Below are 113,581 nucleotides of genomic sequence, written 5' to 3' on the forward strand. Positions count from 1 at the left end.
CGTGTCGTCGCTGTGCCGGCCCGCTGCTGCTGCCGGGCAGTGGTGGCTCCGGGACACCGCACTGTCGCTGGTGCGGGGTGGCGGACGCGGCGTACCGCTGTCCGGCGTGTGGTTCGGGACGGTTGCGTGCCGTGGTGGTGGGGGCGATGCGCACGGCCGAGGAGTTGGGCCGGGCCTTCCCGGGAGTCGCGGTGCGGACGTCGGGCGGCGGTGACGTGTTGGCCACCGTGCCCGCCCGGCCCGCCTTGGTGGTGGCCACGCCGGGGGCGGAACCCGTCGCCGAGGGCGGTTACGGCGCCGCCCTGCTGCTGGACGGCTGGGCGCTGTTGGGACGCCAGGACCTGCGGGCCGCCGAGGAGACGCTCCGGCGCTGGATGGCGGCCGCGACCCTGGTCCGTCCGGGGCGGGACGGGGGGCGAGTGATCGTCGGCGCCGAGGCGGGAATTCCCGCCGTTCAGGCGCTCGTGCGTTGGGACCCCGGCTGGCACGCCGCGTCGGAGCTGGCCGAGCGCAAGGAACTCGGCTTCCCGCCGCACGTGCGCATGGCGAGCGTGGAGGGCACGCCGGAAGCCGTGGCCGGGTTGCTCGACGAGATCTCCCTGCCCGAGGCCGCCGAGGTGCTCGGGCCGGTGCCGCTGGGGGAGATCGACGAGGAGGGACGCTCCGAGCGGGAACGCGCGCTGCTGCGCGTGCCCAGGGAACACGGCAAGGCCCTGGCGGACGCGGTGCACGCCGTCCGGGCGATCCGCGACGCCCGCAAGGCGACCGACTCGGTGCGAATCCAACTCGACCCACTCTCCCCGGTGTAACCGTGTCCGCAGGTTGTGTGCGCGTGTCCGCAGGTTGTGTACGCGTGTTCGTAGGTTGTGTACGCGTGTTCGCCGTTCGGCGACACTGAGGGCGTCCCCGAACGGAAAAGGCGGGGCACCGGGAGACCCCCGACGTCTCGCCATGCGTACGCAGGCTGCGGACACGCGTGCGTAGAGTGCGGACACGCGTACGCAGACTGCGGACACGGCGGATCGGGCGGCTCTCTAGACTGGATGCGATGTTGGTTCCTCGACTTTTCCCGGATCGCCGATGAGGCTCGTGTTCGCGGGCACGCCCGCACCCGCCGTGCCGTCGTTGCGCGCCCTGATCGACTCACCGCGCCACGACGTCGTCGCCGTCGTCACCCGTCCCGACGCGCCCGCAGGCCGCGGACGCAAGTTGATGCGTTCTCCCGTCGGCGCGCTCGCCGACGAACACGGCATCGAGGTGCTCACCCCTCGGCGTCCCGGCGACGAGGACTTCCTGGCCCGGCTGGCCGAACTGGCGCCGGACGCGTGCCCCGTCGTCGCCTACGGCGCGTTGCTGCCGGAGTCCGTCCTGGCGGTGCCGCGTCACGGCTGGATCAACCTGCACTTCTCCCTGCTGCCCGCGTGGCGTGGCGCGGCGCCGGTCCAGGCGGCCGTCAGGGCCGGTGACGAGATCACCGGAGCTACGACGTTCCGGATCGTGCGGGAGCTCGACGCGGGCCCGGTATTCGGTACCGTCACCGAACGCATCAAACCCACCGACACCGCGGGGGAGCTGCTGGACCGGCTCTCGGTGTCCGGAGCCGACCTTTTGGTGTCCACACTGGATGGAATCGAGGACGGCACCGTGGGGGCCGTGCCGCAGCCGTCCGACGGGATCACCTACGCGCCGAAGGTGACCGTCGAGGACGCGCGGATTTCCTTCGACCAACCGGGACGGGCTATCGACCGTCACATCCGGTCGGTGACGCCCGAGCCGGGGGCCTGGGCGGAGTTCCGGGGCCAGCGGCTCAAGCTCGGCCCCGTCGGTCTCACCGACGACGAACACTCCGACCTCGCGCCCGGTGAGCTGCTGGTCGAGCGCCGTCGAGTACTCGTGGGCACCGCCACCTCGGCGCTCGTGCTCGGCGAGGTACAGGCGCAGGGCAAGAAGCGCATGGCCGCCACCGACTGGGCCCGCGGCAGCAGGATCGAGCGGGGAGAACGCCTGACATGACCGGTGAGCGGCGAGGACCCCGCCACGGACAGCGTGGCCAGCGCGGACGCCGTCCCGCGCCTCGGAAGCAGGGGCCGCGCAAGCCCCCGGTGCACGATCCGGCGCGGCGAGCCGCGTTCGACGTCCTGCGCGCGGTGAGCGAACGCGACGCCTACGCCAACCTGGCGCTTCCGGAGTTGTTGCGGCAGCGGCGCATCACCGGTCGGGACGCGGCGTTGGCCACCGAACTCACCTACGGCACGGCGAGGGCCACCGGCCTGCTCGACGCGGTACTGGCCCGCTGTGTGGACCGACCACTGGACACAGTGGACTCTCTGGCCCGTGACGCGCTGCGACTCGGGGTGTACCAACTGCTGCGGACCCGCATTCCCCGCCACGCCGCCGTGGCATCCACTGTGGACCTCGTGCGGGAGGACGCCGGCTCCAGGATCGCGGGTTTCGTCAACGCGGTGCTGCGCCGGGTGTCCGAGAAGGACGAACGGCAGTGGCTGGAGGAGCTGGAGTCCGACATCTCCGACCCGCTGGCCCGCCTGGCGCTGCGCACGTCGCATCCCCGGTGGATCGCGCGCGCATTCGCGGAGGCGCTCGGCGATACGGGCGACGAGTTGCGCGCGGCCCTGGAGGCCGACGACGCGCGTCCCGCCGTGCACCTGCTGGCCAAGCCCGGACAGATCAGCGCCGACGAGCTGGCCGCCATCACCGGCGGTGAGGTGGCGCCCTACTCGCCCTACGGCGTGCACCTGCCCTCCGGCGGCGGCGACCTCGCCGACTCCGAGGTCCTCACCGAGGGACTCGCCACGGTGCAGGACGAGGGCAGTCAGTTGGTGTCCGTGGCCGCCGCCACCGCACCCGTGACGGACGGGAAGGACGAGCGCTGGCTCGACCTGTGCGCCGGTCCGGGAGGCAAGACCGTGGTGTTGGGCTGCCTCGCGCAGGTGTCGGGCGCGACGGTGGACGCCGTGGAGGTGGCCGAGCACCGGGCCCGGCTCGTGCGCGAGGCCACGGAGGAGTTGCCCGTCACCGTGCACGTCGCCGACGGCCGGGACCCCGGACTCGACGCGGGGTACGACCGGATTCTCGTGGACGCGCCGTGTAGCGGACTGGGTGCGCTGCGTCGCAGGCCCGAGGCTCGATGGCGCAAGCAGCCCGGCGACATCGCCCAGCTCACGCAGCTCCAGAGCGAGTTGCTCGCCTCGGCGTACCGGCTGGTGCGTCCCGGCGGGGTGGTGACGTACGTGGTGTGTTCCCCGCACCTGGCCGAGACCGAGGGCATCGTCGCGGAGGCCGCGCGGCGTGGTGACGCCGAGATCCTCGACGCGCGCGAGCTGTTCCCCGGCGTACCGGGACTCGGGGACGGGCCGTACGTGCAGTTGTGGCCCCACCGACACGGCACGGACGCGATGTTCTGCGCGGTGACCCGCAAACGCTGAATCCTTTCCGACGTTCGCGGCGCGGTCCCGGCCGATCGGCCATTCTGGACGGTCTTGTCGCCGTGACCGCGGTGTCCGGCCCCGTCGGGAGGGGTCCGTGCGCGCCTGTGCGACGAGCGGCCCTCTACACTCGGGAGAGTGGCGCACGAACCGATGATCGCTCCCAGCATCCTGTCCGCCGACTTCGCGAGCCTCGGCACGGAGATCGACGCTGTCGCCGGGGCCGGCGACGGTCGCGCCGACTGGGTGCACGTGGACGTGATGGACGGCCACTTCGTCCCCAACCTCACCATCGGGCTTCCCGTGGTGGAGTCGCTGCTGAAGCGTACGGACCTTCCGCTCGACTGCCACCTCATGATCGAGGACCCCGACCGTTGGGCACCCGGATACGCGGAGGCGGGCGCCCACAACGTCACGGTCCACGTCGAGGCCGCTCGTGACCCGGTGATGATCGCCAAGGACATCCGTGCGGCGGGCGCGAAGGCCGGGCTGTCGATCAAGCCGAACACGCCGCTCGAGGACCACCTGGACACACTGCGGCACTACGACACGTTGCTCGTGATGTCCGTGGAGCCCGGTTTCGGGGGACAGTCGTTCATTCCCGAGGTGCTCGACAAGGTGCGCACCGCGCGCCGCCTGGTCGACACGGGCCACCTGACGTTGGTGGTGGAGATCGACGGCGGCATCAACACCGACACCATCGAGCAGGCCGCGGAGGCCGGGGTCGACTGCTTCGTCGCCGGGTCCGCGGTGTACGGCGCGGACGATCCGGCGCGGGCCGTCGCGGCCCTGCGGGAGCGCGCGAGGGCGGCCCGCACGCGGTGAACACGTCGGCGGCGTCGGCATCGTGGGCCCACGAGCCGGAGATCCGAAAGGCCGTGGAAGCCGCGATGGAGACCGCGCTCGAACTCAGTGACGGCGTCCGCGGGACCACCAGCCCGAACCCGCCCGTGGGCGCGGTGATCCTCGACTCACGGGGACGGCGGGTCGGCGCGGGCGCGACCCAACCACCACCGGGACCGCACGCCGAGGTGATGGCGCTGCGCGAGGCGGGCGAGCGGGCTCGGGGCGGTATCGCCGTCGTCACCCTGGAACCGTGCTCCCACTACGGACGTACGCCGCCGTGCACACGAGCCCTGCTCGCCGCCGGGATCGCCGCCGTGCGGTTCGCCGTGTCCGACCCCCACCCCGCCGCGTCGGGTGGCGCGGAGGTCCTGCGGGCCGCGGGGGTGGACGTCGAGGGCGGGCTGCTGGCCTCGCGGGTGGCCGAGGGGCCGTTGCGGGCGTGGCTGCACCGCGAGCGCACCGGACGGCCGCACGTCACGTGGAAGTACGCGGCGAGCCTCGACGGTCGGATCGCCGCGGCCGACGGCACCAGTCGCTGGATCTCGGGCCCGACCTCCCGCGCCGAGGTCCACGCCCTCCGGGCGCGGGTCGACGCCGTCGTCGTGGGCACCGGCACCGTCCTGGCCGACGACCCGTGGCTGACGGTGCGGGACGCCGACGGCGAACTTGCGCCTCGACAGCCGCTGCGTGTGGTGATGGGCACACGCGGCATACCGGCCGGGGCACGAGTGTTGGACAGCACGGCGGAGACGGTGGTGTTCGCCACTCACGACCCCGGTGAGGTGCTGGCCGGACTCGCGGAGCGAGGTGTCGTCGACGTGCTGCTGGAGGGCGGTCCGACCGTGGCGGGAGCGTTCGTCGCGGCGGGCCTTGTCGACCGGATCGTCGCGTACGTGGCGCCGACGCTGTTGGGTGCCGGGCCCGCGGCGCTCGGGGACGCCGGAGTGTCGACCATCACCGAAGCACACCGTTGGCGGCTCGAAGGGGTCACCATGAGCGGTGAGGACGTGCGGATCTCCGCGGTTCCGGTCACGGGTGAGGGAGGCGACTAGGTGTTCACCGGGATTGTCGAGGAGCTGGGTGTCGTCACACGGGTGGAACCGGGTGAGGGAGCCACGCGGCTGACCGTGCGCGGGCCGGTGGTGACCCGGGACGCCGGGCACGGCGACTCGATCGCGGTCAACGGCGTGTGTCTGACCGTGGTGGAGGTCTCCGGTGAGGAGTTCACCGTCGACGTCGTCCCCGAGACGTTGAAACGCACCAGCCTGGACGGTGTCGAACCCGGTCGTTTCGTGAACCTGGAACGGGCGATGGCCGCGAACGGGCGCTTCGGGGGACACGTCGTGCAGGGGCATGTGGACGGTACCGGCACCTTCCTGTCGCGGGACCTCGACGGTCTCACCCGGTTCGCGTACCCGCCCGAGTTGTCGCGTTACATCGTCGAGAAGGGCTCCATCGCGGTGGACGGGGTCTCGCTCACGGTGGCCGAGGTGACTCGGGAGGAATTCGCCGTGGCATTGATCCCCACCACGCTGAGCGCCACGACGCTGGGCCGCAACCAGCCGGGTGACGCGGTGAATCTGGAGGTCGACGTGCTCGCGAAGTACGTCGAGAAACTGGCCGCCGTCCACCTGCCCCCGGCAGCGGTGGAGAATGGCGGGGGCGAGGAGGACAGGTGACGATGATCGAGCCCGCTCCGTCGGTGGACATCGAGTCCATCGAACGGGCCATCGAGGACATCGCGAACGGCCGCCCCGTGATCGTGGTCGACGACGAGGATCGCGAGAACGAGGGAGATCTGATCTTCGCGGCGGAGAAGGCGACGCCGGAGCTGCTCGCCTTCATGGTGCGCTACACGTCCGGATACGTGTGCGTGTCGCTGACCGGCGAGGACTGTGACCGGCTGAACCTGCCGCCGATGTACCACTCGAACGAGGACCGGCGCGGTACCGCCTACACGGTGACGGTGGACGCCGCCGAGGGCATCGGGACCGGAATCTCGGCCACCGACCGCAGCCACACGATCCGCCTGCTGGCCGACCCGAAGTCGCAGCCGTCCGACTTCCGCAGGCCCGGACACGTCGTGCCGCTGCGGGCGAAGGACGGTGGCGTGCTGCGCAGGCCGGGACACACCGAGGCCGCCGTGGACCTGGCGCGGATGGCCGGACTCGCGCCCGCGGGCGTGTTGTGCGAGATCGTGTCGCAGAAGAACGACGGCGACATGGCCCGCCGCGACGAGCTGGAGGTCTTCGCGGCCGACCACGACCTCCGCCTGATCACCATCGCCGACCTCATCGCCTACCGCAGGCGCACGGAAAAGCAGGTCGAGCGCGTGGCGGAGGCGCGCATCCCGCTGGAGGCGGGAACCTTCCGCGCCATCGGCTATGACAGCCTGCTCGACGGCATCGAGCATGTCGCGTTCGTCTACGGCGACATCGGCGACGGCGAGGACATCTTGGTGCGGGTGCACTCGGAGTGCCTCACGGGAGACGTGTTCGGATCGCTGCGCTGCGACTGCGGCCCGCAGTTGCAGGCGGCGCTGAAGGCGGTGGCGGACGAGGGCCGGGGCATCGTGCTCTACGTGCGCGGCCACGAGGGTCGGGGCATCGGCCTGCTGCACAAGCTGCAGGCGTACCAGCTCCAGGACGCCGGCGCGGACACGGTGGACGCCAACCTCGCGCTCGGAGTGCCCGCCGACGCCCGCGACTACGGCACCGGCGCGCAGATCCTGGCCGACCTGGGGGTGCGGTCGATGCGCCTGCTCACCAACAACCCGGCCAAGCGCGTCGGGTTGGAGGGCTACGGGCTGCGGGTCATCGGCCGGGTGCCGCTGCCGGTCTCGCCCAATCCGGAGAATCTGCGTTACCTGCGCACCAAGCGTGACAGGATGGGACACGAGTTGTCCCAGTTGGAGCACTTCGACGAGGTCGGCGCCGAGAGCTTCGACGCCGACCGCAACGGCGACGGCCCGGTGGAGGGCTCAGTGGCGGGTGGAGCATGAGTGGAGAAGGGCGTCCCGACGAGGGGTTGGAACTGCGGGAATGCGAGAACCTCCGGCTGGGCATCGTGGCCACGCGCTGGCACGCGCGGATCACGGAGAGCCTGCTGGCCTCCGCGCTGCGTACGGCCGGTGAGGTGAAGCTGGCGGAGGAGCCCACGGTGCTGCGCGTGGCCGGGGCCGTCGAATTGCCCGTGGTGGCTCAGGCGCTCGCCCGCAACCACGACGCGGTGGTCGCGCTCGGCGTGGTGATCCGTGGGGAGACCCCGCACTTCGACTACGTGTGCGACGCGGTGACCGCGGGGCTGACCAGGGTGGCGCTGGACGAGAGCACGCCCGTCGGCAACGGTGTGCTGACGTGCGACACCGAGGAACAGGCCCTGGCCCGAGCGGGCCTGCCCTCCTCGAAGGAGGACAAGGGACGAGAGGCGACGGTGGCCGCGTTGACCACCGCCCACGTGTTGCGTGGTCTGCGGCAGCCGTGGACGGAACGGGGTTTCGTGTGAGTCGGGCGGCGGACATGATCGACAAGAAGGACGACACCACCGACACCGTCGTGATCCGACCACGTCGTGTGGTGTGGATGTCCGGGGCGCTGGCGCTGGTGCTGCTGGCCGTGTTCGTGACCGTGGCGGTGTTGCTGCGCTCGCAGGACACCGGCGTGATCTTCATGGTCAGCGACCAGATCGCGATGATCGGGGTGGGCGTGATGCTGGCGGGCGCCGCCATGCTCTTCGCGACCCCGAGGGTCCGCGCCGATCGCAACGGCGTCCACGTGCGCAACATCGGGGTGTCCCGTCGGTTCACGTGGGACGAGGTCCTGGCGGTGAGTTTCCCCGACGGCGCGTCGTTTGCGCGGCTGGAACTGCCGGACTACGAGTACTACTCGATGATGGCCGTCCAGGCGGTGGACCGGGAGCACGCCGTGGAGGCGGTGCGTGCGCTGCGCCGCCTCCACACCGCCGCGAAGCGCGACTGAAGCGCTCAGGACGTCGCCTCGGCCGGGGTCTCCTCGGTCGAGGCGGTCCTCGCCCGAGGAGACCGGTAGCGCGACAGCGCGACCCCGGCCAGGCAGATCGCTCCTCCCGCGAGGCCGTACGCGGTGGGAATCTCTCGCAGGATCAGCCACGACAGCAGCACCGACAGCGCGGGCACCGCGTACGTGGAGACGCTGAGCTTGCCCGCGTCCGTTCGTTCGAGCGCGTACGTCCAGGTGCTGAACCCGATGGCGGTGGGGAAGACCCCGAGGTAGACGGCGCCGAGCACGGCGGAGGTAGGGGCGGCGGCGATCTCGGAGACGAGCTGTGGCGCCCACGGCAGCAGGACCGCGGTGCCGATCAGACAGCCCAGCCAGGTGATGGTCGTGGCGTCGACGCTGCGCAGCGCCGTCTTCTGGATGAGAACCCCGGCCGCGTAGAGCACGGCGGCGAGCAGACACAACGCGACTCCGATCCAGTCACCTTCCCGTTCGGTGCCCAGGCTGATGACGACAAGACCGCTCAGGCCCACGAGGCTTCCCATGAGCAGGGCCCTGGGGAAGCCTTCGCCGAGCAGGAAACCGGCGCCGAGCGTGACGAGCAGCGGTGCGATGTTGACCAGCAGGGCGGCCGTGCCGGCGTCGAGGTGGAGTTCGGCGGCGTTGAGCGCGACGGTGTAGCAGCATAGCCACAGCACGCCGTAGGCGATGACGAGCAGCCAGGACGTGCGGTCGCGGGGAAGCGGGGGCAGGCGTCGGGTGGAGACGCCGACGAGCACGGTGAGCGTCACGAAGGCCACGGCGAGCCGGAGTAGGGCGAGCGACACAGGGGACAGTGCCTCGCCGATGGCGCGGATGCCCACGAACGCCGACGACCACAGCACCATCGTCACGGCAGCGGCGAGCGCGGCTTTCGTGGTCTCGGAGCGTGGGGATCGACTGGGGGAGATCAACGGTGTCACATCGGCCATCGTCGTGGCGGAAACTCGACAGAACAAGCGATTATTCATGCATGACTGTTCAGTTCCGCTGTACAGTCGTGCCATGCTGGACGTGAACCGCCTGCGGGTATTGCGTGCCGTGGTGGCGAAGGGGTCGATCCGGGCGGCGGCCGACGCCCTGGACTACACGCCGTCGGCCGTCAGTCAGCAACTCGCGGTCCTGCAACGTGAGACGGGCCTGCGGCTGATCGAGCGTGTGGGCCGGGGTGTCGAACCCACCTCCGCCGGACGCGCGCTCGCCGCCGGGTCCGAGGCGGTGTTCCGGGAGCTGAGCCGTCTCGACGGGCTGGTGCGGGACCTGCGGACGGGACGCACGGGCAGCTTGTCGATCGGCTACTTCGCCTCGGCGGGCGCGGCGTGGCTGCCCGCCGTGGTCACCGCGCTGCGGGAGGAGTTCCCCGAACTGCGGCTCGACCTGCGGTGGACGGAGGGGTTCGAGGCATCCCCCGTCGACCTCGACGTCACCCTTCTCGTCGAGGGGCGGGGAACCCGGCCTCCGGGCACGATCGTCTACCCGCTGATCGACGATCCCTACGAGGTGGTGATGCGGGAGGACGACCCGCTCGCGGCACGGGCGGCCGTGCCGTTGGCGGAGCTGGCCGACCGGCCGTGGATCGACAACGACGTTCACCAAGGGGTTTGCCGGGGGGTATTGCTGGCCGCGTGCGCCGAGGTGGGCTTCGCACCCCAGTTCTCGGTAGAGATGAGGGACTACCGCACGGCGTTGCCGTTCGTCTCCAGCGGCATCGGGATCACGGTGCTGCCCGCGCTGGCACGGGGTGAGCTGCCGACGGGGCTGGTCTCGCGGCCGGTGGTGTCGCCGACGCCCGTGCGGCGCATCAGCGTGGCGGTCGGGAAGGCCGTTGCCGACCACCCGGCCGTGGTGCGCACGGTCGAGTTGCTCCGGAAGGCGGTGACGTCCGAGGCGGGCGTCAGAGAGTGAGGTCCACGACCACGGGCGCGTGGTCGGAGGCTCCCTTGCCCTTGCGTTCCTCGCGATCGACGTAGGCGTCGGTCACGGCGTCGGCGAACGCCCCGTTCGCGTAGACAAGGTCGATGCGCATGCCGCGGTTGTTGGGGAACGCGAGCTGCCGGTAGTCCCAGTATGTGTACGGGCGGTCGTACTTCAGCGCTCGCGGCACGATGTCGGACAGCCCCGCGTCCCGCAGCCCGGCCAGTGCCTTGCGTTCGGGCTCGGTGACGTGGGTGGACCCGGCGAACACCGAGACGTCCCACACGTCCTCGTCGGTGGGTGCGATGTTGAAGTCGCCCAGTACCGCGAACGGCCGGTCGGAGCCGTTTTCGGCGAGCACGGTGGCGCGGAGCGCCTCCAGCCAGCGCAGCTTGTAGTCGTAGTGCGAATGCTCGGGGTCGCGGCCGTTGGGCACGTAGACCGACCACACGCGGACGCCGCCGCAGGTGGCGCCGACGGCGCGGGGCTGGACCTCGTCCTCGTAGGAGGGCTCGTCGGGGAGTCCGCGCGTGACGTCGGCGAGTCCGACACGGGAAAGCACCGCGACGCCGTTCCAGCGGCCCGTGCCGTGGGAGGCGATGTCGTAGCCGAGTTCGGTGATCTCGTCGCGGGGGAACGCCTCGTCGCCGCACTTGAGCTCCTGCAGGCACACCACGTCGGGCCGGGCGGACCGCAGCCAGGCGAGCACGCGAGGCAGGCGGGCGGTGATCGAGTTGACGTTCCAGGTCGCGATGCGCATGCCGCGAGAATCGCACATCCCGGCACGTGCTCGGCCACGAGGATTGTATAACGACCTATACGATTTGACTCGAGAGAGCGATCGACCACCGTGGCTCGGCGACGCCGAAATCAGCCGGAGGAACAGGCTTTCGAGGTCCGGGCTCGGACGCGGACGAGTCGTACGACTACCTCGGCGAAAGAACTCGGCGCCTCGTACGGGGCTCGGGCCGGGGAGAGTGACCTCGATCCCGCGGTGGGTGAGGCGGCTCGTCCCCGAATCGGGGTGGTGATCGACTCCACGCCGCCGGACGCCGGTGTGACCGGCGCGGAAGGATCGGGGAAGGGGCCGACCGGGCTGTCGGAGGGGAGCCATAGGCTGAACGGCGTGGCCGACCCCTCCACTTACCGACCCGCGCCGGGAACCATCCCCGACTCGCCCGGCGTGTACAAGTTCCGCGACGCCGGCGGCCGAGTCATCTACGTCGGCAAGGCCAAGAGCCTGCGCAACAGGCTGAACTCCTACTTCGCCGATCTCGCGGGACTGCACCCGAGGACCCGGCAGATGGTCACCACGGCCGCGAGCGTGGAGTGGACCGTGGTGAGCACGGAGGTGGAGGCGCTCCAGCTCGAATACAACTGGATCAAGGAGTTCGACCCGCGGTTCAACGTCCGCTATCGGGACGACAAGTCGTACCCGGTCCTCGCGGTGACGGTGAACGAGGAGTTCCCGCGCCTGCACGTCTACCGGGGGCCGAGGAAGAAGGGAGTGCGCTACTTCGGCCCGTACGCCCACGCGTGGGCCATTCGCGAGACGCTCGACCTGCTGCTGCGGGTCTTTCCCGCGCGCACGTGCTCGGCGGGGGTGTTCCGCAGGCACAGCCAGATCGGCAGGCCGTGCCTGCTGGGCTACATCGACAAGTGCTCCGCTCCGTGCGTGGGCAAGGTGTCGGCTGAGCGGCACCGCGAGATCGTCGAGCAGTTCTGTGACTTCCTCTCCGGCCGCACCGACGTGATGGTCCGCAAGCTGGAGAAGGAGATGGCCGAGGCGTCGGAGGCGTTGGAGTTCGAGCGGGCGGCACGACTCCGCGACGACCTCGCCGCGTTGCGCAGGGCGATGGAGAAGCAGGCCGTGGTGTTCGGCGACGGCACCGACGCCGACGTCATCGCGTTCGCCCACGACGAGTTGGAGGCGGCCGTCCAGATCTTTCACGTCCGGGGCGGCCGGGTGCGCGGACAACGGGGTTGGGTGATCGACAAGGTCGACGAGATGGACGTGCCCGCCCTGGTGGAGCAGTTCCTGTCGCAGTTCTACGCCGAGCAGACGGAGTTGGCCGCCGAGGCGCCCACCGACGGCAACGTCGTGCCCCGCGAGGTGCTGGTGCCGGAGCTGCCCGCCGACGCGGAGGCGATGCAGCAGTGGCTGTCCGAGCTGCGTGGTTCGCGGGTGCGCCTCCGGGTCCCGCAGCGCGGTGACAAGCGCGCCCTGGCCGAGACGGTCGCCCGTAACGCCGAGGAGGCGTTCGCCCAGCACAAGCTGCGGAGGGCGGGGGACCTCACCGCGCGGTCGGCGGCGTTGTCGGAACTCCAGGAGTACCTCGGCCTGGACAGCGCGCCGCTGCGCATCGAGTGCGTGGACATCAGCCACCTCGCCGGAACCGACGTGGTGGCCTCGCTGGTGGTGTTCGAGGACGGGTTGCCGCGCAAGTCCGAGTACCGGCGTTACGCGCTGCGAGAGGCCGCCACGGAGGGGGACGTGGCCGCCATCGCGGAGGTCGTGCGGCGCCGGTTCTCGCGGTACCTGAAGGAGACACGGGAGGCCGAGGGCGGCCCCGACGGGATGCTGGACCCCGAGACGTCACGGCCGCGCAAGTTCGCCTACCCGCCCAACCTGCTGGTCGTGGACGGAGCCGGAGCGCAGGCCACGGCCGCGGCGGACGTGCTGGCCGAGCTGGGGGTCACCGACGTCGCCGTCGTCGGACTCGCGAAACGACTGGAGGAGGTGTGGCTGCCCGCCGACAGCGACCCGGTCATCCTGCCGAGGACGTCGGAGGCGCTGTACCTTCTCCAGCGGGTGAGGGACGAGGCGCACCGTTTCGCGATCACATACCAACGGCAGAAGCGCTCGAAGCGGGTGCAGACCTCGACCCTGGACGGGATTCCCGGCCTCGGACAGGCCAGGAAGACCGCTTTGATCAAGCACTTCGGCTCGGTGAAACGGCTGAGACAGGCCACCGTGTCCGAGATCGCACAGGTGCCGGGCGTCGGCACCCGCACGGCCGAGGCCGTGCATGCCGCGCTCGCAGGGGAGCGCACCGACAGCAGAGGGGAGTCGCAGACGTGACCGAAACCAACACCCGAGACGCGAGGGCGTCGGGCGAGCGAGGTTCCGGCATGGAGGTGGCGGTCGTCACCGGATTGTCCGGCGCCGGTCGCAGCACCGCCGCCAAGTGCCTGGAGGACCTGGGCTGGTTCGTGGTGGACAACCTGCCGCCGGAGTTGATCTCCACGATGGTGGAACTCGGGGCGCAGGCCAGGGGCGCCATCACCAAGGTGGCCGTGGTCATGGACGTGCGGTCGCGCGCGTTCACCGACGACCTCGCCTCGGTGATCAAGGACCTCGACGCGCGCGGCTACAAGCCGAGGGTGCTGTTTTTGGAGGCCACCGACGCGGTCCTGGTCCGTCGCTTCGAGCAGGTGCGGCGCGGCCATCCCCTGCAGGGCGACGGGCGGCTGGTCGACGGCATTACCGCGGAGCGCGCGTTGCTCGCGCCGCTGCGGGAGGAGGCCGACCTGACGCTCGACACGTCGGCGCTGTCGGTGCACGATCTGCGCGCCAAGATCGAGGACGCGTTCGGCACGGAGTCGAGCACCAGGACACGGGTGACGGTGCTCTCCTTCGGCTACAAGTACGGCTTGCCGATGGACTCCGACCTGGTGATGGACGTGCGGTTCCTACCGAATCCATTCTGGATTCCCGAGCTGCGCGACCAGAGCGGCCTCGACGGTGACGTGCGCAACTACGTGCTGGGGCAGGAAGGCGCCGAGGAGTTCCTGGAGCAGTACCACGAGTTGCTGCGGCTCGTGGGCGCCGGGTACAAGCGGGAGGGCAAGAGATATCTGACCTTGGCCGTCGGTTGTACGGGCGGTAAGCACCGAAGCGTGGCCATCTCGGAGGAACTGGCGAAGCGACTCTCCAAGGAGGACGGTATGGCGGTCAAGGTCGTGCACCGGGACCTGGGCAGGGAGTGAGACCGAGGATGCGTGCCGTCGCACTCGGTGGTGGACACGGCCTGCACGCGACGTTGTCGGCGTTGCGGCGGCTGACCCCCGACGTCACCGCGGTCGTGACCGTCGCCGACGACGGCGGCTCGTCCGGACGACTCCGGCGGGAGCTGGGGCTGCTCCCGCCGGGGGATCTTCGCCAGGCGCTGGCGGCGCTGGCCGCGGCCGAGGACGGCGGCACCCTGTGGGCGGAGGTGTTCCAGCATCGGTTCGGTGGCAGCGGCGCCCTCACCGGCCACGCCGTGGGCAACCTGCTGCTCGCCGGGTTGTTCGAGGTCCTCGGCGACCCGGTGGCGGGGCTCGACGAAGCGGCCAAACTGCTGGGCATCACCGGCCGGGTCCTGCCGATGTCGGCGGAACCGCTGGAGATCGAAGCGGACGTCACCGGCCTGGAGAACGGCCAGGTCAGCCGCATCCGGGGACAGGTTGCCGTCGCCAGCACCCCCGGACAGGTGCGGCGCATCAGGCTGCACAACCCCGGTCGGCCGAACCAGCCGCCCGTGGCGTGCGCGGACGCGGTGCGGGCCGTGTTGGACGCCGACGTGGTGTTCTTCGGCCCCGGATCGTGGTTCACCAGCGTGTTGCCCCACCTGTTGGTGCCCGATCTGCACGACGCGCTCGTGACGACGTCGGCCACGAAGGTGGTGATCCTGAACCTGGTGCCGCAGCCGGGGGAGACGGCTGGTTTCTCACCGGAACGACACCTGCACGTACTCTTCGAACACGCTCCCCGGCTGAAGGTGGACGCGGTGATCGCCGATCGTGACTCCGTCCCCACTCCCGCGCGGTTGCGCCGCGCGGCCGAGGCGCTGGGTGGGCGGGCGTATCTGGCGTCGGTCGCCGCCCCCGGTGGGACGGGCAGACACGATCCGGATGCGCTGGCGAACTGTGTGCGAGAAGCTCTCGGCCTGTGTGCGTCCGAGAGTGTGGAGGAGGGGCAGTAGATGGCGATGACGGCGGCGGTCAAGGACGAGCTCAGCCGCTTGGAGATCACCAAGATCGGGCCACGCCGGTCGGAGGTGTCGGCGCTGTTGCGGTTCGCCGGGGGACTGCACATCGTCGCCGGAAAGGTCGTCGTCGAGGCCGAGCTCGACACCGGGTCGGTGGCGCGCAGGCTCCGCAAGGAGATCCACGAGCTGTACGGGCACACCTCGGAGGTACACGTGATCACGTCGGGCGGGCTGCGCAAGGGCACCCGCTACGTGGTGCGTGTGGTCAAGGACGGCGAGGGGCTGGCCCGGCAGACCGGATTGATCGACCAGCGGGGACGCCCGGTGCGGGGGTTGCCCGCGGCGGTCGTCTCGGGTGGCGTGGCCGACGCCGAGGCCGCGTGGCGTGGCGCGTTCCTGGCCCACGGCTCGTTGACGGAGCCCGGCCGGTCGTCGTCACTGGAGGTGACGTGTCCGGGACCGGAGGCGGCGCTCGCGCTCGTGGGCGCGGCGCGGCGGATGGGAATCCAGGCGAAGTCGCGGGAGGTGCGCGGCGCGGATCGCGTGGTGGTGCGCGACGGTGACGCCATCGGGGCGCTGCTGACGCGGCTGGGGGCGCATGCCAGCGTGCTCGCGTGGGAGGAGCGGCGGATGCGCCGCGAGGTGCGGGCCACCGCGAATCGGCTCGCGAACTTCGACGACGCCAACCTGCGCCGCTCCGCGAGAGCGGCGGTGGCCGCGGCGGCACGGGTGGAGCGGGCCATAGAGATCCTCGGCGACTCCGCTCCGGAGCATCTGCTCGCGGCGGGGAAGTTGCGCTTGCACAACCGGCAGGCCTCCCTGGAGGAACTGGGCCAGCTCGCCGACCCGCCCATGACGAAGGACGCCGTGGCGGGACGCATCCGCAGGCTGCTGGCGATGGCCGACAAGCGGGCCAAGGAACTCGGGGTGCCCGACACCGAGTCCGCCGTCACCCGGGAGCTGCTCGAAGAGACCCTCTGACCGGCTCGCCGGGTCGTTCACTCCCCGTCGCCACGATGCTGCGGCGGGGAGTGCGGCAATTTGCTGCCGCATTCGAGGTGTGAACCGACCGCGTTACGTCCATCCGGGTGGAGAGGTCAAGGCGTCACGGAGCTGTTTCAGCCCGGTAGGCGGCCCGCAACGTGAAGGGTCGACGCTTCCCCCGCGCAGGTTCGACGGTCGCTCTCGCACGAAAGGGGACCTCGTGGACACGACACGCATCGGTCTGGACTCGGGTGCCGAACTCGCTCTATCCCCACGAGTCCGATCCTGGCTACGACGCAGGTCCTGGCGTGCCGACGACTGGACCGCCTCTCAGTTGGCCGCCCTCAAGGGTGAGCGCACCGTCAGTGTCGTCATCCCGGCACGGGACGAGGAGGAGACGGTGGGACAGATCGTGCGCACGATCCGCACGGCGCTGATGGAGGAGGAGCAGCTCGTCGACGACGTCCTGGTGGTCGACTCTCGGTCCCGTGACAACACGGCGCGCGTGGCGGCCGAGGCCGGCGCGCGGGTGGTGGCGCAGGACGCCGTGCTGCGTCCCCTGCCCGACATGCACGGCAAGGGCGAGGCCCTGTGGAAGGGGCTCGCCGCCACCGACGGCGACCTCGTCGTCTTCGTCGACGGCGATCTCTACGACTTCACGGCGGGCTACGTCATCGGCCTGCTCGGTCCCCTGCTCACCGACCCCGGCGTGGACTACGTCAAGGGGTTCTACCACCGGCCGCTGGTCAACGGGGCGCACACCGACGCCGACGGCGGCGGCAGGGTGACCGAGTTGGTGGCCCGCCCCCTGCTGAACATGTACTGGCCCGACCTCGCGGGCTTCGTGCAGCCCCTCGCGGGCGAGTACGCGGGCCGGCGGGACGTGTTGGAGAGCATCCCGTTCGTCACGCACTACGGGGTCGAGGTCGCGCACCTCATCGACCTGTTGCGCTGGCGCGGGCTGGACGCGCTCGCCCAGGTCGACCTCGGGATGCGCACCCACCGGCATCAGAGCACGCAGGCGTTGGGCCGGATGGCGGGCCAGATCATGCTGACGGTCATGGACCGGCTCGACCGCAGTGGGCGACTCGTGACGCAGGAGGCGCCGTCGACGCTGCTCGCGCAGTTCCGCCGGGGCTCGGTGGCCGGCGGCGCCGACCGGGAACTCATGGTCACCGACCTTGCGGTGAGGGAGCGCCCGCCGCTGCGCACCGTGCTTCCCCCGCGTTCCGCCGGGTAGCCGACCGGGGAGGCCGCCGTGTACGCGATGGCGCGCGATGAGTGGTGGTCTTTCGCCTCGGAAGGGACGAGGACGGGCAAGCTCGCCGTGGTGACGGCCCGCGGCGCCCCCCACGTCACCCCGGTCTGGTTCGTCCTGACCGACCACGACGGGGACGCGTTCGTGTTCACGACCGGTGCCGACAGCGTCAAGGCACGCGCGCTGCGGCGCGACCCTCGCGTGTGCATGGTCGTGGACGACCAGCGGCCGCCCTTCGCGTACGTGCAGTTCACCGCCGAGGCCGACGTGTCCGACGACGTGACGGACATGGTCACCTGGGCGAGGCGGATCGGCGAACGCTACATGGGCGCGGAGCGGGCCGAGGAGTTCGGCAGGCGTAACGCCGTGCCCGGCGAACTGCTGGTGACGGCTCGCGTCACGAAGGTGCTGGCGTACGCCGCGATCGCCGACTGAGCCCGGCGCGGGTTTGATGGCCGAAAAGCGCGGCAACACCCGTCTCGATCGGAGGTGCTGCTCGTGGTCGAACGGCGACGAAGAGTACGGAGGCTGACCTCGGCGGTCGCGGACCGCTGGCCCGAGCGCTGGCCGCTGCGGCCGTTGCCGCGGCAGGACTGGGGTGGGCAGCGGCCGACCGTGGGCGGGGCCGACCCCGCGGTGATCGAGGCGGCCGTCAAGCGCGCGCAGGCCCGCCCCTCGGGCAACTGGTTCGTCGTCGCCGATTCCCGGCTCGTGCGTGCCGATCGCCCCTACGGCATGACGATCGCGGGCCGGGAGCTGGTGGCCTGGCGCGACGAGCACGGCCGAGCGGTCGTCGGCTCCGGGATCTGTCCCCATCTCGGGGCCCCGCTGGCGCAGGGCCGCGTCGTCGACCACCGGCTGGTGTGCCGGTGGCACGGACTCGCGGTGCCCGCCTCGGGGCTGCCCGGATGGGGATGGCACCCGCTGCCCTCCCACGACGACGGCGTGCTCGTGTGGGTGCGACTCGACGACGTCGACGGCGAGCCCCCCACGCCGCGCCCCGTGGTGCCCGAACGCCCCTCCCCGGAGGGGGCCTTCTCGGCGGTGGCCCGGCTCGACGGCGTGTGCGAGCCCGTGGACGTGGTGGCCAACCGGCTGGACCCCTGGCACGGCGCGTGGTTCCACCCTTACTCGTTCACCAGGCTGCGGGTCGTGGAGACCCCGGCGGTGGACGCGACGAACGGCCGGGACAGGTTCGTGGTCGACGTGACCTTCCGGGTCGGGCCCCGGTTCGGGGTGCCGGTGCGCGCGGAGTTCACCTGCCCCGAACCGCGCACCGTGGTCATGCGCATCACCTCGGGCGAAGGCGCGGGCAGTGTCGTGGAGACGCACGCGACCCCGCTCGGTCCCGGATCGGACGGCCGGGAGCGGTCGGCCGTGATCGAAGCGGTCGTGGCCACGTCCCCGCGGCCGGGTTTCCTCCTGGCGCGCAGGCTCGCGCCCGCGCTGCGGCCGCTCGTCCGCAGGACGGCGAGGCGGTTGTGGCGCGACGACCTGGCCTACGCCGAACGCCGTTACGCCCTGCGCCGCACCGACTGACGGCGCACTGGGGGCTCGATGTCCTCGGGGGAACGGTCGGGGTCGGTGAGTTGCGGCCGGTCGGACGACGGCCACACGTACGGCAGGTCGTCGGGCACGTCGGGGAAGACGGGACGGTAGTGCTCGGGGTCCTTGCGCACCAGCGCCGACCGGTGACTGCGGTGAAAGGCCTCGTCCCCGAACCACGGGGGCAGCTCGTGCGCGGCGGCCAGGGCGTCCTGGTCGCGCACGGTCGTGATGCCCAAAGCCCCGGCGAGGTCGGCCACGAGCTTTCCCGCGCACGTGTCGGCGCGGCCCTGCGCGGTCCAGTACTCGCACATGGTGAGCCCGTAGCGGGTGAGCGCTTCCTCGTAGCCCGCCCACATGCGCACGGCGGGATGGCGTCGCCAACCGTGTCCCGGCACGGTGAGCGCCCGCAACACCTGGAGCGCCTCGACCCGCTGCTTGCCGAGTCGCCGTCGGTCCAGCACCCGCGCGGTCGCGGCGAAGTCGGGATACGGAAGGAACGTCTGCACTCGGGCCTCCTCACACCGTGGTGGCCTCGTCGACGACCTTCTCGGGGCGGGGACCGAAGCGGGCGGCCAAGGCTCGCAGGACCGCGTTGCGTCCCCGGACGGGAACGGTGACCACGTCGTGTCCGGCGGCGCCCCAGCTCGCGAGGAGGTGGTTCGCCGCCAACCAGCCGGTGGTCGCGGCCCGCTCCATCAACGCCACGGGCAGATCCACCCGGACACCGTCGCCCGCCAGCGCCAATCCCGGCACCGGCGTGCCGACACCGGGGCGGACGGCGAAGGAACCGGGCGGGAACAGCGGACAGTCGGACCGCCACAGGACTTCCTCCGCGACGGCCCGCGCCGCCGTGGTCTCCGGATACACCTCCCGCAGCCGCCGCCACAGCCGGGCCCGCGTGTCACGGCGTACCTCGGCGTCGTCCCCGGCGACGACGGAGTAGGCGTGCAGCTCGACCACCGAGCCGCCCGTACGCGCGGCCCACGCCGCCGCGTCGGCGTCGTAGCGGTCGAGCACGCTCACGTTGTCCAGCGGGGGACTGCCGCCCGTGGCGAGGAACGCGGGCCGCCTCCGGTCGACGGGCCGGTCGAGCCAGGCCCGGAGCACGCAGAACGGGGGCGCGGTGGCCAGGTTCGCCACCCGCTCGCGCCACCACGGGGGACCGAGACCGGCCGAGGCCGCCACCACGTCCCGCAGACCGGGGACGTCGGCTGCCAGCACGACGCCGTCGGCCGGGATCGTCTCCGCGCCCGCGTGCACGCGGAATCCCTCGCTCGTGCGCTCGATCCGGTCGACGGAGAGCCCGGTCCGCACCCGGACGCCGTGGGCCGTCAGATAGGCGGCCAGGGGCTGCCACAACGTGTGGAACGGCCGGCTCGGGACGTCGAACACCAACCCCTCTGCCGAGCCGAGGAAGTACAGGTGGAACATCACCGCCAGCTCGGCGGCCGACAACCGCTCCGGGGGAGCGAAGAAACTCCGGGAGAAGACGTCGAACGCCAGGTGCCGGGCCGGGGCGGGAAACCGCACGCGGTCCAGGAACGCGCGGGCGTCGAGGCCGTCGAGGGTGGTGTAGACGTCGGGCACGCGGACGTCGGTCAGGGGCAGGGCCTCGCGGGCCGCCACCCGCAGCAGACCGGACACGCCGAACGTCGGGCTCCGTAGGGCGAAGGCGAGGGCGTTCCACGGCGGTGTGCGCGGAAGCCCCCGGAAGGAGTCCAGCCGGCCGTGGGCGTCCACGAGCGGGTAGTCGGCCACGGGACGAAGCACCGCCAGATCGGGGTCGGCACGGGCGAGCAACGCCCGCAGGTTGTAGTACTGGCGGAAGAACGCGTGGAAACCACGGCTCATGCCGGCGCGGTGCCCGTCGGGCAGCGCCACCGTCCACCCTCCCACCCGGCCCCCGAGATACGGCTGTCGCTCGACGAGATCGACGGCGACCCCGCGTTCGGCCAGTCCGGTTGCGGCGGCGAGCCCGGCGATCCCGCCGCCCACCACCACGACGCGACGTCGCGGCGACACCGTGGGCGCACCGGGCGGGGCCGCGATCGTGTGGCGCCGCCGGTCCCGGCCGAGCCGCGAGGTCACGGCGCCCCCCGGTGGTCCGAGGGCGGAACGGTGGCCGTGACGGTGTGCAGGATGCCGCGCTGCCAGCCGCTCGTGGTGCCGTGACGGACCTCGGGGTAGCCGGCGGCGAGCAGGCGCCGCTGCAGCCGTTCGGGGGAGTCGAAGCCGCGCGCGCTGCGCCAGAGGTACCGGTGCAGGCGGGTGTCCCGGCTGATCAGCCATGCCGCCGGGATGACGATCGTCCAGCACACCGCCGTCCACCTCAGCCGGGGAAGCGGACGTTCGGCGAGGCTGTAGTCGTGCAGGACGAGCACCCCTCCGGGCCGCAGGAGCCGACGCAGGGTCGCCAGCGTGGCGTCCGGGTCGACGACGTTGCGCAGCAGGTAGGCCGCGAACACCGCGTCGAACGGACCGGACGCCGCGGGCACCGGCAGGTCGTCCACGGCGGCGTGCACGAACCGCACCGAGCCCGGCCACACCTTGCGCCGTGCGATCGCGAGCATCCCCTCGGAGGCGTCCACGGCCACGACGTCGGGATCGACGAGCGTGGCCAGCAACGCCTCCGTCGACGCGCCGGTACCGCACCCGGCGTCCAACACCCGAGCGCCCGGCCCCACCGTCCGGGCCACGACCCGCGCGGCGGACCGCAGATGCGCGTGATAGCCGGGGTTGAGGCCGACGAGCCGGTCGTAGTCCCGCGCGGCGCGGTCGAACGCCGCGGGCACCGCGTGACGCGGCAGGTCCGTTCCCGCGGTCATGAGGCGCACTCCCGCCGTTCGGCTCCGAGCCACGCCAGCAGCACCGCGGTGACGAGGCTGAACCCGAACAGGAAGTCCTCCACCGGGATGTCGAAGGGGAAACGCAGCCCCGAAAGGTGGGCGGGGTCGTAGACGACCACCGGGTCGGACAGCTTCGTCAACCAGCCGTCCACCGGCACCTGGAAGGCCAGCACGATCGCCATCGTGATCCAGTACGCGCGGCGCCGGAACAGCCCCGTGCGCAGCCACGCCAGCTCGGCGACCACCACGGCGACCACCGAGGCCAGCGCCGGGACCGTGTAGCCGAGGCCGTTCACTTCCGCTCACCCACCCGCGCTCGGTGCGTGGCCCCGATCCGGCGCACGGTCTCGAAGGTGAGCAACGCGCACAGTGGGATCGTCACGAAGAACAGCACCTCCTCCAGGGGAACGGCGGGCGCGAGCCACACCCCCACCGTGTGGACCGGGCTGATCTCCCACACCCCCGCCGCGATGGCCACCACGTCCCACGCCAGGAACAGCAGCGCGGGTGCCAGCGCGCGGAGCAGCCGGTGAGGTCGCCGATACACCCGCGCCCCGGCGAACTCCAGCGGGAGCGTGACGGCGAGACAGGCCGCGAGCGCGAGCGCGTAGTGCCACTGATCGGGTGGGGCGGACATCAGTTCCCCTCCTTCGCGGTCGGGGCGAGCCGCACGTGACGGCGCAGGGGCGCGCTCCGGCGGGGCGGCCCGACCCTGGTGCGCACCACCGTGCCGGTGGCCAACGCCACCCTGCGCGCGGTGCTCACCACGGCGCGTCCCGCGAAGACGTCGTAGCCCGTCTCCGCGATCACGTCGAGGATGCGGGAGTACAACGTGAACGCGGTCGCCACGCACGGCCGGGACTCCGGTCGCAGCAACGCGATGCCGGGCCAGGCACGTCGATAGACGCGGCGGGTGCGTTCCACCTGGTCGGCGATGGCGCGGCGCACCCTCGGCTCGGCGTAGCCCACCGTGCGGCACCACGTCAGCAGGTCGCGGTCCACGCCGTACGCGGCCAGCTCGTCGGCGGGCAGGTAGACGCGGCCCCGGTCGAGGTCCTCGGCCACGTCGCGGAGGAAGTTGGTGAGCTGGAAGGCCGAGCCGAGTGCGGCCGCGTGGGGAGCGGCCTCCTCGGGGGCGCTCACGGTGCCCAGCACGGGCAGCAGTTGCAGGCCGATGACCTCGGCCGAGCCGTGCACGTACTCCTCCAGGGCCGCGCGCGTGGGATAGCTCGACGTGGTCAGGTCCATGCGCATCGACCGCAGGAACCGCGTGAACAGGTCGGGATCGATGTCGTAGCGCGTCACCGTGTCCGTCAGCGCGGCGAGCACCGGCTCGTCGCTTCGGCGCTCGGTGAGCGCCGTACGCAACGCCGTGTCGAGTGAGGACAGCCGGGCGGCGGCCTCGTCGGGGGGCAGGTCCCCGTCCACGATGTCGTCGGCGTGCCGGGCGAAGCCGTACAGCGCGTGCACGGCGGGCCTGCGGGGCGCGGGCAGCAACCGCGTCGCGAGGAAGTACGTGCGTCCGTGCCGGGCGTTGAGCTCGCGACAGTGCGCGTAGGCGGCCCGCAGCGGGGGCTCGGTGACGTGGGCCGCCGCGAGTTCCCGGTGGACCACACCGCGCGGGGCGCCGTCGTGGTGGGCGAGCACGGTCGCCACCGTCATCCGGAGACGTTCGGCGACACCGCGCGATCGGTGGCGGTGCGGGTGTCCTCGGCACCGACCACGTCTCGGGGCTCGGCCTCGTGACCGGGCAGTCCCGGCGTGCGGCGGTCGCGCTTGAGGCTCGCCTCGTACGCGTGCCGCTGCCCGGCGGTGAGTTTCCTGGCCTCGTCGGCGAAGTCTCGGAACACCCCGTAGTAGGTGTCCTCGTAGTCCTCGACCACCTGGTAGGTCCACCGCCCCGGCAACACGTTGCGGCCCAGGAGTTCCCGGTCCAGCCGCGTGGCGAGTTCGGTGTGCCCGGCGTCGCGCAACATGCCGATCGCCTCCTCCAACGCGAAGTCGGCCGTGCCGGTGAGCCGGTGGAACGCGTAGAGGTGACCTCGTGCTTCCTCCACCGCCTCCAGCGCCTCGGTCAACTTGCCCACGGCGCGCACGGTGGCGGTGTCGGGCTGCGATGTGTGCGTCATAGGCGCTCGGGTACCCGCAGTGTGCACTCACGATGCGCGCCGGAGACACCGGCGCCGCCGGAATTGCCCGGAGGTGACACCCATGAGCACGGTCTTGAAGGCTGTCGACGTGGACGTCCCACTGTCCACCGCCTACAACCAGTGGACCCAGTTCGAGTCGTTTCCCGAGTTCATGGAGGGCGTCGAGGAGGTCCGGCAGCTCGACGACACCCACACCCACTGGGTGACCCGGGTGGGAGGGGTGAAGCGCGAGTTCGACGCGACCATCACCGAGCAGCACCCGGACGAGCGCGTGGCCTGGACCTCCAACTCCGGTCCGACCCATGCCGGTGTCATCACCTTCCACCGGCTCGATCGGGACCGCACCAGGGTCACGGCGCAGATGGACATCGACCCCGACGGGTTTTTGGAGAAGGTCGCCGACCGGACCGGCATGTTGGAGCGGCGCATCGACAGCGACCTGCACCGGTTCAAGGAGTTCGTCGAAAGCCGGGGCCGGGAGACCGGGAGCTGGCGCGGCGACGTGCCGCACCCGCCGACGGCGTAGCCGTCGCCGAGGGCGGGTCGCGCGCGAGCGCTCCCCACGGCGCCCGCACCGCGGGTGAGGTGTTGATCACAGCGGGTAGGTCGATCACGCCGCGTCCGGGGTGCTCGTCCTCCACTCCGACCCCGCCGGACCCGCATGGTTGAGGCGTCGGAACCGAGTGTGACCCACGTTTCTTAATCGATTCGCCTGTTCGGCGGGCGTGGGGCAGCTCTCGTGTCGGGGTACTCGGATACCCGCTGGCCAGCACGCTAGGGTGGCTGGTGGAACCCGAAGAAGTGTCAGCCCGGTTACGGCCGGGCGGAATCCCGAGGAGAGCAGAGCAGTGACGGTTCGCGTAGGCGTCAACGGCTTCGGCCGGATCGGCCGCAACTTCTTCCGCGCCGTGCAGGCCAGCGGCCATGACATCGAGATCGTCGCCTTCAACGACCTCGGTGACGTCGCCACGATGGCTCACCTGCTCAAGTACGACAGCGTCCTGGGCCGGCTGAGTGAAGAGGTCTCCGTCACCGACGAGGGCATCGTCGTCGGCGGTAAGACGATCAAGGCTCTCGCCGAGAAGGACCCCGCCAAGCTTCCGTGGGGCGACCTCGGTGTCGACGTGGTCGTGGAGTCCACCGGCTTCTTCACCAAGGCCGAGGCCGCGAAGGCGCACATCGACGGCGGCGCCAAGAAGGTGATCATCTCCGCGCCGGCCAAGGGTGAGGACCTCACCGTCGTCCTCGGGGTCAACGACTCCGCCTACGACGGGTCGCAGACCATCATCTCCAACGCCTCCTGCACCACGAACTGCCTCGCGCCGCTGGCGAAGGTGCTGCACGACGAGTTCGGCATCAAGCAGGGCCTGATGACCACGGTCCACGCCTACACGCAGGACCAGAACCTGCAGGACGGCCCGCACAAGGACCTGCGTCGCGCCCGCGCCGCCGCGCTGAACGTCGTGCCGACCTCCACCGGCGCGGCCAAGGCCATCGGCCTCGTGCTGCCCGAGCTGAACGGCAAGCTCGACGGCTACGCGCTGCGCGTTCCGGTGCCCACCGGCTCGGCCACCGACCTCACCGTGACGCTGGAGAAGAGCGCCACGGTCGAGGAGATCAACGCCGCGTACAAGGCCGCCGCCGAGGGCCCGCTGAAGGGCATCCTCCGCTACAGCGACGAGCCGATCGTGTCCTCGGACATCGTCACCGACCCGGCCTCGTGCATCTACGACGCGCCGCTGACCAAGGTCATCGACAACCAGGTCAAGGTCGTCGGCTGGTACGACAACGAGTGGGGCTACTCCAACCGCCTCGCGGACCTGGTGAAGCTCGTCGGCTCGAAGCTGTCCTGACGCCATGGCGGTGAAGACTCTCGACGACCTGCTCGGTGAGGGCGTGAAGGGTCGGCGCGTGCTGGTGCGCGCTGATCTGAACGTCCCGCTCGACGGGGAGAAGATCACGGACGACGGTCGGGTCCGTGCCGCGCTGCCCACGATCCGCTCGCTCTCCGAGGCCGGAGCGCGGGTGATCGTGGCCGCCCACCTCGGCAGGCCCAAGGGCACCCCGGACCCCGCGTTCTCGCTGCGGCCCGTGGCCGCCCGGCTCGGTGAGCTGCTCGGCACCGAGGTCACCCTGGCCGGTGACGTGGTGGGCGACAAGGCGAAGGCCGCGGTGGAGTCGCTGGGCGACGGCGACGTCGTCCTGCTGGAGAACGTGCGGTTCGACCCCAGGGAGACCAGCAAGGACGCGGACGAGCGCGCCGAACTGGCGCGCGAGCTGGCGGCCCTGACCGGAGAGCACGGCGCGTTCGTCTCCGACGGGTTCGGTGTGGTGCACCGCAAGCAGGCCTCGGTCTACGACGTCGCGCGCGTTCTGCCCGCCTACGCGGGTGGGCTCGTGCTCGCCGAGCTCGATGTCCTGCGGACCCTGACCGGCGACCCGGAACGCCCGTACGCCGTCGTGCTCGGTGGCTCCAAGGTCTCGGACAAGCTCGCCGTCATCGAGGCGCTGCTGCCCAAGGTCGACCGGCTCCTGGTCGGTGGCGGGATGTGCTTCACCTTCCTCGCCGCCCAGGGACACGGTGTCGGCTCCTCGCTGCTGGAGACCGACATGGTCGACACCTGCAAGCGGCTGCTGGCGGAGGCGGGCGACAAGCTCGTGCTGCCCGTGGACTTCGTGGTGGCCGACGCCTTCAGCGCGGACGCCAACACCCGTACGGTTCCCGCCACCGGCATCGAGGAAGGCTGGATGGGGCTCGACGTCGGTCCCCAGACGGTGGCCGCGTTCGGTGCCGCGGTCCGCGACGCGCGGACGCTGTTCTGGAACGGCCCGATGGGCGTGTTCGAGATGGCGCCGTTCGCCGCGGGCACCAGGGGAGTGGCCACCGCGATCGCGGAGTCCGAGGCGTTCAGCGTCGTCGGTGGTGGCGACTCCGCCGCCGCCGTGCGTCTGCTGGGACTGCCGGAGGACGGCTTCTCGCACATCTCCACCGGAGGCGGGGCGTCCCTGGAGTACCTGGAGGGCAAGGACCTGCCCGGTGTCGCCGTGCTGAGTGAGGAGCGCTGATGGCCCGCAAGCCGCTGATCGCAGGCAACTGGAAGATGAACCTCAACCACCTTGAGGCCATCGCTCTGGTGCAGAAGATCGCGTTCTCCCTGCCGGAGAAGTACTACGCGAAGGTGGACGTGGCGGTGCTGCCGCCGTTCACCGATATCCGCAGCGTGCAGACGCTGGTCGACGGCGACAAGCTGCTGCTCACCTACGGTGCGCAGGACCTGTCGCCGCACGACTCCGGCGCCTACACCGGCGACGTGTCGGGCCCGATGCTCGCCAAGCTCGGCTGCACCTACGTGGTGGTGGGTCACTCCGAGCGGCGCGAGTACCACGCCGAGACCGACGAGATCGTGAACAAGAAGGTCCGTGCGGCCCTCAAGCACGGCCTCAGCCCGATCCTCTGTGTCGGCGAGAAGCTCGACGTGCGCGAGGCGGGCGGTCACATCGAGCACACGACCTCGCAACTCCTCGCGGCCCTGAAGGGACTCAAGGCCGAGCAGGTGGAACGCGTCGTTGTGGCCTACGAACCGGTCTGGGCCATCGGCACCGGCCGGGTCGCCACGCCCGCCGACGCCGAGGAGGTGTGCGCCGCGTTGCGGTCCGCCCTGGCGGACAAGTACGGTGCCGAACTCGCCCAGCAGATCCGCGTGCTCTACGGCGGGTCGGTCAAGTCGAGCAACGTGGCAGATCTCGTGAAGTGCGACAACGTCGACGGAGCCCTCGTCGGCGGGGCGAGTCTCGACGGCGAGGAGTTCACCAAGCTGTGCGCTCTCGCCGCCGGCGGCCCGCTCCCCTGACAGGGTGGCGTTTACGCTACCCTTGAGGTTCCCGCCACACGCTGTACACAGAGGATGACATGGAACTGTTCCTGCAAATTTTGTTGATCGTCTCCAGCGTGCTGCTCATCATCGCGGTGTTGCTGCACCGTGGTCGCGGCGGCGGGCTGTCGTCCCTGTTCGGTGGCGGTATGCAGTCGAGCCTTGCGGGTTCGAGCGTGGCCGAGAAGAACCTCGACCGGATCACGCTCGGACTCGGGGCGGTATGGGTGATCGCCATCGTGGGGCTCGGCCTGCTGATGAAACTCTGATCGACGTTGGCGTGCGAGGAGCGTACGTCAACTCATCTGGTGGGGTGACAATTTCATGGTTGGCGGTAACGCGATTCGAGGCACGCGGATCGGAGCGGGCCCGTCCGGTGAGACGGAGCGTGGGGAGGCCGCTCCGCGTCGCCGGGTTTCCTACTGGTGCGCCAATGGGCACGAATCGCGTCCGTCGTTCGCGATGGACGCGGAGATCCCGCAGGAGTGGGACTGCCCTCGGTGCGGTCTTCCGGCGGGGCTCGACAAGGAGAATCCTCCTGCGGCCCCCCGCACGGAGCCGTACAAGTCCCATCTGGCGTACGTGAAGGAACGTCGTAGTGACGCCGACGGCGAGGCCATCCTGGCCGAGGCGTTGGAACGGCTACGGCGCCGTCGAGGCGAGAGCTGACCAGCTCGGCCCGCCCCTTCGGGCGGCCGGAGACGACAACAGCACACGAGGAAACCACGAAGGCCACCTTTCCTGCGCCAGCCGCAGGGAAAGGTGGCCTTCACTTGCGCGGGAAAAGTGGCCTTCGTGGTCAGGTGAACGGATAGCAGGCGTGGATGTGGAAACCGCCGTCGTCGGTGGTCTCGGTCTCGAACTTGCCGCCCAACAACTTGGCGCGTTCGGCGAGCCCCGCGAGCCCGTAACCGCCCCCGCGGGGCAGCGCGGGGTTACGCCGCGACCGGGGTTTGTCGTTGCGGACGTCCACGCACACGGTGTCGCAGGTGGCCGAGACGTTGACGAACGCGGTGGCGCCGGGCGCGTGCTTACGGACGTTGGTGAGCCCTTCCTGCACCGTCCGATAGGCCGCTGCCGACACCTGTGCGGGTAGGGATGTCGGCACGTCCTTCACCGTGACCCGCACCGGAACGCCGGCGTTCTCGACGAGGTCGTCGAGGTCACGGAGATCGGCCTGGACCGCCATGTCGGCGCCCGACCGCAGCACTCCCACGAGCCCTCGGAGTTCTTCCAACGTGCGCGTGCTGAGTGCGCGGATCGTCTCGGCGGTCTTCTTGGCGTCGTCGTCGACGTTCGCCGCCGACAGCGCCCCCGCCTGCATGGCGATGAGCGTGATGTCGTGGGACACCACGTCGTGCATCTCTCTCGCGAGCCGAGCGCGTTCCTCGGCCCGCACCGCTTGCGCGTGCAGTTGCCGTTCCCGGTCGCGGCTTTCCGCCAATTCCGACAGCCGGGTGGCCAGTTCCGTCCTCGCCGCGATCAGCAGGCCGATCGCCACGGGCATGCCCGCCACGATCACGCCGTAGATTGCGTCGAGAATGTGCATCCGCCAGGTGAGGTCGACGAAGTCCTCCAGTGGCCAGAGCACGAAGCGGCACAGCCACACCAGTCCGGCGGCGGTCCACATGTGCCAGTGGAACGGCTTTCGGGTCGCCAGCGACCCCAACGCGAACATGGCCGCCAGTTGCGCCCAACCCGCGAAGAATCCGGGGACGGTGAGAACGACCGCCGTGAACGGCAACGTGCGGCGCAACAGCAGAGCCGCGCAAGCGGCCGCGGAGAGATAGACCGAATACGACGGTGCTTCCTCGGGAACCACCAGCCACACGTCGAGTATCGCGATGACGACGAACGCGATGTCCGTCGCCGCTGCCGTGACGGCGGGATATCTCGACAGCACATGCGACCGGAGGGACAGCGCCGCGGTGCGTTTTCGCGGCGGGTCGGCAGTCCCCGAGCTAGGACCGCTGACCGGGACTCCGGTAAGGGAGATTCCCTGTGTGGTCATTGGTTTCGACCTCTCGTCTTGTGGACTCGACACAGAGAGGTTTCTGCGGCCCGTCGAGGAGCGCAACCCCCGTACCGTGTGCGCTTGCAACGAAACGCGCGGGACACGTGTAGTTCACGTGTCCCGCGCGTCGTGGTCGTTTCAGCGAGTGGTCTGGGCCTTCGCCGCGGCGGCTTTGTCGAGAAGCCAGACGGTGCGCTGCTTTCCGCGGGCTCCCGCCACCGGCAGGCTCACCGGATCGGCGCCGGCCAACGCGAGGGCGACCGCGTCCGCCTTGGCCTCACCCGAGGTGAGCAGCCACACTTCCTCCGCCGCCCGAATGGCGGGGAACGTCAGCGACAGTCGTGTGGGCGGTGGCTTCGGGCAGTCGCGTACGGCCACGACCGACACCCGGTTCTCCCCGGCGGCGGGGGAGTTCGGGAAAATCGACGCCGTGTGGCCTTCGCCCCCGAGGCCGAGCAGGAGTACGTCGAACGAAGGCACCTCCGCCGCTCCGGTCGCCGTGCTGGCCGAGCGAGCGGCCGCGGCGAGGGTTTCCGCGTAGGCCGCGGCGGCCGCGTCCGGGTCGTCGCCGAAGGCGCCGTCGGAGGCGGCCATCGGGTGGACTCGGGACTCGTCCACCGGTACGTGGTCCAGCAGCGCCTCACGCGCTTGCTTTTCGTTGCGTTCGGCGTCGTCGGCGGGAACGAAGCGTTCGTCGCCCCAGTAGACGTCCAGCCGGGACCAGTCCACGGCGTCACGGGCGGGGCTACGGCGAACCTGCTCCAACACGGCGATACCCGTACCACCGCCGGTCAGCACGACCGAGGCCGAACCCTTGCGAGCCTGCACGTCGGCGAGGGCGGCGATCAGGCGTGCCGCGGCGGCCGCCGCGAGGACGTCCGCGTCGGGGTGGACGACGACGGTGGTGTCGGTGCCGGAAGTCCCACTCATGCCTTCGCCTCCTTCTCCTCGGCCTCGGCCTTCGCCTTCGTCCGCGGCTTCGTCTTCGTCCCCGCCTTCGGCGTGGCCTCGGTCTTCGGTGTGGCCTTGCTCGGTTTCGAGTCGGTGGCGTCCTTCGTCTCCCGCGTGGTCTTCGAGGGTGACGTGCGGTTCTTACGTGCCGCCCCGCCGCCCGCGGTGACGGAAGGCCTGGCGGGCTTGCGCGCGGAGGAGAACTTGCCGAGCCCCCGCAGCGCGGCCTCGTAGACCTCGTCGGGGTCGAGCCTGCGCAGTTCCTCGATGAGGCAGTCACGGGTGCCGCGCCGGTGTAGTGCGATCCGCCGAGCGGGCTGCCCCGGTTGGGTCAGCGTGCCCGTCTTGCCGTCGGGACGGTAGAGCTCGATGGGGCCCGACGGCCGTTCGAGACGGACCGCCACGATGCCCTGGGCCTCGGTGGTCTTGATGCGCTTCACCGGCACGTTCAGGTACTCGGCGAGCCATCCCGCGAGCAACTCCGTGGAGGGCGAGTCGGCCTCGCCCGTGACCGACGCGCTGGTGATCGGCTCGTAGGGCGGCAGGTCGAGTGCCGCCACCAACTGCGCGCGCCAATTGGTCAACCGCGTCCACGCCAGGTCGGTGTCACCGTCCACATAGAACTTGCTGCGGGTGGTCAGCGCGCGGATGGGGTTGGTCTCGGCCGCCGAGTCCGTGATCCGGCGTTGCGCGAGCTGGCCGAGCTGGTCCTTCGCGGGGGCTTTCGGTCCCTTGCCCGGCCACCACGTGACGGTCGGCGTGTCGGGCAGCAGCAGCGGCACCACCGCGCTCCGTCCCTGGTTCGCGAGAGGCCCGTACAGGCGCAGCACGATGACGTCACTCGCTCCCGCGTCCCCACCGACCCGGATCTGGCCGTCGATGCGGGGAGCGGCCGTGCGAGCTCCCTTGGCCACCACGATGACCCGCGACGGGTGCTCGCGACTCGCCTCGTTGGCCGCGTCGATGGCGTCTTCGAGCTGGTCGTCGTCCTCCGCGGCGATCACCAGCGTCAGCACCCGGCCCAGGGCCACCGCACCGCCACGCTCACGGATCTCGACGAGCTTCTTGTTCAACTGCGACGTCGTGGTCGACGGCAGATCGATGATCATCGAAGTCTCCTGTGTTGATCCCCGGCGACCGCTCGGCCGGTGTCGGTCACGGACGCCTCCCGCGGTGTCATGCGGGACACCCGCACCCGGTCGGCGCTCGTGACCGTTCGGCCAGTATCGGTCACGGACGCCTCCAAGTGCGGCCCGTGCGGGCCATCATCGCCTCCGCCGACGGCGGCCCCCACGACCCCGGCTCGTACGGTTCCGGCGCGCCGAGCTTGGCCCAGTGTTCGAGCACCGGGTCGAGAATCTGCCAGGACAGCTCGACCTCCTCGTTGCCGGGGAACAGCGACGGCTCGCCCAGCAGTACGTCGAGGATCAGTCGTTCGTAGGCCTCGGGCGAGCTCTCGGTGAACGCGTGCCCGTAACCGAAGTCCATCGTGACGTCGCGGACCTCCATCGTGGTCCCCGGCACCTTCGAGCCGAAGCGCATCGTCACGCCCTCGTCGGGCTGGACCCGGATCACCAGCGCGTTCTCCCCGAGTTCCTCGGTGGACGTCGAGTCGAACGGCAGGTGCGGGGCCCGCTTGAACACCACGGCCACCTCGGTGACCCGCCGTCCCAGTCGCTTGCCCGTGCGCAGGTAGAACGGCACGCCCGCCCAGCGGCGGTTGCGCACCTCCAGCGTCACGGCCGCGTACGTCTCGGTGGTGGAATCCTTCGGGAATCCCTGTTCCTGGTGCAGGCCGGGAACCTTCTTGCCGCCCTGCCATCCCCCGGTGTACTGGCCTCGCGCCGTGGTCTCGTCGAACGGCCCCACGGCCTTGGTGGCCCCCAGCACCTTCACCTTCTCGGCGCGCAGCGCCTGGGGATCGAACGACACCGGCTCCTCCATCGCCGTGAGGGCGAGCAACTGGAGCAGGTGGTTCTGGATGACGTCGCGGGCCGCGCCGATGCCTTCGTAGTACCCCGCCCGACCACCGAGACCGATGTCCTCGGCCATGGTGATCTGCACGTGGTCGACGTAGTTGGAGTTCCAGATCGGCTCGAACAACTGGTTCGCGAACCGCAGGGCCAGGATGTTCTGCACCGTCTCCTTGCCGAGGTAGTGGTCGATGCGGAACACCGATTCCTCGGGGAAGACGTCGTTGACGATGGCGTTGAGTTCCCTGGCGCTTTGGAGGTCGTGCCCGAACGGCTTCTCCACCACGACCCGTCGCCACACGTCCTCACTGGACTCCGCGAGCCCGCAGCGGGCGAGCTGCTTGGTCACCACGGGGAACGCCCACGGCGGGATGGACAGGTAGAACGCGGTGTTGCCGCCGGTACCGCGTTCCTCGCTCAGCTTCTTCACGGTCTCGGCGAGCTGGTCGAACGCGGCGTCGTCGTCGAAGGACCCCTGGACGAACCTGATGCCCTCGGCGAGCCGGTTCCACACCGACTCGCGGAACGGCGTTCGCGCGTGTTCGGCCACGGCGTCGTGCACCTGCTGGCCGAAGTCCTGATGCTCCCATTCCCGGCGGGCGAAACCGATGAGCGAGAACCCCGCGGGCAGCAGACCTCGGTTGGCGAGGTCGTAGATCGCGGGCATGAGTTTCTTGCGCGACAGGTCGCCGGTGACGCCGAAGATCACCAGGCTCGACGGCCCGGCGATCCTCGGCAGCCGCTTGTCACGCGGGTCACGCAGCGGGTTGGTCCAACCTTGCCTCATCGAGTGAGCTCCTGTACGGCTCGGACCACGTCCGCGAGGCCCGCGGCCCGGTCGGTGAGGTGCAGCCGGAGCACGGGCCTCCCCGTGTCGGCCAGCACCTGCCCGTCACCGAGGGCCTGGGCCAGCTGCAACGTGCTGAGGGTGTAGGGGCGCCCCGGCACGGCGATGTCCTCCTCGACCGCTCCCGTGATCTGGAGGAAGCTGCCGTTGCGGTGACCGCCCTTGTGGTACTGCCCCGTGGAGTGCAGGAAGCGAGGCCCCCAACCGAAGGTGGTCTGCCGTCCCGAACGCCGTGCGAGCTCGCTCCGCAGCACGGTGGCGGACGCGTCATCGAGCCGGTCGAGATAGGCCTGGACGGCGAGGTAGCCGCCCTCGGCGACCCCGTCGACGAACTCGCGCAACACGTCGGTGAGCGTGCCGGTTCCCGCGTCGCCCACCGGGCCGTAGACCTCCACCGGGCCGATCACGGCCGTGGGCTCCTCGGTGCCGGAGAGCGCGTGCGGGTTGTCGAGCAATGCCCGCGCGGCCTTCTTCGCGGCCTCCACGTCGGGCTGATCGAACGGGTTGATGCCGAGCAGCCTGCCCGCCACCGCCACGGCGTACTCCCACAGCAGGAACAGGGCGCCGAGGGAACCGGTGGTCGAGACGGCCGACCCCGCCACCGACGGACCCACCGCCACGGCGGTGGCGTCCGGGCCCGCGTCCGCGAAGCCGGGTGCGGTGGGGCTTTCGACCACCACGGGCAGCAGGCCGGTGCCCTGCTTGCCGGTGGACTCGGCGATGAGCTGCTCGGCCCAGTCGCCGAACCCGGCGATTCCGGACCCGGTGTCGGCGAGCACGACCTTCTCGGCCCCGGCGTCGTGCGCGGCGGCCAGCGCGGCGGCCAGCCGCAGCGCGGGGTTGTCCGGGGAGTCGGAGGACAGCGTCTCCGCCACGCCCGCGGCCTGGTCGAGCAACCGCGCGACGTCCGCACCCGCCAACCCTGCGGGCACGAGGCCGAACGCGGTCAGCGCGGAGTACCGGCCACCCACGTGCGGGTCGGCGAGGAAGACCTTCCGGTAGCCCTCCGACTCGGCGAGCTCCGCCAGCGGCGATCCGGGGTCGGTGACGACGATCATCCGCCGCGCGGCGTCGATCCCGGCCTTGGCGAACGCCTCCGCGAAGATGCGCCGATGGCTGTCGGTCTCCACGGTGGTGCCGGACTTCGACGACACCACGAGCGCCGTGCGTTCGAGGTCACCGGCGAGGGCGTCGGCCACCTGGCCCGCGTCGGTGGTGTCCAGCACGGTCAGGGGCACGCCCTCGGTGCCGGTGATCACCTCCGGCGCGAGCGACGAACCACCCATGCCCGCGAGGACAATCCGGTCGACGCCCTCCGAACGCAGTTCCGTCCGCAGCGCCTCGATCTCGCCGATCAGCGGTCGCGAGCTCTTGTGCAGCGTCGTCCACGCCAGGCGGATCGACGCCTCCGATTCGGCCTCCTCGCCCCACAGCGTCGCGGTCTGGGCGGTGAGCGCGCTCGCCACCCGGTCGGAGACGAGCTTGTCCAGCAGCGGTCGCGCCGCGTCGGCGAGAGCGGCGTCGGTGATATCGACCGTCGTGCGTTCCGTCATCAGTTCCGTGCCTTCGCCGAGTCCAACTGGCCGCGAACCGTGTCGAGCAGTTCGGCCCAGGACTTGTCGAACTTCTCCACACCCTCGTCTTCGAGCGTGCGGAAGACGTCGTCGAGGTCGATGCCGACGGCGACGAGCCGGTCGAACACCTGCTGCGCCCGCTCGGCCGTGCCCGTCACGGTGTCACCCTGGATGTTCGCATGATCCGCGACCGCTTCGAGGGTCTTTTCGGGCATCGTGTTGACGGTGCCCGCGACGACGAGCTCGTCCACGTACCGGGTGTCGGAGTAGTCCGGGTTCTTCACCCCGGTGGAGGCCCACAGCGGGCGCTGCGGGTTGGCCCCCGCCGCCTTGAGCGCCGCCCAGCGCTCACCGGCGAACAGCTCCTCGTACGCCGCGTAGGCGAGCCGGGCGTTGGCGATGGCGGCCTCGCCGCGCAGGGCCAGCGCCTCCTCGCCGCCGATGGCCTCCAGGCGCTTGTCCACCTCGGTGTCGACGCGGGAGACGAAGAAGGACGCCACCGACTGGATTTTCGACAGGTCGTGCCCATTCGCCTTCGCCTGTTCGAGGCCGTCGAAGAACGCCTCGATCACGGCGCGGTAGCGCTCCACCGAGAAGATCAGGGTCACGTTGACGCTGATGCCGTCGGCCAGGGTCCGCGTGATGGCGGGCAGGCCCTGCTCGGTGGCCGGGATCTTGACGAAGATGTTGGGCCGGTCGACCGTCTTCCACAGTTCCTCGGCCTCGGCCACGGTCTTGTCGGTGTCGCGGGCCAGACCGGGGTCGACCTCGATCGAGACGCGACCGTCGAGGCCGTTCGTGGCGGTGTAGATGTCGCGGAAGAGGTCTGCGGCCTCGCGCACGTCGCTGGTGGTCAGTTCGCGGACGGCGGCGTGCACGTCCGCGTCGCGCGCGGCGAGTTCCCGGATCTGCTCGTCGTACGACTCACCCTTCGACAGGGCGTTCGCGAAGATGGTCGGGTTGGTAGTGACCCCGACGACGTGCTTGTCCCGGATCAGCTCCGCCAGGTTGCCGGAGCGCAGCCGCTCCCGCGACAGGTCGTCGAGCCAGACCGACACCCCCGCCTCGGAGAGTTGGGCCAGTTTGTTCGTGTTGCCCATGACGTCATCCCTTCCCAGGTATCGACTCCTCGCGGGTGGGCGTCACGTCGTTCTCGTGACGCCCACCCGCCGGACTGCGTGCCGCGACGTCAGCTCCTGGCCAGCGAGCGGCGGGCCGCGGCCACCACGGCCTCGGCGGTGATCCCGAACTTCTCGTAGAGCGTCTTGTAGTCGGCCGAGGCGCCGAAGTGCTCGATCGACACGATCTCGCCCGCGTCGCCCACGAACCGGTACCACGGCTGGGCCACGCCCGCCTCGACCACGACCCGCGCCTTGACGGTCGGCGGGATGACGGCGTCACGGTAGGCCTGGTCCTGCTTGTCGAACCACTCCACGCACGGCATGGAGACCACGCTGGTGGGAGTGCCCTCGGCCTCGAGCACCTCGCGGGCCTGCACCGCGAGCTGCACCTCCGAGCCCGTGGCGATGATGACGACCTCGGGGGAGCCGCTGGACGCCTCGGCGAGCACGTAGCCGCCCCTGGCCACGCCCTCGGCACTGGTGCCCTCCAGCACCGGCACGTTCTGTCGGGTCAGCGCCAGGCCCGTGGGGGCCTCGGTGTCCTCCAGCGCCGCCTTCCACGCCGCCGCGGTCTCGTTGGCGTCGGCGGGCCGGACGACGTTCAGGCCGGGAATGGCGCGCAGCGAGGCGAGCTGCTCGATCGGCTGGTGCGTCGGGCCGTCCTCGCCGAGGCCGATCGAGTCGTGCGTCCACACGTACACCACGGGGGCCTTCATCAGCGCGGCCAGTCGGACCGACGGCCGCATGTAGTCGCTGAAGATGAGGAACGTGGCGCCGTACGGGCGCGTGCCGCCGTGCAGGGCGATGCCGTTGAGGATCGCGCCCATGGCGTGCTCACGGACCCCGAAGTGGAGGTTCCGGCCGTACGGGTGCGCGGTGAACATGCCCGTCGACGCGCTCTCCGGGCCGAACGAGTCGGAGTTCTTGATGAGCGTGTTGTTGCTCTCGGCGAGGTCGGCCGAGCCGCCCCACAGCTCCGGCAGCACGTCACCGATGGCGTTGAGCACCTCACCGGAGGCCTTGCGGGTCGCGATGCCCTTGGGGTCCGGCTCCCAGCTCGGCAGCTTCTCCTCCCAGCCCGCGGGCAGAGTCCGGGTGCGGAGGCGGTCGGCCAGTTCCTTGCGCTCCGGGTTGGCCTTCGCCCACGCGTCGAAAGCCTGCTGCCACTTCTCCCGCTCGGCCTTGGCGCGCTCGCCGACCTTGCGGGTGTGGGCCAGCACCTCGTCGTCGATGTGGAAGCTGACCTCGGGGTCGAAGCCCAGCGCCTTCTTCACGGCGGCGACTTCCTCGGCGCCGAGGGCGGCGCCGTGGGCCTTACCGGTGTTCATCTTGTTCGGCGCGGGATAGCCGATGACGGTGCGCAGCAGGATGAACGACGGACGCGTCGTCTCCGCCTTCGCGGCCTCGATGGCGCGCTCGAACGCGACGACGTCCTCGCCGCCCTCGACCACCTGCACGTGCCAGCCGTAGGCCTCGTAGCGCTTGGCGGTGTCCTCGGACAGCGCGATGTTGGTGTCGTCCTCGATGGAGATCTTGTTGTCGTCGTAGATGACGACGAGGTTGCCGAGCTCCTGGCGGCCCGCGATCGAGGACGCCTCGGCGGTCACGCCCTCCTCGATGTCACCGTCGGACGCGATGACGTAGATGTAGTGGTCGAACGGGCTCTCGCCCTGCGGGGCGTCCGGGTCGAGCAGACCGCGCTCACGACGTGCCGCCATGGCCATGCCCACCGCGTTGGCCAAGCCCTGACCGAGCGGGCCGGTGGTGGTCTCGACACCCGGCGTGTGCCGGTACTCGGGGTGGCCGGGGGTCTTCGAGCCCCACTTCCGGAGCTGCTTGAGGTCTTCCATCTCCAGCCCGTAGCCGGCGAGGAAGAGCTGGATGTACAGCGTGAGGCTGCTGTGACCGGCCGACAGCACGAACCGGTCCCTGGCGGGCCACTCCGGGGCGGCGGGGTCGTGGCGCATGATGCGCTGGAACAGCGAGTAGGCCACCGGCGCCAAGCTCATGGCGGTGCCGGGGTGCCCGCTGCCGCAGTGCTCGACGGCATCGGCCGCCAGCACGCGGATCGTGTCCACCGCGCGGGTGTCCAGATCCGTCCAGTCGGCCGGGTAGTTCCGGCGCAACAGTGGGTTGTTCTCCGAAGGGGCGATCTCCGACACTGACTCGGCTCCCTAGAGGTCTCGGCTTGGCTGTTCTTTGCCGGTTACCCGGCCGTGCCCGTCACGACGATCTTAATCGATCCTGAACCCGGTGTGCCGGTCTTGTCGAAGGACGTGGCCTGCGAGGATTCGACACGACGGCGGGCTCCGGCGACGGGTACCGGTGAGTTCGGGGACCAGCCTAGTCGACGGGGGTGAGCCGGTCAGCGATCACGGGCACAGCGGGAAGCGGATGCTCCGAGCGACGGTCGGCGTGACGTCGGTCCCCCTGGCGGGTGCCGCCGGACAGGGCCCGCGCCCGCTCTACTACGATCTGTCAAGGTATCGCGTCCATGCCGACGCCCTAGACGAAATCCAAGGCACAGGGAGCGAGATGTCGTTGGTGAACGCTGCGCACGGGCGCAGTGAGCACACCAGCGCCGTGCATCCCACTGGCGAGTCGGAAGCTGGTGGCCGGCGGGGTCTGCGTGAGGTCATCGGCGCGTACGCCGCGCTCGCCAAGCCGAGGGTGATCGAGCTGCTGCTCGTCACCACGATTCCCGCGATGTTCCTCGCGGGGCGGGAGATTCCGTCGCCGTGGCTGGTCCTGGCCACCCTCGTTGGCGGCACGATGGCCGCGGGCAGCGCCAACGCGTTGAACTGTGTCATCGACGCCGACATCGACAAGGTGATGAAGCGGACCCGGCGGCGCCCGCTGGTGAGGGACTCCGTGCCGAGGCGCAACGCGCTGATCTTCGGCGTCGCCCTCGGAGTGGCCTCGTTCGGCCTGCTCTACGCGACGGTGAACCTGCTCTCCGCCGTGCTCGCGGTCGTCACGATCCTCTTCTACATCTTCGTGTACACGCTGCTGCTCAAGCGGCGGACACCGCAGAACGTCGTCTGGGGTGGCGCGGCCGGCTGTATGCCGGTGGTCATCGGCTGGGCCGCCGTGACGGGCACCGTGGAGTGGCCGGCCTTCGTGATGTTCGGGGTCGTCTTCTTCTGGACCCCGCCGCACACGTGGGCGCTCGCGATGCGTTACCGGGAGGACTACGAGCGCGCGGGCGTGCCCATGCTGCCCGTCGTGGCCACCCCGAGGCACGTGGCGAAGCAGATCCTCGTGTACTCGTGGGTCATGGTGGCGTGGACCCTGCTGCTGGTCCCGGCCACCAGTTGGCTCTACACCGCGTTCGCCGTGCTGTCGGGCGCGTGGTTCCTCTTCTACGCGCACCGGTTGTACCGGGGCGTGGTGCGCGGTGAGAAGACCAAGCCGATGGCGCTGTTCCACCGGTCGAACACGTATCTGATGATCGTGTTCGTGGCGATCGCCGTGGACGCCGCGATCGGTCTGCCGGTTCTCGGGCTGCCGTTCTGACACACTCGCTGTCCGTCCCGTCACCGGATGGACGGAAGCGGGAATTACCTACGTTCCGCGTTCGTTATCCCTGGGCCATTCCGTCCCCCCGACCGCGAAAGTGGGCTGATTGTGTCCGTGTCCCCGCATCATCGGGAACCCGACAGCACAATGACGTTCGACCCGCAGACCTCGAAGCAGGATCAGGCCAAGCGCGCCGAGATCGCCGCGGAGCAGGCATACGTCTCGATGCTCTACGACAAGCTCGACGCCGAGCGGGAGCTCGCCGACCGCAAGTTCACCGAAGCACTACGTTCCTCCGCGGAACCCCCGCAGGAGGCGGCGGAACGCGAGACGGCCACCGCGACGTACAGTGACCGGCTGGCCCAGCTCAAGTCCGTGGAGCAGGGACTGTGCTTCGGCAGGCTCGACTTCGCCGAGGACGCCACCGACGACGAGCCGACCATCTACATCGGCCGTGTCGGACTGTTCGACGACGGTGACGACTACCGTCCGTTGCTCATCGATTGGCGGGCACCCGTCGCTCGCCCGTTCTACCTCGCCACGGCGGCATCCCCGGAGGGGGTCCGGCGACGCAGGCACATCCGCACGCTGAGCCGCCGGGTCGTCGGTATCGACGACGAGGTACTGGACCTCGGCGCGGGCGAACACACCGACCACCTCGGACTCGCGGGCGAGGCCGCGCTGCTGGCGGCGCTGGAGCGCAGGCGCACCGGCGAGATGACCGACATCGTGTCGACCATCCAGGCGGAGCAGGACCGCATCATCCGCGCCGACATGAACGGTGTCCTGGTGGTCCAGGGCGGTCCGGGTACCGGGAAGACCGCCGTGGCCCTGCATCGTGCCGCGTACCTGCTCTACACCTATCGCAGGCAGCTCACCACGCGGGGGGTGCTCGTCGTCGGCCCCAACAGCACGTTCCTGCGCTACATCGGGCAGGTGCTGCCGTCGCTGGGCGAGACGGGCGTGCTGCTCGCCACCGTCGGCGAGTTGTTCCCCGGTCTGTCCGCCACCGGCCTCGACACTCCCGAGGCCGCGGAGATCAAGGGCAGGCTGGTGATGACCGAGGTGCTCGACAAGGCCGTGCGGGACCGCCAGACCGTTCCCGAGGACGTGCTGGAGGTGCCCGTCGAGGGCGGTGAGGTGCTGGTCCTCGACCGAAGGACGTGCGAGCGGGCCAGGGAGAAGGCCCGCCGGACGCTGCAACCTCACAACCTCGCCCGTCGGGTGTTCGTGGACCGCCTGCTCGACGCGCTGGCCGACCAGGCGGTGCGCAAGCTCGAATCGGACGTCCTCGACGAGCTGCCCGAGATCCCGCTGACCGAGGACGAGGTGGACAGCGGTCCCATGCTCGACGCGCGCGACCACGCCACCATTCGCGCGGAACTCGCCGAGGACCCGGCGGTGCAGGCCGCGTTGCAGTCGCTGTGGCCGAAACTCACCCCGCAGGAACTGCTCAGCGACCTGCTCACCGATCCCGAACGGCTGGGCTCGGCCGCCGGGGACGTCCTGCCGGAGCGGGAGTGGCGGGCGCTGCTGCGCAAGCCGGGGTCGCTGTGGACGCCCGCCGACGTCCCGCTGCTGGACGAGCTCGCCGAACTGCTGGGCGAGGACGACACCGAGGCCAGGGCCCGCAGGGAACGCCAACGCCGCGAGGAACGCGCCTACGCCGAAGGCGTGTTGCACGTGCTGGAGCAGGACGACGAGATCATCGACGAGGAGGTCATCCGGGTACGGGACGTCCTCGACGCGGAACTGTTGGCGGAGCGGCAGGAGGCCAGTAGCAACCTCACCGCGGCCCAGCGCGCGGCCCTCGACCGTTCCTGGACGTTCGGACACGTCATCGTCGACGAGGCCCAGGAACTGTCAGAAATGGACTGGCGGTTGCTCATGCGCCGGTGTCCCAGCCGATCCATGACCCTGGTGGGGGACGTCTCCCAGACCGGATCGGCCGCGGGTACCTCGTCGTGGGACCGGGTACTGCGGCCGTACGTCGCCGACCGCTGGCGGCTTCGTGAGCTCACCGTGAACTACCGCACACCCGCCGAGATCATGAGATTGGCCTCGGCGGTCCTCGCCGAGATCGATCCCGATCTCACTGCTCCCAGGTCGGTGCGGGAGTCCGGCGTCGAGCCGTGGCGGCGATCGAGTTCACCCGATTCGCTGGCCTCCGACGTCCGCCGATGGGTGGAAGAGGAACTGACCGCCCTGATGGAGGAGCGAGGAGGAGGCACGCTCGCGGTCCTGTGCCCTCACGCGGAGGAGGGGCGACTGTCGGCCGAGCTGGCCGAGACGCAGGCCAGGGCGGGATTCGACGACACGGGCGACAACCCGAGGGTGTCGGTGCTCACAGTGGACCGGGCGAAGGGGCTGGAGTTCGACGCCGTGATCGTGGTGGACCCCGAAGGCATCGCCGAGGCGTCGCCACGGGGCCTCAACGACCTGTACGTGGCCCTCACGCGTGCCACTCAGCGGTTGGGCATCGTCCACACGGCACCACCGATGCCCGCACTCTCAGGCGAGCAAACGTCCTCGTCGGCGGCCGGATAGGGTGTCAACCATGCGCAACGCTGGCAAGATCATCACCGTGGCGGCCGTCGCCGCGGCGCTCGCGGCGTGCTCGCCGCCCAACGAGCAGCCCTCGGACCTGCCTCCGGGGGCCGACCCCACGCCGTCGCAGCAGGCGGCGCAGCCTACGCAGGGCACACAGCAGCCGTCCTCTCCCACGTCCACCACGTCGCCGACGCAGGGTGAGCGGGGCGAAGCCTGCACGGCCGAGGACATCGAGGTCACGCAGTCCGGTGAGGGCGAGGGCTACCGGGTCACGATCCCTCGGGACTGCTCCGCGCCGACCGAGCTGCTGACCCGTGAGCTGCAGGCCGGCAGCGGCCCGGCCGCGGCCGAGGGAGACCAGCTCGACGTCGACTACTCGATCGTCGCGTGGTCGGACGGCGAGGTGAAGGAGAACACCTTCGGTGAACTCGGAACGCTGAGCGTCCAGCTCGGCGAGCAGCAGGCCGGGTTCGAGGGCTGGAACGAGGCGTTGCAGGGAGCGCAGGAGGGCACGCGGCGCCTGATCGTCGTTCCCGAGGACATGGGCTTCGCCCAGGACAGCGACCACCCCTTGGCCGGCGAGACCCTCGTGGTGGTCGCCGAGGTCGTGGACATCGCGCCACAGCAGTGACCTGCCGCGCGCTCGTCGTGAGTGGACGTGGCGTCCCCCGCCCGTCCACTCACGACAGGCGCCTCAGGGCAGCAGCAGCACCTTGCCGGTAGTGCGGCGCCCTTCCAGGGCCTCATGGGCCTTCCGGGCGTCGGTCAGCGCGTATCGCGCCCCGATCCGCACAGTCAGCCGTCCCTCGGCGAGTCCGTCGAACAGCTCGCCGACCCGCCACTCCAGCTCCTCCCTGGTCCGCGTGTAGTCGCCACTCGTGGGCCGGGTCAGGAACAACGAACCACCCCGGTTGAGGCGTTGCGGGTCGATCGGCGGCACGGGCCCGCTCGCCGCGCCGAACAGCGCGAGAAGACCACGGGGACGCAGACAGGACAGGCTGCCCTCGTAGGTCGAGGCACCGACTCCGTCGTACACCACGTCGACGCCCTCGCCGTTGGTCAGTTCGCGGGTGGCGGCCACGAAGTCCTGCTCGGTGTAGCGGATGACCTCGTCGGCGCCGGTCTCACGGGCCAGCTGTTCCTTCTCCGGCGTCGACACCGTGCCGATCACCCGTGCTCCTCGGGCCTTCGCCAACTGGATCAGGAGCAGCCCGACACCGCCCGCCGCCGCATGCACCAGCACGGTCTCCCCCTCCCGCACCGGGTGGGTGGACGTCGTGAGGTAGTGCGCGGTGATGCCCTGCAGCAGGACCGCGGCGGCCGTCTCTTCCGACACCCCCTCGGGGATCTTCACCGCGGCCTCGGCGGGTACGACGGCCCGGCCCGCGTAGCCTCCCGGGACCCCCTGCCAGGCCACTCGGTCGCCGACCGACAGCTCGGTGACTCCGTCGCCGACGGCGAGCACCCGGCCCGCGCCCTCGATGCCGGGGACGTAGGGCAGGGGCACCGAGTAGATGCCGGTGCGCTGGTAGGTGTCGATGTAGTTCACCCCCGCCGCGGCCACCTCGACCAGAACCTCTCCCGGTCCCGGTTCAGAGATGTCGATGTCGGCGACGTCGAGCACCTCCGGGCCTCCGGTCCGCTCGATGCGAATCGCCGTGACCATGCGTGTCCTCCTCTAAAGCCGTGCGATTGTGCGAACACCACTCAACACGATCTCCGCGCGGGACGGCAGTGGTGTCCACTCGGCGTACCCTGGCGAGTGCGACGTACCTCATCGCATGAGGTGTTCGGGAATCTCGCACGCCGTTTCGGCGCTGGTCTTCAACGTGGTACTGCCTGTCGCTCTCGGATTCACGGCGGCGTTCCTCTTCGCCGCCTCGGCGGCCCTGCAACGCCGCGCGGTGTTGCACGCTGCCGACTCCGACTCCGAGCACCGGGCCAGCACCCATCGACTGCCCGTGTTGTGGCTGTTCCGGCGGCTGCTGCGGCAGCGGGTGTGGCTTGCGGGCTGGCTCACCAACCTCGGTGGGTTCGCCTGTCAGGCCGCCGCGCTGCATTTCGGCTCGGTCGCGTTGGTGCAGCCGCTGTTGGTGACGCAGTTGCTCTTCGCGCTGCCCATGGCGTCCGCCGCCGTGCGGTTGTGGCCTCCACTGCGGGACTGGCTCGCCGCCATCGCCATCACCGGCGGTGTGGCGCTGTTTTTGTCCGTGGAGGGAGCGGCGCCGATGGAGGGCGAGCCGGACCGGGAGCGGCTCGTGATCGCGGTGCTGGTGGCCGCGCTCACGATCCTCACCCTGTTGCAGATCGCTCAGCGTCGGCGGCCGTTCGCCTACAGTGCGCTCGTCGCCACGTGTGCGGGTATCTGTTACGCGATGAGCGCTGCCATGATGAAGCTCACCGCCGACAGCCTGGCGGACGAGGGAGTGGCCGCGACGGCCACGGACTGGCCGGGCTACTTGCTCGCCGTCACGACGGCGACGGGGCTCGTGCTGGGCCACCAGGCCTACGGGTCCGGTTCCCTCTCGGCGGCGGTGGCCGTGATGTCCACCGTGAACCCGTGCGTGAGCTTCACGATCGGACTCCTGGTGTTCGATACCGTGCCCGCCACCGAGCCGGGCCCGCTGGCCGCCGTGGCCGTGGCGGGTGTGCTGCTCGTCGCCGGCGCGTTCGGCCTCGCGCACTCGCCCGCCGTGCGGTTGGAGACGCGTAGCACGGCAACACATGGCGTTTACCCCATTCGAGGTAACGTTTAGGACACGACTCGGGCGCGTAAGTCATCCTGATGGAGGACACGTCCGCCCGGTGTCGCGCCGCCCCGGCCTGGCCCCGACCCGAAAGAACTCCTATCGTGCCTTGCCTCGCTGCGGAGCCGTCCCACGAACGGCATCTGGTCATCGAGATACCGCACCTACGATCCACCATCACCCGTGCCGTCGTCCTGGCTCTTGAGACCGCGGTCGTCCCCACGTTGCTGTTCATGGTGCTGCTGAACGTGGCCGGACTCGCCCCCGGTCTCCTGGGCGTCCTCGGCTGGAGCGCCTTCGTCATCGGCCTGCGCAGGCTGATGCGGCGCCAGGTGCCGCACACGCTCCTGCTCGCCACGGGCATGCTCGTGGCCAGAGCGCTCGTCGCGCTCATCACCTCCAGCGCCGTGGTCTACGTACTCCAACCCGTCGTGGGCTCGGTGTTCATGTTCCTGCTGTTCGTCGGCAGCGCGGTGCTCGGAAAGCCCATCACCGAGCGACTGGCCCGTGACTTCGTGCATCTGCCCGCCGAGCTCTTCGCTCACCGACGGGTGAAGAAGGTGTTTGTCAACGTCGCCCTCATGTGGGGCGGCTCGCGCCTGCTCGACGCGGCCATGACCTTCGGGTTCCTGCAGTGGAGCATCGACGCGGGGCTGCTCTCCCGCGGCGTGTTCAGCGGTCTGCTGACGGCGCTCACCATCGCGGTCTGCGCGGCACACGGCTGGCGTTCGTTGCGGTCGCTGCCCGACGTGACCCTTCGGCTCTCGCGCCGGCCCGACCCCGTGCCCGAGCCCGTCGCCGCCTGACTCGAAAGGCCCTCACTCTCCCGATCGCGCGTGGGAGCGACGTCCTCCGACGCGTGGTATACGGGGTGTGTGCTCACGACGGGGTCGGTGACGAGCACCACCCGAGACTCGACCGACAGGCGGAGGAGACGGCGTCCGAGGTGGTGGGTCGAGATCCTGCTCGGACTCCTCCTGTTCGGCCTGTACGCGCTGCTGGGAGGGCTTCCGCTGCCCGGACACGAGCGGCGGGCCGTCGCCAACGGCGAGGACATCCTCGCCCTGGAAGCGGTGTTGCACACCGACTTCGAACGGTCGGTGAACCACTGGCTCGCCGACCGGGGCTGGCTCACGATCGTGGCCAATTACGAGTACGCGTTCAGCTACCTCGCCGTCACGCTGATCACGCTGGTGTGGCTGTACCGGCGCAGGCCCCACCACTACGGGTGGGGGCGCAACGTGTTCGTGGTCGTCAACGTCCTCGCGATCCTGTGCTTCTGGCTGTATCCGGTGGCGCCACCGAGGCTGCTGCCCGAGGCCGGGTTCCTGGACACCGTGCGCTTGGGCGGCACCTGGGGCTCCTGGGGCTCGCCGATGCTGGACGGGGCGAACCAGCTCGCGGCCATGCCGTCGCTGCACCTCGGCTGGGCGTTGTGGGCGTCCGTGGCCCTCGGCCGCGGTGGAGCGCCGCGCCCGGCGCAGGTGGCCAGCGCGGTCCACGTGGCCGTGACGTTCGTGGTGATCGTGGCCACGGGAAACCACTACTGGCTCGACGCCCTCGGGGGAGCGGTCGTGGTCGGGTTGGGTGTCCTGGCCGCCGACGCCGTCGGAGGCGGGGCGGTGACGTGGACCGCTTCCGGCCGACGATCACTGTGGCGGCCGCGTCTTGCGCCCTACACTGACGCCGTGACTGAGACCACCACCAACTCCGCCGCCCCCGCCGTCAAGTCCGCTCAGTTCGCCGCCGCGCGTGCCTTCGTCGCCGACCACGGCAAGCCCGCGAAAGCCGTCGTGCAGCGCATCGGACGGGCCGGAGCGCGGGTGGTCCTCGTGGGCGACGACGGTGCGCTCGGCGACGTCGTGGTACCGAGCGTCGAGACGGGCGAGGCGTTGATCGAGGCGGTCGACGGAGTGGAAGCCGCCGAGTGGGACGCCGAGACCGTGAGCGCCACCGTGATCGGCCCCGAGCACCGCAGGAGGATGGCGGGCCCGCGCGCCCGTCGCTGACGGAAAAAGCCGCACGCGGGTTCTCGTCGCCACTGGCCGGGCCGGGCGAGGGGAGCCCGCGGCTTTACGCGAGGCGCTTGGCCGCCAGCCGCTCCGGCTTCGGCCAACGGACGCTGTGAGCCCAGCCGAGCTTTTCGAACAGCCAGATCAGCCGCGCGGAGATGTCGATCTGACCGCGCAGCACGCCGTGCCGAGCACACGTGGGATCGGCGTGGTGGCTGTTGTGCCAGGACTCGCCCATCGACAGGATCGCGAGCGGCCAGAAGTTGGCGGCCCTGTCACGGCTGGCGAACGGTCGCTCGCCGACCATGTGGCAGATCGAGTTCACCGACCACGTCACGTGGTGGGAGAACGCGATGCGCACGAGGCCGGCCCAGAAGAAGGCGGTCACGGCGCCCCACCACGACCACGTGATCAGCCCGCCCAGGAGCGTCGGCAGGGCCAGGCTCACCACGATCCACAGCCAGAAGTACCGGTTGACCACCCGAAGGTCCTTGTCCGACAGCAGGTCGGGAGCGAATCGCTCGTAGTTGGTGACCTCGCGTTTGAACATCCATCCCATGTGGGCGTGCCAGAACCCGCGCAGCAGGGCGAGCGGCGAGGTACCGAACAACCACGGCGAGTGCGGGTCGCCCTCCTTGTCGGCGAACGCGTGGTGCCTGCGGTGGCTGGCCACCCAGAAGATCACCGAGCCTTGGACGGCCATGCTGCCCGCGATGGCGAGCGCGATGCGGAGCGCGCGGTTGGTCTTGAAGGAGCCGTGGGTGAAGTACCGGTGGTAGCCGACGGTCACACCGAGGGTGCAGACGGTGTAGAACACCGCGGCGAGGACGAGATCGACCCAAGTCAGTCCCCACCCCCAGGCGAAGGGGATCGCCACGACCAAGGCGACGAAGGGGATCAGCAGGAATGCCTTGAGCACGATCATCTGCGCGGTGGAGCGCTCGTGTCCGACGAGGGGTTTCGGTCCGGAACGGCGTTCGTGAGCCGGCTGTACGGTGCTGCTCATCGTGCCTGTGACCTCGCATAGCGGAAACGGGAAACGAGCGGGAAAGCCTCTCGAACCCAGTGCAGCACAGCACGGCGACGATCGCATGCGGACCGAAACCGTACCGCGAGACGAGGCGCCGGCGGCGAGGTCAGACGGCGCCGACGGCGTGGCGTTCGGTGGCGGGGGCCGCGCTGACGACGGGACCCCGGTCACGGGTGGCGCACCACAGGGCGGCGGTGGCGGCGATCACCAGCATCGAACCGAGCACATGCAGGGACACGAGCGGTTCGGGAATACCGAGCCGGTACTGGACGATTCCCAGCGCTCCCTGGGCGAGGGCGATGCCCCACACGGTGGCGTAGCGCGCCCACAGCGTCTTCTCGACGCGCGCCCGGTACCACTGGATGCCCAGGATCACGAGTATCGCGAGGAAGGCGTACAGGAACGCGGAGTGTACCCTCGCGAGGGCCTCGATCGGGGCGTCGAGGCGTTCGACGTCGGGGTCCCCGCCGTGCGGGCCCGCGCCGGTGACCACGGTTCCCGCCACGATCAACCCGGCCAGGGCGACCACGAGCGCCACGAGGATGGGACGGCTGGTTCGGGGAACACGCGGTCGTGGGGGCTCGTCGCCCTCGTTGAACGCGCGGAGCAGGACGACGGCCATCCACACCAGGACGGTGGAGGGGATGAAGTGCAGTGCCACGACCCACCACAAAAGGTCGGCGAGCACGGTGATGCCGCCGATGACCGCCTGCGCGACGACGCCCGCGGGCATGATCCACGCGAGCTTGACGAGGCGCTTACGGCTCGGGTGGTCGAGGTAGACCCGCCAGGCCGCGAGGACGCACAGGGCCGCGACGAACACCACGACGATGGTCAGCAGGCGGTTGCCGTACTCGATCCACTGGTTCAGCGTGGCGTACTCGGGGTGGTCGACCGGGACCATGCTGCCGGGGAAGCACTGCGGCCAGGTGGGGCAGCCGAGCCCGGAGCCCGTGACCCGCACGATCGAGCCCGTGACCCCGATGCCCGCCTGGGTGACGATGGCGGCGATGGCGAGGGCTCGTTGCAGGCCGCGCGAGGGGTAGGGCAGGCGACCGACGAGCGAAGACAACTGCACGATCCCAGAGAGTACTACCGCGCGTAGCGCGTCCTCGTGGGCGGTGGTGGGGAGAGGGGTGCGGCCTCACGGCCGGCATCTGCGGACACGTGTGCACAGCCTGCGGACACGCGTACGAGGAGTGCGGACACGCGTACGCAGGCTGCGGACACGGCTGAGTCAGGTCAGTTTCGTGGTGCGGGTCGCCAGGGCCGTGGCGGCAAGTGCCCAGAGCGCCAGGACGCCCACGGGAAGCCAGGTGGGGGTGCCGTCGGCGAGGGCCGCGTGCAGTCCCTCCGCCAACGCGCCCGAGGGCAGGTAGGGCACGACGGCGGCGAGAGGGCCGGGCAGCGTGTCGGGCCCGATCACGATGCCGCCCGCGAGCAGCAACACGAACCACACGATGTTGGCCAGCGCGAGCACGGCCTCCGCACGCAGCGCACCGCCGAGGAGAACGCCGAGCGCGCCGAAAGCGACCGTGCCCACCAGCAGCAGCGGGAGGGCGGCGGCGAGCCCGGACGCGGTGGGCGACCAGCCGAGTGCCACGGCGGTGCCTCCGAGCACCACGACCTGGACGGCCACCACGACCAACGCCGCGACCAGCTTGCCCAGCACGAGCAGCCAGCGTGGCAGCGCGGTGGCTGCCAGCCGTTTCAACACCCCGTAGCGGCGGTCGAAACCGAGCGCGATGGCCTGCCCGGTGAAGGCCGAGGACATCACGGCGAGCGCGAGAATCCGGGGGGCGACCCAGTCGACCCGCTGCGGGACGTCGTCGGGAACGGGCACGACGTCGAGCACGCTCAGGCCCACCAGCAGCGCCAGCGGGATGAGCAGGGTGAGCAGGATCTGCTCGCCGTGCCGCAGGGTGAGGCCGATCTCGGTGCGGGCGTGCGTGAACAGCATCGTGCCGATGCGGCCGCGTCCCGGCGCCGGGGTGAACGTGCCGGGCTCGAAACGCGGTGAGTCCGCGGTTCGCATGGTGGTCACGCGCGTAGCTCCCGTCCGGTGAGTTCGAGGAAGACTTCCTCCAGGTCGCGTTTGCCGATGTGCAGCTCCTCCGCGAGCACGCCCTGCTGGGCGCACCACGCCGTCACCGTGGAGATCACCTGGGGGTCGACGGTGCCGTACACCCGGTAGCTGCCGGGCGAGGACTCCTTGACCAGATAACCCTCCGGCAGCGCCGCGGCGAGCAGATCGGTGTCGAGCCCCGCCCTGGCGCGGAAGCGCAGTTGCGCGTCGTCGGCGCGTTCGGCGGTGAGCTCGGCCGGGGACCCGGAGGCGATGACCCGGCCGCCGTCGACGATGACCACGGTGTCGGCCAGCGTCTCGGCCTCCTCCATGAGGTGGGTGGTGAGCAGCACACTCACCCCGTCGTCGCGCAACGCCGCGAGCAGGTCCCACACCAGGCGGCGGGCCTGCGGGTCCATGCCCGCGGTCGGTTCGTCCAGGAACACGAGTTCGGGCCGTCCAACGAGGGCGCACGCCAGCGACAGGCGCTGTTGCTGGCCGCCCGACAGTCGCTTGAACGGGGTCCGGCGCACCGCCGACAACCCGAGGACGTCGAGCAGCCACTCGGGGTCCAGGGGGTTCGCCGCGCAGGAGGCCACCAACCGCAGCATGTCCGCCGCCCGCACACCGGGGTAGGCGCCACCGCCCTGGGGCATGATGCCGATGCGGGGACGCAGTTCCGCGCCGTCGTGGGCGGGGTCGAGCCCCAACACGCGGACGGTGCCCTCGTCGGGGGTCTGGAATCCCTCGCAGATCTCGACGGTGGTCGTCTTACCCGCCCCGTTGGGGCCGAGAAGGGCGAGCACCGTGGCTCGGGGCATCGTCAGATCGAGGCCGGACACGGCCGTGACGGCACCGAACCGCTTCACCAAGCCGGTGATTTCCACGGCCGTTGCTTCCACGACTGACAAGGGTAGATCGGACGGGTCAGCGATCGACCGCCGGGCGACCGGCGTGACCGAGAAGACCGGGGCGTCGCAGCAGCATGGGGGCGCGGCGCCAGGCGATCAGCACCGCGAGCGCGACGACGATCAGCGCGGCGACGAACGCCTGGTGGAGGATGTACGACCGGTTGTCGAACGGGCTTCCGGTGGGCGGGATGAGCAGGGCGAGCGCCGCGCTCACGACGGTGGCGACGTTGCGGAACCGGGATGTTCCCGCCGCGGCGGCGAGGGGGATCACGGCCCACAGCAGCCACCACGGCTGCATCGACACGTGCAGCATCATGAACGCGCCGAGCGAGACGCCCAGCCCGATGATCGGGCGGTACCGCCAGTGGAAGCTGTCCCACAGGAACTTCAATGTCACCGCGCCGGCCACACCGTAGCCGAGCAGGCCGAGGATCGCGATGATCGACGCCGTGTGGTTGCCGAGACCCAGCACGATGCCGAGCACGCCGCCGAGCTGGCCCAGCTCGGCCACGGGGGACAGCCAGCTCCAGACTTTCGACGGGGTCTCCAGCGCGCCGATCCAGCCGAACCCGAGTCCGGTGCCGAAGCCGATGGCCAGGGTGACGGCCAGGAACACGGCGAGCATGACGACGGCCGCGACGGCGAGGTCGGCGAACCGGCCCCGGCCCCGCCTCGCGATCATCACGCCGAAGAAGCCGAGCGCCACGATGGCGTGGATTTTCACCATCGCCGCGAGGGAGATCACCACCGCACCGAGCACGATGTAGATCAGCTCGTCTTTGCGCCAGGGCGGCGGGGGATCGCCTTTCACCCGGACGGCGAGGCGACGCATGCCGAGTTCCAGGCCCGTGAGCATGAGACCGATACCGAGCGCCTCGTTGTGCGCACCCGCCACCAGGTGGAACAGCACGAGAGGGTTGGCGGCGCCCAGCCACAGGGCCGTGCCGGGGGCCACGCCGTAGCGGCGCGCCAGGCGCGGCAGGGCCCACACGATGAGGCCGAAGCCGATGAGAGCCACCAGGCGCTGCAGCAGGACCCCGACGGCCACGTTGGTGCCGGAGAGGCCGCCCAGCCAGCTCCCGATTTCGAGGAACAACGGGCCGTACGGCGCGGGGGTGTCGCGCCACATGTTCGACACGCCCGCGGTGAAGGGGTCGGCCACGCCGAGCGCCTCGGCGGGACCGAGGGCGTAGGGGTCGAACCCACGCCGCACGATCTCGCTCTGCGCGAGGTAGCTGTAGACGTCCCTGGAGAACAGCGGAGGGATGACCAGCAGCGGCAACGTCCAGGTGACGAGCGTGCGCAGCACCTGGCCCTGGCTCGCGATGCGGTCGCGACCGGGGCGGGCGAACCGGCCCAGCCACAGCCAGGCGATCACCATCATCCCCATGCCGGTGAACGCGATCGCGACCGACACGGTGGGGATGCGGGTGAACAGCCTCAGGACGGGGATCTCCAGCACCGGGTTGAGGATCGGTGCCGCGCCCGCGCCGAGAGAGCCGAACGCCAGCAGTAGCGCTCCGATGGTGCCGAAGCGTCGTGTCACTCCCAGCGCACGGGTCTCGTCGGCGTCGAGCGGGTCAGTCCCACCCGGTTCCACCGGTGATCGCGTCATGATCCCGCCCTTGCCCACAACCACGGGGGTGAGGGTATCGACTCTCGTTCGCGCGTGAGTCCGGTCACTCGACTTCGAGCCGACTTTGCCCCTCTCTCGGAAATACGACACACTTATGTTGTGAAAAAGCAGGGGACGTTCGACGAGCGCGGCGGGGGTGCACTGCCCGCCGCGTCGGAGTCTTCTGCCTCGGTGACGACGGAGGGCCGGACCCGCAACGAGGTCGCCAGGCTCCTGCTCGAACAGGGGCCGATGTCGGCCGCCGCGGTCGCCGAGCAGCTGGGCATCAGTGTCACCGCGGTGCGCAGGCACCTCGACGCGCTGGTGGCCGACAACCAGGCGAGGACCCGCCAGGCGCCCCGCCGGGGTCGCCGAGGCCGGGGTAGGCCCGCCAAGCTCTTCCTGCTCACCGAGCAGGGTAGGGCCCGGTTCGGTCACGCCTACGACGACCTCGCCGTCGCGGCCATCCGGTTTCTCGCCGAGCATGCCGGGGAACAGGCCGTCAAGGCGTTCGCCGAACGTCGGGTGTCGGCGCTCGTGGGCCCGTACCGCGAGGCCGTGACCCGGCATTCCGGTGCCGCGTCCAGGGCCGAGGCCCTTGCGAGCGCCCTCACGAGGGAGGGTTACGCTGCGTCGACCCGCAAGGTGGCGACACCCGGTTCCACCGCGGGAGCGCACGGTGCTCAACTGTGCCAGCACCACTGCCCGGTCGCGCACGTCGCAGCTGAGTTCCCGCAGCTGTGCGAGGCGGAGACCGAGGCGTTCGCCGAGCTGCTCGGCACGCACGTGCAGCGGCTGGCGACGATCGCACGCGGTGACGCCGCGTGCACCACGCACGTACCCGCCGATCCGGTGGGTAGCGAAAGGAGACGTCGACATCCGCCCCCCGCGGCCGACAACGCCGTGGAGCACCCGGACATCGACAGTGCAACTCCGAACGGAGGGACTACCGCATGACTGCCGCTGCCGAGCAGCGCAATCCCACCACCCAGCCGCTGAGCCAGGAAGAGACCATCGCGTCCCTGGGCAAGTATCAGTTCGGCTGGGCCGACCCGGACACGGCGGGCGCGAGCGCACGCCGGGGACTGAACGAAGAGGTCGTCGCCGACATCTCCGCGAAGAAGTCCGAACCGGAGTGGATGCGCGAAACGCGCCTGAAGGCGCTCAAATTGTTCGAGCGCAAGCCGATGCCGAACTGGGGCGCCGACCTCTCGGGGATCGACTTCGACAACATCAAGTACTTCGTGCGCTCCACCGAGAAGCAGGCCACGAGCTGGGACGAGCTGCCGGCCGACATCAAGAACACCTACGACAAGCTGGGTATCCCCGAGGCGGAGAAGCAGCGTCTCATCGCCGGTGTGGCCGCGCAGTACGAGTCGGAGGTCGTCTACCACCAGATCCGTGAGGACCTGGAGAAGCAGGGCGTCATCTTCCTCGACACCGACACCGGTCTCAAGGAGCACCCCGAGCTGTTCAAGGAGTACTTCGGCTCGGTCATCCCCGCGGGTGACAACAAGTTCTCCGCGCTGAACACGGCCGTGTGGTCCGGTGGGTCGTTCATCTACGTGCCGCCGGGCGTGCACGTCGACATCCCGCTGCAGGCCTACTTCCGGATCAACACCGAGAACATGGGCCAGTTCGAGCGGACGTTGATCATCGTCGACGAGGGCGCGTACGTGCACTACGTCGAGGGCTGCACCGCCCCGATCTACAAGTCCGACTCGCTGCACTCGGCCGTGGTCGAGATCATCGTCAAGAAGGGCGGCCGCTGCCGCTACACGACGATCCAGAACTGGTCGAACAACGTCTACAACCTGGTCACCAAGCGCGCCAAGGCCGAAGAGGGCGCCACCATGGAGTGGATCGACGGCAACATCGGCTCCAAGGTGACGATGAAGTACCCGTCGGTGTTCCTCATGGGCGAGCACGCCAAGGGCGAGGTGCTGTCGGTGGCGTTCGCCGGTGAGGGCCAGCATCAGGACGCGGGTGCCAAGATGGAGCACCTCGCGCCGCACACGTCCTCGACCATCGTGTCGAAGTCGGTCGCGCGCGGCGGTGGCCGTACCTCCTACCGCGGCCTCGTCAAGGTCGCCAAGCGTGCGCACAACTCCAAGTCCACGGTGAAGTGTGACGCGCTGCTGGTCGACACGATCTCGCGGTCGGACACCTACCCGTACGTCGACATCCGCAACGACGACGTCGCCATGGGCCACGAGGCCACGGTGTCCAAGGTCAGTGAGGACCAGCTGTTCTACCTGATGTCGCGCGGTCTCACCGAGGACGAGGCCATGGCCATGGTGGTGCGAGGGTTCGTCGAGCCCATCGCCCGCGAGCTGCCCATGGAGTACGCGCTCGAACTGAACCGCCTGATCGAACTGCAGATGGAAGGAGCCGTCGGCTGACATGACGGTCGCCGAGAACACCAGCAACACCGCCGCCGCCGCGGAGGCCGTGGTTCCGGCCGCCTCTCGCGGCGAGCGGTTCACCTCCTACGACGTCCGGGCCTTCGAGGTTCCGGGCGGCCGTGAGGAGATCTGGCGGTTCACGCCGCTGAAGCGGCTGCGCGGCCTGCACGACGGCACCGCCACCGCCACCGGGGAGATCTCGGTGGAGGCCGATGCCGCGCCCGAGGTCACGGTGGAGACCGTGGCCCGTGACGACGCGCGGTTGGGCGAGGCCGGGGTGCCCAGTGACCGGGTCTCCGCGCAGGCGTACTCGTCGTTCGAGAAGGCCACCCTCATCACCGTGCCCAAGGAGACGAAGGCGTCCACCCGGACGCTGATCCGGCTCACCGGCCCCGGTGAGGGCAAGACGGCCTACGGGCACGTGCAGGTTCGGGCGGAGCGGTTCGCCGAGGCGGTGATCGTGCTCGACCACGTCGGCTCCGGTACCTACGCCGACAACATCGAGTTCGTCATCGGCGACGGCGCGAACCTCACCGTGGTGAGCGTGCAGGACTGGGCCGACGACGCCGTGCACGTGTCCGAGCAGCACCTGAAGCTCGGTCGTGACGCGACGTTGAAGCACATCGTCGTCACCTTGGGCGGCGACCTCGTGCGGGTGAGCCCCACGGCCACGTTCACTGCCCCCGGTGGCGACGTGGAGATGCTCGGGCTGAACTTCGCCGACGCCGGCCAGCACCAGGAGCACCGCCTGTTCGTCGACCATGCCGTGCCGCACTGCAAGTCGAACGTGCTCTACAAGGGCGCGCTCCAGGGCGACGACGCGCACTCGGTGTGGATCGGCGACGTGCTGATCCGGGCCGCCGCGGAGGGCACGGAGACGTTCGAGCTGAACCGCAACCTCGTCCTCACCCAGGGCGCTCGCGCCGACTCGGTGCCGAACCTGGAGATCGAGACGGGCGAGATCGAGGGCGCCGGCCACGCCAGCGCCACGGGAAGGTTCGACGACGAGCAGTTGTTCTACCTGCGGTCGAGGGGCATCACGGAGGAGCAGGCGCGCAGGCTGGTGGTGCGCGGGTTCTTCCACGAGATCCTCATGAAGATCGACGTCCCCGAGGTGCGCGAGCGCCTCGAGGCCGCGATCGAGGAGGAGCTCCAGGCCATCGGTGCCTGAGCCGGCCCGACCACGAAGCTGACCACGCCTACGAAGACTCACGGAAAGATCGAAGAGAAGGCACATGGCCACACTGGAAATCAAGGATCTGCGGGCCGACGTCGTCACCGACGAGGGCAACAAGGAGATCCTCAAGGGCGTCAACCTGACGATCCGCTCGGGCGAGACCCACGCGATCATGGGGCCGAACGGCTCCGGCAAGTCGACCCTGTCCTACGCCATCGCCGGGCACCCCAAGTACGAGGTGACCTCGGGTGAGGTGCTGCTGGACGGCGAGAACGTCCTGGAGATGAGCGTCGACGAGCGTGCTCGCGCCGGGTTGTTCCTGGCGATGCAGTACCCCGTCGAGGTCCCCGGCGTGTCGATGTCCAACTTCCTGCGCTCGGCCGCCACCGCGGTGCGCGGCGAGGCGCCGAAGCTGCGCCACTGGGTCAAGGAAGTCAAGGACGAGATGGCCAAGCTGGAGATCCCGGCCGAGTTCGCCGAGCGCAGCGTCAACGAGGGCTTCTCCGGCGGTGAGAAGAAGCGCCACGAGATTCTTCAGCTCGCTCTGCTCAAGCCGAAGATCGCCGTGCTCGACGAGACCGACTCGGGTCTGGACGTCGACGCCCTGCGCGTGGTGTCGGAGGCCGTGAACGACTACAAGGCCAACAACGAGGTCGGCGTCATGCTGATCACGCACTACACGCGCATCCTCAAGCACATCCAGCCGGACTTCGTGCACGTCTTCGCGGGCGGCAAGGTCGTCGAGTCGGGCGGCAAGGAGCTGGCGGATGAGCTGGAGGAGAACGGGTACGTCAAGTACACCGACAAGGCAGAGGCCGCGGTCTGACGCGGGCAGTCGGGGAACGTCGAAAGGAGTTGGCGCGATGACCACCATGGATTCGCGTCCCTTGGATGTCACGGCGGTGCGCGCCGACTTCCCGATCCTGTCCCGCACTGTCCGCGACGGCAAACGGTTGGTGTACCTCGACTCCGGGGCGACCTCCCAGCGCCCGGCCCCGGTGCTCGACGCGGAGCGACGGTTCGTGGAGACGTCCAACGCGGCCGTGCACCGGGGTGCGCACCAGCTGTCGGAAGAGGCGACCGACGCCTACGAGGGCGCGCGCGGGAAGATCGCCGCGTTCGTGGGCGTCTCGCCCGGCGAGGTGGTGTTCACGAAGAACGCCACGGAGGGCGTCAACCTGGTCGCGTACGCCATGAGCAACGCCGCCACCGCGGGGCCGGAGGCCGAGCGCTTCGTCGTCGGGCCCGGTGACGAGATCGTGGTCACCGAAATGGAGCACCACGCCAACCTGGTGCCCTGGCAGCAGCTGTGCCGGCGTACCGGCGCCACGCTGCGGTGGTTCGGGGTCACCCCTGACGGCAGGCTCGACCTGTCGCAGCTCGACGAGCTGATCACCGAGCGCACGAAGGTGGTGGCGTTCGCGCACCAGTCGAACGTGCTCGGCACGGTCAACCCCGTCGAGACGCTGACCCGCAAGGCCCACGAGGTGGGTGCGCTGGTGGTGCTCGACGCCTGCCAGTCGGTGCCGCACTTCGCGGTGAACTTCGCCGAACTGGACGTGGACTTCGCCGTGTTCTCGGGCCACAAGATGCTCGGCCCGTCCGGCATCGGGGTGCTCTACGGCCGCCGGGAGTTGTTGGAGGCCATGCCTCCGTTCCTGACCGGCGGATCGATGATCGAGCTGGTGCGGATGGAGGAGTCGACTTTCGCCCCGCCGCCGCAGCGGTTCGAGGCGGGGGTCCCCATGACTTCTCAGGCGGTCGGTCTGGGAGCGGCCGTGGACTACCTCAACGCCGTCGGCATGGATCGGGTCGCCGAGCACGAACACCTGCTCGCACAGCGGGCGTTGGAGGGGCTGCGGTCCCTGCCGGGTGTGCGTGTCGTCGGTCCGCAGGACACCGTCGACCGCGGCGCCACCGTGGCGTTCGTCGTGGACGGGGTTCACCCGCACGACGTGGGTCAGGTGCTGGACAGCCTCGGCATCGCGGTTCGGGTGGGCCACCACTGTGCGTGGCCGTTGCACCGTTCGTACGGTGTTCCCGCCACTGCGAGGGCCTCGTTCTACCTCTACAATGAACCGTCCGAGGTGGACGCCCTTGTCGAGGGCGTTCGCGAGGCACAGCGGTTCTTCGGCGTGGGGGGAGTCTGATGGATCTGGAGTCCATGTACCAGGAGATCATCCTGGACCACTACAAGAACCCTCACGCTCGCGGTCTGCGCGAACCGTACGACGCCGAGTCGTTCCAGGTGAACCCCACCTGTGGCGATGAGGTGACACTTCGGGTCCGGCTCGACGGTGATCTCGTGGCCGACGTGTCGTACGAGGGTCAGGGGTGTTCGATCAGCCAGGCGTCGACGTCGGTGCTGACGGACCTCGTCATCGGGCGTCCGCTCGACGAGGCCCTCGCCAAGTTGAACGCGTTCACCAAGCTCATGCAGAGCCGTGGGGAGATCGAGCCCGACGAGGACGTGCTGGAGGACGGCGTGGCGTTCGCCGGCGTCGCGAAGTATCCGGCGCGGGTGAAGTGCGCCTTGCTCGGCTGGATGGCCTTCAAGGATGCTGTGAGCAGGACGTCGACCAGTGAGGTGACTGCATGAGCGAGACCGAGACGGCCGACCACCGCGAGGGCCGTACGGCGGCGGACCTGCCGGAGCAGACGCAGCCCGCCCCCGCCGGTGACGTGGCCAAGATCGAGGAGATCGAGGAGGCACTGCGCGACGTCGTGGACCCCGAACTCGGGATCAACGTCGTCGACCTGGGCCTGGTCTACGACATCCGTGTCGACCAGGAGAACACGGCCACCCTCGACATGACGCTGACGTCGGCGGCCTGCCCGCTGACCGATGTCATCGAGGACCAGACGGCGTCGGTGCTCACCGGGGCCAACCCCGTGGTGAAGGACTTCCGGATCAACTGGGTCTGGATGCCGCCGTGGGGTCCGGAGAGGATCACCGAGGAAGGTCGTGAGCAGTTGAGGGCGCTGGGCTTCACGGTCTGAGCCGTCCCCGAACTGCGGACACGCCGGAACTTCCGGCGTGTCCGCAGCTTATTGACGGGTGTTCGCACTTCATGGACGGGTGTTCGCAGTTCCCGTACGCCCGTCAGGCCGAGCGGTTCAGGCAGGAGGCCAGGGCTTCGAGGAGTCGGCTCGCGCGGTCGTCCGTGTCTTCGGAACGCAGCTCGGCCGGCAGGAACGAAAAGCCCACCTCCGCCTCCGGCCACGCGCCGTGCCGTCCCCCGCCGGCCCCGGAATGGCCGAAGGCCACCGTCGCGGGACCGTACGTCCCGATCGGGTCGGGCAACTCGAAGCCGAGCCCGAAGTGTACGGGACGGTCGTTGATGGCGTCGATGCCCTCGGCCCACGTGCAGGTGGCCCGGCGCAGCGCGGACGACGGCACGAGCGAGCCTCCGGCCAGCAGGTCGTAGAACGTGGCCATCGCACGCGCCGAACCCACACCGCTTCCGGCCGCCAGCTCCGCGCGCCGATATCGTTCCGAATTGATCACCTCGTCCGAACTCAGCAACGCGCCGTACATGCGGTCGACGATCTTTCGCCGCTCCGCGTCCCGGAGGAACGTGCTGATGCGGTATCCGGGCGCACGCACCAGACGTGCGACGCGGGAGTCGACCTCGGGCGGTGTGCCCAGGTACAGGTCGAGCCCGTGCGGGCGGGCGAACCGTTCCCGCAGGTGGGTGGCAACCGACCGGCCGGTGGCGCGACGAACGAGCGCGCCGGCGAGGTAGCCGTAGGTCAGGGCGTGGTAGGCGACCCGGCTACCGGGTGTCCACAGTGGCTTCTGCTTCGCGAGTATCCGCTCCGCGGTCTCGTTGTCCAGGAAGTCGTGCTCGCCGTCCACATAGGGCAGTCCCGCCGTGTGCGAAAGGACGTGTGAGACGAGAACATCGTCGCTTCCGAACTCGAGCCAGTACTTCCGTACCGGGGCTTCCGGATCCAGTTCGGACAAACAGGCGGCCGCTACCGCCGCGGTGAGTCCCTTGGTCCCGGAGAACATCACACAGACCGTGTCCGCCGACCACGGTCGCCCGGTGGTGGGGTCGGCGAGTCCGCCCCACAGGTCTACCACCGGCTCGCCGCGTCGCACCACCGCGAAGGCGGCACCCGCCCGGCTGTCGGCGACGATGTCGGCGAAGACGTCCCGGACTTCCTCGAACCCGCGCCGAACCGTTCCTTGTGCCGTGGTCATGACGTCATCCTCGGGGTGTTGTCGAGCAGGTCACGCGTGTACGGGTGCTGCGGGGAATCGAGAACCTCGTCGACGGTTCCGGTCTCCACGATGAGCCCGTCACGCAGTACCGCGATGCGATCGGCGACGTGCCGGGCGAGGGCGATGTTGTGGGTGACGAACACCATCGCCGTTCCCAGCTCCGCGCGCAGCGAGCACAGCAGGTCGATGATCGACGCCTGGACCGAGACGTCGAGTGCGGAGGTCACCTCGTCGCACAGGAGCACGTCCGGTGTGGTGACGAGCGCGCGAGCGATGGCCGCACGCTGTCGTTGACCGCCGCTGAGCTGGTCGGGCAACCGGTCGGCCAGCGAGGGCGACAGGCGCACCAGCTCCAGGGTCTCGGCGACGCGTTCGCGGCGAGCCTTCCGGTCGAGGTTCGTCAGGGTCTCCAGCGGCACCTCCACCGACTGCGCGACGGTCCGGCGCGGGTTGAGCGAGGAGAACGGGCTCTGGAAGACGTACTGCAGGGCACGCAACTGCTCGGCGGTGCGGTCGCGGGCCGAGCGGGGAAGCTCCCGGCCCGCGAGCCGTACGGTCCCCTCGTAGTGGTCGGTCAGACCGGCCACACATCGGGAGAGTGTCGTCTTGCCCGATCCGGACTCACCGAGCAGCATGAGGCACTCGCCGGGACGCACCCGAAGGTCCACGCCCCGCAACACGGTGTTGTCGCCGTAGGACACCGACAGCCCGGAGACCGACAGCGCCGCTTCGCGGTCGGGCACCTCGGGCAGGCGCGTGTCGGCGTCGAGGTGGGGGACGGCGCCGATCAGGCGGTGGGTGTACGGGTGGGACGGGGACGTCAACACCTCGTCCGTCGGCCCGCTCTCGACGATCTCCCCGCGGTACATGACGGCGACGCGATCGGCCACGGTGGACACCACGGCGAGGTCGTGAGTGATGTAGAGGGCCGCGACGTCGTGCCGGGTGGTCAGGTGTGCGATGGTGCGCAGGACCAGTGCCTGGGTCATCACGTCGAGGCCGGTGGTGGGTTCGTCGAGGACGACAACACGCGGTCGGCAGGCGAAGGCCATCGCGATGCCGACACGTTGCTGCTGCCCGCCGGAGAGCTGGTGCGGATAGCGACGCTGGTAGGACTCGTCGCCGGGAAGTCCGACCTCGGTGAGCACCTCGGCCACTCGCTCGGCGCGTTCGGCGTCGGAGTCACCGTAACCGTGGGCGTCCAGTACCTCCCGGATCTGGACGCCGATGCGCAGCGCGGGGTTGAGTGACAGCGCCGGGTCCTGCGGTACGTACGACACGGTGGTGCCGCGGAAGCGGCGCCGGTCCGCCTCCGGCAGGGCCAACAGATCCACGGCCTCACCGTCACGGGGCCGGGCCAGCACGGTTCCCCCGTCGTGGCGGAGTCCGTTCCGGACGTGACCGAGCGCGGCGAGTCCCGCCGTGGTCTTGCCCGAACCGGACTCGCCGACGAGCGCGAGCACCTCGCCCGGTGCGAGCTCGTACGACACGCCCTTGAGAACCGCCTCCCCGGAGTGGGTGGAGATGCGGAGATCGTCGACCACGAGGGCGTCGCGGATGGCGGCCAGCGTCACGATGTCACCTCCCTGTCGCGGCGCGCGGCCGCGGACGCCAGTGAGTCGGTGATGAGGTTGGTGCCCACGGTCAGCACGGCGATCGCGAGCACGGGGAGCAACACGCCCCAGGGCTGGACGACGAGGGCGATGCGGTTCTCGTTGATCATGAGTCCCCAGTCGGCTGCCGGTGGCTGGATGCCCAGGCCGAGGAACGACAGCGACGCGACGTAGCCGATGGAGTAGGTCAGCCGTAGCCCGAGTTCCACCATGAGGGGACCGGTGATGTTGGGCAGGATCTCCCGCGTCATCACCTTCCACCGCGGCATCGCGTACATCTCCGCGGCCCGTACGAAGTCGCTGTTCGCGACGGCCGCCGTGGCCTGTCGTGCGACACGGGCCACCCGGGGAGCGTGGGTGATGCCGATGACCACGACCAACAGCCACCCCTGCGGCCCCAGCACGGCGATGGCGAGCAGGGCGAACACGAGCTGGGGGAACGACAGCAGCACGTCGTTGCCGCGCATGATCACGGTGTCGAGGACGCCACCCCGGTAACCGGCGATCATGCCGAGCATCGTGCCGAGGACGACGCCGAGCGCGGTGGCCAGTACCGCGTACAGCAGCAGGGTGCCGCCGCCGGCGAGGAACCGGGTGAACACGTCCCGGCCGAGGTCGTCGGTGCCGAGAGCGCCCGTGCCGGTGAACGGTTTACCGGTGAACTCGTCGGTCTCGTGTCCGGTGAGGAGCGGCCCCACCCATGGACCCAGCACCGCCACCACGAGTACCGCGCCGGTGAGGACGAGCCCGAGTTTGGCCTGTGGCAAGGACAACGCGCGACGGAACAGGCTCATGAGGACACTCCCGTACGTTGCTTGGGATCGACGAGGATGCCGAGCACGTCGGCGACGAGGTTGACGACCACGTACACGCCCGCGATGAGCAGCGTGATCGACTGCACCACCTCGACGTCCCGGTTGTTGACCGCGTCGATCAGGGCCGCTCCGACACCGGGGTAGCGGAACAGGAACTCGACCACCACCACGCCCCCGGCGAGCCAGGCGAGCTGAAGGGCGATCACCTGCGCCACCGGGCCGATCGCGTGGGGCAACGCGTGCCGGGTGAGCACCACGCGTTCGGGAAGTCCCTTGAGCCGAGCCATCTCGACGTAGCCGCTGGCGAGGACCTCGCTCATCGTCGCGCGCATCATGCGGGTGATGTACGGGGTGACGACCAGCGCCAGGGTGAGCACGGGCAGCACCAATTGCTCGGGGTGGGCCCAGACGGGTTCTCCCGGCCGGGCCAACGTCACCGAGGGGAAGATCGGAAACACCGTCGTGGAGAGCACCACGACGAGCGCGACACCGATCACGAACTCGGGCAGGGCGGCCACGACGAGGCTGAACGCGGACACGGTGTGGTCGGCGGCTCGGCCCCGGCGCAGGGCACTCCACGTGCCGAGCAACAATCCGGCCACAGTGCTCACAACGGCGGCCGCGACGAGCAGCACGCCCGAGGCGGGGATGCGGTCGGCGAGCAGGTCGTTCACCGACCCCTGGGTGGCCGTGGAGGTGCCCAGGTCACCGGTCATCACCCCGCCGAGCCAGTCGAGATAGCGCTGCCACACGGGCTCGTCGAGTCCGAGTTGCGCGCGCAGGGCGGCGATACGTTCGGGAGTGGCCTGCTGCCCCAGGATGGCCCTGGCGGGATCACCCGGCAGCAGCAGGGTCGCCACGAACACCAGGAGTGTCACCAGCCAGAGCACCACGACGCTGGCGAGCAGCCGACGAAGGATCAGTCGAGTCACACGGGCCTCCTCAGCCGAGCCAGACGTCGCCGAACGAGTAACCGGACAGCGGCAGGCCCGTGCGGTCGGGGACCAGGCCCGCGACGTACACCTGATAGGCGTCGACTTGGTTGACGAAGCCCCAGATGATGTTTCCGCCGCGCTCGTACTCGATGCGTTGGGCCTCGTGCAACAGCTCCGTGCGCTCCTTTTCGTCCGGGGTGCGGCGAGCGCGGTCGACGAGTTTGCGGAACTCGGCGTCATCCCAGTGGGTCTCGTTGTACGGAGCGTCGGGCAATGCTCCGGACGCCACCTGCGGCAGGTAGTTGCGGGTGTACCAGAACGACTGGGCGAAGTCCCACTTCAGGTAGTTCTCCCCGAAGAAGGTGGTGGTGTCCAACCGTCGCAATCGGACGGTTATCCCGGCCGCCTTGGCCTGCTGCTGGAAGACCTGGGCGGCCTCGACGGCGCCCGCCTGGATCGGCGCGGTCACCAGTTCCACCTCGAGGTTCTCCCGCCCCGCCTCGCGCAGCAGGCGCCGGGCCTTCGTAAGGTCCCGTCGTCGTTGCGGCAGGTGGGAGGCGTAGGCGGGATCGAACGGTGCGTACAGGTCGTTGCCGATGCGGCCCTGGCCGCTGAGCACCTGGTTGACCATTTGTTCCCGGTCGACGACCAACCGCAGCGCCTGACGGACTCGGACGTCGTCGAACGGCGGGCGATCCACTCGCATGGTGAACGGCAGCCAGGTGCCCGTCTCCGAGCTGAGGACGCGTAGGCGCTCGTCACTGCGCAGAACCTCCACCAGGGCCATCGGCACCTGGTCGATGGCGTCCACTTGGGACGACAACAGTGCGTTGATGCGAGCGTCGTCCTCCCCGAAGTTGATGATCACCAGTTCGTCGAGGTAGGGACGGCCGGGACGCCAGTAGTGTTCGTTACGGACGAACACGCTCTGCAGGCCGGGGGAGAACGACTGCACGCGGAACGGGCCCGTTCCCACCGGGTTGTCGAGGGAGAAGTCCTCGGGCACGATGCCGAGCGAGTACTGGGCGAGGTAATCGTCGAACACGCTGCACGGCTCGGCCAGTCGGAACTCGACGGTGCGGTCGCCGGTGGGTACGACCTCGTTGAGCATGGTGAGGCTCGCGGCGCCGCTCTTCGGGTCGTCGGGGTCCATGATGCGCCGGAACGTCGCTTTCACGTCGGCCGGGGTGACGGGACGGCCGTCGCTGAACCGCACTCCCTTGCGCAAGGTCGCCGTCCACGTCATCGCGTCCTCGGACGAGGTGAGCGACTCGGCGAGCAGCATCTGCAGTTCGTACTCGTGGTCGCGGTAGACCAGCGGCTCGTACAGGTTGCGCACCCGTGCGATGTCGGGGTTGGTGGCGGGGATGTGCGGGTCGAGGGTGTCAGAGGCGCCGCCACCCGTGACACCCACCCGGAGCCGCCCGCCACGACGGGGTGGCCCGCTGGGTTCACTCGCGGCGCTCGACGTTCCACCACACGCGGCGAGCAACGGCGTCGCCGCGGTGGCCAACGCACCGAGCAGGAACGACCTTCGCTGTAAAGATGTGTCAAACAACGTCGGGAAACTTCCGGTCGGGGCGGGAGGGCATCAACGAATGCCACGTCCCGCGTAGTCGGGAACGGGTCGCTGGTAGCGCCGCAGCCGCGCGGCCACGTCGTCCGGGAACGGCGCGGCACGGGCCTTCGCGACGTGGAGGGCGAGCAGTTCCTCGGTGGCGACGAGCGTGTCGCCGACGGTCATCTCGTGGCAGAATCGCAGTTTCTTGCCCTCCACGGAGAGGACCTGAGTAGTCACGGTCAACTCGCTGCGGGGTGCGACTTCGCGGAGGTACCGCACGTGTGCCTCGACCGTGTAGAGGGAGCATCCCGTCTCGGCACGGTAGTGCGCGTCCATGCCGACTTCGTCCATGAGATGGTCGGTGGCGAAACCGAACACCATCACGTAGAACGGTTCACTGAGGTGTCCGTTGTAGTCGATCCACTCGTCACGAACGACGTCGTGGTAGGTCAGTGTCTCACCCATCGCGATCTTCCCGTAGTCGTCGGAGCGCACGTTGGATGGCGATCACGCCACGATCGCGTTCCGTCACCAGCTCGGCGAAAGTCCTTCCGTCCGCTTCGGACTCACAACCCGCCACCATGTCGTCACGCAACCGCTGGGTCAGTTCCGGCGCTTCGAGCCGGGTCCAGGGCTCCTGCAACGACGGTCCGAAGTGGTCGAGCATGTGTGCCATGCCGCCCTCGCCGCCCGCGAGGTGGAACGTCAGGCAGGGACCCTGCACCGGCCATCGCAGACCCGGACCGTCGGTGATCGCGGTGTCGATCTGTTCGGGCGTCGCCTCGCCGTTCGCCACCATGTGCAAAGCCTCCCGCCAGAGTGCTTCCTGGAGCCGGTTGGCGATGAATCCCGGCAGTTCGCGGTTCATGGTGATGACCGACTTGCCGACGTGTCGGTAGAAGTCGCTCGCCCAGTCGACCGCCCAGCGTTCGGTTCGTTCGCCGCCGACCACCTCGACCAACGGGATCAGGTAGGGCGGGTTGAACGGATGGCCCACGACGAGTCGTTCGGGAGTGGCGGCGTCGACTTGCATGTCGGTCATGGCGAAGCCCGAGGTCGACGACGCGATCACCACGCCGGGCGCCGTGGCGGCGTCGATGTCGGCGAGCAGCCGCCGCTTCACCGGTAGCGACTCCGGGGCGCTTTCCTGGACGAATCCGGCTCCGTCGACGGCCTCGGCCAGGGTCGACGTCACGGTGAGGTTGTCCGGCGAGGCGCCGTCGGCCAACCCCAGTTCCGTCAACGCGGGCCACGCGGTCTCCACCAGCCGGGACAGCCTCCCGGCGGCCCCGTCGCCCGGATCCCAGGCGCGGACGGCGTAGCCGCGGGCGAGGAAATGGGCGGCCCAGCCACCGCCGATGACGCCCGCGCCGACACACGCGACCGTCGTGACCTCGCGCGGGTGCGGCGTCCCGGCGCTCATCGTGTCCGCTCCTTCAGCCCGAGGATGCGCCGTGCCGCGTCGGGACCGGCCACCGTCGCGCCGAGGTCCTCCACGATACGGACCGCGCGCTCCACCAACTGGCCGTTGGTGGCCTTGACGCCCTTCGACAGGTAGAGGTTGTCCTCCAGCCCCACGCGGACGTGGCCACCGCGCAGCACCGACTCGGCCACCCACGGGAGCTGGTTCCGGCCGATCGCGAACGACGCCCACTGGGCGTTCTCGGGCAGCATGTCGACCATCACCTGGAGCAGTGCCGGGTTCGGGGGAGCCCCGTAGGGAATGCCCATGCACAACTGGAACAGCGGCGGCGCGTCGATCAGACCCTCTTCCACGAGTTTGGTCGCGAACCACAGGTTGCCGGTGTCGAAGATCTCCAGTTCCGGCTTCACACCGAGTTCCTGAATGCGCCGCGCTCCCGTACGCAGCATGTCCGGGGTCGACACGTAGAGCTGGTTGCCCTCGCCGAAGTTGAGCGAACCACAGTCGAGCGTGCAGATGTCGGGAAGCAGTTCCTCGACGTGGGGAAGCCGGTCCAGGGCGTTCACGAGGTCGGTGCCGTCGACGGGTTTGAGCGGGTCCTCGTCGTCGATCACGAGGTCGCCACCCATCCCGGCGGTGAGGTTGAGTACGACGTCCACCCCGGACTCGCGGATACGGCGCACCACCTCGCGATACAGCGCGACATCACGGGAACCCTGTCCCGTCTCGACGTCTCGTACGTGGACGTGGACCACCGCGGCCCCGGCGTTCGCCGCCTCGATCGCGGAAGCCGCGATCTGTTCCGGGGTCACGGGCACGTACTCGCTCTTGCCCACCGTGTCGCCCGCACCGGTCAGTGCGCAGGTGATGATCACTTCGTCTCTCATGGCCGCCTTTCGACGATGTTGCGGTCGATGAAGTCGTGCAGGTGCTGTCGCATGTGGTCCACCGAGCAGCCCCGTTTCCCGGTCAGTACCTGGATCCCGAGCCCGTCGATGAGTGCGCTCAGCCGGGTGGCGATCTCGTCGGCGTCCTGCTTGCGGAACACCCCCTGTTGTTGTCCCGTTCGGATGGTCATGGCGATGGTTTGGTACCAGCGGTCGTAGGCGTCGTTGTACAGCGCACGGACATCGGGATCGAACGTGCTCTCCGTCCACACCTGCAACCACACCGACCACTCGTCCCGGAGAAGGCCGGTCGTGGGCAGTTGCAGTTCGACCAGCCTCACGAGCCGTTCCCGTGCGTCGGCGATGGTGTGCAGTTCGGCGACCTGGCGGTCGAACGCCAGCTTGACGTTGCGCCGCAGGGCCTCCAACAGGACGTCGTTCTTGCTCGGGAAGTAGTAGTGGATCGTCGCGGTGCTGGTCCCGAGCTCGCGGGCGATGTCGGCGATGCGGACGTTGTGGTAGCCGCGACGAGCGATGAGACGCCACGCGGTTTCCAGGATGCGTCGGCGGGCGTCCGACTGGGGACCGTCGACCGGAGCGCTGCGGGAACGCGCCGTCGGGGCCGGTACGGCGGCCACGGTCCTGGCGTCGTCACTTCCGTTGAGCAGCCAGTTCACCGTCACACCGGAGTACTCGGCGATGCGAACCAGCTCGTGAGGCGAGAATCGCCGAGTACCACTGAGCGATTTGGACAGTTTCGACTCGTCCAAACCGATGGCAGCGGCGAACTCGCGCTGCGCTCCCGGTCGTGAGTGGATGAGGCTGCGGACCCTTCGTCGTAGCTCGTCGCTCTCACTCACGCGGATCGACCGTAGTGTCGTCTTGCGATTATCGCAACCATCTCTTTCTGGGTGAGGAAATTTTCCTTGTCATGCAAGGAAAATTTCTCGCCTCTAATTGATCACTCAGTCAGTTCGGGAGAGGTCCGACATGGCCGTCCTCACGTGACTGACCCGTGATCTCCTCGACGCATATCGCAGGGCCGAGTGCCGATGCCGGTCTCCGATCCGGCAGGGGATGATCACGATGTGAATTCGGATCATCACCCCGCGTCGATGCGGGGAGAATGTCGAGTCCTCACTCACCGTGTCGGAAGGAGTCGTCATTGTCACCGATGGGTGAGTACGGAACGGGGAGCCACGGAGGCGGTCCGGGGCGGCCGGGGACGACGACGGTGGTCCACAAGGGGAGGGATCTCACGTACGGTGTGGGACATGGTGAGCGTGGTACCGTCCCCCGACCCCCGCGCCGGGCGGCGGGACGAAGCGGCGGAGTCGGGATTCGCCGCGCTGTCGTCCAGCCCGTTCCGGACCGACCGCGACCGGCTGGTCGCCTCGCCCTTCTTCGCCCGCCTGAGCGGAGTCACGCAGGTGGTCAGCGCGAGCGGCTCGGCACTGCTGCACAACCGACTCACCCACAGTCTCAAGGTCGCCCAGGTGGCTCGACTGATCGCCGAACGCATCTCCGCCGCCGAGGACACGCGTGCGCTCGTCGCCAAGCTCGGCGGATGCGACCCCGACGTGGCGGAGGCCGCGGCACTCGGCCACGACCTCGGACACCCGCCGTTCGGCCACCTCGGCGAGCAGGTGCTCGACCGCATCGCCCGACACCGGTACGGGCTGGCCGACGGCTTCGAGGGCAACGCGCAGACGTTCCGGATCGTCACCACCACCGAGGTGGGCGGCCCGGTGCCCCGCGGTCTGAACCTCACGGCGGCGGTCCGGGCGGCGCTGCTGAAGTACCCGTGGGCGCGCCTGCACCGGCCGCGCCCCCACCCGTCCACACTGCCCGTGCCCCCTCGCGGCGCCGCCGAACCTCCCCAGGCCCCCGGCTCGGGCTCGGCCAAGTTCTCCGTCTACGCCACTGAGCTGGACGAGCTGGAGGAGTGCCGCGCGCCGTTCGCCGACCGGATCGAGTACTGGCAGCAGACGGTGGAGGCGTCGGTGATGGATCTCGCCGACGACATCGCCTACGCCATCCACGACCTCCAGGACTTCCACCGCATCGGGGTGCTGCAGCACGCGGCGGTGGCCGCGGAGCTGGGCCACTGGTTGTCGCGCAGCGGCGAGCTCGCCGCGTTGCCCGAGGCCGAGCTCATCGACCAGCACCGCAGGCCGGGGCGTTCGCTGGAGCACCTGCGTCGCCGCCTGCACGCCAAGGACTCCTGGGTCGCCGATGCGGGTGCGTTCGCCGACGCGGTCGCCCGCGTGCGCGCCGAGCTGGTGGACGAGTTGCTCGGCATCCCGTTCGACGGCTCGGTGGAAGCCGAGCAGGCCACGGCTCGGTTCTCGGCGCGCTGGACCGCGCGGCTGGTGGACGGTGTGGTCGTCACTCCCTCGCCCTCGCCGCGTACCGGGCACGTCACGCTCGAACCCGCGCAGTGGCACGAGGTGCAGGTGCTCAAGTTCGTCCACAAGCGGTTCGTGTTGCAGCGTCCCGACCTGGCACTGCACCAGCGGGGGCAGGCGAGTGTGATCGTCAACCTGGTGGACGCGCTGGACGCGTGGCTGTCCGACCGTGAGGAGACCTCCCGGCTACCCCGCAGGCTGCACGATCTCGTCGAGCTGGCGCAGGCCGAGTACGGCGAGCTCGCCCACGACGCGCCGGAGCTGTTGGTCGGTGCCACGGGGGAGCCGGTGCGCGGCGCGGACGCGGTGCGCTCGCTGGCGCGGGGCAGGGCAGTGATCGACTTCGTGGCCTCGCTGACGGACCGGCAGGCCTCGGCCATGCTCGACGCGATCTCGGGCCGTTCGGATCAACCGTGGTCGGAGCCCTCGGTGCTCTAGCCGTCGGTGTGGGCCTCGGCGACGCGGCTGGTCGAGGAACTCGCTCGTCGTCTCCGCGTTCGTCCGTAGCATCGAGGCAGCACGAGGTTCGGGTGAATCGGAGGGGGAATGGCGCGGAAACGGCAGGTGTCGGGCGGGGGGACGGCCGTCGAGGTGGAGCCGGAGCGACTGGACCGCTGGTTCGCGCGGTTTTCCGAGCGCAACGACGGGGTGGTGTGCACCGAACTGGACCCGAGGCAGGTGCGTGTCGTGGGCGGCAACGGCGTGACCGCGACGGCGTCGGTGCCGTTCGAACCGCTCGCCGTCGAACCCGGAACCCGGCACGACGGGCTGGCGACGGAAATCCTGGTCGAGCACGCGCGCAGGCCGCGCCGTGTCGGCCTGCTGCTCGTGCGACTCGGTGGGCACAGCGTCGGCGTCGCCGAGGGGGGACGGGTCACGGTGTCGCGGACGGACCGACACCTCGTGCACGGCCGCAGCGCCGCCGGAGGGTGGTCGCAACAGCGGTTCGCCCGGCGACGCGAGGGCCAGGCACGGCAAGCGTTGCGGGCGGCGGCCGACGACGCCGCCGACGTCCTGGGCTCCCGTGTCGCCGACCTCGACGCCGTCGTGCTCGGAGGCGACCGGCGGGCTTTGGAAGAGCTGCGAGCGGACCGAAGGCTCGCCGAGGTCTTCGCCAAGGCGGAGCCACGCGTGCTCACCGTGTCCGAACCGCGACGTTCCGTGCTCGACGAGGCGGCCGAGCGTGCCCGAGCGGTGGAGATCACTGTGCGGTGACCCCCGCCACCGTCACGAAAAACGGTTGGCGCCGCACATTACACTGGGCCGCGTGGTCGTTCGACTGGAGTAGGCGCGCGTGAGCGCTTCGTGCACGACCTGTCCGACCACCACGTTCACACCACGGAGTCTTTTGAGTGATCACGGCTACCGGTCTCGAACTGCGCGCCGGTTCGCGCATCCTGCTGTCCGACACCACGTTGCGGGTGCAGCCCGGCGACCGCATCGGTCTCGTCGGGCGCAACGGCGCGGGAAAGACCACCACGCTTCGTGTGCTCGCCGGGGAGGGCGAGCCGTACGCGGGCGAGGTGCACCACACCGGTGAGATCGGCTATCTGCCGCAGGACCCCAGGGAAGGGGACCTGTCGGTGACGGCCAAGGACCGCGTGCTCTCCGCGCGTGGCCTCGACGTGTTGCTGCGCGACATGGAGAAGGCGCAGAACGCGATGGCCGAACTCGTGGACGACGCCGCCCGCGACAGGGCGATCCGGCGTTACGGGCGGCTGGAGGAGCGTTTCGCCGCGCTGGGTGGCTACGCGGCCGAGAGTGAGGCCGCTCGGATCTGCGCCAACCTCGGCCTGGAGGACCGCGTACTGCCGCAGCCGCTGCGGACGCTGTCCGGTGGGCAGCGGCGCCGGGTCGAACTCGCGCGCATCCTGTTCGCCGCTTCCGAAGCCGGTGCGGGAGGACGTTCGGGCACCATCCTGTTGCTGGACGAACCCACCAACCACCTCGACGCCGACTCGATCGCCTGGCTGCGCGGCTTCCTGAAGGCCCACACCGGTGGCCTCGTCGTCATCAGCCACGACGTCGGACTGCTCGACGAGGTTGTCAACAAGGTGTGGTTCCTCGACGCCACGCGCGGTGAGCTCGACAGCTACAACATGAACTGGAAGCGCTACCTCGACGCGCGAGCCACCGACGAGAAGCGTCGCAGGCGGGAACGCGCCAACGCCGAGAAGAAGGCGGCGGCGCTCCAACAGCAGGCCGCCAAACTGGGTGCGAAGGCCACCAAGGCGGTGGCGGCGAAGAACATGGCTCGCCGCGCGGAGCAGTTGCTGGCCGGTCTCGACGAGGAACGCAAGGCCGACAAGGTGGCCAACATCCGCTTCCCCGCGCCGGCTCCGTGCGGCCGGACGCCGTTGACGGCCGAGAACCTCTCGAAGTCGTACGGCTCGTTGGAGATCTTCACCGGGGTCGACCTCGCCGTCGACCGGGGGTCCCGAGTCGTCGTGCTGGGACTGAACGGGGCGGGCAAGACCACGCTGTTGCGGTTGCTGGCCGGCCTGGAGAAGCCCGACACGGGCCGGGTCGTGGCGGGCCACGGCCTGCGACTGGGCTACTACGCCCAGGAGCACGAGACACTGGATCACGAGGCGACGGTGTGGGAGAACATCCGGCATCTCGCGCCGGACACCGGCGCCCAGGAACTGCGCAACCTGTTGGGGTCGTTCCTCTTCAGCGGTGAGCAGCTCGAACAACCCGCCAAGACGTTGTCCGGCGGGGAGAAGACCCGGCTCGCTCTCGCGGGGCTCGTCTCCAGTGCGGCGAACGTGCTGTTGCTCGACGAACCGACGAACAACCTCGACCCGGCGAGCCGCGATCAGGTGCTCGACGCGTTGAACCGGTACGAGGGAGCGGTGGTTCTCGTGACCCACGATCCCGGCGCGGTCGAAGCTTTGGAACCCGAACGGGTGATCCTCTTGCCCGACGGCACGGAAGATCTTTGGTCCGACGATTATCGGGAACTGGTTGAGCTCGCCTGATCGGGTGTTTTACCGGTGAAATTCGAGACTTCTTCGGAAGTGTACTCACCGGTTGTCGGTCCGATGTGCTCACCGTGTGATTGAAAGATCACGCACAGCTTTTTGACCAGGGGCGTTGTGGTGATCCACGGATCGGTGAATGGCCCCCCTTTCGGGTGGAGTGTGGTGTGCCACCGGCCACGACAACCGTGTGAGTTTTACGCGTTCCGTTATTGTTCGGTCTACAGCAAGTACCGTATCGGACGTTTTCGACGCCATTCGAGCATGTTTTCTCGTTGTCGTCTGGCATTCGGCGCCGTCGTGTTCGATCATTGCCACGGCAGGGGCTGAAAGTGGCCCGAAACATCAACGGGCGGAAGGTGGATTGACGTGGCAGACCTGAAGAAGGGTGCGCGCATCACCGGATCCACGCGCGACAAGCTGGCTGCTGACCTGAAGAAGAAGTACGAGAAGGGAGCGAGCATCCGCGCTCTGGCGGAGTCGACGGGACGCTCCTACGGCTTCGTGCACCGGGTCCTGTCGGAGTCCGGTGTGCAGCTTCGGGGAAGGGGAGGCGCCACGCGCGTCAAGAAGAAGTAGAAGAGATGGGATCTCCGTGGTGTCCGGAGCCGGGCCCTTCGGCGCCGAGGGGGGCCGAGGTCCGGTTCCGGAACACCAGCACCGCGCCCAGTAGCACGGAGACGTAGACCAGGTAGCCGAAACGCGTGGCCGTCGTCAGCAACGTGAACGCGGCGAGCCCGACCGCGATGCGCAGGGCGGCATCGGCCGCGGTCCGAGGTGGACGGCGAATCAGCCACAGCAGCACGGCCAGACCCGCTGCTATGAGCAGCAGCAGCGCGATCACGGTGCCCACGGGCCCGGTGCTCGCGATCAGTCGCCCCGGCAGTGGGCTCGCGGCGGGTGACGCGACCTCGCCGAGACCGGCCGGGAACAGCAGCACGTGCTCGACGAAGGCTCCGGGGTTCACCAGGTACACGGGCACGGTCACCAGGGCGGTGACGCCCACGAACACCACGGCGAACCGAGCCAGGGCGCGCCCACCCAGTCGGCTGGTGACGACGAAACCGGCCACGACGGCGGCGGGCGCGGCGATCAGCTTCGCGCTCGTCACGAATGCGCACACGAGCGCGGCCGAGACGGGGCGGTCGGTGGCGGCGAGCGCGACCGCCAGCACGATCAGTCCCACGATCGCCAGGTCGGGGCCGGCGGTGGCCCAGGTGAGCGCCGTCAGCGGGAACACCGCCGCGAGTTGCGCGCCCCGGATCGGCACCGAGGGCACCCGCAGCAGCCGAAGAGCGGCGACCACGCAGCCGACGGCCACGAGCGCGAACACGACACGGGCGTCGGTGAGCACGTCGGTGACCGGGGAACCGCCCAGCAGCGCACGCGGTAGCCCGAACAGTGCCATCACGGGGCCGTAGGGCGTGTAGTCGTGGACGTGCGGGGCCCGGTCCAAGGCGGCGATGTCCAGGTAGGGGCTGCCGGTGTGCAGCAGGGTGTCGGCCGAGCGCTCGATGACCCACACCTCGGGCTGGGCGTTCCACAGTCTTTCGACGTCGGTCCAGTCGCCTCCCGACGCTTCCCGTCGTACGAGCAGGGTCACCATCGGGGCGAGCATGCCGACGACGCCGATCGCGCCCACGCCCACCCAGCGTGACCGCCTCCGGGACGGCCGCGCGTTCGGGGTGAGCAGCAGCCAACAGGTGTGCACCAGGGCGAGCCCGTAGCCCGCCACGGCGAAGGCGCCCCACACCCGGTAACCGAAGTGCTTGTCGGTCGTCGCCATGACCAGGGCGTAGCAGGCACAGCCGAGGTAGAGCAGGGCGTCGACGGCGAGGGGCCGCCGGGACAGCGCCGCTCGTATGCGGTCGAACACGCCGATCCGCGCGGGCTCCGCCTCCCGCTGTGCCTGGATTCTCATGGTGGTCGAGAGTACAGAGGAGCCCGAACTGTCCGTGACCACCGGCAGAATCAGCAAGGCACGGGAAGATCCGCGGCGTCGTCGCTGTTGTGCGGGGCACACACGGGAAAGGGGTTGTTGGCGAGTGGATAACACATGGTCGCTGCTTCGCGGGGCGATGAACTCGGCCAACGCCCCCAAGGGACTGCGTAAGGGCACGGTTCGCCGAGTGGCCTCCTTCGCCCGGCCGCACTGGCGGAGGTTGGCCGTCTTCCTCGTGCTGACGGTCGTGTCGGCCGTGTTGGCCGTCACCACGCCCCTGCTGGCGGGACGCGTGGTCGACGCCATCGTCGGAGGGCAGTCCGTCTCCACGGTCGTCTGGCTCGCCGTGGCCATCGCGGCGATCGCCGTGGCCGACGCGGCGTTGGGGCTCGCCGAGCGGTGGCAGTCCGCCCACATCGGCGAAGGACTCATCGTCGACCTGCGCAGGGCGGTGTTCGAACACGTCCAGCGGATGCCCGTGGCGTTCTTCCTGCGCAGCCGCACCGGCGCGTTGGTGAGCAGACTGAACAACGACGTCATCGGCGCGCAGCGCACGTTCACCGCGACGCTGTCCGGTCTCGTCACCAACGTCATCCAGCTGGCCTTGTCACTCGGCGTGATGCTCACGCTGTCGTGGCAGGTGACCTTGTTCGCGCTCCTCCTGCTGCCGGTCTTCGTGCTGCCCGCCCGACGGATCGGCAGGAGGATGGCCGACCTGCAGCACGAGGCGGCCGAACTCAACGCCTCCATGACCACCCAGATGACGGAGCGGTTCTCCGCGCCCGGTGCCACGCTGGTCAAGCTGTTCGGCAGGCCCGAGGCGGAGGCCGAGGAGTTCGGCAGGCGTGCGGGTCGGGTCCGTGACATCGGGGTCCGCACGGCGATGCTGACCCGCTGGTTCATGACCAGCCTCACGCTGGTGTCGGCGCTGGCGCAGGCACTCGTCTACGGCCTCGGCGGCTGGCTCGCGCTCACCGGCCGCCTCGACGCGGGCACGGTCGTGGCGCTGGCCCTGCTGCTCACCCGCCTGTACACGCCGCTGACCGCGTTGGCCAACGTCCGGGTGGACGTCATGACGGCGTTGGTGTCGTTCGAGCGGATTTTCGAGGTGCTCGACCTCAAGCCCATGATCACCGAGAAACCCCACCCCACACCGCTGCCCTCGGGAGGGGTCTCGGTCGAGTTCGATTCCGTGCGTTTCTCCTACCCCTCCGCCGAGCAGTACTCGCTGGCCTCGCTCGAAGAGGTGTCCACCTTGGACACGCGGGGTGGCGAACAGGTGCTGCACGACGTGAGTTTCCGGGCCGAGGCCGGGCAGATGGTGGCGCTCGTGGGGCCGTCGGGAGCGGGCAAGTCGACCATCGCCTCGTTGGTGGCGCGGCTCTACGACGTCGACTCCGGGGCCGTACGGTTGGCCGACGTGGACGTTCGGGATCTTTCGTTCGAGTCGTTGCGGCGCACGGTGGGGTTCGTCACGCAGGACGGCCACCTCTTCCACGACACCATCCGGGCCAACCTCGCCTACGCGCGCCCGGAGGCGAGCGACGACGAGATCTGGGACGCCTTGCGTCGGGCCCGGCTGGAGGAACTCGTGCGCTCGCTCCCGGACGGTCTGGACACCGTGGTCGGGGAGCGGGGCTACCGCCTCTCCGGCGGCGAGCGGCAACGCCTCACCATCGCCCGGCTGTTGCTCGCCCGGCCGCGTGTGGTGGTGCTCGACGAGGCCACCGCGCACCTGGACTCCGAGTCCGAGGTCGCGGTCAGCGAGGCGCTGGCCGACGCGTTGGACGGGCGGACGGCGCTGGTCATCGCCCACCGGCTTTCCACCGTGCGGGCGGCGGACCTGATTCTCGTCGTCGAGGACGGTCGCATCGTCGAACGCGGCACGCATCCCGAGCTGCTGGCTCTCGGCGGCCGGTACGCCGAGCTGCACGACACCCAGTTCGCCGCCGACGAACGGTCGGCGGCGTGAGCCCCGTCGTGGCGCGGCCCACCCTGACCACCCTCCCGCCGAGCACGCCTCGGCCCAGGGCGGTCGCGCTCGTGCTGCACGGAGGCGCGGAGTACGGCGCCGACGTCGTCCGGCCGTGGCGGCTGGCGTACCTGCGGATGGTGCCGGTGGCTCGGGCCGTGCGGGCGGCGGGCGCGCGACACGGCCTTGAGGTGCGGCTGTTGCGCAACCGGGTTCGTGGGTGGAACGAGCCCGCGAGGCACCCGGTGGAGGACGCGCGGTGGGCGTTGGAGAGGATCCGGGCCGAACGGCCGGGCCTGCCCGTGGTGTTGGTGGGGCATTCGATGGGAGGCCGGGTGGCCCTGCGGGTGTGCGACGACGAGGCGGTCCGGGGCGCCTGCGTCTTCGCGCCGTGGACGCCCCCCGACGAACCGGTGGAGCCGGTGGCGGGCCGGACGGTCGTGATCGCGCACGGCGCGCTCGACCGCGTGACCCGGCCCGAGGACTCCTATCGGTACGCGCGACGCGCCGACGCCCAGGCCGGCCGACTGGCGCGGTTCGACGTGGCGGGGGAGAACCACGCGCTTCTGCGCCGACCCGCGCTGTGGAACCGGCTCGCCGCCGAGTTCGCGGTCCAGACCGCGGGTCTGGTTCCCGATCACGGGCTTTTGGCCCGTGCTTTCGCTCACGATGCGCCTCTTCGATGGAGCCTAATGCTCTGACCGGGGGTTTTTCGCTTCCCGAGCCCTTTTCTCGCGCGGTCGGTACAACCTGATCGGGGGATGCCGCGTCTACGCGATCGGACATGCGGTAGGTATGCGGGCAGCAAACAGCCGCACGAAAGCGATCGGAGTGGCCATGACCTACGGCGGGCACCAGGGGGGACACCGGCCGCCGCCTCCTGGCCGGAGGCCGCCACGAGGGCCCCGGCAACAACAAGCACAGATGATGCCGATTCCGGGCAGCAACCGGGCACGTCAGGCGGGACGGCCTCCTCAGCAGTCCACGCGGGTCGCGCCACGGCCACCCCAGCCACCCCCGTCCCGGCCTCCGCGCCCGGCCTCGGGAGGAGGTTCCCGGCGCAGGCGGGTGTCGTTCCCCAAGGTGTTGTTGTGCCTGGTGCTCGCGTTCGTTTTGTTCCTGGGCGCGGTGTGGCTCTACCTGGAGTTCTCCATCAACCGCACCGACGCGCTCCCCGACGACTACGAGGGCAGGCCGCCCGCGGGGGAGGGCACCAACTGGCTGCTGGTGGGCTCGGACTCCCGTGAAGGGCTCGACGAGGAGCAGATGGCGAAGCTGTCCACCGGAGACGCGAGCGGCAAGCGCACCGACACGATCATGCTCGTGCACATCCCGGACAACGACACGAAGCCGACGCTGCTGAGCCTGCCGCGCGACTCGCGGGTCGAGATTCCGGGCTACGGCGTCAACAAGATCAACGCCGCGTTCGCCTTCGGTGGTCCTCCCCTGCTGATACAGACGGTGGAGTTGGCCACGGGACTGCGCATCGATCACTACGCCGAGATCGGGTTCGGTGGCTTCGCGCAGGTCGTCGACGCCATCGGCGGTGTCGAAATGGACATCCCGCAGGAAATGCGCGACACCAAGACGGGGGTGGTGATCCCGGCGGGGAAGCAGACGCTCGACGGCGCGCAGGCGCTCGGGTTCGTCCGGATGCGGTACAGCTCGGCCACGCCGCGGTCGGACCTGGACCGCGTGGCGAACCAGCGCAAGTTCATCGGGGCGCTCGCCAACGAGATCGCGAGCCCGGCCACCCTGCTGAATCCGTTCGACGTGTTCCCGCTGCTGGGAGCCGTGCCCGACGCGCTCACGCTCGACACCGACGACCACCTGCACAACCTCGTGGGGTTGGCGTGGGCCATGAGGGGCATCAGCAGCGGCGGAGTGATCACGACCACCGTTCCGGTCACCTCCGCCTCGGCCGAGAGTTGGGACCCGGCGAAGTCGGAGGCGCTGTTCGAGGCACTGCGCACCGACTCCCCGGTCCCCGAGGACGCACTCATGGAGTGACCCCCGTTGCACCGGCCACGGCCGCCGGGTCCTTCGCGCGGCCGTGCCCGGTGCAACGTCAGGCCTCCTCCGGCCGAGTCACCAGGCGGGGAACCGAGCGGGACTTGCCGTCCGCGTCGATCGCGACGAACGTCAGCCGCGCGGCCGCGACCTCCGTCGTCGGACCCGAGGTGTTCCAGCGCTCGGAGGTCACCCTGACGGCGGTGGTCATCGAGATCCGCCCCAACCGCTCCAGCTCGGCATGGACGCTGAGCAGGTCACCGGCCCGGACCGGGGCCCGGAAGGTCATCCGGTCCACCGACACGGTCACCGCGGGACCGTCGGCGCGGCGAGTCGCGGCGGACGGCACCGTGCGCGTGGAGGCGCACGGACAGCGGGCAAGTCTTCGGACTCGTGGGCGATGTCGGTCGCTGTCGGAGAAGACCTCAAGGACGGACGCCTACTGGCCGTCGCTTCCCGGACCGAGAAGGCTCAGTGCTCGATGACGGCGGTCGTTTCCACTGATCGCTGCGAGGCAGTCCCGGATTCCCACCGGGTTCCCTCTTACGATGCCCCGCGAGGGGCGAACCCACGGCGCGCCCCACCTTACGGCTCGGCCGGAGGGGCGGCACTCGGCGTGGCTTTTCGTCACATCGCGTCGCCATGGTGCGCACGACGGAGGCGGCGTCAGCTCTTCCGGGCGCGCAGTACTTCCAACGCCTTGTCGGCGTGGACGGACATACGGAGTTCGCTGCGGATCACGGCGAGTACTCTCCGGTCGGTGTCGATGACGAACGTGTGCCGCTTGGTGCGCAGCGGACCGAACGCCCGACGCACCCCGAACTGCTCGGCGACGGCGCCGTCGACGTCGGAGAGCAGCGGGAAGCCCAGGGAATGGGCCTCGGAGAACTTCCGCTGGGTGTCCACCGGGTCGGAACTCACGCCCACCGGGCGGGCCCCGAGCTCGGCGAATTCGGAGGCCAGGTCGCGGAAGTGGCAGCTCTCGGCCGTGCAGCCGGGGCTCATCGCGGCCGGATAGAAGAACAACACGACGGGACCGGTGGCGAGGAGCTCGGTCAGCCGACGAGGGGTACCCGTCTCGTCGGGCAACGTGAAGTCCGGCGCGGTGGAAAGTTCTGTCATGGCCGCGATGATTCCATTCGCGCGGCCGATTCGGCGAGCATGGACCGGATGCCCGCCGCGTCGACTTCCTCGCCGAACAACTTGCCACGACCCGCGACGGCCCCCAGCTCGGCGAGTTTGCGCGCGTGCTCGGTGTCGTGCACGCCGTCGACGCCGATCCGTAAGATGCCGAGTTCGCGGGCCCGCTTCACCAGCATGGCGAAGTGCCGGTGAGCGCCCTGGGCGCTCTCGCCTTCCTCGGCGAGTGCGTCGACCAACGTGCCCGACACGATGACGAAGCCGACGGGAAGCCGGTGCTGGTGGATCAGCTCGATGTCGGCGGCCCCGGCCACCGCCAGGGTGATCTTGACGTCGAGCTCGGCGAGGATGGACAGGTTCTCCAGCACCTCACCACGGGGGTCGGTCAGGTCCGCGCTGTCGACGCAGATGCGGAGCTTGGTGGCCGGGAGGCCCGTGCGTTCGAGTTCGGTGCGGACGATGCGGACCAGGTTCGGGTCGATGGCGAGCCGGGAAGGCAGCCGGACGCACAGATCCGGTGCGTTGCCGAACTCCCGTTGCCACGAGGCGGCGTCGGCGATGGACTGGGCCAACAGCGTCTCCCCCAGCGCCGGGGTCATCCCGGTGGCGTCGGCCAGGGCGAAGAAATCACGTGGTCGCAACACCCCGTGTTCGGGGTGGTCCCAGCGGAGCTGGGCGTTGACCACCGCGATGCGTTCGTGCTCGTCGAGCGTGACCGTGGGTTCGTAGTCCACGCCGAACTGGCCGTTCTCCAGACCACCGCCGATCCCGGCTCCGATACCGAAGCGGCGCCGGTCGCGGTCGTGCAGCTCCTGCTCGAACAGCATCCACTGGGCCTTGCCGTTCTCCTTGGCGCGGTGCAGGGTCAGCTCGGCCGCCCGCTGGAGGTCCTCGCGGCTGCGTCCCGGCCCCTCGGTGACGACGATGCCCACGCTGACGTTGATCCCGACGCCCGTTTCGTCCACGTACACGGGTTCGGCGAGGTCACGCATGGCCTCCTCGACGAGGTCGACCACGGTGGCGGTGTCGGGTTCCCCGTCCTGCCGCCCGTGAAGGAGCACGGCGAAACCGTCGCCGGACAACCTCGCGACCACCGCGTCGTACTGCGGGCACGCGGTGAAGTTGCCCTCCAGTTTGCACGCCACCTGTCGGAGCAGCTCGTCGCCCGCGCCCGGCCCCAGGCCGTCGTTAATGACGCGGAACCCGTCGATGTCGAGGTAGACGAGGGCGATCCGACCGCCCGACGACGCGGCGAGGGCGGTGTCCAGTTTGTTGTCGAAGTGGTACGAGTTCGGCAGCCCGGTGAGTGGGTCCTGGATGTTCTGCCTGCGGAGCTGTTCGCTGAGCAGATCGAGCTCGTGAATGTCCTCGATCAGCAGCACCGGATGCGGAAGGCCGGAGTCCTCGGCGGTGAGGGTGGCGATGGTCACGCGGGTCCGCAGCGTGCCGTCGCGGCCGTGGGTGAGGGTGAGCCGTTCCTGCCGGGGCCGTCGGGCCGGGAGCAGGGCCTCGTCGAGGGCCGCGGCCAGCACCCGCGCGTCGTTCGGCGTGGCGGCGAGCTCCGTGAGAGGCCGACCGACGAGGTCGGCGCGGGTGTGGTGGAGCAGTTCGCCGAAAGCGGGGTTGACATCGTGGATGGTGCCGTCGGGGTTCCCGAGCACGACGCCGATCGGGATGGCGGCGTAGAGGTCGGCGAAACGGCGCGCGGCCGCGTCGCGAGCCGTCTGCGCCTCCGCCCGTGCCTCGCGCGCGACCGCGAGCAGGGCGGGCTCCAAGGTCTCAGTGGACAACGACACGCCGTCGACCTCACCGAGACGCGCGACCCAACGGCGCGCGATGTCATCCAGTCCTGGCGTGTCACCAGGTTCCGGCACGCTTCACCTCGCACATTCTCGTCGACCCTCCGAGGTGATTGTCATCCTCGCAGGGCAGCATTTTCCGGACCATAGTCCGCAACTCTGCAACAGCATCATGCAATGAGCATCTTGTCTACCGCCTGGAAGGGTGGATTGATCACTCCACCGTGTCGTGTGGGGCTACTGCCGGTGCGATTTCCGATGCAGTATGACGGCGGCCGGAGCCGGTGGGGGTAGCCACGCCGACTCCGGCCGGGTTTCGTTGGTCACTACTCGGGAGTCGGTCCGGCCTCCTCCCGAGCAGCGAGGGTCAGTCCCACTCCAACGCGGCACCGCTGCGGTAGTCGATGACCCTGGTCTCGAAGAAGTTCTTCTCCTTGCGCAGGTCCATGGCCTCCGACATCCACGGGAACGGGTTCTCCCGCTCCCCGAACACCGGCTCCAGCCCGAGCTGGGCGGCCCTGCGGTCGGTGATGAAGTGCATGTACTGCTCGCACAGCTCCGCCGACAACCCGAGCATCGGCCTCGGCATGGTGTCACGAGCGTAGGCCACTTCCAGCTCGCACGCCTCCACGAGCATGTCGCGCACCTCACGCTGGAACTCCGGGGTCCACAGCCGGGGGTTCTCCGCCTTGATCTGGTTGATGCAGTCGATGCCGAAGTTCAGGTGGATCGACTCGTCGCGCAGGATGTACTGGTACTGCTCGGCGATGCCCACCATCTTGTTGCGTCGGCCGAGCGACAGCACCTGGGCGAACCCGGTGTAGAACCACATGCCCTCGAACACGACGTAGAAGGCCACGAGGTCGCGCAGAAAGTCCCGGTCGGCCTCCACGGTGCCCGTGCGGAAGTTCGGGTTCTCCAGGTTCCGGGTGTACTGCAGCGCCCACGAGTCCTTGTCCGCGATCGACGGCACCTCGCGGTAGGCGTTGAACAGCTCGCCCTCGTCCAGGCCGAGGCTTTCGCAGATGTACTGGAAGGTGTGCGTGTGCACGGCTTCCTCGAACGCCTGCCGCAGCAGGTACTGCCGGCACTCGGGGTTGGTGAGGTGCCGGTACACGGCCAGCACCAGGTTGTTCGCCACCAGCGACTCGGCGGTGGCGAAGAACCCGAGGTTGCGTTTGAGCATCAGCCGTTCGTCGTCGGTCAGGCCGTTCGGCGACTTCCACAGCGCGATGTCGGCCTGCATCGCGACCTCGGTGGGCATCCAGTGGTTGTCACATCCCGCGAGGTACTTCTCCCACGCCCAGCCGTACTTCAACGGAAGCAACTGGTTGACGTCGGCCCGCGCGTTGATCATCGCCTTGTCGTCGACGTTCACGCGCGCGGCCCCGAAGTCGAGGGTGAGGTTGTGACTCAACGAGTCTCCTTTCGAAGGAATCGGCTCCGAGCAGGTCACTGGCAGGCTTCGCAGTCGGGGTCGTCGATGCGGCAGGCGGAGGCGGGCTCGACCGGCACGGCGGGAGTCACCGCGTTGAGCCGCCCGTCGGTGCCGCGCAACGTGCTCTTCTCCACCTGGGTTGCCGCCCGCGAGCGCAGGTAGTAGGTCGTCTTCAGGCCGCGCCGCCAGGCGTGCCGGTACAGCGCGTCGAGGGCCTTTCCGCTCGGTTCGGCGAGGTAGAGGTTGAGCGACTGTGCCTGGTCGATCCACTTCTGCCGGCGGGACGCCGCGTCGATCAGCCACCGGCTGTCGATCTCGAACGCCGTCGCGTAGCGGGCCTTGAGGTCGTCGGGGACGCGGTCGATCGGGGCGAGCACACCGTCGTGGAGCTTCAGCTCGGTGACCATGGCGTCGTCCCACAGGCCGCGTCGCTTGAGGTCGGCCACCAGATGCGGGTTCACGACGGTGAACTCGCCGGACATGTTGGACTTGACGAAGAGGTTCGAGAACAACGGTTCGATTGACTGCCCGACCCCGCAGATGTTCGAGATGGTGGCCGTCGGGGCGATCGCCAGCACGTTGGAGTTCCGCATGCCGACCGTGCGGACGCGCTCGCGCAGGGAGTCCCAGTCCAACGTCATGGTGGTGTCGACGTCGAGCTCGTCCTCACCGCGTGCCTCGGCCAGCAGCCGCAGCGAGTCGATCGGCAGGATGCCCCGGCTCCACAGCGAGCCCTCGAACGACGGATACGCGCCCCGCTCTTCGGCCAGCTCCGCCGACGCCGAGATGGCGTGGTAGCTCAGCACCTCCATGCTGCGGTCGGCGAACTCGACGGCTTCCTCCGACGCCTGCGGGATGCCCAGCTCGAACAGCGCGTCGGAAAAGCCCATGATTCCCAGGCCCACCGGACGGTGACGCAGGTTCGACCGCTTCGCCTCCGGCACCGTGTAGAAGTTGATGTCGATGACGTTGTCGAGCATGCGGACCGCGGTGGTCACCGTGCGTCGCAGCGCCTCGACGTCCAGGCCGTCCTTGCCGACGTGGCGGGCGAGGTTGACCGAGCCGAGGTTGCACACCGCGATCTCGTCGGCGCTGGTGTTGAGGGTGATCTCCGTGCACAGGTTCGAGGAGTGCACCACGCCGGCGTGCTGCTGCGGTGACCGCAGGTTGCAGGGGTCCTTGAACGTGATCCAGGGGTGCCCCGTCTCGAACAGCATGGTCAGCATGCGGCGCCAGAGCTGCTTGGCGCTCACCCGACGGAACACGCGGATCTCACCCGCGTCGGCGGCCTGCTCGTACTCCCGGTAGCGCTCGGCGAACGCGGTGCCGTAGAGGTCGTGCAGGTCGGGGACCTCGTCGGGGGAGAACAGGGTCCACTCCTCGTCGGCCTCCACGCGGCGCAGGAACTCGTCGGGCACCCAGTTGGCGGTGTTCATGTCGTGGGTGCGCCTGCGGTCGTCACCGGTGTTCTTGCGCAGTTCGAGGAATTCCTCGATGTCGATGTGCCAGGTCTCCAGGTAGGCGCACGCGGCGCCCTTGCGCTTGCCGCCCTGGTTCACCGCCACCGTGGTGTCGTTGGCGATCTTGAGGAAGGGCACGACGCCCTGCGACTTCCCGCCGGTGCCCCGGATGTGGGCGCCCAGCCCGCGCACGGGCGTCCAGTCGTTACCCAGACCACCGGAGTACTTCGCCAGCAGCGCGTTGTTGCGGTAGCTGCTGAAGATCGACCCCAGGTCGTCGGACACGGTGGTGAGGAAGCACGAGGAGAGCTGGGGCCGCCGCGTGCCGGAGTTGAACAACGTCGGCGTGGAGGTCATGAACCGCAGCGAGGAGAGCAGTTCGTAGAACTCGACGGCCCTGGCCTCCTTGTCGGGTTCGGCGATGGAAAGCCCCATCGCCACCCGCATGAAGAACGCCTGCGGCAGTTCGAAGCGCGTGCCGGAGTGGGGATCGCGCAGCAGGTAGCGGTCGTACAGCGTCTGCAGCCCCAACAGGCCCAGGTCCAGGTCGCGTTCGGGGCGCAGCGCCGCCGTGACGACGTCGAGGTCGAACGTGGCGAGCTCCTCGGTGAGCAGGTGCAACTCGACGCCGCGGCGCAGGTAGTCGCGGAAGTAGTCGCCGTACGCGGCGGCCATCTCGGGGTAGTCGGGGTGCCGGGGCTCGCCCGCGAGGTAGGTGAGGGCTTCGCCGCGCAGGGAGTCCAGCAGCAGCCTGGCGGCCACGAACGAGTAGTTCGGTTCCCGTTCCACGAGGGTGCGGGCCGCCATGACCTGCGCGAGCGCCAATTCGTCCGGGCCGATGCCGTCGTAGACGTTGCGTTCCAACTCGGCGAGGACCGCGTCGGCGGAGGTGTCCGCAAGGCCCGCGACGGCCTCGCGGACGGTCTTCTCGACGCGGTCCCACGGCACCCGTGGGGCTCTGGTCGAGCGGGACGGGGCGGCATCCGGTGCGGTTTCCACTGACATGCGACGACTCCAAAAGGGTGCAGTCGACCGCCTCGCGGGCAGTCCGCCCGCGAGTTGGGTCGGTGTTCGGTTGTGCTCAGCTCTCGGTGACCGAAGCCTACATGTGGTGGTTCGAGAGTGGTCGGCACCCAATATATGGGCGTGTCGTTACGTGGTGCGCTGGAGGGGTTCCGTCGGGCGATCGGTGCGGAGGGGCCGCATCACCGAGCTGGTTCGGGGGTCGCCGAGAGGCTGGGGACGCGCCCGACACGGAAGTCGGACAGCCGCAGGGTCCGGGTGCGGCGCCGGTACTCGGACGTGCGTCCCGGCCAGATGGACACCACACGACCGTTCGCGTCGCGGTACCAGCTACGGCACCGGGTCCACACCGACCGCGCGAGTCTGGACTGGACCTCTCGGTCCCAGCGTCGCTCCACCTCGGGGCGCACGTCGAGGTAGTGGCCGGGATGGGAGGAAAGCCACCGCACCGCCTCGCGAACGTAGCGTGCCTGGCTTTCGAGCATGTGGACGATCGAGCCACCACCGAGATTGGTGTTGGGTCCGTACATGAGGAACAGGTTGGGAAAACCCGGAACCGTGATTCCGAGATGGGCCCGTGCGCCGTCCCGCCACGCGTCCGCGAGACTGCGGCTGGCCAAGCCGCGCACGGTCATCGAGCCGAGGAATTCCGTTGCCGCGAAACCGGTTCCGTAGACGATGACGTCCACTTCGTGGTGTTCCCCGTCGGCCGTGCGCACTCCGGTGGGGGTGACGGCGGCGACCTCCGAGGTGACGACGTCGACAGTGGACGATGCGAGGGCGGGATAGTAATCGTTGCTGAACAACACGCGCTTGCAACCGAGTTGGTAGTTCGGCGTCAGCTTCTCCCGAAGTTTCGGATCGAGCGGGGACCGGCGCAAATGTCGTCTGGTTTGGATTGTGAAGAATGGACTGAATAACCGCCACTTGGTCAGGCATTGCTGGGCGAACTCCGTGTAGAGCCAGAAGCCGAGCCGGTCGATCTTCTGCAACAACGGCACCGCGCGAAGGAGTGCTCTGCCCCGCTCGGTGTAGACGCGATCGCGTTTGGGGAGGACGTACGGCGCGGTTCGTTGGAACACGGTCACCGACTTGGCCCGGCGAGCCAGATGGGGCACGAACTGCACGGCGCTGGCGCCGGTGCCCACCACCGCGACCCGCTTGCCGGAGAACTCGCAGTCGTGGTCCCACCGCGCCGAGTGGAACGACGGCCCGGTGAAGGTGGCCGTTCCGGGAACGGACGGGTACACCGGTCGCGACAGCTGTCCCGTGGCGGGCACCAGCACCCGCGCGGAGTATTCGGCGCCGTCGGAGGTGCGGACCGACCAGCGGCCGGTCTCCGCGTCGAACTCCGCCGAGGTGACCTCGCTGCGGAATCGCACGAGGTTGTACACGCCGAATCGCCGGGCCACCCGGCGCAGGTACGCCAGGATGTCGGGTTGCAGCGCGTAGCGCCGGGGCCAGGCCGGGTTCGGGGCGAAGGAGAACGAGTAGAGCGGCGACGGCACGTCGCATCCCGCCCCCGGATAGGTGTTCTCGCGCCATACCCCGCCCACGTCGTCGGCGGCCTCCAGGACGACGACGTCGTGGATACCCGCTCGCCGCAGCTCCACGGCCACGGCGATTCCCCCGAACCCCGCGCCGATCACGAGCACATCGGTGTCGATGATCTCCATGAACCCGCAAGGCTAGAGCCGGTGAGACACTTCGTTCCAGGTCCGGTCGGGGGAGAGGACCGACTTTCGGGGACGGGATCGGTTGAGGTGGACCTCACACCGGGGTGGTTCGGTTCGGCTTGAGCTGCAGTACGGTCGAGGTTCGATGCTGGTTCGGTGAGCGAGAACACCGTTACTCTGATCGACTTGTGGGAGCTGCCCGAGGAGCGGATCGACGAATCCGTCGAACGCTGGCGGGAGCGCGTACGCCTCATCCACACGGCTCCCGGTTTCCGGGACGCGCGGCTGCACCGCAGGATCTCGTCCGAGTCCCGATTCGGCCTGGTCAACGTCGCGCACTGGGACAGTGTCGAGGCCAGGGACCGGGCACTGTCCAATCCCAACTTCGTCGCGTCGGCGGCCACCGCGGCGAGCTACGCCACCGTGCGCGGCGGGTGGTACCGGGTGGTGGGCGAGGTTCGCGCGGAGAGGGGCGGTCGGGAAGGGGGAGCGGGGGTCACCCTCGTCGTCGCCTTCGAGTCGCCCGCCGAACGAGTCGACGAGTTCCCGCCGCACTGGCTCGCCTCGGGCGAATCGCTGAGTACGGTCCCCGGTTTCCGGGACGCGCGGCTGCACCGAGCCGTGGCTCCGGACGCCCGCTTCCCCCTGGTCACCGTCGCGCACTGGGACAGCCTCGAAACCTGGCGGACCGCGGTCGACGACCCGGGGGTCCAATCATGGACGGCCGGCCTTGCCGACGCCGGCGTCGCCCATTCCGGACTCTTCCGTATCGCCGCCGAGTTCTGAAGTCGGGGCCCGATCCGCGAACGACACGAGGGTGCCGAGGCCGGTTCGCCGGAACCAACCTCGACACCCTCGCCACGTGTCCACTCCGGTGCTCACCCCGAGGGGCGAGCCCGGAAGACCACCCGATCAGACGGGCTTGACCATCGGGAACAGGATCGTCTCCCGGATGCCCTTGCCGGTGAAGGCCATCAGGAGACGGTCGATGCCCATACCCGCGCCAACGGTCGGCGGCATCCCGTACTCCAACGCGCGCAGGAAGTCCTCGTCGAGCTGCATGGCCTCCGGGTCACCACCCGCCGCCTTCAGGGACTGCTCGGTGAGGCGCCTGCGCTGCTCCACCGGGTCGATCAGCTCGGAGAAGCAGGTGCCCAGCTCCATGCCGAACCCGATGAGGTCCCACTTCTCGGTAAGCAGCTCGTCGTCGCGGTGCTGGCGAGTCAGCGGGCTCGTCTCCAGCGGGAAGTCCCGCACGAACGTGGGCTGGATCAGCGTGTGCTCGACCAGCTCCTCGAACAGGTGCTCCACGAGCTTGCCGGGACCCCACTCCGGGTCCCAGCTGATCTCGCGCTTGTCGGCGTGCTTGCGGAGCACGTCGAGCGGCGTACGCGGGGTGATCTCGGCGTCCAGCGCCTCCGACACCGACCCGTAGAGGGTGATCTGCGGCCAGTCGCCGCTGAGATCGACCTCGCCGTAGCGCGGGTTACGCACGATCGTGTCGCCGAACACCGCCTCCGCCGCGCGCCGCACGAGATCCTGGGTGATGTACATGCCGTCGTTGTAGTCGCCGTAGGCGCGGTACCACTCCAGCATCGTGAACTCGGGGTTGTGCGTGGAGTCGGCGCCCTCGTTGCGGAACGACCGGTTGATCTCGAACACGGCTTCGAGGTCGCCCACGATGAGCCGCTTGAGGAACAGCTCGGGGGCGATGCGCAGGTAGAGATCGAGGTCGTAGGCGTTGATGTGGGTGGTGAACGGGCGGGCGGTGGCACCGCCGTGCACCTGGTGCAGCATCGGCGTCTCGACCTCGAGGAACCCGCGCTCCAGCAGGCCCTGCCGCAGCGCCTGCACGGTGGCGGCGCGCTTCCGCACCATGTCGCGGGCCTCGTTGTTGACGATCAGGTCCACGTAGCGCTGGCGCACGCGCGCCTCGGGGTCGGTGAGGCCCTTGTGCTTCTCGGGCAGCGGACGCAGCGCCTTGGACGTCAACGTCCACTCGTCCACCAGCACCGACAACTCGCCGCGCTTGGAGGTGATGACCTCGCCGGTGACCCCGATGTGGTCGCCGAGATCGACGTCGCTCTTCCAGGAGTCGAGGGCCTCGGCGCCGACCTTGTCGAGCGACAACATGATCTGGATCTGGGCCGACGGGTCCTTGATCGTGGCGAAGCAGAGCTTGCCGCCCGTGCGGTACAGCATGACGCGGCCGGTGATCGAGACGCGCTCGCCCGTGTAGTGGTCGGGCTCCAGGTCTCCGTACCGCTCGCGGACCTCCGCGATCGTGGTGGTCCTGTCGAAGCCGACGGGGTAGGGTTCCCTGCCCGAGGCACGCAGTCGGTCCAGCTTGGCTCGCCGGATGCGCATCTGCTCGGGCAGGTCCTCGTGGAAATCGTCCAGCGCGTCACTCACGGCGACGAGTGTATCCGCCCAGCTAGGACGCGTTTCACGTGTCCCGGCCTCCCGGCCGCCCGAGGGCGCGGGACCGGGGAGGTCGTCTCGGTGCGTGACCGTCTCACCGCCCACCGGCGCCGAAGAGCAGGCGCGCGTCGTGAAGGTGCGCGTTGCCGATGGGGCGGCGTCCGGCGAGGTAGCCGAGGGGACCGTTCGGGTTCACCGCCCACGTCGCGGAGGCCGGACGCGGGCGAATGTGGGCTCGTACGGGACTGACGCGGGGACGGCCCCCGACGGACTGGATGATCGAGAACCGGGTTCGGAGCCGGGGCCCGGAGGGGCCTCGCGGGGTGAACGTCGCGGTGGCGATCCACTCGTCCGGGGTGGCGGCCGACGCGCTGAACCCGTCCGTGCGGTCGAGGTCGAAGTCGGCGAGTTCCTTGGGGATGCCCCACAACGCGCGTCCGCCCGCGAGCGAGCTCTCGCTGTCGACCCAGATCTCGGTGATGCTGCCCGTCGGTGACAGTCCGTGGCGCACGGCGACCGTGGCGAGCAGTTCGTGATAGCTGAGCTGCCCCGGCGGGGTGTAGTCGATCCACGCGGTGACGACCACGGCTCGTCCTCCGACGGTGAGAGGAGTCACGGCGTCGGGGAGCCGGGGCAGTTCCCGGCGCGGCACCGTCCACACGGACACGAAGGCCTCGCCGGCCAACCGCCACGGCTCGTCGGGGTATTCGGCGTTCACGGGGTGTCCTCCGGGGTTCGGGGCAGGAAGGCGGGCAGGTCCTCGGGCACGCGACCGCGGAACTCGGGCGGCCGTTTCTGGAGGAACGACAGTACTCCCTCGACGGCGTCGGGGCTGTGACGAATACTCGCGATCAGCCGGGAGTCGAGTTCGTGAACCGGGTCGGGGGAGTCCACACCGGACATCCGGTAGAGGAGCCTGCGGGTGACGGCCACCGACACGGCGGCCGTGGTGGTGACGAGTTCGGAGGCCAACTCGTAGGCGGCGGGAAGCAGTCGTTCGGGTGCGTGCACGCTGTGGACGAGTCCGCACCGCAGCGCCTCCTCGGCGTCGAACACCCTCCCGCTGATCATCCAGTCGAGTGCTCGCCCCATGCCGACGAGCCGGGGCAAGAACCACGCCGACGCGCCCTCGGGGTAGATGCCCCGGCGAGTGAACACGAACCCGAACCGCGAGTCGGTGGCGGCGAGCCGGTAGTCGGCGGCGAGCGTGATGGTGATGCCCGCCCCGATCGCCGCGCCGTTCAACACGGCGATCACCGGTTTGTCCGACGCGAAGATCCGGCGCGACACGCGCCCCGCGGGCTCCTGCCACGCGGTGTCGGGCTCGATCTCGTGGTCAACGGCGAAGCCCCCCTGCGACAGGTCGGCCCCCACGCAGAAGTCGCGACCGTTGCCGGTGAGGACAACGACCCGCACGTCGGGGTCGCGGTTCGCCCGCCCGAGCGCGTCGGCGAGTTCGTCGGACATCGTGATGGTGTATCCGTTGCGGGCGTGCGGCCGGTCGAGGGAGACGGTCGCGACTCGCTCGGCGACCGAGTACGTGATCTGCGTGTAGTCGCGCCCGACATCCGTCATGAGCGTGCCTCCCGCTGCTGTCGCGTTGTCGGCGCTAGTCATTGCACCACGGATGTCACGCGGCCAACAGGGCGAAAACAATCATGCGTGCTTGCTTTTTCTGTCGATCGCTGTCAGGCTGTCCGGGTCGGCGGGTGGCGTCGTGGCCGTCCACGAGGAGGTGACACGTGGCTGACGTGAGCGCGGTCCTGCGGGATCTGGACGCCGAGAGCGAGGAGGTCGAGGCCCTCGTGGCCGGCCTCGATCCGCCGGGATGGAGGACGCCGACACCGGCGTCCGGCTGGACGATCGCCCACCAGATCGCGCACCTGGCGTGGACCGACGCCAAGGCACTGGTCGCCGTGCGTTCGCCCGAGGCGTTCACCGACGAGATCGCCTCGGCACTGGCCGTGGGCGAGACCTACGTCGACGAGGGGGCCGAGGACGGGGCCCGGATGCCGCCCGACCGGCTGCTGGACGGCTGGCGGCGGGGGCGTCGGGAACTCGGTGCCGCGCTGCGCGAGGTCCCCGCCGGAACGCGGCTGCCGTGGTTCGGCCCCCCGATGAGCGTGGCGTCGATGGCTACCGCCCGCCTGATGGAGACGTGGGCCCACGGTCAGGACATCGCCGACGCCCTCGGGGTGCGTCGCGAGCCGACGCGCAGGCTGTGGCACATCGCCCGGCTCGGGGTCCGGACCCGCGACTTCGCCTTCGGAGTCCGTGGGCTGGCGGCCCCCACCGAGGAGTTCCGGGTGGAACTCACCGCGCCCGACGGCGACCGCTGGACGTTCGGGCCGGAGGACGCGCCCCAGCGCGTCACCGGCAGCGCCCACCACTTCTGCCTGCTCGTCACCCAACGGATCCACCGGGACGACACCGACCTGAGCGCCGTCGGCGAGCAGGCCGCGACGTGGCTGGACATCGCGCAGGCCTTCGCGGGTCCGCCGGGACCCGGCCGTCCCCGTGAGGGGGTCCGCTCATGATCCGCATCGGCAACGCCTCCGGCTTCTACGGGGATCGGTTCTCCGCCGTGCGCGAGATGCTCACCGGTGGCCCGCTCGACGTGCTGACGGGGGACTACCTAGCCGAACTCACGATGCTGATCCTCGGCAGGGACCGGTTGAAGGACCCCCGTCGCGGGTACGCCACCACGTTCCTGCGGCAGATGGAGGAATGCCTCGGGCTGGCCGTCGACGCCGGGGTGACGCTGGTGACCAACGCCGGTGGGCTCAATCCCGCGGGCCTGGCCGAGGCCCTGCGGGAGCTCGCGGAACGAGTCGGGGTGCCGGTGCGGGTCGCCCACGTCGAGGGCGACGACCTGGTCTCGCGGGCGGCGGAACTGGGGTTGGGCACGCCCGTGACGGCCAACGCCTACCTCGGCGCGTTCGGGATCGCCGAATGCCTGCGGGCGGGCGCCGACGTGGTGGTGACCGGGCGGGTCACGGACGCCTCCCTCGTCGTCGGCCCCGCGGCGGCACACTTCGGCTGGACGCCCGCCGACCACGACGCGCTCGCCGGGGCCGTGGTCGCGGGCCACGTGCTCGAATGCGGAGCGCAGGCCACGGGCGGGAACTACGCGTTCTTCACCGAACAGCCGCGAGGAGTGCCCGGCTTTCCGATCGCGGAGATCGCCGAGGACGGCTCCAGCGTCATCACCAAGCACGAGGGCACGGGAGGCTCCGTGACCGTCGGGACGGTCACGGCGCAACTGCTGTACGAGATCACCGGCGCGCGCTACGCCGGGCCCGACGTCACGACGCGCTTCGACAGCATTCGGCTCACCGAGGACGGCCCCGATCGCGTGCGCGTGAGCGGCGTGCGCGGGGAACCACCTCCACCGCGACTGAAGGTGGGGCTCACGACCCTCGGCGGATTCCGCAACGAGGTGACGTTCGTCCTCACCGGACTCGACGTGGAGGCCAAGGCCGAGTGGGTACGCGAGCAGCTCACCGAGGCGTTCGCCGACCGGACTCCGCGCTCGGTCCGCTGGACGCTGGCCCGCACCGACCACCCCGACGCCGACACCGAGGAGACGGCGAGCGCGTTGCTGCACTGCGCGGTGGCCGACCCCGACGCCGACGTCGTGGGACGCGCGTTCAGCGGCGCGGCGGTGGAGCTGGGCCTGTCCAGCTATCCCGGTTTCCACCTCACCGCGCCGCCGGGGAAGGCGTCGCCGTACGGCGTGTTCGCCGACGCCTTCGTGGACGCGGCCATCGTGCCGCACGTCGCCGTGCTCCCCGACGGGCCGAGGGTGGACGTCGCCCCGCCCGAGGCGACATCGGAACTCACCGAGGTCCCCGAGCCCCCGCTGCCCGAGCCGCTGCCCGAGGGCCCGAGCCGACGGGTGCCGTTGGGCACGGTCGCCGGTGCCCGCAGCGGCGACAAGGGCGGCAGCGCGAACATCGGGGTGTGGGTGCGCTCCCACACGGCGTGGCGCTGGCTCGCGCACACCCTCACCGTCGACGCGGTGCGCACGCTGCTGCCGGAGACGGCCGGGTTGCCCGTGCGCCGGTATCTGTTCCCCAACCTGTGGGCGGTCAACATCGTCGTCGACGGCATCCTCGGTGAGGGGGTGGCGTCACGGGCGCGGTTCGACCCGCAGGGCAAGGCACTGGGTGAGTGGTTGCGAAGCCGGATCGTCGACGTTCCGGAGGTGTTGCTGTGACCCTGACGGACTCCTTCACCACGCCCGAACGCCGCCTGCTGCGTCAGACGGTGCGGAAGTTCGTGACCACCGAGGTCCTGCCCCACGTGGACGACTGGGAACGGAAGGGCGAACTGCCCCGAAGCCTGCATGCCAAGGCGGCGGAACTCGGGTTGCTCGGGGTGTCGTTCCCGGAACACGTGGGCGGGTCCGGTGGTGACGTCCTCGACATCGTCACGGTGATCGAGGAGGCGCATTACGCGGGCGCGCCGGGAGGGGTGATCGCGTCGCTGTTCACTGCCGGTATCGCCCTGCCGCACCTCGTCGCGGCGGGCGATCCCGAGCAGATCGACCGGTGGGTGCGGCCGGTGTTGGCGGGCCGGGCCATCGGGGCGCTCGCGATCACCGAGCCCGACGGCGGCTCGGACGTCTCGGCGTTACGCACCACCGCCGTCCGCGACGGCGACCACTACGTCGTCAACGGCACCAAGACCTTCATCACCTCGGGCTGCCGGGCCGACTTCGTCACCACGGCGGTCCGCACCGGCGGGCCCGGCGCCCACGGCCTGTCGCTGCTCGTGATCGAGAAGGGCACACCGGGGTTCACCGTGAGCCGCGGGCTGGAGAAGATGGGCTGGCACTGCTCCGACACGGCCGAGTTGTCGTTCACCGACGTCCGGGTGCCGGTCCGCAACCTGGTGGGCGCCGAGAACAGTGCCTTCGCTCAGATCGCCACCCACTTCGTCACCGAACGACTCACGCTGGCCGTGCAGGCGTACGCGACGGCGCAGCGGGCGCTGGACCTCACCGTGGAGTGGTGCCGCCTGCGGGAGACGTTCGGCAGACCGCTGATCTCCCGCCAGCTCGTGCAGCACACGTTGGCCGAGATGGCACGCCGGATCGACGTCGCCCGCTGCTACGTGCGCGAGGTCGCGGCGCGGCACGCGGCGGGCGAGGAAGTCGTCGCGCAGACGTGTTTCGCCAAGAACACGGCCGTCGAGGCGGGAACGTGGGTGGTGGACAAGGCCGTCCAGCTGCACGGCGGGCTCGGATACCTCCGCGACTCCGAAGTGGAACGTCACTACCGCGACGTGCGCATCCTGGGCATCGGGGGCGGCACATCGGAGATCATGACGCAACTGGCCGCCAAGCGACTGGGGTACGCCGCATGACGATCCTGAAGTCGGACGTGAACGTCACGGACCCGCGCTACCTCGCCTACCGTGACGCGATGCTGGCCAAGCTCGCCGAGATCGAGGCCGAGCACGCCAAGGCCGTCGCGGGCGGGGGACAGAAGTACGTCGAGCGACACCGTCGCCGCGGCAAACTGCTCGTGCGCGAGCGCATCGAGCTGCTCCTCGACCCGGACTCCCCGTTCCTCGAACTCTCGCCGTTGGCGGGCTGGGGGAGCGACTACCCGGTGGGCGCCAGCGTGGTGACCGGGATCGGGGTCGTCGAGGGCGTCGAGTGCATGATCATCGGCAACGATCCCACGGTACGCGGCGGCGCGAGCAACCCGTGGACCGTGCGCAAGATCTTCCGGGCGTGCGACATCGCGCTGGAGAACCGGCTGCCCGTGGTCAACTTCGTGGAGTCGGGAGGCGCGGACCTGCCCAGCCAGAAGGAGATCTTCATTCCGGGCGGGCGGCTGTTCCGCGACCTCACGCGGCTGTCGGCGGCCGGGATTCCCACGATCGCGCTCGTGTTCGGCAACTCCACGGCCGGGGGCGCGTACGTGCCCGGCATGTCCGACCACGTCGTGATGATCGAGGGACGGTCCAAGGTCTTCCTCGGTGGGCCGCCTTTGGTGAAGATGGCCACCGGGGAGGTCTCCGACGATGAGTCGCTCGGCGGCGCGGCCATGCACGCGCGTACTTCCGGGCTGGCCGATCACCTGGCACGCGACGAGGCCGACGCCATCCGGATCGGCAGGGACATCGTGAAGCGGCTGAACTGGCGCAAGCGCGGTCCCGCGCCCGCCGCCGTGGTGCCGCCGCGCTACGACCCCGAGGAGCTGCTGGGCATCGTGCCCGACGACCTCAAGGTGCCGTTCGACCCCAAGGACGTGCTCGCCCGAGTGGTGGACGACTCGGACTTCGACGAGTTCAAACCGCTCTACGGCACCAGCCTGGTCACGGGTTGGGCCCGCATCCACGGTTACCCCGTCGGAGTCCTCGCCAACGCCCGCGGCGTGCTGTTCAGCGAGGAGTCCCAGAAGGCCGCCCAGTTCATCCAGCTCGCCAACCAGACGGACACCCCGCTGGTGTTCCTTCACAACACCACGGGGTACATGGTCGGACGGGACTACGAGCAGGGCGGCATCATCAAGCACGGCGCCATGATGATCAACGCCGTGTCGAACAGCCGGGTCCCCCATTTGTCCATCCTCATGGGAGCGTCCTACGGGGCCGGTCACTACGGCATGTGCGGCCGCGCGTACGACCCTCGGTTCCTGTTCGCCTGGCCCAGCGCGAAGTCGGCGGTGATGGGGCCCGCGCAACTGGCCGGGGTGCTGTCCATCGTGGCACGCAACGCCGCGCGGGCACGGGGACAGGACTACGACGAGGCCGCCGACGCGGCGCTGCGCGAGGCGGTGGAGGCGCAGGTGGAGGCGGAGTCGCTGCCGCTGTTTTTGTCCGGCCGCCTCTACGACGACGGGGTGATCGACCCGAGGGACACGCGCACCGTGCTCGGCCTGTGCCTGTCGGCCGTGCATTCCCAGACCGTCCGGGGTGCCTCGTTCGACGGCACCGGTTTCGGCGTCTTCCGGATGTGAGGTTGTCGTGATCACGAATCTGCTGGTCGCCAACCGTGGTGAGATCGCGCTGCGGATCTTCCGTACCTGCCGGGAACTGGGTATCGGCACCGTCGCGGTGCACTCCGACCCGGACGCGAAGGCCCCGCACGTCACCGCCGCCGACGCGGCGGTGCGGTTGCCCGGTGCCGCCCCGGCCGACACGTACCTGCGGGTGGACGCGGTGGTGTCGGCCGCGCTGGCGGCGGGTGCGGACGCGGTCCACCCCGGGTACGGATTCCTGTCCGAGAACGCGGAGTTCGCCCGCGCCGTGCTCGACGCCGGCCTGCTCTGGGTGGGGCCCTCGCCGGAGAGCATCGAGCTCATGGGCTCGAAGGTCGAGTCCAAACGGGTGGTGGCCGCCGCCGGGGTGTCGGTGCTGCCCGAACTCGATCCGGAGGAGATCACCGAGGACGACCTGCCCGTGCTGGTGAAGGCGTCGGCGGGCGGAGGCGGTCGGGGCATGCGCGTGGTTCGTGAGCGGGCCGAACTCGCCGAGGCCGTGTCGGCGGCCCGTGCCGAGGCCGCGTCGGCGTTCGGCGACGACGCCGTGTTCTGCGAACGTTTCCTCGAACACGGCAGGCACATCGAGGTGCAGGTGCTGGCCGATGGCCACGGCACCGTGTGGTCCGTCGGGGAACGGGAATGCTCCATCCAGCGCAGACACCAGAAGGTGGTGGAGGAAGCTCCGTCCGGTGTGGATGAACGGACGCGGCGGCGGCTGTTCGAGGCCGCCCGCGCAGTGTGCCGGGCGGTGGACTACGTCGGCGCGGGCACCGTGGAGTTCCTCGTCACCGACGACGGCGAGTACTACTTCCTGGAGATGAACACCCGGCTGCAGGTGGAGCACCCCGTCACCGAATGCGTCACCGGACTCGACCTGGTGGCGTGGCAGCTGCGGATCGCCGAGGGACGGGCACTGGAGGGTGAACCACCTCGGCCGCGAGGACACGCCATCGAGGCTCGCCTCTATGCCGAGGACCCGCGTGCCGACTGGCGTCCGGGAAGCGGGACCTTGCACCGCTTCGCGGTGCGGGACGTGCGGGCGGAGTTCGAGGTGCCCGACCGGTACGGCGTCCGGCTCGACAGCGGGGTCGTCGACGGCACCGAGGTGAGTGTGCACTACGACCCCATGCTCGCCAAGGTGATCGCCTGGGGACCGGACCGCACCTCGGCGGCGCGCATGCTCGCCGGGGCACTCGCCTCGGCGCGCGTCCACGGTCCCGTGACCAACCGCGACCTGCTGGTGGCCGTGTTGCGGCACCCCGACTTCCTGTCCGGTGACACCCACACGGACTTCCTCACCCGGCACGCCGACCGGGTGCTCACGGCGGGCCCCGACGGGACCGTCGTGCGACTGTCGGCGCTGGCCGCCGCGCTGGCGGACGCGGCACACAACCGATCGTGCGCGCCGGTGCTCGGGTCACTGCCCGCGGGATGGCGCAACGTGCCGTCGGCCCCGCAGACGAAGACGTACCGGCACGGTGAGCTCGATCTCGTGGTCCGCTACCGAGCCACCCGCACCGGACCGGTGTCGGAGGACCATCCCGAGGTCACCGTGGTGTCCGTGACCCCGGAGCAGGTGGTGCTGGAGTGCGACGGCGTACGGCGGCCGTTCCACGTCAGCCGGTACCCCGGGCTGGTGGCCGTCGACTCCCCGCTGGGCGCGGTGAGCCTCGCTCCCGTGCCGCGTTTCACCGACCCAAGCGCCGAACTCGCCGAAGGATCGCTCGTGGCTCCCATGCCGGGCACGGTGGCCCGGGTGGTCGTGTCCGCCGGCGACGAGGTCCGGGCGGGACAGCCGTTGCTGTGGCTGGAGGCGATGAAGATGGAACACCGCGTCGCGGCACCCACCGACGGCGTGGTCACCGAACTCGCCGTGGCCGAGGGCGCCCAGGTGGAGCAGGGCGCGGTCCTGGCCGTCGTCACTCCTCGGGAGTCCACCGACGTCGAGGCAAAGGAGGAGCCAGCGTGACCTTCACCGAATCCGCCGAACGACTGGCGTTGCGCGAGGCCGTGGCCGAACTCGCCGCGAAGTACGGCCACGAGTACTACCTGGAGAAGGCCCGTGGGGGCGGACACACCAGCGAACTCTGGGACGAGGCGGGCAGGCTCGGCTACCTCGGCGTGTCGGTGCCCGAGGCCTACGGCGGCGGAGGCGCGGGCATCGGCGAGTTGGCGGCCGTGTGCGAGGAGTTCTGCGCGGCGGGCACCCCGATGCTGCTCATGGTGGTCTCGCCCGCGATCTGCGCCACGGTGCTCGCGCGTTTCGGCACCGACGAGCAAAAGGCACGCTGGCTTCCCGGATTCGCCACGGGACAAGTGCGGATGTCCTTCGCCATCACCGAACCCGACGCCGGGTCGAACTCCCACCGCATCACCACCACGGCCCGCCGCGACGGCGGCGACTGGATCGTGAACGGCCGCAAGGTGTTCATCTCCGGAGTGGACGAAGCGGACGCGGTGCTCGTGGTGGGCCGCACGTCCGACGCCCGCACGGGCAAGCTCAGGCCGGCGCTGTTCATCGTGCCCACCGACACACCGGGCTTCGAGTACCGGGCCATTCCGATGGACCTGGTCTCGCCCGACAAACAGTTCGAGCTGGTCCTCGACGACGTCCGACTGCCCGGCGACGCGCTGGTGGGGCACCCGGACGCGGCGATCGCGCAACTGTTCGCGGGACTCAACCCGGAACGCATCATGAGCGCGGCGTTCTCCGTCGGCATCGCGCGTTACGCCTTGGACAAGGCGGTGAACTACGCCAAGCAGCGCAGCGTTTTCGACGCACCCATCGGTTCGCACCAGGGGATCGCCCATCCGCTGGCCGAGGTGAAGATCGAGCTGGAACTGGCGAGGCTCATGACCCAGAAGGCCGCCGCCGTCTACGACTCGGGTGACGACGTCGCGGCGGGCGAGGCCGCCAACATGGCCAAGTACGCCGGGGCCGAGGTGGCGGTGCGGGCCGTGGACCGCGCCGTGCAGGTGCACGGCGGCAACGGACTGGCCTCGGAGTACGGTCTGGGGACGATGCTGGCCGCGGTGCGGGTTGGCAGGATCGCCCCCGTGAGCCGGGAAATGATCCTGAACTACGTGGCCCAGCACACTCTGGGACTTCCCAAGTCCTACTGACTTGGGGGACGAGCAAGGAGTTGTCCGTGAGCGACCTGTCAGGAAAGACGATCATCATGTCCGGCGGCAGCCGGGGCATCGGCGAGGCCATCGCCGTGCGGGCGGCGCGGGACGGCGCCAACGTGGCGTTGCTGGCCAAGACCGCCGAGCCGCATCCCAAGCTGCCCGGCACGATCCACACGGCCGCGAAGGCCATCGAGGAGGCGGGCGGCAACGCGCTGCCGATCGTGGGGGACATCCGCGACGACGAGACCGTGGTGCGGGCGGTCGAGCAGACCGTGGAGCAGTTCGGCGGTCTGGACATCGTGGTGAACAACGCGAGCGCCATCGACCTCACGCCGTCCGAGACCATCCCGATGAAGCGCTACGACCTGATGCAGGACATCAACGCGCGTGGGTCGTTCCTGTTGTCCCGCACGGCCATCCCGCACCTGCGGCGTTCGGACAACCCGCACATCCTGACGCTGTCGCCGCCGATCCGGCTGGAGGAGAAGTGGTTCACGGGAGGCCACCTCGCCTACAGCATCGCCAAGTACTCGATGAGCCTGGTCACCGTGGGACTCGCCGCGGAGCTGAAGGCCGACGGGGTGGCCGTGAACTCGTTGTGGCCGCGCACCACCATCGACACCGCGGCCATCCGCAACGTGGTCGGCGCGGAGCTGACGAGCCGGTCGCGCACGCCGGAGATCATGGCCGACGCGGCGTACGCGGTGCTCACCAAGCCGAGCCGGGAGATCACGGGGCAGTTCCTCATCGACGACGAGGTGCTGGCCGCCGAGGGGGTCACGGACTTCTCCCGTTACCGGCTCGCCGAGCGCGAGGAGGACCTGCAACTCGACTTCTGGGTCGAGCCCGCCGAAGGCACCAATGGCGCGTGAACCGCAGCAGGAGCGCAGCCGGACGACCCGCCGCCGGTTGATCGACGCCACCGTGGAGTGCCTGGCCGAACGCGGCTGGGCCGGGACCACGGTGGGCGTCGTCGCCGAACGAGCGGGGGTGTCGCGGGGCGCGGCCCAGCACCACTTCCCGACGCGGGAGGACCTCGTGGTGGCCACCGTCGAGTTCCTCGCCGAGGAACAGATCACCGAGGTCCGGCGGCGAGCCGAGACGCTGCCGCCGGGCCGCGGCCGGGCCGAGCCGGTGGCCCGCATGCTGCTGAACCTCTACACCGGAGTGAAGTTCCGCGCCGCACTGCATTTGTGGGTGGCGGCGTCCACCGACGAGGCGTTGCGGGCCGTGCTGGCGCCGTTGGAGGCGAAGGTGGGACGGGAGTCGCATCGGGTGGCCGTCGAGTTGCTCGGTGCGGATGAGTCCCGGCCGGGTGTGCGGGAGACCGTGCAGGCGACACTCGACCTCGCCCGTGGCCTCGGGTTGGCGGACCTGCTCAGTGACGACTCGAAACGTAGGCAGCGTTTGGTGCGTCAGTGGGCGAAGGTGCTCGAACCCATCGTGGGGGAGGCGGCCGATCGCGCTTCCGCGTCCTGACGCCTCAGGCCGTCCCGTCGGAGAAACTGAAGTACAGCACGGGGCTGTAGAAGGACGCGAAGTGGTTCCGCCAGTTCCGTCGCAGACTCTCCACCCAGGCGTCGTCGCCGCCCGAAAGGGCGGCCTCGGCGCGCCTGGTGGCGGGCTCGATCTCCGTGTCGATCACTTCGCGGATCAGCTTCAGGAAGGCCGACTCCCCCTCCTCCGAGGCGGTGTCGGCCCCTCCTCGGGCCTGCAGGATCTCGCCCGCCTCCAACAGCAGATACCGTTTCCGCTGTTTCCCCAGGTGATCGGTGATCTTCCGGACGAGTTCGTCGAAGTCGTCCCGCTCGGCGACGTCTCCTTTGCCGACCAGGCTCAGCACGGACAGCAGGAGGTCGGCGCCGCCGTCGAAGTCCGCTCCGATGCCGACCGGCGCGGACCAGATCATGGACGGCACCACGCGCGGGTCGCGTCCGGTCAGCAGCAGATGAGCCAGCGGAATGTCCCAGTTGTGCTCGGAAATTCCGAGGACCTTGTCGGGGATCTCGGTGTCCGTCGGGAGCGTGTCAGCGGAGTACAGATAGGACCTCATCGCCATGGGGCGCAGTGTAGGAAGCCCCTACGACGATTTCGGGCACGGCGGCACGAGGCAGCCGGGACACCGGCGGGGCCGACGTCGGCGAACCCGCCGGTGCCCCCTCAGACCGCCACCCGCTCCTCCGACGTCCGGGAGCTGCCGAAGAACCGGCTTTCGGGGCGGGGAAGCCCGTAGTGTCCCCGCAGAGTACGGGCCGTGTACTCCCGTCGGAACAGCCCGCGTCGCTGCAGTTCGGGCACGACCTGCTCGACGAAATCCTCCAGTACCGCGGGCAGGATGGGAGGCATGACGTTGAACCCGTCCGCGGCGCCGTCGCGGAACCAGTCCTCGACGACGTCGGCGATCTGCTCCGGCGTCCCGGCCGTGATGTAGTGACCGCGGCCACCGGCGAGCTTGTGCAGCAGGGCCCGTAGGGTCGGTCGTTCCCGCGCCACCAGGTCGCGGATCAGCTCGGCGCGACTCTGCGCGCCTTGGACGGTGGCGGGATCGGGGAGGTCGTCCGGCGACAACCGCTCGTCGAGGGAGAGGTGGGACAGGTCGGCGCCCCCGAACCGCGCCGACAGGTGAGCGAGGCCGACCTCGGGCACGGTGAGTTCGTTGAGCTCGGTCCACAACCGCTGTGCCTCCGCCTCGGTGGAACCGATCGCGGGACTGAGGCCGGGCAGCACCAGCAGCCGTTCCGGGTCGCGTCCGACGGCTTTCGCGCGTTGCCGGAGATCGGTCCGAAACTGCACGGCGGTGGCTTTCTCCAGGTGTGCGGTGAACACCGCCTCGGCGTAGGTCGCGGCGAACTGCCTGCCCGCCTCCGAGGAGCCCGCCTGCACGAGCACCGGTCGTCCCTGGGGCGACCGGGGAATGTTGAGCGCGCCCTTCACGTGGTAGTAGTGACCGTCGTGCTCGATCGGGCGCACCCGCTCCAGGTCGACGTAGATACCGGACGCCGGATCGTCCACACGGGCGTCGTCGGCCCAACTGTCCCAGAGCTTGGTCACCACGTCGAGGTATTCGAACGCGCGTCGGTAGCGTTCGTCGTGGTCGATCTGCCCGGTGTCCCCGAAGTTGGCCGCGGCGCCCTTCAGCCAGGACGTGACGATGTTCCAGCCCACCCTGCCATTGCTGATGTGGTCGAGCGAGGCGAACTGCCGGGCCAGGTTGTACGGCTCGGTGTAGGTGCTGGACGCGGTCGCGATCAGGCCGATGTTCTCGGTGGCCCTCGCCAGCGCGGCGAGCGTGGTCAACGGTTCCAGGCCACCTCGGGCCGAGTGTCCGATGTCCTTGCCGACCGTGAGGTGGTCGGCGAAGAAGACGGAGTCGAACTTGCCCTGCTCGGCGAGCACGGCTATCCGCTCGTAGTAGCTGATGTCGGTGAGGGAGGCGGTGGTGCCGCGAGGGTGTCGCCATGCCGCCTCGTGGTGGCCACGGCCGTGGATGAAGACGTTGAGATGCAGTGTTCGAGACATCGGGATTCCTAGTCGTTGTCGGTTGTCGAACTTGCTCGGTCTCCGACGCCGAGCGCCCGGAGAAGTTGTCGTCGTGCCGAGACGAAGGCCGGATGGAGAGGGTCACGGGGACGGTCGAGGTCGACGGGAAGGTCCAGCACCAGCCGTCCCGCTTCCAGGACGACGACGCGGTCGGCCAGTTTCACCGCTTCGTCCACGTCGTGCGTGACGAGGAGCACGGCGGGACGGTGAGCCGTGACGAGGTCCAGCAGGAGCGCGTGCATCCGAATGCGGGTCAACGCGTCGAGAGCACCGAACGGTTCGTCGGCGAGCAGTAGCTGTGGTTCCCGCACCAACGACCTGGCCAACGCGACGCGCTGTTGTTCCCCACCCGAGAGGGCGTTCGGCCAGGCCCGTTCCCGGCCCGCGAGTCCCACGTCGGCGAGAGCGCGTCTGCCTCGGGCCTCGGCGTCGGGGTCCCGGAGTCCGAGCGTCACGTTGTTCAGCACGCGCGTCCACGGCAGCAGCCGGGAGTCCTGGAACAACACGGAGCGGTTGTCCGGCACGGTGATCGTTCCCTCGCCCTCGACGTCGTCGTCGAGAGCCGCGAGGGCCTTCAGTAGCGTGCTCTTGCCCGAGCCGCTACGGCCGATCAGGGCGACGAACTCGCCCGAGTCGATCCGCAGGGTCACGTCGTCGAGGACGACCCGGTCACCGTAACGGCGGGTCAGGCCGTGGGTCCGTACCACGGGGGTGGTCAGGAGCCGATCGTCCGCCGCCACGACAGCACCTTTCGTTCGAGGAACCTCACCGTGAAGTCCGACACCAGCCCGAGGACCGCGTACGTGACGAGGCCGACCACGATGACGTCGGTCTGGCCGTAGTCACGCGCCTTGGTCATCAGGTAGCCGATGCCCTCGGTGGCGTTGATCTGTTCCAGCACGACCAGCGCCGTCCAGCACATGGTCACCGCCAGCCGAAGGCCCGTGAAGAATCCGGGCAGCGCGCCGGGCAACGCCACCAGGCGGACGAACTCGGCGCGCCGCAGCCCGAGGGTGCGCGCGAGTTCGACGTACCTGAGGTCGATGCCGCGCAGTCCGGCGTGCGTGTTGAGGTACACGGGAACGAAGACGCTGCCGACGATCACGGCGACCTTCATCTCCTCGCCGATGCCCAGCCAGAGGATGACCAAGGGGATCAGGGCCAGGGTCGGGATGGCACGTTTGATCTGGACCAGACCGTCGATCGCCGCCTCACCGGCGCGCGTCAGCCCGGAGAGCAGCGCGAGCACCACCCCGAGCACCACGCCGATCACGAGGCCGAGCCCGGCGCGTCGGGCCGACGCCGCCAGGTGGGGGAGCAGGTCCCCGCCCACGAGCATGTCGAACCCGGTGCGTACCGCTACCGAGGGAGCCGCGAGCATTCTGGGCGACAGCCAGCCGACCGTGGCCGCGAATTCCCAGACGGCCAGCAGCACCACCGGGCCGAGCAGCAGCCCGATTGGCTTCAGCGGACGCGGCACGAGAGGGCGTCGCCGGGCGCGGCGAGGTGCCGGGGTCGCTTCGGGGAGGGTCTGTTCGGTCGCGGGACGATCGGTGGTGACCGGAGCGTGGGCTCGTGTCATCGGACCGCGACCCTGCTGGCGTCCACCTTCGACACCGCTTCGTCGATCACGGGGTCGAACCGCGTGTCGAACTGGTCCGCGGCGTCGAGCCGCTCCGGAAGATCGCCCGCTTCGTACAGGACGTCGACGGTCTCCTGCTGCGTCGCGATCAAGTCGTCGTCCAGGGGAGGAAACCAGAAATCCCCCTCCGACTCGACGATGGCTCTGCCTTCCTCCGGACTCAACTTCTGGTTGTGGACGTAGTAGGCGTCGATCCAGGCGTCCTCGTTGTCTTTCGACCACTGCGCGGCGACGATCCAGTGCTGCACGAAGTCCCGGATCGCCGCGGCCTTCGCCGGGTCCGCCAGGGCCGAACCCCGCGCGTAGAGGTACTGCAGCCCGCTGGCCACCCCTTCGGTTTCCGAGTCGGGCACCGCGGTGGCCCCGGCGTCGCGGTACTCGGTGAGGTAACGGGTGAAGTGCGGTTCGTTCAGCACCGCGACATCGACCTGGCCGGTCCGGATGGCGTCCGGGAAATCGGCCGCCTTCAACGGGACGAGTTGGACGTCCTCGGTGGTCAGTCCCGCCTTGCGCAGCGCACGTAATACGTAGGGTTGCCGCCCGGTGCCCTCGCCGTAGGTAATTCGCTTTCCCTTGAGATCGGACAACGTCTTCACGCTGACTCCCGGCGCGACCGCCATTCGGTAGTCCGGCAATGACTGTTTTTTCGCCGCGACGATCGGAACCGCTTCCCCGGAGGCCTGGGCCTGAATGGGCGGGGTGTCGCCGACCACGGCGAGATCCACTGCCTCGGCCCGGATCGCTTCGAGAATGGCCGGGCCGCCGAGGAAATTCGCGTACTCCACCGACGCGCTCAGCTTGTCGTGTTCGCCGGACGCGCGCATCAGGGTCTGGAGCGCTTCGTTCTGGTCGGCGACGACGAGGGAGGTGCCGTTCGGCACTTCCGAGGGCAACGGCTCGTCGGTCGGTGGTGCGACGGAGGTGGCCCCCGGAGCCGGCGCGCAACCGCTGAACACCAACCCGGCGACGACGGCGGTTGCGAGCGCGGCGAACGTCGTTGTCGGACGTTGACGTTGGTGCATCGAATTCCTTTCCTGTTCCCGAACCGGCGGGCGGTCCGGCTCACGCGAATTCGATGCTCACGGCTTTTCCCCGGAAGCGGCAAGGAGATTTCACACCCTGGGAACAATTAAGATGAAGCGCTGAAAATAACGCTCCGAAAATAATGGGATGAAAATAATTCGACGATCGGAGGTGAGAGTGGGCGGCGTCGGCCCCACGACACCGGAGCCGACGCCGACTCGGACGCTCACACCGCGTCGATGACGTCCAGCAGCCGCACCACCTCGTCGGTCATCGCGGCGCGGCCCGCGCCGAGGTACTTGCGGGGGTCCACCACCTCGGGTTGCTCGGCGAGGTAGGCGCGTACCGCGTCGGTGAACGCGTGGTTGAGGTGCGTAGCGATGTTGATCTTCGTCATCCCGGTGCGCACCGCCGCGGTCAACGTCTCGTCGGGCACGCCCGACGATCCGTGCAGCACCAGCGGCACGTCCAGGGCCTCCCGCAGTTCGGCGATACGGGCGAGATCCAGACGGGCCGTGCGTTCGGTCATCGCGTGGGAGGAGCCCACGGCCACGGCGAGCGAGTCCACCCCGGTGTCGCGGACGAACGCCACGGCCTCCTTCGGATCGGTTCGCACGCCCGGCGCGTGGACGCCGTCCTTGCCCCCGACCTCGCCGAGTTCGGCCTCCACCGCGACCCCGACGGCATGGGCCTCGGCCACGACCTCGGCCGTGCTCGCGACATTGTCCTCGTAGGGAAGCGCCGAGGCGTCGTACATCACCGACGTGAAACCCAACCGGAGGGCCTCGCGAACGAGTGCCCGGTCGTCGGCGTGATCGAGGTGCGCGACCAGCGGCGCGGACGAGGCCTCGGCGACGGCGATCACCGCCTTCGCCAGCGGCGCCAGCGCGCCGTGGTAGCGCACGGCGTTCTGACTGATCTGGAGCACGATCGTGCGGCCCGCCGCCTCGGCCGCCGCGGCATAGGACTCCGCGTGTTCGAGCTGGATCACGTTGAACGCCGCCAGGCCGCGTCGTTCGGCGTGGGCTCGTCGGAGAGCTTCGTGAGGGGTGACCAGGGGCACGGTTCACTCTCCCGACAGGACGATCGAACGGGTCAGGTTACGGGGTCGGTCGGGATCGAGTCCCTTCGCCAGCGCGTACTCCACGGCGAACCGTTGACACCGCACGAGAGTGAGCTGCGGGTCCTCGTCGAACCACAGCGCCAGCGCCCCCGTGGCCTCCACCTCGGCCACGAGGCCGGCGGGTCGTTCGCCGAGGAACACCACGGCCGAGTTCGCGTCGGAGATGGCCTTCGGGCCGTGGCGGTAGTCCATCGCGGGGTACGACTCGGCCCAGGCGATGGCCGCCTCCCGCGTCTTGAGCGCGGCCTCGTGGGCGAGCCCGACGCTCCAGCCCCGGCCGAGGAACGTGAACTGGGTGCGGTCCAGAAGTGACTGCGGCACGGGCCAACGCACCACCTCCTCCGCGGCGGTCGCCAACGCCTCGACGTCGTCGGAGAGCCCGGCACGCAGCAGCGACAGCGTCGAGGTCGCGAAGCGGGTCTGCACCACCGAGCGTTCGTCGGCGAACGGCAGGACCACGACCTCGTCGGCGGCGTCCCGGCCGGGGGAGTCGGGGTCGCCGATCACGGCGAGCGTGCGTACCCGGCCCCGCAGGGCGGCCAGCAGGTCCAGCACCTCCGTGGTGGTGCCCGAGCGGGAGATGGCCACCACGAGGTCGTAGTCACGGCCGGCCGGGAACTCGCTCGCCGCGAAGGCGTCGGTGACGCCGTGTCCGAGGCTTTCGCGACGCGCGGCGTACGCCTGGGCGATGAACCAGCTCGTCCCGCACCCGACGACGGCCACGCGCGAACCGCGCGCGGGCAGCGGCGACGAGGCGGCGAGCGCCGCGGCCCGGCGCCAGGTGTGGGGCTGACTGGCGATCTCCTCGGAGACGAGGGGAGTGGTCACTGTGCGCTCCTTTGTCGAAACGACGGGCCCGAGGTGCGAGGGGAGGGCTCGTCGGGTCTTCGTGCCGCGTCCGCGTACGCGGCGACTATCGAGGCGAGGTCGGCCCCGGCGGCCCGCCAGCCGAGAAGCGCCGCGCCCCACGACCCGGCGGAGCCGCCGAGCGCGGCGGGCACGATCCGGGGGGCGGGGTGCACGGTGAGCCGGGCCCGGACCCGCTCCCGCAGCGGCGTGAGGAGGGCGTCCCCGGCGTGGACCAGACCACCGCCGACGACGACGTGCGCGACGCCGGTCACCCGGATCAGGTCGGCGACCAGCGCGGAAAGCACCTCCACGGCGTCGTCCCACACCCGGCGCGCCACCTCGTCGCCGGTGAGGGCGCGTGCAAGGACGCCGCGGGCGCCGTCGACGGTCGCGCCCGAGGCGGCGGTGTAGCGGCGGGCGATCGCGGCGGCCGAGGCGACGGTCTCGGCGCATCCGCGGCCACCGCAGGCACACGGCTCCCCGTCGAGGGCGCCGCCGTGGCCGATCTCGCCCGCGTAGCCGCCCGAACTCACCGGTCGTCCGTCGAGCAGCAGAGCAGCGGCCAGCCCGGTGCCCACCGACACGTACGCCTGGTCGGCCACGCCCCGGCCCGCGCCGAGCTGCCACTCCGCCGCCGCCCCGGTGCGCACGTCGTGGCCGAACCCCACCGGAAGGTCGGTGTGCTCGCGGAGGTGTCGCGCCACGGGTAGGTCGCGCCACCCGAGGTTCTCGGAGTGCACGCACACTCCTCGCCGCTCGTCGACCGTGCCGGGCACCGCCACCCCGACACCCACCGCGGTGTGGCTCGGGGGCACGGCCGCCAGCGCGAGGTCCACGGTCTCCAGCACGACCTCGAAGGCGCGGTCGGGACCGGCCTCCGCGTGTGTGGGGGAGGTGCCCTTCCGGAGCACGCCGGTGTGGTCGGCGACGAGCCATTTGACGAACGTCCCGCCCACGTCGAGGGCGACGACGGCCGAGGTCGGGGTGAGGTCGAGTGTGTCGGACACGGGCACCTACTTGACGCTTCCGGCCGTGAGGCCCGCCACGAGTCGTTTCTCGATCCCGGCGAACAGCAGCACCACCGGCACGATCGCCACGATGGAGACGCCGAAGACGTACTGCCAGGCCGAGTCGTACTGGCCGACGAACTTGGTGAGCGCCACCGACAGCGGTTGGTTCTCCGCCGACGTGAGGATCACCAGCGAGGCGGCGAACTCGTTCCACGCGGCGACGAACGTGAAGATGACGGCCGTGACGATGCCGGGCCACACGAGCGGCAAGGTGACGCGGAAGAACACCGTCCACCGGCTCGCGCCGTCGAGCTGTGCGGCCTCGTCGAGTTCCTTCGGGAGCGAGGCGAAGAACGAGTGCATGATCCAGGTGGCGAACGACATGTTGAACGCCGCGTTGACGAGGATCATCGCGAGCCACGTGTCCTGGAGGTCCCACGCCAGCATCTGGCGGAACAGACCGGCCACCAGCACGGCCGGTTGCAGCATCTGGGTGATCAGCACGCAGAACAGGAACGCCAGCCTGCCGGGAAAGCGGAACCGCGCCGTGTAGTACGCGGCGGGCGTGGCCACCGCCAGCGTCAGCAGCGTGGCGCAGCCCGCGATGACGAGCGTGGAGACCAGGTTGTCGGGCAACGGCGTCTCCGGGGTGGACCACATGGAGACGTAGTTGTCCGGGTGCCACTCCTGTGGCAGGTACGTCGGGGGGATGCGCAGGATCTCGGGCCGCGACTTGAACGACCCGAGAAGCATCACCAGGTAGGGCAGCAGGAAGATCAGGGCGACGACGGCGCCCGCGACCACCCGCAACGGAATCGAGCCGCGCTCTCCGGGGGCTTCCCGGACTCGTCGCGCGCGTCGCCGGGGAGCCGGGGCCTCCGGTGCCGGGGCCGGGGCGGGGGTGTCGGCAACAGTACTCATTCGTCGATCGCCTTCAGTGGTTTCACGATCCCCACGTACACCGCGATCACCGCGATCACGATGACGAGGTTGATCACCGCGAGCGCCGAGGCCATGCCGGAGTCACGCATGTCCTGGAGGATCTTGAACATGAGGGTGGTGGTCGTGTCGGCGTCGTAGCCCGGAAGCCCGCCGGTGACGACGGAGAGAATCGGGAAGTTGTTGTAGACGTTGATGATGTTGATGATTGTGGCCACGGCGAGCGCGGGCCGCAGGTGCGGCAGCACGATCCGGAAGTACGTCACCCGTGGGGACGCGCCGTCGATCCGCGCCGCCTCCAGCAACTCCGGACTCACCGACTGCAGTCCCGCCAGCAACGTGTAGGTCGTGAAGGGCAGCGACACGAAGATCGCGATGCCGATGGCGACCAGGAACGCCGACGGCATGGACTTGGTGAACCCGAAGTCCGGTGAGTCGATGAGTCCGATGTCGTGGAGGAACTGCTGCACGATGCCGTAGCCGGGTTCGAGCCCGTAGTAGATGACCGTCGTCGTCATCACCACCGAGGCCGCCCACGGCACGATCACCGCCAGCCGCACGAACTGCCGTCCCGGAAACGCTTTGTTGAGCAGGTTCGCCAGGGCCAGCGAGATCACGATGGTGACCACGACCACGACCGACACCCACACCACCGTGCGCAGCAGGACACCGGGGAGGGCGGGCAGGTCGAACAACGCCGCGTAGTTGTCGAACCCCGCACTGCCCCGGTCCTTGCCCGTCTGCGAGATCTCCCGCGTGGAGTTGATGATCATCAGTATTGCCGGGTAGAGAACGATCCCGGCGATGAGCAGCAGGCTGGGGCCGATCCACGGCAGGGCTTTGAGCAGATCGCGGGCCGATCCGCCGCGGCGTGCGGTGTCGACTGGTGTGCGTGGCATGGCTGTTCCCTTTTCGCGGCCTCGCCGGGCGCGGCCGGTGTCCTTTTCGAACCGCGCCCGGCCCTCACCCCTCAGGCGTTGTCGATCTCGGCCTGAATTCCGGCCAGGACTTCCTTCGGGTCCTTGCCCGTCGCGATGAGCCCGATCTGCGACTGCATCGCCGCCTGCGCGGTGGCCCACGCCGGGCTGGTGGACGGATAGAACCGGGCGTGTGGCAACAGGTCGAGGAACGGCTTCATGGCCTCGTTCGTGCTCGCCTCCGCGCCCGACTTGGTGACGGGCAGGAAGCCCTCCGTCTCGACGAACTTCACGTAGTTCTCGGCTCGATAGAAGTAGTCGAGGAAGGCGCCGATCTGCTCGGCCTTGTCCTCGTCGTTGCGGAACGCCATGAGGTGGTCGGCGACGCCGAGCGTCACCTTCTCCCCGTCCTTGGTGGGGATGTCCACGATGGAGTAGTCGAGGTCGGGGTTCTTCTCCTCGATCATGCCCACGATCGGCGGCAGCCCCATCGCCATGCCGAACCGGCCCTGGATGAACTGGTCGAGCATGGGGGTGCGTTGCGTGGCGCCCGCGTCGGGTTGGGTCAGCCCGTCGTCGTGGAGCTTCTTCATGAACCGCGCCGCCTCCAGGTTCTGCGGCGTGTCCACGGTGATCTTCTCGGGTGTGCCGTAACCGCCGCCCGCGCCGAGGAACCAGATGCCCGCCTCGGCTTGCGCCTCCTCCGAACCGAGCGGCAGGCCGTAGCCGTAGGCGTCGGTCTTCTCGGTGACGGCCTTGGCCGCGTCGTACAACTCGTCCCACGTCGTGGGGGGTTCGTCGATGCCCGCCCGCTCCAGCAGGTCGTTGTTGACGAACAGGGCCCTGGCCGAGGCGATCAGCGGGAATCCGTACTGGGTGCCGTCCACGGACGCGTTCTCGCGGAACGAGTCCTGGAAGTCGTCGATGGTCTCCTGCGACAGCACCTCCTCGGCCGAGTACAGCAGGTCGTCCTCGACGTAGCCCGCGAACGTGTCGATGCTGAGGATGTCGGGAGCCTCGTTCGACTGCACCCGCGTGCGGATGACGTCGTTGATGTTCTCCCAGGACTGCATCTCCAACTTCACGGTCACGCCGGGGTGATCCTTCTCGAACCCCGCGATCACCTCCTCCCAGAGGCGCTTGGTGTTGTCCGAGTAGGACGCCGCGAGCATGGTCAACTCGACGGTGCCGTCCTCCGCCGAATCTCCGCCCGAGCACGCGGCGAGCGTCATGGCCGTCGCCGCGACCAAGGCCGTGGCGCGCATCCGTCGGGTCACGGCTGTTTCTCCTTCGTATCGGGGTGATGGGGTGCCTCGCCGGGGCGGAACCCGACGGCGAGGTCGGTGACGTCGTCGTTCGCGGCTCTAGCCGCGGGTCACCTCGGGCATGTCGGTCTCCTCCGAGTCGAGCCCCGGTCGTGCCTCCCGCCAGCGGCCTCGGGTGAAGTCCGGTACCGCCACGGGACGGCTGCCCTTGCGGATTGACTCCGCCGACAAGGGCACCGACGAGCACCACACCGCCGAGTCGTACACGTCGATGTCCGGCACCAGTCCCGCGCGCATCTGCTGCACGATGCGCCACTGCAGGATGTAGTCCATGCCGCCGTGCCCGCCGTTGTTCTCGGCGTCGTCGCCGACCTTGCGCCACAGCCAGTGGTCGTAGCGGTCGAGGTACGGCTGGGCGTCGGCCCACTCGTGGCCACTGTGGTCCGGCTCGACGTAGATGCGGGTGGGGTAGTCCTCGAACAGGCCCCGTGTCCCCGCGATGCTGTTGATCCGGCTGTAGGGACGCGGCGAGCTGACGTCGTGCTCCGCCCTGACCAGACGGCCCTTGTCGGTCCGCAGTAGGATCGTCGTCCGGTCGCCTTTGACGTAGGTCTCCGTCCACGAGGGATGGTCGGGCGGCATGAAGCGCTCGCGGTAGTCGGCCAGTCCCAGCGCGACGGAGCTCATCGCGGTGAGATAGGTGAACCGGTCACCGCGGTTGATGTCCATGCACGCGGAGATCGGGCCGAGTCCGTGCATGGAGTAGAAACTCGCGTCCATCCTGGTGTGCCAGGCCCGGCGCCAGTCGTCGGGTTCGTAGTAGCCGCTGAAGAGCAGGTCGCGCAGGTCGTGCAGGTATCCGCCGTGGCCGTTGGTGAGTTCGCCGAACAGCCCGTCGTGGGCCATGCGCAGGATCGCTAGCTCGTTGCGGCCGTAGCAGCAGTTCTCCATCAGGAAGACGTGTCTGCGGAACCGCTCGGAGGCGTCGACGAGCTGCCACAGCTCCTTCAGCTCGGTCGCGATCGGGAGCTCGATGCCGACGTGCTTGCCGCCCTC

104 protein-coding genes, 1 pseudogene and 1 riboswitch (1 of these 106 running past the window's edge) are annotated in these 113,581 nt (G+C 69.8%); of the genes and pseudogenes, 52 read left to right on the top strand and 53 right to left on the bottom strand.

Going from position 1 to position 113,581, the window contains the following annotated elements; all coding sequences use genetic code 11:
- The 9 genes and pseudogenes from SACGLDRAFT_RS08535 to SACGLDRAFT_RS08575 all read left to right on the top strand — a co-directional run.
- Positions 1-809, top strand: a pseudogene (locus tag SACGLDRAFT_RS08535) (primosome assembly protein PriA); the annotation flags it as partial.
- Positions 810-1,080: 271 nt separating this feature from the next.
- A complete protein-coding gene (gene fmt / locus SACGLDRAFT_RS08540) occupies positions 1,081-2,013 on the top strand; it encodes a methionyl-tRNA formyltransferase (RefSeq protein ID WP_005463652.1) in 933 nt (310 codons plus the stop codon).
- Positions 2,010-3,443 carry an RsmB/NOP family class I SAM-dependent RNA methyltransferase gene (locus tag SACGLDRAFT_RS08545; protein ID WP_005463653.1) on the top strand — a complete coding sequence of 478 codons (1,434 nt, stop codon included), beginning with the start codon at positions 2,010-2,012 and terminating at the stop codon, positions 3,441-3,443. Before fmt ends, SACGLDRAFT_RS08545 begins: the two co-directional genes overlap by 4 nt.
- 153 nt (positions 3,444-3,596) lie before the next feature.
- Positions 3,597-4,268, top strand: coding sequence for a ribulose-phosphate 3-epimerase (gene rpe / locus SACGLDRAFT_RS08550; protein ID WP_005463654.1), 672 nt, complete (start codon positions 3,597-3,599; stop codon positions 4,266-4,268).
- On the top strand, positions 4,265-5,341 hold the full coding sequence (gene ribD / locus SACGLDRAFT_RS08555) for a bifunctional diaminohydroxyphosphoribosylaminopyrimidine deaminase/5-amino-6-(5-phosphoribosylamino)uracil reductase RibD (RefSeq protein ID WP_005463655.1): 1,077 nt from the start codon (positions 4,265-4,267) through the stop codon (positions 5,339-5,341). The genes rpe and ribD overlap by 4 nt, the downstream gene beginning before the upstream one ends.
- Positions 5,342-5,968, top strand: coding sequence for a riboflavin synthase (locus SACGLDRAFT_RS08560; RefSeq protein WP_005463656.1), 627 nt, complete (start codon positions 5,342-5,344; stop codon positions 5,966-5,968).
- A 2-nt stretch (positions 5,969-5,970) separates the two neighbouring features.
- Positions 5,971-7,290 carry a bifunctional 3,4-dihydroxy-2-butanone-4-phosphate synthase/GTP cyclohydrolase II gene (locus tag SACGLDRAFT_RS08565; protein ID WP_005463657.1) on the top strand — a complete coding sequence of 440 codons (1,320 nt, stop codon included), beginning with the start codon at positions 5,971-5,973 and terminating at the stop codon, positions 7,288-7,290.
- On the top strand, positions 7,287-7,793 hold the full coding sequence (gene ribH, locus SACGLDRAFT_RS08570; protein ID WP_005463658.1) for a 6,7-dimethyl-8-ribityllumazine synthase: 507 nt from the start codon (positions 7,287-7,289) through the stop codon (positions 7,791-7,793). Before SACGLDRAFT_RS08565 ends, ribH begins: the two co-directional genes overlap by 4 nt.
- Before the next feature lie 14 nt (positions 7,794-7,807).
- Positions 7,808-8,266, top strand: a complete 459-nt coding sequence (locus SACGLDRAFT_RS08575) for a PH domain-containing protein (protein WP_005463659.1) — start codon at positions 7,808-7,810, stop codon at positions 8,264-8,266.
- A gap of 5 nt (positions 8,267-8,271) precedes the next feature.
- On the opposite strand, the gene SACGLDRAFT_RS08580 is transcribed toward SACGLDRAFT_RS08575, so the two are convergent.
- Positions 8,272-9,234, bottom strand: a complete 963-nt coding sequence (locus SACGLDRAFT_RS08580) for a DMT family transporter (RefSeq protein ID WP_005463661.1) — start codon at positions 9,232-9,234, stop codon at positions 8,272-8,274.
- A 73-nt stretch (positions 9,235-9,307) separates the two neighbouring features.
- Here SACGLDRAFT_RS08580 and SACGLDRAFT_RS08585 point away from each other — a divergent pair, with 73 nt between their 5' ends.
- The gene (locus tag SACGLDRAFT_RS08585; RefSeq protein ID WP_005463663.1) at positions 9,308-10,207 is read left to right on the top strand and encodes a LysR family transcriptional regulator; all 900 of its coding nucleotides are present in this window, start codon (positions 9,308-9,310) and stop codon (positions 10,205-10,207) included.
- Here SACGLDRAFT_RS08585 and SACGLDRAFT_RS08590 read toward each other — a convergent pair.
- Positions 10,197-10,976 (bottom strand): exodeoxyribonuclease III, encoded by a 780-nt coding sequence (locus SACGLDRAFT_RS08590; protein ID WP_005463664.1) that lies wholly within the window; start codon positions 10,974-10,976, stop codon positions 10,197-10,199. The two genes, SACGLDRAFT_RS08585 and SACGLDRAFT_RS08590, sit on opposite strands and share 11 nt — an antisense overlap.
- Positions 10,977-11,342: 366 nt before the next feature.
- On the opposite strand from SACGLDRAFT_RS08590, the gene uvrC reads away from it, so the two are divergent.
- From uvrC to SACGLDRAFT_RS08625, 7 genes are all read left to right on the top strand, one after another.
- Positions 11,343-13,298, top strand: coding sequence for an excinuclease ABC subunit UvrC (uvrC, locus tag SACGLDRAFT_RS08595; RefSeq protein ID WP_040919742.1), 1,956 nt, complete (start codon positions 11,343-11,345; stop codon positions 13,296-13,298).
- Positions 13,299-13,348: 50 nt separating this feature from the next.
- Entirely contained in the window at positions 13,349-14,206 is an 858-nt protein-coding gene (gene rapZ / locus SACGLDRAFT_RS08600; RefSeq protein ID WP_051036247.1) for an RNase adapter RapZ, read from the top strand.
- Positions 14,207-14,214: 8 nt separating this feature from the next.
- Positions 14,215-15,183, top strand: a complete 969-nt coding sequence (locus SACGLDRAFT_RS08605) for a gluconeogenesis factor YvcK family protein (protein WP_005463670.1) — start codon at positions 14,215-14,217, stop codon at positions 15,181-15,183.
- Positions 15,184-16,170 carry a DNA-binding protein WhiA gene (gene whiA, locus SACGLDRAFT_RS08610; RefSeq protein WP_005463673.1) on the top strand — a complete coding sequence of 329 codons (987 nt, stop codon included), beginning with the start codon at positions 15,184-15,186 and terminating at the stop codon, positions 16,168-16,170.
- A gap of 223 nt (positions 16,171-16,393) precedes the next feature.
- Entirely contained in the window at positions 16,394-17,413 is a 1,020-nt protein-coding gene (locus SACGLDRAFT_RS08615) for a glucosyl-3-phosphoglycerate synthase (protein WP_005463682.1), read from the top strand.
- A gap of 27 nt (positions 17,414-17,440) precedes the next feature.
- Positions 17,441-17,866, top strand: a complete 426-nt coding sequence (locus SACGLDRAFT_RS08620; RefSeq protein ID WP_040919744.1) for a PPOX class F420-dependent oxidoreductase — start codon at positions 17,441-17,443, stop codon at positions 17,864-17,866.
- A gap of 63 nt (positions 17,867-17,929) precedes the next feature.
- Positions 17,930-18,970: a DUF5914 domain-containing protein gene (locus tag SACGLDRAFT_RS08625; RefSeq protein ID WP_005463690.1), complete on the top strand. Its 1,041-nt coding sequence runs from the start codon at positions 17,930-17,932 to the stop codon at positions 18,968-18,970.
- On the opposite strand, the gene SACGLDRAFT_RS08630 is transcribed toward SACGLDRAFT_RS08625, so the two are convergent.
- The 7 genes from SACGLDRAFT_RS08630 to SACGLDRAFT_RS08660 are packed head-to-tail and all read right to left on the bottom strand — an operon-like array spanning position 18,946 to position 23,954.
- Positions 18,946-19,485: an MSMEG_6728 family protein gene (locus SACGLDRAFT_RS08630; RefSeq protein ID WP_005463692.1), complete on the bottom strand. Its 540-nt coding sequence runs from the start codon at positions 19,483-19,485 to the stop codon at positions 18,946-18,948. The genes SACGLDRAFT_RS08625 and SACGLDRAFT_RS08630 overlap by 25 nt on opposite strands.
- Positions 19,486-19,495: 10 nt before the next feature.
- Entirely contained in the window at positions 19,496-21,067 is a 1,572-nt protein-coding gene (locus SACGLDRAFT_RS08635) for an FAD-dependent oxidoreductase (protein ID WP_005463694.1), read from the bottom strand.
- Positions 21,064-21,804 carry a class I SAM-dependent methyltransferase gene (locus tag SACGLDRAFT_RS08640; protein ID WP_005463696.1) on the bottom strand — a complete coding sequence of 247 codons (741 nt, stop codon included), beginning with the start codon at positions 21,802-21,804 and terminating at the stop codon, positions 21,064-21,066. The genes SACGLDRAFT_RS08635 and SACGLDRAFT_RS08640 overlap by 4 nt, the downstream gene beginning before the upstream one ends.
- A complete protein-coding gene (locus tag SACGLDRAFT_RS08645; protein WP_005463699.1) occupies positions 21,801-22,121 on the bottom strand; it encodes a lycopene cyclase domain-containing protein in 321 nt (106 codons plus the stop codon). Before SACGLDRAFT_RS08645 ends, SACGLDRAFT_RS08640 begins: the two co-directional genes overlap by 4 nt.
- Complete coding sequence (locus SACGLDRAFT_RS08650; RefSeq protein WP_005463704.1) at positions 22,118-22,462, bottom strand: lycopene cyclase domain-containing protein; 345 nt, start codon at positions 22,460-22,462, stop codon at positions 22,118-22,120. Before SACGLDRAFT_RS08650 ends, SACGLDRAFT_RS08645 begins: the two co-directional genes overlap by 4 nt.
- Entirely contained in the window at positions 22,462-23,487 is a 1,026-nt protein-coding gene (locus SACGLDRAFT_RS08655) for a phytoene/squalene synthase family protein (protein WP_005463706.1), read from the bottom strand. The genes SACGLDRAFT_RS08650 and SACGLDRAFT_RS08655 overlap by 1 nt, the downstream gene beginning before the upstream one ends.
- Positions 23,484-23,954 (bottom strand): hypothetical protein, encoded by a 471-nt coding sequence (locus SACGLDRAFT_RS08660; RefSeq protein ID WP_005463708.1) that lies wholly within the window; start codon positions 23,952-23,954, stop codon positions 23,484-23,486. The genes SACGLDRAFT_RS08655 and SACGLDRAFT_RS08660 overlap by 4 nt, the downstream gene beginning before the upstream one ends.
- Positions 23,955-24,036: 82 nt before the next feature.
- Between SACGLDRAFT_RS08660 and SACGLDRAFT_RS08665 the strand changes: the two genes are divergently transcribed.
- From SACGLDRAFT_RS08665 to SACGLDRAFT_RS08690, 6 genes are all read left to right on the top strand, one after another.
- The gene (locus tag SACGLDRAFT_RS08665) at positions 24,037-24,501 is read left to right on the top strand and encodes an SRPBCC family protein (protein WP_005463711.1); all 465 of its coding nucleotides are present in this window, start codon (positions 24,037-24,039) and stop codon (positions 24,499-24,501) included.
- A gap of 322 nt (positions 24,502-24,823) precedes the next feature.
- Positions 24,824-25,828 (top strand): type I glyceraldehyde-3-phosphate dehydrogenase, encoded by a 1,005-nt coding sequence (gap, locus tag SACGLDRAFT_RS08670; protein ID WP_005463714.1) that lies wholly within the window; start codon positions 24,824-24,826, stop codon positions 25,826-25,828.
- 10 nt (positions 25,829-25,838) lie between these two features.
- The gene (locus SACGLDRAFT_RS08675) at positions 25,839-27,041 is read left to right on the top strand and encodes a phosphoglycerate kinase (protein ID WP_198283559.1); all 1,203 of its coding nucleotides are present in this window, start codon (positions 25,839-25,841) and stop codon (positions 27,039-27,041) included.
- Positions 27,041-27,826, top strand: a complete 786-nt coding sequence (gene tpiA, locus SACGLDRAFT_RS08680) for a triose-phosphate isomerase (RefSeq protein ID WP_005463718.1) — start codon at positions 27,041-27,043, stop codon at positions 27,824-27,826. Before SACGLDRAFT_RS08675 ends, tpiA begins: the two co-directional genes overlap by 1 nt.
- A gap of 59 nt (positions 27,827-27,885) precedes the next feature.
- The gene (secG, locus tag SACGLDRAFT_RS08685; RefSeq protein WP_005463719.1) at positions 27,886-28,116 is read left to right on the top strand and encodes a preprotein translocase subunit SecG; all 231 of its coding nucleotides are present in this window, start codon (positions 27,886-27,888) and stop codon (positions 28,114-28,116) included.
- A gap of 55 nt (positions 28,117-28,171) precedes the next feature.
- Entirely contained in the window at positions 28,172-28,516 is a 345-nt protein-coding gene (locus SACGLDRAFT_RS08690) for an RNA polymerase-binding protein RbpA (protein WP_005463720.1), read from the top strand.
- A gap of 130 nt (positions 28,517-28,646) precedes the next feature.
- On the opposite strand, the gene SACGLDRAFT_RS08695 is transcribed toward SACGLDRAFT_RS08690, so the two are convergent.
- From SACGLDRAFT_RS08695 to tkt, 7 genes are all read right to left on the bottom strand, one after another.
- A complete protein-coding gene (locus SACGLDRAFT_RS08695) occupies positions 28,647-29,858 on the bottom strand; it encodes a sensor histidine kinase (protein ID WP_005463722.1) in 1,212 nt (403 codons plus the stop codon).
- Positions 29,859-29,999: 141 nt separating this feature from the next.
- The gene (pgl, locus tag SACGLDRAFT_RS08700; RefSeq protein WP_005463723.1) at positions 30,000-30,791 is read right to left on the bottom strand and encodes a 6-phosphogluconolactonase; all 792 of its coding nucleotides are present in this window, start codon (positions 30,789-30,791) and stop codon (positions 30,000-30,002) included.
- Positions 30,788-31,921 carry a glucose-6-phosphate dehydrogenase assembly protein OpcA gene (gene opcA / locus SACGLDRAFT_RS08705; protein WP_005463724.1) on the bottom strand — a complete coding sequence of 378 codons (1,134 nt, stop codon included), beginning with the start codon at positions 31,919-31,921 and terminating at the stop codon, positions 30,788-30,790. Before opcA ends, pgl begins: the two co-directional genes overlap by 4 nt.
- A 121-nt stretch (positions 31,922-32,042) precedes the next feature.
- On the bottom strand, positions 32,043-33,572 hold the full coding sequence (gene zwf / locus SACGLDRAFT_RS08710) for a glucose-6-phosphate dehydrogenase (protein ID WP_005463725.1): 1,530 nt from the start codon (positions 33,570-33,572) through the stop codon (positions 32,043-32,045).
- Positions 33,569-35,185, bottom strand: coding sequence for a glucose-6-phosphate isomerase (locus tag SACGLDRAFT_RS08715; RefSeq protein ID WP_005463726.1), 1,617 nt, complete (start codon positions 35,183-35,185; stop codon positions 33,569-33,571). The genes zwf and SACGLDRAFT_RS08715 overlap by 4 nt, the downstream gene beginning before the upstream one ends.
- The gene (tal, locus tag SACGLDRAFT_RS08720) at positions 35,185-36,306 is read right to left on the bottom strand and encodes a transaldolase (protein ID WP_005463727.1); all 1,122 of its coding nucleotides are present in this window, start codon (positions 36,304-36,306) and stop codon (positions 35,185-35,187) included. Before tal ends, SACGLDRAFT_RS08715 begins: the two co-directional genes overlap by 1 nt.
- 89 nt (positions 36,307-36,395) lie before the next feature.
- Complete coding sequence (gene tkt, locus SACGLDRAFT_RS08725; RefSeq protein WP_005463728.1) at positions 36,396-38,489, bottom strand: transketolase; 2,094 nt, start codon at positions 38,487-38,489, stop codon at positions 36,396-36,398.
- A 373-nt stretch (positions 38,490-38,862) separates the two neighbouring features.
- On the opposite strand from tkt, the gene SACGLDRAFT_RS08730 reads away from it, so the two are divergent.
- The 3 genes from SACGLDRAFT_RS08730 (at position 38,863) to SACGLDRAFT_RS08740 (ending at position 43,027) form a co-directional block, all read left to right on the top strand.
- Positions 38,863-39,843: a heme o synthase gene (locus tag SACGLDRAFT_RS08730; RefSeq protein WP_040918795.1), complete on the top strand. Its 981-nt coding sequence runs from the start codon at positions 38,863-38,865 to the stop codon at positions 39,841-39,843.
- A gap of 150 nt (positions 39,844-39,993) precedes the next feature.
- Complete coding sequence (locus SACGLDRAFT_RS08735) at positions 39,994-42,393, top strand: HelD family protein (RefSeq protein ID WP_005463730.1); 2,400 nt, start codon at positions 39,994-39,996, stop codon at positions 42,391-42,393.
- Positions 42,394-42,403: 10 nt separating this feature from the next.
- Positions 42,404-43,027: an FKBP-type peptidyl-prolyl cis-trans isomerase gene (locus tag SACGLDRAFT_RS08740; protein ID WP_005463731.1), complete on the top strand. Its 624-nt coding sequence runs from the start codon at positions 42,404-42,406 to the stop codon at positions 43,025-43,027.
- Between the two features lie 63 nt (positions 43,028-43,090).
- Here the strand turns inward: SACGLDRAFT_RS08740 and SACGLDRAFT_RS08745 are convergent, their stop codons facing one another.
- Positions 43,091-44,062 carry a quinone oxidoreductase family protein gene (locus SACGLDRAFT_RS08745; RefSeq protein ID WP_005463733.1) on the bottom strand — a complete coding sequence of 324 codons (972 nt, stop codon included), beginning with the start codon at positions 44,060-44,062 and terminating at the stop codon, positions 43,091-43,093.
- A gap of 115 nt (positions 44,063-44,177) precedes the next feature.
- Between SACGLDRAFT_RS08745 and SACGLDRAFT_RS08750 the strand changes: the two genes are divergently transcribed.
- The 3 genes from SACGLDRAFT_RS08750 to SACGLDRAFT_RS08760 all read left to right on the top strand — a co-directional run bounded on the left by SACGLDRAFT_RS08750 (position 44,178) and on the right by SACGLDRAFT_RS08760 (position 47,152).
- Positions 44,178-45,152 (top strand): DMT family transporter, encoded by a 975-nt coding sequence (locus SACGLDRAFT_RS08750; protein WP_005463735.1) that lies wholly within the window; start codon positions 44,178-44,180, stop codon positions 45,150-45,152.
- A gap of 29 nt (positions 45,153-45,181) precedes the next feature.
- A complete protein-coding gene (locus tag SACGLDRAFT_RS08755) occupies positions 45,182-45,949 on the top strand; it encodes a DUF3159 domain-containing protein (RefSeq protein ID WP_005463737.1) in 768 nt (255 codons plus the stop codon).
- An 87-nt stretch (positions 45,950-46,036) separates the two neighbouring features.
- Entirely contained in the window at positions 46,037-47,152 is a 1,116-nt protein-coding gene (locus SACGLDRAFT_RS08760; RefSeq protein WP_040919751.1) for a phosphatase PAP2 family protein, read from the top strand.
- 64 nt (positions 47,153-47,216) lie between these two features.
- Here the strand turns inward: SACGLDRAFT_RS08760 and SACGLDRAFT_RS08765 are convergent, their stop codons facing one another.
- From SACGLDRAFT_RS08765 to mptB, 5 genes are all read right to left on the bottom strand, one after another.
- Complete coding sequence (locus tag SACGLDRAFT_RS08765; protein WP_005463741.1) at positions 47,217-48,161, bottom strand: acyl-CoA desaturase; 945 nt, start codon at positions 48,159-48,161, stop codon at positions 47,217-47,219.
- 130 nt (positions 48,162-48,291) lie between these two features.
- Complete coding sequence (locus tag SACGLDRAFT_RS08770; RefSeq protein WP_005463742.1) at positions 48,292-49,263, bottom strand: COX15/CtaA family protein; 972 nt, start codon at positions 49,261-49,263, stop codon at positions 48,292-48,294.
- 159 nt (positions 49,264-49,422) lie between these two features.
- The gene (locus SACGLDRAFT_RS08775) at positions 49,423-50,220 is read right to left on the bottom strand and encodes an ABC transporter permease (protein WP_198283560.1); all 798 of its coding nucleotides are present in this window, start codon (positions 50,218-50,220) and stop codon (positions 49,423-49,425) included.
- Between the two features lie 5 nt (positions 50,221-50,225).
- Entirely contained in the window at positions 50,226-51,152 is a 927-nt protein-coding gene (locus tag SACGLDRAFT_RS08780; RefSeq protein ID WP_040918803.1) for an ABC transporter ATP-binding protein, read from the bottom strand.
- A 25-nt stretch (positions 51,153-51,177) separates the two neighbouring features.
- On the bottom strand, positions 51,178-52,776 hold the full coding sequence (mptB, locus tag SACGLDRAFT_RS08785; RefSeq protein ID WP_005463747.1) for a polyprenol phosphomannose-dependent alpha 1,6 mannosyltransferase MptB: 1,599 nt from the start codon (positions 52,774-52,776) through the stop codon (positions 51,178-51,180).
- Positions 52,777-52,896: 120 nt separating this feature from the next.
- On the opposite strand from mptB, the gene SACGLDRAFT_RS08790 reads away from it, so the two are divergent.
- The 7 genes from SACGLDRAFT_RS08790 to SACGLDRAFT_RS08820 all read left to right on the top strand — a co-directional run bounded on the left by SACGLDRAFT_RS08790 (position 52,897) and on the right by SACGLDRAFT_RS08820 (position 59,358).
- Positions 52,897-53,733, top strand: a complete 837-nt coding sequence (locus tag SACGLDRAFT_RS08790) for a helix-turn-helix transcriptional regulator (RefSeq protein WP_005463749.1) — start codon at positions 52,897-52,899, stop codon at positions 53,731-53,733.
- Positions 53,730-55,178 carry a Fe-S cluster assembly protein SufB gene (gene sufB, locus SACGLDRAFT_RS08795; RefSeq protein WP_005463751.1) on the top strand — a complete coding sequence of 483 codons (1,449 nt, stop codon included), beginning with the start codon at positions 53,730-53,732 and terminating at the stop codon, positions 55,176-55,178. Before SACGLDRAFT_RS08790 ends, sufB begins: the two co-directional genes overlap by 4 nt.
- 1 nt (position 55,179) lies before the next feature.
- Entirely contained in the window at positions 55,180-56,352 is a 1,173-nt protein-coding gene (gene sufD, locus SACGLDRAFT_RS08800; protein ID WP_005463753.1) for a Fe-S cluster assembly protein SufD, read from the top strand.
- A gap of 64 nt (positions 56,353-56,416) precedes the next feature.
- Positions 56,417-57,184 (top strand): Fe-S cluster assembly ATPase SufC, encoded by a 768-nt coding sequence (sufC, locus tag SACGLDRAFT_RS08805; protein ID WP_005463755.1) that lies wholly within the window; start codon positions 56,417-56,419, stop codon positions 57,182-57,184.
- 37 nt (positions 57,185-57,221) lie between these two features.
- A complete protein-coding gene (locus SACGLDRAFT_RS08810) occupies positions 57,222-58,508 on the top strand; it encodes a cysteine desulfurase (RefSeq protein WP_005463756.1) in 1,287 nt (428 codons plus the stop codon).
- A complete protein-coding gene (sufU, locus tag SACGLDRAFT_RS08815) occupies positions 58,508-58,957 on the top strand; it encodes a Fe-S cluster assembly sulfur transfer protein SufU (protein ID WP_005463758.1) in 450 nt (149 codons plus the stop codon). Before SACGLDRAFT_RS08810 ends, sufU begins: the two co-directional genes overlap by 1 nt.
- Positions 58,954-59,358, top strand: a complete 405-nt coding sequence (locus SACGLDRAFT_RS08820; protein ID WP_005463760.1) for a metal-sulfur cluster assembly factor — start codon at positions 58,954-58,956, stop codon at positions 59,356-59,358. Before sufU ends, SACGLDRAFT_RS08820 begins: the two co-directional genes overlap by 4 nt.
- A 103-nt stretch (positions 59,359-59,461) precedes the next feature.
- Here the strand turns inward: SACGLDRAFT_RS08820 and SACGLDRAFT_RS08825 are convergent, their stop codons facing one another.
- Genes SACGLDRAFT_RS08825 through SACGLDRAFT_RS08865 form a run of 9 tightly spaced genes read right to left on the bottom strand, consistent with a single transcriptional unit; the run spans position 59,462 to position 68,680 of the window.
- Positions 59,462-60,565, bottom strand: coding sequence for a serine hydrolase domain-containing protein (locus SACGLDRAFT_RS08825; RefSeq protein ID WP_005463762.1), 1,104 nt, complete (start codon positions 60,563-60,565; stop codon positions 59,462-59,464).
- Positions 60,562-62,160, bottom strand: coding sequence for an ABC transporter ATP-binding protein (locus SACGLDRAFT_RS08830; protein ID WP_005463764.1), 1,599 nt, complete (start codon positions 62,158-62,160; stop codon positions 60,562-60,564). The genes SACGLDRAFT_RS08825 and SACGLDRAFT_RS08830 overlap by 4 nt, the downstream gene beginning before the upstream one ends.
- The gene (locus SACGLDRAFT_RS08835) at positions 62,157-62,993 is read right to left on the bottom strand and encodes an ABC transporter permease (RefSeq protein WP_005463766.1); all 837 of its coding nucleotides are present in this window, start codon (positions 62,991-62,993) and stop codon (positions 62,157-62,159) included. Before SACGLDRAFT_RS08835 ends, SACGLDRAFT_RS08830 begins: the two co-directional genes overlap by 4 nt.
- Positions 62,990-63,946, bottom strand: coding sequence for an ABC transporter permease (locus SACGLDRAFT_RS08840; protein ID WP_005463768.1), 957 nt, complete (start codon positions 63,944-63,946; stop codon positions 62,990-62,992). The genes SACGLDRAFT_RS08835 and SACGLDRAFT_RS08840 overlap by 4 nt, the downstream gene beginning before the upstream one ends.
- 10 nt (positions 63,947-63,956) lie before the next feature.
- Positions 63,957-65,507: an ABC transporter substrate-binding protein gene (locus tag SACGLDRAFT_RS08845; protein ID WP_005463770.1), complete on the bottom strand. Its 1,551-nt coding sequence runs from the start codon at positions 65,505-65,507 to the stop codon at positions 63,957-63,959.
- 33 nt (positions 65,508-65,540) lie between these two features.
- Complete coding sequence (locus SACGLDRAFT_RS08850) at positions 65,541-65,975, bottom strand: thioesterase family protein (protein ID WP_040919753.1); 435 nt, start codon at positions 65,973-65,975, stop codon at positions 65,541-65,543.
- Entirely contained in the window at positions 65,968-66,933 is a 966-nt protein-coding gene (locus tag SACGLDRAFT_RS08855; protein WP_005463774.1) for a 3-hydroxyacyl-CoA dehydrogenase NAD-binding domain-containing protein, read from the bottom strand. The genes SACGLDRAFT_RS08850 and SACGLDRAFT_RS08855 overlap by 8 nt, the downstream gene beginning before the upstream one ends.
- On the bottom strand, positions 66,930-67,820 hold the full coding sequence (locus SACGLDRAFT_RS08860) for a BKACE family enzyme (protein WP_005463776.1): 891 nt from the start codon (positions 67,818-67,820) through the stop codon (positions 66,930-66,932). The genes SACGLDRAFT_RS08855 and SACGLDRAFT_RS08860 overlap by 4 nt, the downstream gene beginning before the upstream one ends.
- Complete coding sequence (locus SACGLDRAFT_RS08865) at positions 67,817-68,680, bottom strand: TetR/AcrR family transcriptional regulator (protein ID WP_005463778.1); 864 nt, start codon at positions 68,678-68,680, stop codon at positions 67,817-67,819. Before SACGLDRAFT_RS08865 ends, SACGLDRAFT_RS08860 begins: the two co-directional genes overlap by 4 nt.
- A 414-nt stretch (positions 68,681-69,094) precedes the next feature.
- Between SACGLDRAFT_RS08865 and SACGLDRAFT_RS08870 the strand changes: the two genes are divergently transcribed.
- The 4 genes from SACGLDRAFT_RS08870 to SACGLDRAFT_RS08885 all read left to right on the top strand — a co-directional run bounded on the left by SACGLDRAFT_RS08870 (position 69,095) and on the right by SACGLDRAFT_RS08885 (position 73,788).
- Positions 69,095-70,666 (top strand): deoxyguanosinetriphosphate triphosphohydrolase family protein, encoded by a 1,572-nt coding sequence (locus SACGLDRAFT_RS08870; RefSeq protein ID WP_005463780.1) that lies wholly within the window; start codon positions 69,095-69,097, stop codon positions 70,664-70,666.
- 108 nt (positions 70,667-70,774) lie between these two features.
- On the top strand, positions 70,775-71,443 hold the full coding sequence (locus SACGLDRAFT_RS08875; RefSeq protein WP_005463781.1) for an acVLRF1 family peptidyl-tRNA hydrolase: 669 nt from the start codon (positions 70,775-70,777) through the stop codon (positions 71,441-71,443).
- A gap of 137 nt (positions 71,444-71,580) precedes the next feature.
- Positions 71,581-73,209, top strand: a complete 1,629-nt coding sequence (locus SACGLDRAFT_RS08880) for an ABC-F family ATP-binding cassette domain-containing protein (protein ID WP_005463784.1) — start codon at positions 71,581-71,583, stop codon at positions 73,207-73,209.
- Positions 73,210-73,578: 369 nt separating this feature from the next.
- Positions 73,579-73,788 (top strand): helix-turn-helix domain-containing protein, encoded by a 210-nt coding sequence (locus SACGLDRAFT_RS08885; RefSeq protein ID WP_005455797.1) that lies wholly within the window; start codon positions 73,579-73,581, stop codon positions 73,786-73,788.
- On the opposite strand, the gene SACGLDRAFT_RS08890 is transcribed toward SACGLDRAFT_RS08885, so the two are convergent.
- The gene (locus SACGLDRAFT_RS08890; protein WP_051036248.1) at positions 73,775-75,130 is read right to left on the bottom strand and encodes a glycosyltransferase family 87 protein; all 1,356 of its coding nucleotides are present in this window, start codon (positions 75,128-75,130) and stop codon (positions 73,775-73,777) included. The two genes, SACGLDRAFT_RS08885 and SACGLDRAFT_RS08890, sit on opposite strands and share 14 nt — an antisense overlap.
- A 124-nt stretch (positions 75,131-75,254) precedes the next feature.
- On the opposite strand from SACGLDRAFT_RS08890, the gene SACGLDRAFT_RS08895 reads away from it, so the two are divergent.
- The 3 genes from SACGLDRAFT_RS08895 (at position 75,255) to SACGLDRAFT_RS08905 (ending at position 79,133) form a co-directional block, all read left to right on the top strand.
- Positions 75,255-77,123, top strand: a complete 1,869-nt coding sequence (locus SACGLDRAFT_RS08895) for an ABC transporter ATP-binding protein (protein ID WP_005463788.1) — start codon at positions 75,255-75,257, stop codon at positions 77,121-77,123.
- Positions 77,120-77,824: an alpha/beta hydrolase gene (locus SACGLDRAFT_RS08900; RefSeq protein WP_005463790.1), complete on the top strand. Its 705-nt coding sequence runs from the start codon at positions 77,120-77,122 to the stop codon at positions 77,822-77,824. The genes SACGLDRAFT_RS08895 and SACGLDRAFT_RS08900 overlap by 4 nt, the downstream gene beginning before the upstream one ends.
- Positions 77,825-77,960: 136 nt before the next feature.
- Positions 77,961-79,133, top strand: coding sequence for an LCP family protein (locus tag SACGLDRAFT_RS08905; protein WP_198283535.1), 1,173 nt, complete (start codon positions 77,961-77,963; stop codon positions 79,131-79,133).
- Between the two features lie 58 nt (positions 79,134-79,191).
- Here the strand turns inward: SACGLDRAFT_RS08905 and SACGLDRAFT_RS08910 are convergent, their stop codons facing one another.
- From SACGLDRAFT_RS08910 to SACGLDRAFT_RS08935, 6 genes are all read right to left on the bottom strand, one after another.
- On the bottom strand, positions 79,192-79,482 hold the full coding sequence (locus SACGLDRAFT_RS08910; RefSeq protein WP_083852986.1) for an acyl-CoA thioesterase: 291 nt from the start codon (positions 79,480-79,482) through the stop codon (positions 79,192-79,194).
- Between the two features lie 10 nt (positions 79,483-79,492).
- Positions 79,493-79,720: riboswitch (cobalamin riboswitch) on the bottom strand.
- A gap of 79 nt (positions 79,721-79,799) precedes the next feature.
- Positions 79,800-80,255 carry a peroxiredoxin gene (locus SACGLDRAFT_RS08915; protein ID WP_005463794.1) on the bottom strand — a complete coding sequence of 152 codons (456 nt, stop codon included), beginning with the start codon at positions 80,253-80,255 and terminating at the stop codon, positions 79,800-79,802.
- The gene (locus SACGLDRAFT_RS08920) at positions 80,252-82,147 is read right to left on the bottom strand and encodes an EAL domain-containing protein (protein WP_005463796.1); all 1,896 of its coding nucleotides are present in this window, start codon (positions 82,145-82,147) and stop codon (positions 80,252-80,254) included. The genes SACGLDRAFT_RS08915 and SACGLDRAFT_RS08920 overlap by 4 nt, the downstream gene beginning before the upstream one ends.
- A 292-nt stretch (positions 82,148-82,439) precedes the next feature.
- The gene (locus SACGLDRAFT_RS08925; RefSeq protein ID WP_005463798.1) at positions 82,440-83,489 is read right to left on the bottom strand and encodes a ribonucleotide-diphosphate reductase subunit beta; all 1,050 of its coding nucleotides are present in this window, start codon (positions 83,487-83,489) and stop codon (positions 82,440-82,442) included.
- A 35-nt stretch (positions 83,490-83,524) separates the two neighbouring features.
- A complete protein-coding gene (locus SACGLDRAFT_RS08930) occupies positions 83,525-85,975 on the bottom strand; it encodes a ribonucleoside-diphosphate reductase subunit alpha (RefSeq protein ID WP_005463800.1) in 2,451 nt (816 codons plus the stop codon).
- 200 nt (positions 85,976-86,175) lie between these two features.
- The gene (locus SACGLDRAFT_RS08935) at positions 86,176-87,669 is read right to left on the bottom strand and encodes a flavin-containing monooxygenase (RefSeq protein ID WP_005463802.1); all 1,494 of its coding nucleotides are present in this window, start codon (positions 87,667-87,669) and stop codon (positions 86,176-86,178) included.
- 156 nt (positions 87,670-87,825) lie between these two features.
- On the opposite strand from SACGLDRAFT_RS08935, the gene SACGLDRAFT_RS08940 reads away from it, so the two are divergent.
- Complete coding sequence (locus tag SACGLDRAFT_RS08940) at positions 87,826-88,455, top strand: antibiotic biosynthesis monooxygenase family protein (protein WP_005463804.1); 630 nt, start codon at positions 87,826-87,828, stop codon at positions 88,453-88,455.
- A 126-nt stretch (positions 88,456-88,581) separates the two neighbouring features.
- Here SACGLDRAFT_RS08940 and lysX read toward each other — a convergent pair whose 3' ends face one another.
- The 3 genes from lysX to SACGLDRAFT_RS08955 form a co-directional block, all read right to left on the bottom strand.
- Positions 88,582-90,081 carry a bifunctional lysylphosphatidylglycerol synthetase/lysine--tRNA ligase LysX gene (gene lysX / locus SACGLDRAFT_RS08945; RefSeq protein WP_005463806.1) on the bottom strand — a complete coding sequence of 500 codons (1,500 nt, stop codon included), beginning with the start codon at positions 90,079-90,081 and terminating at the stop codon, positions 88,582-88,584.
- Between the two features lie 103 nt (positions 90,082-90,184).
- Positions 90,185-90,808 (bottom strand): acetoacetate decarboxylase family protein, encoded by a 624-nt coding sequence (locus tag SACGLDRAFT_RS08950; RefSeq protein ID WP_005463808.1) that lies wholly within the window; start codon positions 90,806-90,808, stop codon positions 90,185-90,187.
- Positions 90,805-91,665 (bottom strand): enoyl-CoA hydratase-related protein, encoded by an 861-nt coding sequence (locus SACGLDRAFT_RS08955; protein ID WP_005463810.1) that lies wholly within the window; start codon positions 91,663-91,665, stop codon positions 90,805-90,807. The genes SACGLDRAFT_RS08950 and SACGLDRAFT_RS08955 overlap by 4 nt, the downstream gene beginning before the upstream one ends.
- Positions 91,666-91,832: 167 nt before the next feature.
- On the opposite strand from SACGLDRAFT_RS08955, the gene SACGLDRAFT_RS08960 reads away from it, so the two are divergent.
- The 8 genes from SACGLDRAFT_RS08960 to SACGLDRAFT_RS08995 are packed head-to-tail and all read left to right on the top strand — an operon-like array spanning position 91,833 to position 101,696.
- The gene (locus SACGLDRAFT_RS08960) at positions 91,833-92,627 is read left to right on the top strand and encodes a TIGR03084 family metal-binding protein (RefSeq protein ID WP_005463812.1); all 795 of its coding nucleotides are present in this window, start codon (positions 91,833-91,835) and stop codon (positions 92,625-92,627) included.
- Entirely contained in the window at positions 92,624-94,309 is a 1,686-nt protein-coding gene (locus SACGLDRAFT_RS08965) for an acyclic terpene utilization AtuA family protein (RefSeq protein ID WP_005463814.1), read from the top strand. Before SACGLDRAFT_RS08960 ends, SACGLDRAFT_RS08965 begins: the two co-directional genes overlap by 4 nt.
- A 2-nt stretch (positions 94,310-94,311) precedes the next feature.
- A complete protein-coding gene (locus SACGLDRAFT_RS08970) occupies positions 94,312-95,460 on the top strand; it encodes an acyl-CoA dehydrogenase family protein (protein ID WP_040919766.1) in 1,149 nt (382 codons plus the stop codon).
- The gene (locus SACGLDRAFT_RS08975) at positions 95,457-97,064 is read left to right on the top strand and encodes an acyl-CoA carboxylase subunit beta (RefSeq protein ID WP_005463818.1); all 1,608 of its coding nucleotides are present in this window, start codon (positions 95,457-95,459) and stop codon (positions 97,062-97,064) included. The genes SACGLDRAFT_RS08970 and SACGLDRAFT_RS08975 overlap by 4 nt, the downstream gene beginning before the upstream one ends.
- Before the next feature lie 7 nt (positions 97,065-97,071).
- On the top strand, positions 97,072-99,057 hold the full coding sequence (locus tag SACGLDRAFT_RS08980) for an ATP-binding protein (RefSeq protein ID WP_005463820.1): 1,986 nt from the start codon (positions 97,072-97,074) through the stop codon (positions 99,055-99,057).
- Entirely contained in the window at positions 99,054-100,211 is a 1,158-nt protein-coding gene (locus SACGLDRAFT_RS08985) for an acyl-CoA dehydrogenase family protein (protein WP_005463822.1), read from the top strand. The genes SACGLDRAFT_RS08980 and SACGLDRAFT_RS08985 overlap by 4 nt, the downstream gene beginning before the upstream one ends.
- A gap of 26 nt (positions 100,212-100,237) precedes the next feature.
- Entirely contained in the window at positions 100,238-101,089 is an 852-nt protein-coding gene (locus SACGLDRAFT_RS08990) for an SDR family oxidoreductase (protein WP_005463826.1), read from the top strand.
- A complete protein-coding gene (locus SACGLDRAFT_RS08995) occupies positions 101,079-101,696 on the top strand; it encodes a TetR/AcrR family transcriptional regulator (RefSeq protein WP_005463828.1) in 618 nt (205 codons plus the stop codon). Before SACGLDRAFT_RS08990 ends, SACGLDRAFT_RS08995 begins: the two co-directional genes overlap by 11 nt.
- Positions 101,697-101,700: 4 nt before the next feature.
- Here SACGLDRAFT_RS08995 and SACGLDRAFT_RS09000 read toward each other — a convergent pair whose 3' ends face one another.
- The 12 genes from SACGLDRAFT_RS09000 to SACGLDRAFT_RS09055 all read right to left on the bottom strand — a co-directional run.
- Positions 101,701-102,276 (bottom strand): DUF7822 domain-containing protein, encoded by a 576-nt coding sequence (locus SACGLDRAFT_RS09000; protein ID WP_005463830.1) that lies wholly within the window; start codon positions 102,274-102,276, stop codon positions 101,701-101,703.
- A 101-nt stretch (positions 102,277-102,377) separates the two neighbouring features.
- Positions 102,378-103,736 (bottom strand): LLM class flavin-dependent oxidoreductase, encoded by a 1,359-nt coding sequence (locus SACGLDRAFT_RS09005; protein WP_005463832.1) that lies wholly within the window; start codon positions 103,734-103,736, stop codon positions 102,378-102,380.
- Between the two features lie 8 nt (positions 103,737-103,744).
- Complete coding sequence (locus SACGLDRAFT_RS09010; protein WP_005463835.1) at positions 103,745-104,497, bottom strand: ABC transporter ATP-binding protein; 753 nt, start codon at positions 104,495-104,497, stop codon at positions 103,745-103,747.
- Positions 104,473-105,339, bottom strand: coding sequence for an ABC transporter permease (locus SACGLDRAFT_RS09015; protein WP_005463836.1), 867 nt, complete (start codon positions 105,337-105,339; stop codon positions 104,473-104,475). The genes SACGLDRAFT_RS09010 and SACGLDRAFT_RS09015 overlap by 25 nt, the downstream gene beginning before the upstream one ends.
- Complete coding sequence (locus tag SACGLDRAFT_RS09020) at positions 105,336-106,421, bottom strand: ABC transporter substrate-binding protein (RefSeq protein ID WP_005463838.1); 1,086 nt, start codon at positions 106,419-106,421, stop codon at positions 105,336-105,338. Before SACGLDRAFT_RS09020 ends, SACGLDRAFT_RS09015 begins: the two co-directional genes overlap by 4 nt.
- Before the next feature lie 227 nt (positions 106,422-106,648).
- Positions 106,649-107,485, bottom strand: a complete 837-nt coding sequence (locus tag SACGLDRAFT_RS09025) for a class II fructose-bisphosphate aldolase (RefSeq protein WP_005463840.1) — start codon at positions 107,483-107,485, stop codon at positions 106,649-106,651.
- A 3-nt stretch (positions 107,486-107,488) separates the two neighbouring features.
- Complete coding sequence (locus tag SACGLDRAFT_RS09030; RefSeq protein WP_005463842.1) at positions 107,489-108,373, bottom strand: SIS domain-containing protein; 885 nt, start codon at positions 108,371-108,373, stop codon at positions 107,489-107,491.
- Positions 108,370-109,401: an ROK family protein gene (locus tag SACGLDRAFT_RS09035; protein ID WP_005463844.1), complete on the bottom strand. Its 1,032-nt coding sequence runs from the start codon at positions 109,399-109,401 to the stop codon at positions 108,370-108,372. Before SACGLDRAFT_RS09035 ends, SACGLDRAFT_RS09030 begins: the two co-directional genes overlap by 4 nt.
- Positions 109,402-109,407: 6 nt before the next feature.
- Positions 109,408-110,325 (bottom strand): carbohydrate ABC transporter permease, encoded by a 918-nt coding sequence (locus SACGLDRAFT_RS09040; protein ID WP_005463846.1) that lies wholly within the window; start codon positions 110,323-110,325, stop codon positions 109,408-109,410.
- Positions 110,322-111,242 carry a carbohydrate ABC transporter permease gene (locus SACGLDRAFT_RS09045; RefSeq protein ID WP_005463848.1) on the bottom strand — a complete coding sequence of 307 codons (921 nt, stop codon included), beginning with the start codon at positions 111,240-111,242 and terminating at the stop codon, positions 110,322-110,324. The genes SACGLDRAFT_RS09040 and SACGLDRAFT_RS09045 overlap by 4 nt, the downstream gene beginning before the upstream one ends.
- A gap of 71 nt (positions 111,243-111,313) precedes the next feature.
- Positions 111,314-112,537: an extracellular solute-binding protein gene (locus SACGLDRAFT_RS09050; RefSeq protein ID WP_005463850.1), complete on the bottom strand. Its 1,224-nt coding sequence runs from the start codon at positions 112,535-112,537 to the stop codon at positions 111,314-111,316.
- Positions 112,538-112,624: 87 nt separating this feature from the next.
- Positions 112,625-113,581: the 3' portion of a Gfo/Idh/MocA family protein gene (locus SACGLDRAFT_RS09055; RefSeq protein WP_005463852.1), read on the bottom strand. Its footprint extends 462 nt past the window's final position; only the last 957 of its 1,419 coding nucleotides appear in the window; its start codon lies off the right edge, out of view; the stop codon is at positions 112,625-112,627.

Origin of the sequence: Saccharomonospora glauca K62, assembly GCF_000243395.2 — a bacterium.
In the GTDB taxonomy this organism is placed as follows: Bacteria; Actinomycetota; Actinomycetes; order Mycobacteriales; family Pseudonocardiaceae; genus Saccharomonospora; species Saccharomonospora glauca.

What these genes read in the sequence shown, in the direction of transcription:
- SACGLDRAFT_RS08955 (WP_005463810.1), bottom strand. Translation starts at nt 91,665, where the DNA reads ATGACGGATGTCGGGCGCGACTACACGCAGATCACGTACTCGGTCGCC.
- SACGLDRAFT_RS08810 (WP_005463756.1), top strand. Translation starts at nt 57,222, where the DNA reads ATGACCACCATGGATTCGCGTCCCTTGGATGTCACGGCGGTGCGCGCC.
- SACGLDRAFT_RS08755 (WP_005463737.1), top strand. Translation starts at nt 45,182, where the DNA reads ATGGAGGACACGTCCGCCCGGTGTCGCGCCGCCCCGGCCTGGCCCCGA.
- SACGLDRAFT_RS08660 (WP_005463708.1), bottom strand. Translation starts at nt 23,954, where the DNA reads ATGACGCACACATCGCAGCCCGACACCGCCACCGTGCGCGCCGTGGGC.
- SACGLDRAFT_RS08750 (WP_005463735.1), top strand. Translation starts at nt 44,178, where the DNA reads ATGAGGTGTTCGGGAATCTCGCACGCCGTTTCGGCGCTGGTCTTCAAC.
- SACGLDRAFT_RS08860 (WP_005463776.1), bottom strand. Translation starts at nt 67,820, where the DNA reads ATGAGAGACGAAGTGATCATCACCTGCGCACTGACCGGTGCGGGCGAC.
- SACGLDRAFT_RS08640 (WP_005463696.1), bottom strand. Translation starts at nt 21,804, where the DNA reads ATGACCGCGGGAACGGACCTGCCGCGTCACGCGGTGCCCGCGGCGTTC.
- SACGLDRAFT_RS08740 (WP_005463731.1), top strand. Translation starts at nt 42,404, where the DNA reads ATGCGCAACGCTGGCAAGATCATCACCGTGGCGGCCGTCGCCGCGGCG.
- SACGLDRAFT_RS08580 (WP_005463661.1), bottom strand. Translation starts at nt 9,234, where the DNA reads ATGGCCGATGTGACACCGTTGATCTCCCCCAGTCGATCCCCACGCTCC.
- pgl (WP_005463723.1), bottom strand. Translation starts at nt 30,791, where the DNA reads ATGAGTGGGACTTCCGGCACCGACACCACCGTCGTCGTCCACCCCGAC.
- SACGLDRAFT_RS08820 (WP_005463760.1), top strand. Translation starts at nt 58,954, where the DNA reads ATGAGCGAGACCGAGACGGCCGACCACCGCGAGGGCCGTACGGCGGCG.
- whiA (WP_005463673.1), top strand. Translation starts at nt 15,184, where the DNA reads ATGGCGATGACGGCGGCGGTCAAGGACGAGCTCAGCCGCTTGGAGATC.
- rapZ (WP_051036247.1), top strand. Translation starts at nt 13,349, where the DNA reads ATGGAGGTGGCGGTCGTCACCGGATTGTCCGGCGCCGGTCGCAGCACC.
- SACGLDRAFT_RS08605 (WP_005463670.1), top strand. Translation starts at nt 14,215, where the DNA reads ATGCGTGCCGTCGCACTCGGTGGTGGACACGGCCTGCACGCGACGTTG.
- SACGLDRAFT_RS08890 (WP_051036248.1), bottom strand. Translation starts at nt 75,130, where the DNA reads ATGAGAATCCAGGCACAGCGGGAGGCGGAGCCCGCGCGGATCGGCGTG.
- SACGLDRAFT_RS08850 (WP_040919753.1), bottom strand. Translation starts at nt 65,975, where the DNA reads ATGGGTGAGACACTGACCTACCACGACGTCGTTCGTGACGAGTGGATC.
- SACGLDRAFT_RS08590 (WP_005463664.1), bottom strand. Translation starts at nt 10,976, where the DNA reads ATGCGCATCGCGACCTGGAACGTCAACTCGATCACCGCCCGCCTGCCT.
- mptB (WP_005463747.1), bottom strand. Translation starts at nt 52,776, where the DNA reads ATGACGCGATCACCGGTGGAACCGGGTGGGACTGACCCGCTCGACGCC.
- rpe (WP_005463654.1), top strand. Translation starts at nt 3,597, where the DNA reads ATGATCGCTCCCAGCATCCTGTCCGCCGACTTCGCGAGCCTCGGCACG.
- sufB (WP_005463751.1), top strand. Translation starts at nt 53,730, where the DNA reads ATGACTGCCGCTGCCGAGCAGCGCAATCCCACCACCCAGCCGCTGAGC.
- SACGLDRAFT_RS08905 (WP_198283535.1), top strand. Translation starts at nt 77,961, where the DNA reads ATGACCTACGGCGGGCACCAGGGGGGACACCGGCCGCCGCCTCCTGGC.
- SACGLDRAFT_RS08695 (WP_005463722.1), bottom strand. Translation starts at nt 29,858, where the DNA reads ATGACCACACAGGGAATCTCCCTTACCGGAGTCCCGGTCAGCGGTCCT.
- SACGLDRAFT_RS08775 (WP_198283560.1), bottom strand. Translation starts at nt 50,220, where the DNA reads ATGCGAACCGCGGACTCACCGCGTTTCGAGCCCGGCACGTTCACCCCG.
- tpiA (WP_005463718.1), top strand. Translation starts at nt 27,041, where the DNA reads ATGGCCCGCAAGCCGCTGATCGCAGGCAACTGGAAGATGAACCTCAAC.
- SACGLDRAFT_RS08825 (WP_005463762.1), bottom strand. Translation starts at nt 60,565, where the DNA reads ATGACCACGGCACAAGGAACGGTTCGGCGCGGGTTCGAGGAAGTCCGG.
- SACGLDRAFT_RS08935 (WP_005463802.1), bottom strand. Translation starts at nt 87,669, where the DNA reads ATGGAGATCATCGACACCGATGTGCTCGTGATCGGCGCGGGGTTCGGG.
- SACGLDRAFT_RS08655 (WP_005463706.1), bottom strand. Translation starts at nt 23,487, where the DNA reads ATGACGGTGGCGACCGTGCTCGCCCACCACGACGGCGCCCCGCGCGGT.
- sufD (WP_005463753.1), top strand. Translation starts at nt 55,180, where the DNA reads ATGACGGTCGCCGAGAACACCAGCAACACCGCCGCCGCCGCGGAGGCC.
- SACGLDRAFT_RS08650 (WP_005463704.1), bottom strand. Translation starts at nt 22,462, where the DNA reads ATGTCCGCCCCACCCGATCAGTGGCACTACGCGCTCGCGCTCGCGGCC.
- SACGLDRAFT_RS08665 (WP_005463711.1), top strand. Translation starts at nt 24,037, where the DNA reads ATGAGCACGGTCTTGAAGGCTGTCGACGTGGACGTCCCACTGTCCACC.
- SACGLDRAFT_RS08745 (WP_005463733.1), bottom strand. Translation starts at nt 44,062, where the DNA reads ATGGTCACGGCGATTCGCATCGAGCGGACCGGAGGCCCGGAGGTGCTC.
- tal (WP_005463727.1), bottom strand. Translation starts at nt 36,306, where the DNA reads ATGGGCAACACGAACAAACTGGCCCAACTCTCCGAGGCGGGGGTGTCG.
- SACGLDRAFT_RS09000 (WP_005463830.1), bottom strand. Translation starts at nt 102,276, where the DNA reads ATGGCGATGAGGTCCTATCTGTACTCCGCTGACACGCTCCCGACGGAC.
- SACGLDRAFT_RS08765 (WP_005463741.1), bottom strand. Translation starts at nt 48,161, where the DNA reads ATGAGCAGCACCGTACAGCCGGCTCACGAACGCCGTTCCGGACCGAAA.
- SACGLDRAFT_RS08715 (WP_005463726.1), bottom strand. Translation starts at nt 35,185, where the DNA reads ATGACGGAACGCACGACGGTCGATATCACCGACGCCGCTCTCGCCGAC.
- SACGLDRAFT_RS08870 (WP_005463780.1), top strand. Translation starts at nt 69,095, where the DNA reads ATGGTGAGCGTGGTACCGTCCCCCGACCCCCGCGCCGGGCGGCGGGAC.
- SACGLDRAFT_RS08545 (WP_005463653.1), top strand. Translation starts at nt 2,010, where the DNA reads ATGACCGGTGAGCGGCGAGGACCCCGCCACGGACAGCGTGGCCAGCGC.
- SACGLDRAFT_RS08620 (WP_040919744.1), top strand. Translation starts at nt 17,441, where the DNA reads ATGGCGCGCGATGAGTGGTGGTCTTTCGCCTCGGAAGGGACGAGGACG.
- secG (WP_005463719.1), top strand. Translation starts at nt 27,886, where the DNA reads ATGGAACTGTTCCTGCAAATTTTGTTGATCGTCTCCAGCGTGCTGCTC.
- SACGLDRAFT_RS08565 (WP_005463657.1), top strand. Translation starts at nt 5,971, where the DNA reads ATGATCGAGCCCGCTCCGTCGGTGGACATCGAGTCCATCGAACGGGCC.
- SACGLDRAFT_RS08875 (WP_005463781.1), top strand. Translation starts at nt 70,775, where the DNA reads ATGGCGCGGAAACGGCAGGTGTCGGGCGGGGGGACGGCCGTCGAGGTG.
- SACGLDRAFT_RS08975 (WP_005463818.1), top strand. Translation starts at nt 95,457, where the DNA reads ATGACGATCCTGAAGTCGGACGTGAACGTCACGGACCCGCGCTACCTC.
- zwf (WP_005463725.1), bottom strand. Translation starts at nt 33,572, where the DNA reads ATGAGGCAAGGTTGGACCAACCCGCTGCGTGACCCGCGTGACAAGCGG.
- ribH (WP_005463658.1), top strand. Translation starts at nt 7,287, where the DNA reads ATGAGTGGAGAAGGGCGTCCCGACGAGGGGTTGGAACTGCGGGAATGC.
- SACGLDRAFT_RS08730 (WP_040918795.1), top strand. Translation starts at nt 38,863, where the DNA reads ATGTCGTTGGTGAACGCTGCGCACGGGCGCAGTGAGCACACCAGCGCC.
- SACGLDRAFT_RS09005 (WP_005463832.1), bottom strand. Translation starts at nt 103,736, where the DNA reads ATGTCTCGAACACTGCATCTCAACGTCTTCATCCACGGCCGTGGCCAC.
- fmt (WP_005463652.1), top strand. Translation starts at nt 1,081, where the DNA reads ATGAGGCTCGTGTTCGCGGGCACGCCCGCACCCGCCGTGCCGTCGTTG.
- SACGLDRAFT_RS09045 (WP_005463848.1), bottom strand. Translation starts at nt 111,242, where the DNA reads ATGCCACGCACACCAGTCGACACCGCACGCCGCGGCGGATCGGCCCGC.
- SACGLDRAFT_RS08585 (WP_005463663.1), top strand. Translation starts at nt 9,308, where the DNA reads ATGCTGGACGTGAACCGCCTGCGGGTATTGCGTGCCGTGGTGGCGAAG.
- SACGLDRAFT_RS08930 (WP_005463800.1), bottom strand. Translation starts at nt 85,975, where the DNA reads ATGTCAGTGGAAACCGCACCGGATGCCGCCCCGTCCCGCTCGACCAGA.
- sufC (WP_005463755.1), top strand. Translation starts at nt 56,417, where the DNA reads ATGGCCACACTGGAAATCAAGGATCTGCGGGCCGACGTCGTCACCGAC.
- SACGLDRAFT_RS08835 (WP_005463766.1), bottom strand. Translation starts at nt 62,993, where the DNA reads ATGAGCCTGTTCCGTCGCGCGTTGTCCTTGCCACAGGCCAAACTCGGG.
- SACGLDRAFT_RS09015 (WP_005463836.1), bottom strand. Translation starts at nt 105,339, where the DNA reads ATGACACGAGCCCACGCTCCGGTCACCACCGATCGTCCCGCGACCGAA.
- SACGLDRAFT_RS09040 (WP_005463846.1), bottom strand. Translation starts at nt 110,325, where the DNA reads ATGAGTACTGTTGCCGACACCCCCGCCCCGGCCCCGGCACCGGAGGCC.
- SACGLDRAFT_RS08965 (WP_005463814.1), top strand. Translation starts at nt 92,624, where the DNA reads ATGATCCGCATCGGCAACGCCTCCGGCTTCTACGGGGATCGGTTCTCC.
- opcA (WP_005463724.1), bottom strand. Translation starts at nt 31,921, where the DNA reads ATGATCATCGATCTGCCGTCGACCACGACGTCGCAGTTGAACAAGAAG.
- SACGLDRAFT_RS08735 (WP_005463730.1), top strand. Translation starts at nt 39,994, where the DNA reads ATGACGTTCGACCCGCAGACCTCGAAGCAGGATCAGGCCAAGCGCGCC.
- SACGLDRAFT_RS08915 (WP_005463794.1), bottom strand. Translation starts at nt 80,255, where the DNA reads ATGACAGAACTTTCCACCGCGCCGGACTTCACGTTGCCCGACGAGACG.
- SACGLDRAFT_RS08855 (WP_005463774.1), bottom strand. Translation starts at nt 66,933, where the DNA reads ATGAGCGCCGGGACGCCGCACCCGCGCGAGGTCACGACGGTCGCGTGT.
- SACGLDRAFT_RS08575 (WP_005463659.1), top strand. Translation starts at nt 7,808, where the DNA reads ATGATCGACAAGAAGGACGACACCACCGACACCGTCGTGATCCGACCA.
- SACGLDRAFT_RS08995 (WP_005463828.1), top strand. Translation starts at nt 101,079, where the DNA reads ATGGCGCGTGAACCGCAGCAGGAGCGCAGCCGGACGACCCGCCGCCGG.
- SACGLDRAFT_RS09020 (WP_005463838.1), bottom strand. Translation starts at nt 106,421, where the DNA reads ATGCACCAACGTCAACGTCCGACAACGACGTTCGCCGCGCTCGCAACC.
- SACGLDRAFT_RS08690 (WP_005463720.1), top strand. Translation starts at nt 28,172, where the DNA reads ATGGTTGGCGGTAACGCGATTCGAGGCACGCGGATCGGAGCGGGCCCG.
- sufU (WP_005463758.1), top strand. Translation starts at nt 58,508, where the DNA reads ATGGATCTGGAGTCCATGTACCAGGAGATCATCCTGGACCACTACAAG.